The sequence below is a fragment of the Celeribacter baekdonensis genome (assembly GCF_900102315.1).
Taxonomy (GTDB): domain Bacteria; phylum Pseudomonadota; class Alphaproteobacteria; order Rhodobacterales; family Rhodobacteraceae; genus Celeribacter; species Celeribacter baekdonensis.
Genome location: NZ_FNBL01000004.1, coordinates 1 through 112,562, shown reverse-complemented (window position 1 = coordinate 112,562; position 112,562 = coordinate 1). Strand labels below are relative to the sequence as shown.

General features: G+C 56.7%; 116 protein-coding genes, 3 tRNA genes and 2 rRNA genes (1 of these 121 running past the window's edge). 67 read left to right on the top strand and 54 right to left on the bottom strand.

The window, feature by feature from the left end:
• From BLT54_RS09110 to BLT54_RS09095, 4 genes are all read left to right on the top strand, one after another.
• Positions 1-36 carry the final stretch of an MFS transporter gene (locus BLT54_RS09110; RefSeq protein WP_074643901.1) on the top strand. The gene continues 1,266 nt to the left of window position 1, outside the view, so the window shows 36 of its 1,302 coding nt (coding positions 1,267-1,302); its start codon lies off the left edge, out of view; the stop codon is at positions 34-36.
• The gene (locus BLT54_RS09105; protein ID WP_074643898.1) at positions 29-748 is read left to right on the top strand and encodes a DUF1499 domain-containing protein; all 720 of its coding nucleotides are present in this window, start codon (positions 29-31) and stop codon (positions 746-748) included. The genes BLT54_RS09110 and BLT54_RS09105 overlap by 8 nt, the downstream gene beginning before the upstream one ends.
• A 9-nt stretch (positions 749-757) precedes the next feature.
• Positions 758-952: a DsrE family protein gene (locus tag BLT54_RS09100; protein ID WP_074643894.1), complete on the top strand. Its 195-nt coding sequence runs from the start codon at positions 758-760 to the stop codon at positions 950-952.
• Between the two features lie 103 nt (positions 953-1,055).
• Complete coding sequence (locus tag BLT54_RS09095; RefSeq protein WP_074643890.1) at positions 1,056-1,481, top strand: rhodanese-like domain-containing protein; 426 nt, start codon at positions 1,056-1,058, stop codon at positions 1,479-1,481.
• A gap of 4 nt (positions 1,482-1,485) precedes the next feature.
• Here the strand turns inward: BLT54_RS09095 and BLT54_RS09090 are convergent, their stop codons facing one another.
• Positions 1,486-1,806 (bottom strand): YnfA family protein, encoded by a 321-nt coding sequence (locus BLT54_RS09090; RefSeq protein WP_074643886.1) that lies wholly within the window; start codon positions 1,804-1,806, stop codon positions 1,486-1,488.
• On the bottom strand, positions 1,803-2,339 hold the full coding sequence (locus tag BLT54_RS09085) for a Crp/Fnr family transcriptional regulator (RefSeq protein ID WP_176832857.1): 537 nt from the start codon (positions 2,337-2,339) through the stop codon (positions 1,803-1,805). The genes BLT54_RS09090 and BLT54_RS09085 overlap by 4 nt, the downstream gene beginning before the upstream one ends.
• A gap of 68 nt (positions 2,340-2,407) precedes the next feature.
• On the opposite strand from BLT54_RS09085, the gene BLT54_RS09080 reads away from it, so the two are divergent.
• Positions 2,408-2,962, top strand: a complete 555-nt coding sequence (locus BLT54_RS09080; protein ID WP_074643883.1) for a hypothetical protein — start codon at positions 2,408-2,410, stop codon at positions 2,960-2,962.
• A 57-nt stretch (positions 2,963-3,019) separates the two neighbouring features.
• On the opposite strand, the gene BLT54_RS09075 is transcribed toward BLT54_RS09080, so the two are convergent.
• From BLT54_RS09075 to fliF, 6 genes are all read right to left on the bottom strand, one after another.
• Complete coding sequence (locus tag BLT54_RS09075; RefSeq protein ID WP_074643879.1) at positions 3,020-4,339, bottom strand: MFS transporter; 1,320 nt, start codon at positions 4,337-4,339, stop codon at positions 3,020-3,022.
• Between the two features lie 8 nt (positions 4,340-4,347).
• Positions 4,348-4,605, bottom strand: coding sequence for a metal-sensing transcriptional repressor (locus BLT54_RS09070; RefSeq protein WP_074644445.1), 258 nt, complete (start codon positions 4,603-4,605; stop codon positions 4,348-4,350).
• Between the two features lie 382 nt (positions 4,606-4,987).
• The gene (fliP, locus tag BLT54_RS09065) at positions 4,988-5,722 is read right to left on the bottom strand and encodes a flagellar type III secretion system pore protein FliP (RefSeq protein ID WP_074643876.1); all 735 of its coding nucleotides are present in this window, start codon (positions 5,720-5,722) and stop codon (positions 4,988-4,990) included.
• A gap of 5 nt (positions 5,723-5,727) precedes the next feature.
• Positions 5,728-6,006, bottom strand: a complete 279-nt coding sequence (locus BLT54_RS09060) for a FliM/FliN family flagellar motor switch protein (RefSeq protein WP_074643872.1) — start codon at positions 6,004-6,006, stop codon at positions 5,728-5,730.
• Complete coding sequence (locus BLT54_RS09055; protein WP_074643869.1) at positions 5,999-6,634, bottom strand: FliH/SctL family protein; 636 nt, start codon at positions 6,632-6,634, stop codon at positions 5,999-6,001. Before BLT54_RS09055 ends, BLT54_RS09060 begins: the two co-directional genes overlap by 8 nt.
• Entirely contained in the window at positions 6,634-8,277 is a 1,644-nt protein-coding gene (fliF, locus tag BLT54_RS09050) for a flagellar basal-body MS-ring/collar protein FliF (protein WP_074643866.1), read from the bottom strand. Before fliF ends, BLT54_RS09055 begins: the two co-directional genes overlap by 1 nt.
• A gap of 127 nt (positions 8,278-8,404) precedes the next feature.
• Between fliF and BLT54_RS09045 the strand changes: the two genes are divergently transcribed.
• The 9 genes from BLT54_RS09045 to BLT54_RS09005 all read left to right on the top strand — a co-directional run bounded on the left by BLT54_RS09045 (position 8,405) and on the right by BLT54_RS09005 (position 17,879).
• Positions 8,405-8,905 carry a flagellar basal body-associated FliL family protein gene (locus BLT54_RS09045; protein ID WP_074643862.1) on the top strand — a complete coding sequence of 167 codons (501 nt, stop codon included), beginning with the start codon at positions 8,405-8,407 and terminating at the stop codon, positions 8,903-8,905.
• 10 nt (positions 8,906-8,915) lie between these two features.
• Positions 8,916-9,323: a hypothetical protein gene (locus BLT54_RS09040; protein WP_009570526.1), complete on the top strand. Its 408-nt coding sequence runs from the start codon at positions 8,916-8,918 to the stop codon at positions 9,321-9,323.
• An 80-nt stretch (positions 9,324-9,403) separates the two neighbouring features.
• Positions 9,404-9,949: a MotE family protein gene (locus BLT54_RS09035; protein ID WP_245707987.1), complete on the top strand. Its 546-nt coding sequence runs from the start codon at positions 9,404-9,406 to the stop codon at positions 9,947-9,949.
• A gap of 77 nt (positions 9,950-10,026) precedes the next feature.
• Positions 10,027-10,896, top strand: coding sequence for a flagellar motor stator protein MotA (motA, locus tag BLT54_RS09030; protein ID WP_074643855.1), 870 nt, complete (start codon positions 10,027-10,029; stop codon positions 10,894-10,896).
• Positions 10,893-13,316 (top strand): hypothetical protein, encoded by a 2,424-nt coding sequence (locus tag BLT54_RS09025; protein WP_074643852.1) that lies wholly within the window; start codon positions 10,893-10,895, stop codon positions 13,314-13,316. Before motA ends, BLT54_RS09025 begins: the two co-directional genes overlap by 4 nt.
• Before the next feature lie 237 nt (positions 13,317-13,553).
• Positions 13,554-15,644 (top strand): flagellar biosynthesis protein FlhA, encoded by a 2,091-nt coding sequence (gene flhA / locus BLT54_RS09020; protein WP_074643846.1) that lies wholly within the window; start codon positions 13,554-13,556, stop codon positions 15,642-15,644.
• Positions 15,641-16,417 carry a flagellar biosynthetic protein FliR gene (locus BLT54_RS09015; RefSeq protein ID WP_074643843.1) on the top strand — a complete coding sequence of 259 codons (777 nt, stop codon included), beginning with the start codon at positions 15,641-15,643 and terminating at the stop codon, positions 16,415-16,417. Before flhA ends, BLT54_RS09015 begins: the two co-directional genes overlap by 4 nt.
• Positions 16,417-17,511: an EscU/YscU/HrcU family type III secretion system export apparatus switch protein gene (locus BLT54_RS09010; protein ID WP_074643839.1), complete on the top strand. Its 1,095-nt coding sequence runs from the start codon at positions 16,417-16,419 to the stop codon at positions 17,509-17,511. The genes BLT54_RS09015 and BLT54_RS09010 overlap by 1 nt, the downstream gene beginning before the upstream one ends.
• Positions 17,511-17,879, top strand: a complete 369-nt coding sequence (locus tag BLT54_RS09005) for a hypothetical protein (protein WP_143026785.1) — start codon at positions 17,511-17,513, stop codon at positions 17,877-17,879. Before BLT54_RS09010 ends, BLT54_RS09005 begins: the two co-directional genes overlap by 1 nt.
• A 15-nt stretch (positions 17,880-17,894) precedes the next feature.
• Here the strand turns inward: BLT54_RS09005 and BLT54_RS09000 are convergent, their stop codons facing one another.
• Genes BLT54_RS09000 through BLT54_RS08960 form a run of 9 tightly spaced genes read right to left on the bottom strand, consistent with a single transcriptional unit; the run spans position 17,895 to position 22,498 of the window.
• Positions 17,895-18,404, bottom strand: a complete 510-nt coding sequence (locus BLT54_RS09000) for a flagellar basal body-associated FliL family protein (RefSeq protein ID WP_074643833.1) — start codon at positions 18,402-18,404, stop codon at positions 17,895-17,897.
• 11 nt (positions 18,405-18,415) lie between these two features.
• Positions 18,416-19,141 (bottom strand): flagellar basal body L-ring protein FlgH, encoded by a 726-nt coding sequence (flgH, locus tag BLT54_RS08995; protein WP_074643830.1) that lies wholly within the window; start codon positions 19,139-19,141, stop codon positions 18,416-18,418.
• A gap of 13 nt (positions 19,142-19,154) precedes the next feature.
• A complete protein-coding gene (flgA, locus tag BLT54_RS08990; protein ID WP_083351770.1) occupies positions 19,155-19,592 on the bottom strand; it encodes a flagellar basal body P-ring formation chaperone FlgA in 438 nt (145 codons plus the stop codon).
• Positions 19,589-20,374 (bottom strand): flagellar basal-body rod protein FlgG, encoded by a 786-nt coding sequence (flgG, locus tag BLT54_RS08985; protein ID WP_009570537.1) that lies wholly within the window; start codon positions 20,372-20,374, stop codon positions 19,589-19,591. The genes flgA and flgG overlap by 4 nt, the downstream gene beginning before the upstream one ends.
• A gap of 14 nt (positions 20,375-20,388) precedes the next feature.
• Positions 20,389-21,105: a flagellar hook-basal body complex protein gene (locus tag BLT54_RS08980; protein WP_074643827.1), complete on the bottom strand. Its 717-nt coding sequence runs from the start codon at positions 21,103-21,105 to the stop codon at positions 20,389-20,391.
• Positions 21,105-21,371 carry a flagellar biosynthetic protein FliQ gene (locus tag BLT54_RS08975; RefSeq protein ID WP_074643823.1) on the bottom strand — a complete coding sequence of 89 codons (267 nt, stop codon included), beginning with the start codon at positions 21,369-21,371 and terminating at the stop codon, positions 21,105-21,107. The genes BLT54_RS08980 and BLT54_RS08975 overlap by 1 nt, the downstream gene beginning before the upstream one ends.
• Before the next feature lie 3 nt (positions 21,372-21,374).
• Positions 21,375-21,671: a flagellar hook-basal body complex protein FliE gene (gene fliE / locus BLT54_RS08970; RefSeq protein ID WP_074643820.1), complete on the bottom strand. Its 297-nt coding sequence runs from the start codon at positions 21,669-21,671 to the stop codon at positions 21,375-21,377.
• A 29-nt stretch (positions 21,672-21,700) separates the two neighbouring features.
• The gene (gene flgC / locus BLT54_RS08965; RefSeq protein WP_074643817.1) at positions 21,701-22,093 is read right to left on the bottom strand and encodes a flagellar basal body rod protein FlgC; all 393 of its coding nucleotides are present in this window, start codon (positions 22,091-22,093) and stop codon (positions 21,701-21,703) included.
• A 12-nt stretch (positions 22,094-22,105) separates the two neighbouring features.
• Positions 22,106-22,498, bottom strand: coding sequence for a FlgB family protein (locus tag BLT54_RS08960; protein ID WP_074643814.1), 393 nt, complete (start codon positions 22,496-22,498; stop codon positions 22,106-22,108).
• Between the two features lie 80 nt (positions 22,499-22,578).
• Here BLT54_RS08960 and BLT54_RS08955 point away from each other — a divergent pair, with 80 nt between their 5' ends.
• Positions 22,579-23,907 carry a FliI/YscN family ATPase gene (locus BLT54_RS08955; protein ID WP_074643811.1) on the top strand — a complete coding sequence of 443 codons (1,329 nt, stop codon included), beginning with the start codon at positions 22,579-22,581 and terminating at the stop codon, positions 23,905-23,907.
• Here BLT54_RS08955 and BLT54_RS08950 read toward each other — a convergent pair.
• Positions 23,904-24,602 carry a winged helix-turn-helix domain-containing protein gene (locus tag BLT54_RS08950; RefSeq protein ID WP_074643807.1) on the bottom strand — a complete coding sequence of 233 codons (699 nt, stop codon included), beginning with the start codon at positions 24,600-24,602 and terminating at the stop codon, positions 23,904-23,906. The two genes, BLT54_RS08955 and BLT54_RS08950, sit on opposite strands and share 4 nt — an antisense overlap.
• Positions 24,574-24,864, bottom strand: a complete 291-nt coding sequence (locus BLT54_RS08945) for a hypothetical protein (RefSeq protein ID WP_074644439.1) — start codon at positions 24,862-24,864, stop codon at positions 24,574-24,576. The genes BLT54_RS08950 and BLT54_RS08945 overlap by 29 nt, the downstream gene beginning before the upstream one ends.
• 197 nt (positions 24,865-25,061) lie before the next feature.
• Between BLT54_RS08945 and BLT54_RS08940 the strand changes: the two genes are divergently transcribed.
• From BLT54_RS08940 to BLT54_RS08930, 3 genes are all read left to right on the top strand, one after another.
• Complete coding sequence (locus BLT54_RS08940; RefSeq protein WP_074643804.1) at positions 25,062-25,574, top strand: hypothetical protein; 513 nt, start codon at positions 25,062-25,064, stop codon at positions 25,572-25,574.
• Between the two features lie 120 nt (positions 25,575-25,694).
• The gene (locus BLT54_RS08935; protein WP_074643802.1) at positions 25,695-26,324 is read left to right on the top strand and encodes a ribonuclease HII; all 630 of its coding nucleotides are present in this window, start codon (positions 25,695-25,697) and stop codon (positions 26,322-26,324) included.
• A 119-nt stretch (positions 26,325-26,443) separates the two neighbouring features.
• A complete protein-coding gene (locus BLT54_RS08930; protein WP_074643799.1) occupies positions 26,444-27,544 on the top strand; it encodes a site-specific DNA-methyltransferase in 1,101 nt (366 codons plus the stop codon).
• Positions 27,545-27,644: 100 nt separating this feature from the next.
• On the opposite strand, the gene BLT54_RS08925 is transcribed toward BLT54_RS08930, so the two are convergent.
• Entirely contained in the window at positions 27,645-28,784 is a 1,140-nt protein-coding gene (locus BLT54_RS08925) for an alkane 1-monooxygenase (protein ID WP_074643795.1), read from the bottom strand.
• Between the two features lie 3 nt (positions 28,785-28,787).
• Positions 28,788-29,870 (bottom strand): A/G-specific adenine glycosylase, encoded by a 1,083-nt coding sequence (gene mutY / locus BLT54_RS08920; RefSeq protein ID WP_074643793.1) that lies wholly within the window; start codon positions 29,868-29,870, stop codon positions 28,788-28,790.
• Between the two features lie 102 nt (positions 29,871-29,972).
• On the opposite strand from mutY, the gene BLT54_RS08915 reads away from it, so the two are divergent.
• Both BLT54_RS08915 and BLT54_RS08910 read left to right on the top strand, forming a co-directional pair.
• A complete protein-coding gene (locus BLT54_RS08915) occupies positions 29,973-30,509 on the top strand; it encodes a DUF721 domain-containing protein (protein WP_074643790.1) in 537 nt (178 codons plus the stop codon).
• Positions 30,506-31,213 (top strand): DsbA family protein, encoded by a 708-nt coding sequence (locus BLT54_RS08910; protein WP_074643787.1) that lies wholly within the window; start codon positions 30,506-30,508, stop codon positions 31,211-31,213. The genes BLT54_RS08915 and BLT54_RS08910 overlap by 4 nt, the downstream gene beginning before the upstream one ends.
• A gap of 4 nt (positions 31,214-31,217) precedes the next feature.
• Here BLT54_RS08910 and lpxK read toward each other — a convergent pair whose 3' ends face one another.
• Genes lpxK through BLT54_RS08895 form a run of 3 tightly spaced genes read right to left on the bottom strand, consistent with a single transcriptional unit; the run spans position 31,218 to position 33,751 of the window.
• Positions 31,218-32,210 (bottom strand): tetraacyldisaccharide 4'-kinase, encoded by a 993-nt coding sequence (lpxK, locus tag BLT54_RS08905; RefSeq protein WP_074643784.1) that lies wholly within the window; start codon positions 32,208-32,210, stop codon positions 31,218-31,220.
• Positions 32,207-33,454 carry a 3-deoxy-D-manno-octulosonic acid transferase gene (locus BLT54_RS08900; RefSeq protein ID WP_074643781.1) on the bottom strand — a complete coding sequence of 416 codons (1,248 nt, stop codon included), beginning with the start codon at positions 33,452-33,454 and terminating at the stop codon, positions 32,207-32,209. Before BLT54_RS08900 ends, lpxK begins: the two co-directional genes overlap by 4 nt.
• Positions 33,455-33,505: 51 nt before the next feature.
• Positions 33,506-33,751, bottom strand: a complete 246-nt coding sequence (locus BLT54_RS08895) for a DUF4170 domain-containing protein (protein ID WP_009570555.1) — start codon at positions 33,749-33,751, stop codon at positions 33,506-33,508.
• A 158-nt stretch (positions 33,752-33,909) separates the two neighbouring features.
• Between BLT54_RS08895 and BLT54_RS08890 the strand changes: the two genes are divergently transcribed.
• Together BLT54_RS08890 and BLT54_RS08885 are read left to right on the top strand one after the other, a co-directional pair.
• Entirely contained in the window at positions 33,910-34,710 is an 801-nt protein-coding gene (locus BLT54_RS08890) for an HAD-IIB family hydrolase (RefSeq protein ID WP_074643777.1), read from the top strand.
• 3 nt (positions 34,711-34,713) lie between these two features.
• Positions 34,714-35,934: a glycosyltransferase family protein gene (locus tag BLT54_RS08885; RefSeq protein ID WP_074643775.1), complete on the top strand. Its 1,221-nt coding sequence runs from the start codon at positions 34,714-34,716 to the stop codon at positions 35,932-35,934.
• 62 nt (positions 35,935-35,996) lie between these two features.
• Here the strand turns inward: BLT54_RS08885 and BLT54_RS08880 are convergent, their stop codons facing one another.
• The 3 genes from BLT54_RS08880 to BLT54_RS08870 form a co-directional block, all read right to left on the bottom strand.
• Positions 35,997-36,776, bottom strand: coding sequence for a 3'(2'),5'-bisphosphate nucleotidase CysQ (locus tag BLT54_RS08880; protein WP_074643772.1), 780 nt, complete (start codon positions 36,774-36,776; stop codon positions 35,997-35,999).
• Entirely contained in the window at positions 36,763-38,109 is a 1,347-nt protein-coding gene (locus BLT54_RS08875; protein WP_074643770.1) for a TldD/PmbA family protein, read from the bottom strand. The genes BLT54_RS08880 and BLT54_RS08875 overlap by 14 nt, the downstream gene beginning before the upstream one ends.
• A gap of 119 nt (positions 38,110-38,228) precedes the next feature.
• The gene (locus BLT54_RS08870; RefSeq protein ID WP_074643767.1) at positions 38,229-39,761 is read right to left on the bottom strand and encodes a hypothetical protein; all 1,533 of its coding nucleotides are present in this window, start codon (positions 39,759-39,761) and stop codon (positions 38,229-38,231) included.
• Between the two features lie 112 nt (positions 39,762-39,873).
• Between BLT54_RS08870 and BLT54_RS08865 the strand changes: the two genes are divergently transcribed.
• From BLT54_RS08865 to BLT54_RS08855, 3 genes are read left to right on the top strand one after another with little or no spacing between them, the layout of a single operon-like run.
• Positions 39,874-40,629, top strand: a complete 756-nt coding sequence (locus BLT54_RS08865; RefSeq protein WP_176832856.1) for an SDR family oxidoreductase — start codon at positions 39,874-39,876, stop codon at positions 40,627-40,629.
• Entirely contained in the window at positions 40,626-41,240 is a 615-nt protein-coding gene (locus BLT54_RS08860) for an enoyl-CoA hydratase/isomerase family protein (RefSeq protein WP_074643765.1), read from the top strand. The genes BLT54_RS08865 and BLT54_RS08860 overlap by 4 nt, the downstream gene beginning before the upstream one ends.
• Complete coding sequence (locus BLT54_RS08855) at positions 41,237-42,412, top strand: TIGR03862 family flavoprotein (protein ID WP_074643762.1); 1,176 nt, start codon at positions 41,237-41,239, stop codon at positions 42,410-42,412. Before BLT54_RS08860 ends, BLT54_RS08855 begins: the two co-directional genes overlap by 4 nt.
• Here the strand turns inward: BLT54_RS08855 and BLT54_RS08850 are convergent.
• The 6 genes from BLT54_RS08850 to BLT54_RS08825 all read right to left on the bottom strand — a co-directional run bounded on the left by BLT54_RS08850 (position 42,396) and on the right by BLT54_RS08825 (position 49,459).
• Positions 42,396-43,394, bottom strand: a complete 999-nt coding sequence (locus tag BLT54_RS08850) for an LLM class flavin-dependent oxidoreductase (protein WP_176832855.1) — start codon at positions 43,392-43,394, stop codon at positions 42,396-42,398. The two genes, BLT54_RS08855 and BLT54_RS08850, sit on opposite strands and share 17 nt — an antisense overlap.
• Before the next feature lie 72 nt (positions 43,395-43,466).
• Entirely contained in the window at positions 43,467-44,492 is a 1,026-nt protein-coding gene (gene holA, locus BLT54_RS08845) for a DNA polymerase III subunit delta (protein ID WP_074643759.1), read from the bottom strand.
• Complete coding sequence (gene lptE / locus BLT54_RS08840; protein ID WP_074643757.1) at positions 44,489-44,986, bottom strand: LPS assembly lipoprotein LptE; 498 nt, start codon at positions 44,984-44,986, stop codon at positions 44,489-44,491. Before lptE ends, holA begins: the two co-directional genes overlap by 4 nt.
• Complete coding sequence (gene leuS / locus BLT54_RS08835) at positions 44,973-47,534, bottom strand: leucine--tRNA ligase (protein ID WP_074643755.1); 2,562 nt, start codon at positions 47,532-47,534, stop codon at positions 44,973-44,975. Before leuS ends, lptE begins: the two co-directional genes overlap by 14 nt.
• A gap of 134 nt (positions 47,535-47,668) precedes the next feature.
• Positions 47,669-48,238, bottom strand: coding sequence for a DUF3576 domain-containing protein (locus BLT54_RS08830; RefSeq protein WP_074643753.1), 570 nt, complete (start codon positions 48,236-48,238; stop codon positions 47,669-47,671).
• A gap of 144 nt (positions 48,239-48,382) precedes the next feature.
• On the bottom strand, positions 48,383-49,459 hold the full coding sequence (locus BLT54_RS08825) for a porin (protein ID WP_074643751.1): 1,077 nt from the start codon (positions 49,457-49,459) through the stop codon (positions 48,383-48,385).
• Positions 49,460-49,678: 219 nt separating this feature from the next.
• Here BLT54_RS08825 and BLT54_RS08820 point away from each other — a divergent pair, with 219 nt between their 5' ends.
• The gene (locus BLT54_RS08820) at positions 49,679-50,335 is read left to right on the top strand and encodes a YggS family pyridoxal phosphate-dependent enzyme (RefSeq protein WP_074643748.1); all 657 of its coding nucleotides are present in this window, start codon (positions 49,679-49,681) and stop codon (positions 50,333-50,335) included.
• Between the two features lie 33 nt (positions 50,336-50,368).
• Here the strand turns inward: BLT54_RS08820 and BLT54_RS08815 are convergent, their stop codons facing one another.
• Positions 50,369-50,863 carry a L,D-transpeptidase family protein gene (locus tag BLT54_RS08815; RefSeq protein WP_083351767.1) on the bottom strand — a complete coding sequence of 165 codons (495 nt, stop codon included), beginning with the start codon at positions 50,861-50,863 and terminating at the stop codon, positions 50,369-50,371.
• Entirely contained in the window at positions 50,860-51,948 is a 1,089-nt protein-coding gene (ribA, locus tag BLT54_RS08810) for a GTP cyclohydrolase II (protein ID WP_074644426.1), read from the bottom strand. The genes BLT54_RS08815 and ribA overlap by 4 nt, the downstream gene beginning before the upstream one ends.
• A 169-nt stretch (positions 51,949-52,117) precedes the next feature.
• Here ribA and BLT54_RS08805 point away from each other — a divergent pair, with 169 nt between their 5' ends.
• From BLT54_RS08805 to BLT54_RS08785, 5 genes are all read left to right on the top strand, one after another.
• Complete coding sequence (locus BLT54_RS08805) at positions 52,118-52,804, top strand: response regulator transcription factor (RefSeq protein WP_009570577.1); 687 nt, start codon at positions 52,118-52,120, stop codon at positions 52,802-52,804.
• A 178-nt stretch (positions 52,805-52,982) separates the two neighbouring features.
• The gene (locus BLT54_RS08800) at positions 52,983-53,771 is read left to right on the top strand and encodes an exodeoxyribonuclease III (protein ID WP_074643746.1); all 789 of its coding nucleotides are present in this window, start codon (positions 52,983-52,985) and stop codon (positions 53,769-53,771) included.
• Positions 53,772-53,823: 52 nt separating this feature from the next.
• Positions 53,824-54,741 carry a thioredoxin gene (gene trxA, locus BLT54_RS08795; RefSeq protein ID WP_074643745.1) on the top strand — a complete coding sequence of 306 codons (918 nt, stop codon included), beginning with the start codon at positions 53,824-53,826 and terminating at the stop codon, positions 54,739-54,741.
• Positions 54,742-54,767: 26 nt separating this feature from the next.
• Positions 54,768-55,403, top strand: coding sequence for an LON peptidase substrate-binding domain-containing protein (locus tag BLT54_RS08790; protein WP_074643742.1), 636 nt, complete (start codon positions 54,768-54,770; stop codon positions 55,401-55,403).
• Complete coding sequence (locus tag BLT54_RS08785) at positions 55,403-55,603, top strand: Trm112 family protein (protein WP_074643740.1); 201 nt, start codon at positions 55,403-55,405, stop codon at positions 55,601-55,603. The genes BLT54_RS08790 and BLT54_RS08785 overlap by 1 nt, the downstream gene beginning before the upstream one ends.
• A gap of 9 nt (positions 55,604-55,612) precedes the next feature.
• Here BLT54_RS08785 and BLT54_RS08780 read toward each other — a convergent pair whose 3' ends face one another.
• Positions 55,613-56,848, bottom strand: a complete 1,236-nt coding sequence (locus BLT54_RS08780) for an FAD-dependent monooxygenase (RefSeq protein WP_074643737.1) — start codon at positions 56,846-56,848, stop codon at positions 55,613-55,615.
• Positions 56,849-56,981: 133 nt separating this feature from the next.
• On the opposite strand from BLT54_RS08780, the gene BLT54_RS08775 reads away from it, so the two are divergent.
• From BLT54_RS08775 to BLT54_RS08760, 4 genes are all read left to right on the top strand, one after another.
• Positions 56,982-58,310 (top strand): amidase, encoded by a 1,329-nt coding sequence (locus BLT54_RS08775; RefSeq protein WP_074643735.1) that lies wholly within the window; start codon positions 56,982-56,984, stop codon positions 58,308-58,310.
• Between the two features lie 127 nt (positions 58,311-58,437).
• Positions 58,438-59,619, top strand: a complete 1,182-nt coding sequence (locus BLT54_RS08770) for an aminotransferase class I/II-fold pyridoxal phosphate-dependent enzyme (protein WP_074643732.1) — start codon at positions 58,438-58,440, stop codon at positions 59,617-59,619.
• A gap of 10 nt (positions 59,620-59,629) precedes the next feature.
• Positions 59,630-62,602: a DNA translocase FtsK gene (locus BLT54_RS08765; RefSeq protein ID WP_074643730.1), complete on the top strand. Its 2,973-nt coding sequence runs from the start codon at positions 59,630-59,632 to the stop codon at positions 62,600-62,602.
• 81 nt (positions 62,603-62,683) lie between these two features.
• Positions 62,684-63,298 carry a LolA family protein gene (locus tag BLT54_RS08760; protein WP_074643727.1) on the top strand — a complete coding sequence of 205 codons (615 nt, stop codon included), beginning with the start codon at positions 62,684-62,686 and terminating at the stop codon, positions 63,296-63,298.
• 4 nt (positions 63,299-63,302) lie between these two features.
• Here the strand turns inward: BLT54_RS08760 and BLT54_RS08755 are convergent, their stop codons facing one another.
• Positions 63,303-63,887, bottom strand: coding sequence for a transglycosylase SLT domain-containing protein (locus BLT54_RS08755; RefSeq protein WP_074643723.1), 585 nt, complete (start codon positions 63,885-63,887; stop codon positions 63,303-63,305).
• A gap of 106 nt (positions 63,888-63,993) precedes the next feature.
• Entirely contained in the window at positions 63,994-64,875 is an 882-nt protein-coding gene (locus BLT54_RS08750) for an AEC family transporter (RefSeq protein ID WP_009570588.1), read from the bottom strand.
• Positions 64,876-64,960: 85 nt separating this feature from the next.
• Here BLT54_RS08750 and hspQ point away from each other — a divergent pair, with 85 nt between their 5' ends.
• Positions 64,961-65,287, top strand: a complete 327-nt coding sequence (hspQ, locus tag BLT54_RS08745) for a heat shock protein HspQ (RefSeq protein ID WP_074643720.1) — start codon at positions 64,961-64,963, stop codon at positions 65,285-65,287.
• Positions 65,288-65,311: 24 nt separating this feature from the next.
• Here hspQ and BLT54_RS08740 read toward each other — a convergent pair whose 3' ends face one another.
• Complete coding sequence (locus tag BLT54_RS08740) at positions 65,312-65,734, bottom strand: ATP-binding protein (protein ID WP_245707986.1); 423 nt, start codon at positions 65,732-65,734, stop codon at positions 65,312-65,314.
• Positions 65,735-65,792: 58 nt separating this feature from the next.
• Positions 65,793-66,137, bottom strand: coding sequence for an STAS domain-containing protein (locus tag BLT54_RS08735; protein ID WP_009570591.1), 345 nt, complete (start codon positions 66,135-66,137; stop codon positions 65,793-65,795).
• Positions 66,138-66,227: 90 nt separating this feature from the next.
• Here BLT54_RS08735 and BLT54_RS08730 point away from each other — a divergent pair, with 90 nt between their 5' ends.
• From BLT54_RS08730 to BLT54_RS08715, 4 genes are all read left to right on the top strand, one after another.
• Positions 66,228-66,680, top strand: coding sequence for a GAF domain-containing protein (locus BLT54_RS08730; RefSeq protein WP_074643714.1), 453 nt, complete (start codon positions 66,228-66,230; stop codon positions 66,678-66,680).
• Between the two features lie 18 nt (positions 66,681-66,698).
• Complete coding sequence (locus tag BLT54_RS08725) at positions 66,699-67,346, top strand: RluA family pseudouridine synthase (protein WP_074643712.1); 648 nt, start codon at positions 66,699-66,701, stop codon at positions 67,344-67,346.
• Between the two features lie 105 nt (positions 67,347-67,451).
• Positions 67,452-68,105, top strand: coding sequence for a peroxiredoxin (locus tag BLT54_RS08720; RefSeq protein WP_074643709.1), 654 nt, complete (start codon positions 67,452-67,454; stop codon positions 68,103-68,105).
• Between the two features lie 78 nt (positions 68,106-68,183).
• On the top strand, positions 68,184-69,080 hold the full coding sequence (locus BLT54_RS08715; RefSeq protein WP_074643707.1) for a glycosyltransferase family 92 protein: 897 nt from the start codon (positions 68,184-68,186) through the stop codon (positions 69,078-69,080).
• A 77-nt stretch (positions 69,081-69,157) separates the two neighbouring features.
• Here the strand turns inward: BLT54_RS08715 and pnp are convergent, their stop codons facing one another.
• Positions 69,158-71,290 carry a polyribonucleotide nucleotidyltransferase gene (gene pnp, locus BLT54_RS08710; RefSeq protein ID WP_074643704.1) on the bottom strand — a complete coding sequence of 711 codons (2,133 nt, stop codon included), beginning with the start codon at positions 71,288-71,290 and terminating at the stop codon, positions 69,158-69,160.
• 241 nt (positions 71,291-71,531) lie between these two features.
• Here pnp and BLT54_RS08705 point away from each other — a divergent pair, with 241 nt between their 5' ends.
• Positions 71,532-72,269, top strand: a complete 738-nt coding sequence (locus BLT54_RS08705; RefSeq protein WP_074643702.1) for an SGNH/GDSL hydrolase family protein — start codon at positions 71,532-71,534, stop codon at positions 72,267-72,269.
• Between the two features lie 153 nt (positions 72,270-72,422).
• On the opposite strand, the gene rpsO is transcribed toward BLT54_RS08705, so the two are convergent.
• Both rpsO and BLT54_RS08695 read right to left on the bottom strand, forming a co-directional pair.
• Positions 72,423-72,692, bottom strand: a complete 270-nt coding sequence (gene rpsO, locus BLT54_RS08700; RefSeq protein ID WP_009570598.1) for a 30S ribosomal protein S15 — start codon at positions 72,690-72,692, stop codon at positions 72,423-72,425.
• Positions 72,693-72,853: 161 nt separating this feature from the next.
• Complete coding sequence (locus BLT54_RS08695; protein ID WP_074643699.1) at positions 72,854-73,150, bottom strand: DUF5665 domain-containing protein; 297 nt, start codon at positions 73,148-73,150, stop codon at positions 72,854-72,856.
• Between the two features lie 171 nt (positions 73,151-73,321).
• Between BLT54_RS08695 and BLT54_RS08690 the strand changes: the two genes are divergently transcribed.
• Positions 73,322-74,728: a calcium-binding protein gene (locus tag BLT54_RS08690; RefSeq protein WP_074643696.1), complete on the top strand. Its 1,407-nt coding sequence runs from the start codon at positions 73,322-73,324 to the stop codon at positions 74,726-74,728.
• Positions 74,729-74,740: 12 nt separating this feature from the next.
• On the opposite strand, the gene BLT54_RS08685 is transcribed toward BLT54_RS08690, so the two are convergent.
• From BLT54_RS08685 to rbfA, 3 genes are read right to left on the bottom strand one after another with little or no spacing between them, the layout of a single operon-like run.
• Entirely contained in the window at positions 74,741-75,253 is a 513-nt protein-coding gene (locus tag BLT54_RS08685) for a DUF1643 domain-containing protein (protein WP_074643694.1), read from the bottom strand.
• A gap of 39 nt (positions 75,254-75,292) precedes the next feature.
• Entirely contained in the window at positions 75,293-76,201 is a 909-nt protein-coding gene (gene truB / locus BLT54_RS08680; RefSeq protein WP_074643691.1) for a tRNA pseudouridine(55) synthase TruB, read from the bottom strand.
• Positions 76,201-76,638, bottom strand: coding sequence for a 30S ribosome-binding factor RbfA (gene rbfA / locus BLT54_RS08675; RefSeq protein ID WP_074643689.1), 438 nt, complete (start codon positions 76,636-76,638; stop codon positions 76,201-76,203). Before rbfA ends, truB begins: the two co-directional genes overlap by 1 nt.
• A 102-nt stretch (positions 76,639-76,740) precedes the next feature.
• Here rbfA and dapB point away from each other — a divergent pair, with 102 nt between their 5' ends.
• Positions 76,741-77,562: a 4-hydroxy-tetrahydrodipicolinate reductase gene (gene dapB, locus BLT54_RS08670; RefSeq protein ID WP_074643686.1), complete on the top strand. Its 822-nt coding sequence runs from the start codon at positions 76,741-76,743 to the stop codon at positions 77,560-77,562.
• Positions 77,563-77,638: 76 nt separating this feature from the next.
• On the opposite strand, the gene BLT54_RS08665 is transcribed toward dapB, so the two are convergent.
• Positions 77,639-77,845, bottom strand: a complete 207-nt coding sequence (locus BLT54_RS08665) for a DUF1674 domain-containing protein (protein ID WP_074643684.1) — start codon at positions 77,843-77,845, stop codon at positions 77,639-77,641.
• Positions 77,846-77,892: 47 nt separating this feature from the next.
• Between BLT54_RS08665 and BLT54_RS08660 the strand changes: the two genes are divergently transcribed.
• From BLT54_RS08660 to BLT54_RS08615, 10 genes are all read left to right on the top strand, one after another.
• On the top strand, positions 77,893-79,185 hold the full coding sequence (locus BLT54_RS08660; RefSeq protein WP_074643681.1) for an RsmB/NOP family class I SAM-dependent RNA methyltransferase: 1,293 nt from the start codon (positions 77,893-77,895) through the stop codon (positions 79,183-79,185).
• A 135-nt stretch (positions 79,186-79,320) separates the two neighbouring features.
• Entirely contained in the window at positions 79,321-81,024 is a 1,704-nt protein-coding gene (locus BLT54_RS08655) for a heparinase II/III family protein (RefSeq protein ID WP_245707985.1), read from the top strand.
• A gap of 48 nt (positions 81,025-81,072) precedes the next feature.
• Positions 81,073-82,662, top strand: coding sequence for a bifunctional phosphoribosylaminoimidazolecarboxamide formyltransferase/IMP cyclohydrolase (purH, locus tag BLT54_RS08650; protein ID WP_074643676.1), 1,590 nt, complete (start codon positions 81,073-81,075; stop codon positions 82,660-82,662).
• A 9-nt stretch (positions 82,663-82,671) separates the two neighbouring features.
• The gene (gene lspA, locus BLT54_RS08645; protein ID WP_074643672.1) at positions 82,672-83,145 is read left to right on the top strand and encodes a signal peptidase II; all 474 of its coding nucleotides are present in this window, start codon (positions 82,672-82,674) and stop codon (positions 83,143-83,145) included.
• Between the two features lie 58 nt (positions 83,146-83,203).
• On the top strand, positions 83,204-83,695 hold the full coding sequence (locus tag BLT54_RS08640; protein ID WP_074643668.1) for a DUF3035 domain-containing protein: 492 nt from the start codon (positions 83,204-83,206) through the stop codon (positions 83,693-83,695).
• A gap of 224 nt (positions 83,696-83,919) precedes the next feature.
• Entirely contained in the window at positions 83,920-85,266 is a 1,347-nt protein-coding gene (locus BLT54_RS08635; protein WP_074643665.1) for a M16 family metallopeptidase, read from the top strand.
• Positions 85,263-86,570 carry a M16 family metallopeptidase gene (locus tag BLT54_RS08630; RefSeq protein ID WP_074643661.1) on the top strand — a complete coding sequence of 436 codons (1,308 nt, stop codon included), beginning with the start codon at positions 85,263-85,265 and terminating at the stop codon, positions 86,568-86,570. Before BLT54_RS08635 ends, BLT54_RS08630 begins: the two co-directional genes overlap by 4 nt.
• 67 nt (positions 86,571-86,637) lie before the next feature.
• A complete protein-coding gene (mutL, locus tag BLT54_RS08625) occupies positions 86,638-88,542 on the top strand; it encodes a DNA mismatch repair endonuclease MutL (RefSeq protein ID WP_074643658.1) in 1,905 nt (634 codons plus the stop codon).
• On the top strand, positions 88,542-89,723 hold the full coding sequence (locus BLT54_RS08620; protein ID WP_009570614.1) for a DNA recombination protein RmuC: 1,182 nt from the start codon (positions 88,542-88,544) through the stop codon (positions 89,721-89,723). Before mutL ends, BLT54_RS08620 begins: the two co-directional genes overlap by 1 nt.
• A 113-nt stretch (positions 89,724-89,836) precedes the next feature.
• Complete coding sequence (locus BLT54_RS08615; protein ID WP_074643656.1) at positions 89,837-90,229, top strand: DUF3775 domain-containing protein; 393 nt, start codon at positions 89,837-89,839, stop codon at positions 90,227-90,229.
• Between the two features lie 52 nt (positions 90,230-90,281).
• Here the strand turns inward: BLT54_RS08615 and BLT54_RS08610 are convergent, their stop codons facing one another.
• A complete protein-coding gene (locus BLT54_RS08610) occupies positions 90,282-91,595 on the bottom strand; it encodes an alginate O-acetyltransferase AlgX-related protein (protein WP_074643653.1) in 1,314 nt (437 codons plus the stop codon).
• Between the two features lie 71 nt (positions 91,596-91,666).
• On the opposite strand from BLT54_RS08610, the gene BLT54_RS08605 reads away from it, so the two are divergent.
• Together BLT54_RS08605 and BLT54_RS08600 are read left to right on the top strand one after the other, a co-directional pair.
• A complete protein-coding gene (locus tag BLT54_RS08605) occupies positions 91,667-92,668 on the top strand; it encodes a hypothetical protein (protein WP_074643650.1) in 1,002 nt (333 codons plus the stop codon).
• A 33-nt stretch (positions 92,669-92,701) separates the two neighbouring features.
• Positions 92,702-93,700: a hypothetical protein gene (locus tag BLT54_RS08600; RefSeq protein WP_074643648.1), complete on the top strand. Its 999-nt coding sequence runs from the start codon at positions 92,702-92,704 to the stop codon at positions 93,698-93,700.
• Between the two features lie 41 nt (positions 93,701-93,741).
• Here the strand turns inward: BLT54_RS08600 and BLT54_RS08595 are convergent, their stop codons facing one another.
• The 3 genes from BLT54_RS08595 to BLT54_RS08585 form a co-directional block, all read right to left on the bottom strand.
• Positions 93,742-95,649: a rhamnosyltransferase WsaF family glycosyltransferase gene (locus tag BLT54_RS08595; RefSeq protein ID WP_074643646.1), complete on the bottom strand. Its 1,908-nt coding sequence runs from the start codon at positions 95,647-95,649 to the stop codon at positions 93,742-93,744.
• A 449-nt stretch (positions 95,650-96,098) separates the two neighbouring features.
• Entirely contained in the window at positions 96,099-96,224 is a 126-nt protein-coding gene (gene ykgO / locus BLT54_RS08590; protein WP_005850168.1) for a type B 50S ribosomal protein L36, read from the bottom strand.
• A gap of 61 nt (positions 96,225-96,285) precedes the next feature.
• Positions 96,286-96,360 (bottom strand) — tRNA-Val (locus BLT54_RS08585).
• A 283-nt stretch (positions 96,361-96,643) separates the two neighbouring features.
• Here BLT54_RS08585 and BLT54_RS08580 point away from each other — a divergent pair.
• Positions 96,644-97,504, top strand: a complete 861-nt coding sequence (locus tag BLT54_RS08580; RefSeq protein ID WP_074643644.1) for an N-formylglutamate amidohydrolase — start codon at positions 96,644-96,646, stop codon at positions 97,502-97,504.
• Positions 97,505-97,511: 7 nt separating this feature from the next.
• Here BLT54_RS08580 and BLT54_RS08575 read toward each other — a convergent pair whose 3' ends face one another.
• Complete coding sequence (locus BLT54_RS08575; protein WP_074643641.1) at positions 97,512-98,765, bottom strand: DNA polymerase IV; 1,254 nt, start codon at positions 98,763-98,765, stop codon at positions 97,512-97,514.
• A 93-nt stretch (positions 98,766-98,858) separates the two neighbouring features.
• Here BLT54_RS08575 and BLT54_RS08570 point away from each other — a divergent pair, with 93 nt between their 5' ends.
• Genes BLT54_RS08570 through BLT54_RS08560 form a run of 3 tightly spaced genes read left to right on the top strand, consistent with a single transcriptional unit; the run spans position 98,859 to position 100,466 of the window.
• Positions 98,859-99,752: an SPFH domain-containing protein gene (locus BLT54_RS08570; protein WP_074644423.1), complete on the top strand. Its 894-nt coding sequence runs from the start codon at positions 98,859-98,861 to the stop codon at positions 99,750-99,752.
• The gene (locus BLT54_RS08565) at positions 99,752-100,039 is read left to right on the top strand and encodes an NfeD family protein (RefSeq protein WP_074643639.1); all 288 of its coding nucleotides are present in this window, start codon (positions 99,752-99,754) and stop codon (positions 100,037-100,039) included. Before BLT54_RS08570 ends, BLT54_RS08565 begins: the two co-directional genes overlap by 1 nt.
• Positions 100,026-100,466: an NUDIX hydrolase gene (locus BLT54_RS08560; RefSeq protein WP_074643636.1), complete on the top strand. Its 441-nt coding sequence runs from the start codon at positions 100,026-100,028 to the stop codon at positions 100,464-100,466. Before BLT54_RS08565 ends, BLT54_RS08560 begins: the two co-directional genes overlap by 14 nt.
• A gap of 69 nt (positions 100,467-100,535) precedes the next feature.
• Here the strand turns inward: BLT54_RS08560 and pyrF are convergent, their stop codons facing one another.
• Entirely contained in the window at positions 100,536-101,258 is a 723-nt protein-coding gene (gene pyrF / locus BLT54_RS08555; RefSeq protein WP_074643632.1) for an orotidine-5'-phosphate decarboxylase, read from the bottom strand.
• Between the two features lie 238 nt (positions 101,259-101,496).
• On the opposite strand from pyrF, the gene clpB reads away from it, so the two are divergent.
• Positions 101,497-104,115: an ATP-dependent chaperone ClpB gene (gene clpB / locus BLT54_RS08550; RefSeq protein WP_074643629.1), complete on the top strand. Its 2,619-nt coding sequence runs from the start codon at positions 101,497-101,499 to the stop codon at positions 104,113-104,115.
• 62 nt (positions 104,116-104,177) lie between these two features.
• Here clpB and BLT54_RS08545 read toward each other — a convergent pair whose 3' ends face one another.
• A complete protein-coding gene (locus tag BLT54_RS08545; RefSeq protein WP_074643627.1) occupies positions 104,178-104,612 on the bottom strand; it encodes a DsrE family protein in 435 nt (144 codons plus the stop codon).
• Positions 104,613-104,799: 187 nt separating this feature from the next.
• Here BLT54_RS08545 and BLT54_RS08540 point away from each other — a divergent pair, with 187 nt between their 5' ends.
• The 7 genes from BLT54_RS08540 to BLT54_RS08510 all read left to right on the top strand — a co-directional run.
• Entirely contained in the window at positions 104,800-106,317 is a 1,518-nt protein-coding gene (locus tag BLT54_RS08540) for an FMN-binding glutamate synthase family protein (RefSeq protein ID WP_083351765.1), read from the top strand.
• A gap of 93 nt (positions 106,318-106,410) precedes the next feature.
• Entirely contained in the window at positions 106,411-107,337 is a 927-nt protein-coding gene (gene msrP, locus BLT54_RS08535) for a protein-methionine-sulfoxide reductase catalytic subunit MsrP (protein ID WP_074643624.1), read from the top strand.
• 2 nt (positions 107,338-107,339) lie between these two features.
• A complete protein-coding gene (gene msrQ / locus BLT54_RS08530) occupies positions 107,340-107,951 on the top strand; it encodes a protein-methionine-sulfoxide reductase heme-binding subunit MsrQ (protein ID WP_074643621.1) in 612 nt (203 codons plus the stop codon).
• A gap of 724 nt (positions 107,952-108,675) precedes the next feature.
• Positions 108,676-110,143 (top strand): 16S ribosomal RNA (locus BLT54_RS08525).
• Positions 110,144-110,339: 196 nt separating this feature from the next.
• A tRNA-Ile gene (locus BLT54_RS08520) sits at positions 110,340-110,416 on the top strand.
• 15 nt (positions 110,417-110,431) lie between these two features.
• Positions 110,432-110,507 (top strand) — tRNA-Ala (locus BLT54_RS08515).
• A 511-nt stretch (positions 110,508-111,018) separates the two neighbouring features.
• Positions 111,019-112,562, top strand: a 23S ribosomal RNA gene (locus BLT54_RS08510); the annotation flags it as partial.

Genomic DNA, 112,562 nt, shown 5'->3' with positions numbered 1-112,562 from the left:
AATCCCTCAACTGACCAGGAGCCAACGCGTGCCTGATACCCTGACCCGCCGTTTCGGCTTTATGTCTATCCTTCTGGGGGCCACGTCACTTGCGCTTCTGGCCGTCGCGGTCTGGGGGTTCCGTGCGGGCGGCTGGCCCTGGCCTCAAGCCTATGACCTTGCCGGTTGGGCCGTATGGGTGGCCATTGGCGGCGTCATTATTGCGCTGGCTGGGCTGGTGGTTCGGGGGTGCGGATGGCCCGGCGGCGGTGGGATCGTCTTGCTGGGGCTGATCCTGTCGTTGCCGGTCACGGGGCTTGGCACCGCGTTCGAGATCGCTGCGCGTATCACGCCGCCGATCAACGACATTTCAACCGACACCGAGGACCCGCCGGTCTTTTGGTTCACCGCCACGCCCAGCGACTACCCGGCGCAGAACGCCGGGCCGCAACGTGCCGCCTATCCCGATGTACGCCCGCTGGACCTGCCGTTCTCTTCTGACGATACCTTCGCCGCTGCACTTGCGCTGGTCCAGGCCCGTGGGTGGGAGGTGCTGTCTGACGATCCGTCCGAGGGCCAGATCGAGGCCATCGCGCGCAGCCGAATCTTTGGCTTCGAAGACGAGGTGGCGATCCGTGTCACCGAAACGGACAGCGGCGCCCGCATCGACATGCGCTCGCGTTCGCGCCTCGGCCAGATCGACCGCGGGGCCAACGCCCGGCGCATCGTAGCCTTCTTGTCAGATCTCGAAACGCGCATCCAAAACTGAGGACCGACCATGAAACACCTGATCTTGCTGAACGACCCGCCCTATGGCACCGAGCGCAGCTTCAACGGGCTGCGCATGGCTCACGCGTTGGCCAAGAACGACCCCGAGGCCGAGATCACCGTGTTCCTGATGGTCGGCGCGGTGCTTTGCGCCAAGGCGGGGCAGAAGACGCCGGACGGTCAGCGCAGGGCGCGGACATGCTGAACAAGCTGGGTCACCCGGACGCCTTCTGGCTCGAAGGCGGTACGAATGGCTGGCTTGCGAAAAACACCTGAACACCAAGAAACCGGAATGGAGGAGACCTCGGATGAAACTGAAACACCTACTCTTGGCGACGACCGTCGCATTTGGCCTTAACGCGGTGCCTGCCGTAGCACAGGATACGGCCATAGACGCCATGCAGGAATACTTGATGTTCTCGGATTACGAAGCCGGCATCATCCTGCCCCAGCAGCTCGATCAAACCGTCTTTGAGACCGCGCTTTTCGTTGACACCCGCGATGCGGGCCAGTTCGAGGAAGACACGATCCCCGGTGCCGTCAATATTGAGTGGCGAGAAGTGCTTGACCGGATTGAGGAAATCCCCGAGGACCGCATGACCATCCTCTTCTGCAATACCGGTAGCCTGTCGGCGCAGGCCGCCTTTGCGCTGCGGGTGGCGGGGCGGTCGAATGTTGTGGTGATGCAGACCGGCTTTACGGGCTGGCAGCAGGACGCGGCTTATAAACCATAACCGCTTATCCGCGGTGAGGCAGCAGGATCAGCGCGCTCCCGAGCAGACAGAATGCCAATCCGGTCAGATCCCAGCGGTCTGGCCGGTTTCCTTCTACCAGCCACATCCAGACCATAGACGCAGCGATATAGATTCCACCATAAGCCGCATAGGTGCGCCCAGCGATGTCACTCTCGGTGCGGGTCAGTGCCCAGGCAAAGAAAGCCAGGCTTGCGAGGCCTGGCATCAGCCAGAGCGCGGATTTGTCGAGTCGCACCCAGGCCCAGACAGCGAAACATCCCGCGATCTCAGCAATGGCTGCCGCAATGAACCAGACATAGGTCATTCTTTCGTCCCTTTCCGGCGTCGGGCCAGTTCCCGGTAGAGCGCTTCGCGGGTCACGCTCAATTCATGCGCGACATCCTGCCATCGACCTTTTTGGGGCAGAGGGTTTCCGGCCCCAAGCCAGGCGTCCAGCCGGTCGGCCACTTTCGGCAACGACCGGATTTCTGATCTGAACCGTGCAGCCTGAACCCCTCGGGCCAGCGTGGCGGCCCAGGTCGCGGCGAGGTCGGGGTCCGCTGCCAAAGCAGACAGAAAAACAGACTTGGGCAACGTCTGAACGATGCTGTCTGTCGCCGCAATCGCATCACAATGGTAGCTGTCTGAATAGGCCGATGCCTCAGCCAAGACCATTCCCGGCGTGGCTCTTTGCAGAACCATTTTCGTACCATGCACCGTATGACGGCACAGATGAATTTGCCCCGCATTCACCATAAACATCTCGGACACAGGTGCGGCGCTGCGAAATAGAACCTTTCCAGCGGCGAGATAAACGGATCGTGATCCGGCGAACAGGGTTTCCAAACTCATCAACATGATTATGATCATATGAAGGATGTGACAGGCCTGCAATAAAGGAGGCAACTGGAAAGGCGAGAACACCCATGAAACGGATTCCACTGACATTCATTGCTTTAACCTTGCCCTGCTTTGCCCTTGCGCAGGACGAAATGGACACCAACCATGCGCGCCATTTCATCCAACAGGACGCCCCACAGTTGAATGAAGGCGGACAATCCGCCTTTGCTGCTATTCAAGAAATCACGACCGCGCTGATGGCCAATCCAGCGACAGATTGGAGCACGGTGGATGTCGAGGCTCTGCGCCGTCACCTGATCGACATGGACAACGTCACGTTGCGTGCTGATGTTGCGACAGAAGAGATCGACGGTGGGGCGCGGTTTGTCGTGACCTCCACCGATTCGGCCACCGTGGCTTCGATCCGCGCGATGGTGCTCGCGCATGTGGCCACAATGAACGGTGTGGAAGGATGGGCCATGCAGGCGGAAGAGGTCGAAGGTGGAGCGGTCATGACCGTCACCGGATCGGACACAGCCCGCATTCGGGGCCTTGGCTTCATCGGATTGATGACCGTGGGTATGCACCATCAGGCCCATCACATGGCACTGGCATCGGGCCAAAACCCCCACGATCACTGAGATTTCCAAAAAAGGCATTGCCCATCTGGCCGGTGCGTTGCCCTGTCTCGTTCACTCTCAGAACTGTGACCCCCAACGCGGATGCGCATCGTCGATGACAAGCGGGTGGCTGTGATGCCGATGCCCCTGAAGATGCGGGTGATCGAGCGGCAGGTTGTCGTGGGTGTGTGCGATAATCTCCGGGTCCTCGACTTGCCAAAGTCGAAGCGCCGTCACAATTCCAACTGACGCCACCGCTGCCAAAACCACGAGTGCAGGCACTGTCCCGAAAGCCGTCATCAGCCAGCCGGACAGCGGGTAGGTTACTAACCAGCAGGCGTGTGACAGTGCGAATTGCGCGGCGAAGACTGCTGGACGGTCCTCGGCATGGGCCGAGCGGCGCAGTAATCGGCCCGAGGGCGTTTGGACGGTGGAATAGCCAAGGCCGATGACCAGCCAGATACCCAACAAAAGTGGCAAGCTAAGGCCAACTGACATGATCGCTAGTGCGAGGAAAACAAGCGCTCCGACCATGGCCCACGCTCCGGCAACCATCACGGGCCTGTCCGCAGTACGATCCAACACGCGCGGCAAAAGCAGCGCTGCGATCATGCTTCCCATGCCGAAGGCAAACATCGTCCAGGCCAGCGCGCTTTCACCTAACCCCAACTGCCCCCGTACAAGAACCACAGAGTTCACCAACACCATTGCCCCGGCACTGGACACCGCGAGATTCAACCCCAGAAGCCCACGCAGGCGCGGGGTGGCGAGGTAGATACGGATGCCGCGCGTGGTGCGGTCATAGATGCCGCGTGGCTCGGACGCTTTGGGACTGGGCAACAGGACCGAGACCACGAGCAGGGCAGAGGCCGTAAACCCGACCACGGTGCCAAAAAACAGGCTGTTGTAGCTCATCACCGCGAGCAGAAGCGCGGCGAGGGTCGGGCTGACGATGTTTTCGAGATCATAGGCCAGCCGCGACAGAGACAGCGCGCGGGTGTAGCGCGCGTCCTCGGGCAGAACATCGGGGATCGTGGCCTGAAACGTGGGCGTAAATGCCGCCGAGGCCGATTGGAGCAGGAAGATGAGGACATAGACCTGCCAAACCTCGGTCACGAACGGCAGGCAAAGCGCTGTCGCTCCACGCACCAGATCAAGCGCGACCAGCAGCGCACGACGGTTCACACGGTTCGCGAAGGCCCCGGCAATAGGCGCAATGCCGACATAGGCCACCATCTTGATGGTGAACACGGTGCCCAGCACCATCGCGGCTCCGTCGCCCGCCAGATCATAGGCCAAAAGCCCAAGCGCGACCGTGGCCAGTCCCGTACCCAAAAGGGCCACGACCTGTGCGAGGAACAAGTGACGATAGGTGCGGTCAGACAGGATATCGAACATTTGGACCCCTAAAGATAACGGGAAATGGCTTTGAGTTCAGTCCGGTCATGGCTGTCTTCAGCGTTGAGGCATTGATCCATGTGATCATGAATCAATGCCTGTTTGGCGTTTCGGATTGCGCTTTCCACGGCTTGCAACTGCTGCGCCACATCAAGACAAGACCGCCCGTCCTCGATCATGGAAATGACCGAGCGCAAATGCCCTTCGGCGCGCTTCAGTCGGGATACGACCTTGGGGTGGCTTGTATGGGTGTGAGATTGTGTCATATGCATTGGTATCCTCCCCGGGGGGATGGCGCAAGACGCCGAACACGCGGCATGAGCAGAAAGGGACAGGCAGACCCATGTGAACTGGCGAAGCGAGATCGCGTTTGATGCGCCGGGCTTGTTGCCCTGCCGATACCGTGGCCTATTGTTGGAAGGATTACCGTATCAAAACGGGCAATCGTCAAAAGGTCATGGGGCTGGCCGCGCCCAATTTCATCAAACGTATTGCATGGGTTTTGCCAATGCCAAGCACACTTACACCATTTACCAATGAAAGCGACTACTTTGAGAGCGCATGGCAAGTCGCGGATGACGGCAGGCATTTCCGAAACGGTGGTCGAGTTCCGCCTGAGCGCGCAATCGAGGTTTCGCATTCCATCTGCTAGAAATAGCTGCGCACCAATGCGCTTGAAATCAGGGCCCATCCGTCTGAGACCACGAAAAACGCCAGTTTGAAGGGCAAGGAGACGATTGCAGGCGGCACCATCATCATCCCCATCGACATCAGAATTGCCGAGACAACGAGGTCGATGATCAGGAAGGGCAGAAAGATCAAAAACCCGATCTGAAAGGCGCGTTCTATTTCTGACAAAAGGAAAGACGGGACCAAAAGCGACAAGGGCGCGTCGCGGGAGACGCCGTCGATTTCCCCCAAATCCACGCGCAATTCTTGAAGTTGCGAGAAGGTGCCAGGGTCAATCCGGTTTGACATGAAGCCGCGAAACGGATCGACGGAAAGGGCGAAAGCCTGTTCCAGTTCGATTTGGCCATTCACAAAAGGTTCGACCCCGTTGGCCCAGCTTTCCATGAACACCGGTTCCATCACGAAATAGGTCAAAAACATCGCGAGACTGACCATCAACATGTTTGGGGGCGACTGCTGTAGGCCGATCGCCTGACGCAGGATGGACAAAACGGTGACGATGAACGGGAAACAGGTCAACGTCACCGCAATGCCGGGCACAATGCTCAGCACTGTGACCAAGAGCATGATTTGGATGGACCGCGTGGCCAGGGACCCATCCTCGCCAAGGTTGAGGGTGATGTCCTGTGCAACCGCCATATCGGCGAAAAGCGCCAAGCCAAGAAGGAGCGCGGGCAGTAGCAAACGCCGCATGGGCCTTACAACCCGTTCTTGAGATCGGCCACTTCGGTCAGGCGGACCGCAAGTTGCCCGGCTTGATCGCCATCGAGTTCTTGCAACTCACCACGCGCGATCAATTTGTCACCGACATAAAGTTCGACGGGGTCGTCCACATTGCGGTCCAGTGCCAGAATGCTGTCACTTTGAAGTTTGAGCAAATCCTTCACCAAAGGGCGCGCCTTTCCGACGGAGATCATGATTTCAATCGGCACCTGTGAAAACGGGTGCGCATTGGTGTCGTCGCTGTCGTCAACCATGTTTCATGGCCTCCTCGTTCAATGCATAGACCGCGTTGATGGCTTGGCCGATCTTGTCGACCGCCGCATCCATATCGATCCTTTTTTCCAGCTCTCCCATGCGCAGATAGACCTGCCCGTCTGCGAGGCTGGGTTCCTCAATGATTTCCAATGGAATGGTTAACGACTCGTCAATGAGACGCTGAATTGCGGGACGTGAGGCCGGAGAGATCACAATTTGAATCGGCGCATCCGAGGCATCTTCGGCCATCGGCAAAAGATGTTCCAAAATTGTTTGCCCCAAAGTTTCCGCCACCAATTGCGGCAAAACCTTTGCAACCATTTCGGACAAAAGCGGTTCGAGCGCTTTCATGATGTGTGATCGCGCTTCGTGGAATGTGAAGCCTAAGTCTTGAAGATTACGGGCAAATTCCGCGCCGATGCGACTCTGATCCTCGGCTTCTGCCGTTGCGGCGTCATCCCACCCCGCCTTATAGCCTTGCTCGTAGGCCGCCATCCGGTTGGTTTCGATTTCCTCGGGAGTGGGTCCGACAGGAGGCGCCGCGGGTGCAGGCGTTTGCCCCGTGTGTCGCGTTGCGGCTTTTTTATGTGCTGCCCCAAAATCTTCCAGTGGGAAAAGAGATTTCATCAGGCGTTCTCCTCCGTGTCTTCCATCCAGCCACGCAGGATTTCAACCGTTTCGTCTTGGCGGTCTTCGATCAATCTTTTCAGGCGCTTCACCGGATCATTGGAGATGCCAAATTCTTCGTCGCCAAAGTCAAAATCCGAAACCACGCCAAGGGTTGGCAACTCAAAGCCGCCATCAATCTCTCCATTGAGGGCAGGCACATTGGAGCGCGGCATCTCCGGCATGGGAATTGTTGCCGGCATATTGTCCATTCCGCTCCGCTCAGCGGAGTCCGTTGGGGCAGGAAGGGCAGAAACAGTGGGTTTGGACAAGATCGGACGCAGTACAAACAGACCCAAAACCAGCGAAACAACCGCCAAAACGGCAAGTTGAATGATCGACATCAGATCAATGTTGATTCCGGAAATCAGTGAGCTTTGTGCTTCGGTGCCAGCCACAAGGAGGGGTTCGAACTCCATCGTTTTGATCGTGATCTGATCGCCACGAGTCTCATCCAATCCGATGGCGGAGGTCACAAGGGCGCTCAACGCGGCCAATTCCTCCTCGCTGCGCGGGGTCCATAGGGTTTCTTCGGTGTTTGGATCAAGTGTTCTTATTCCGTCGACCAGAACAGCAACCGTCAATCGTTTGATCGCACCGGGGCCACGTTGGACTTCGCGGCGGGTTTCGGAGACCTCATAGTTCACGCGCTCGCGTGTTTCGCTGTTGTTTGAACTCGAATCACCGCCTGCGGCACCGGCCCCATTGGGCAGGTTGGAGGCGACTGTTACAGATCCATCGCCGGAATCTTGCGAAGAATTTGAACGCTCTTCTGTTTCCGAACTGATCGCCACGCGCCCCTCCGGGTCGAAGCGATGTTCGAAAATGGATTCTTGATCGGTCACCGTTTCGAGAGACACTTCAACCACGGCTTTGCCCACGCCCACGCGCGCCTCAAGCAAGCGCTGAACGTTCTGGCGCAGTTCGTCGGCGCGATCGGTGCTTGATGATGCGCCTGCGGCGGTGTCATCGCCTGACATAACCACGCCAGAACGACCATCAATCACCGACACGTCCTCAGGCGCCAAGCCTGAGACCGCAGAGGCCACGAGATACCGAAACGCCTTGGCTTGGTCTGTCGAAAGCGCGCCGCTGGTGGTGATGACTGTGACCGATGCGGAGGCGGCGATTTGGCGTTTAAAAGGTTGCGAGGAAGGGTTTGCGATCAACACTCTAGCAGAGCGAATCTGCGGCGATGAGACAATTGTGCGCGCGATTTCGCCCTCTTTTGCACGCCAATACGCCGCGTCGAACATCTGTGACGTGGTGCCAAAGCCCGACAGGGAATCAAGCAACTCATACCCGCTGGTTGAATTTGCGGGCAGCCCTTCGGAGGCAAGCGTCATGCGCAATTCATCGCGGACATTCGTGGGCACAAAAATCGCACCTCCGCGAATCTCATAGACCACGCCTTGCGCCTCAAGCGATTGCACAACCTCGCCTGCCGCACTCGATTCGAGGCCGGAATACAAAAGCGCCATGGAGGGCTTGGTCGCCATCCGAGACAGCCCGAGAATCGCGGCGAACATCAGCGCAGTTGCGCCAATGACAATCAATCGGCGTTTCGGGTCGAGGTTGGACCAAACAGAGAGGATCTGTTGCAAGACGTCACTCCTTAGATGTGCGGGCTTCTGCCCCCGTCTGTTTTAAGGAATGTCTGATGAGCCTTAACAATCGGTTAGCTAACTTCAGGATAAAACGGATTCGAGAAAGAAATTTTTGGATGGACTCATGGCTGACGCTGAACAGCTCGACGAAGAACCGAAGAAAAAATCAAAACTCCCCCTGATCTTGGGGGTCGTCTTGATGCTGGTTTTGGGTGGCGGGGGATTTTTCGCCGTCTATTCAGGCATGTTGTTCGGCGCTGCAGGCGGGCATGAAGAGGAGCAATTGAGCGAATTGGAGGGGGAGCCGCTTGCGCTTTTGCCAAGCGTCGCCTTCGTGTCGGTTGAGCCTTTGATCGTCAATCTCATTGATACCTCCGGGCGTGGTCGCCACCTGCGCTTTCAGGCGCAATTGGAAGTGCCTTTGCAATACGAGCAAGAGGTGATCACCCTTCTCCCCCGCGTTGTCGATATTTTGAACGGCTATCTTCGTGCCGTTGAAGTGTCAGAACTTGAAAATCCCTCTGCCTTGGTGCGGCTGCGGTCACAGATTTTGCGGCGGTTGCAGATTGTTGCGGGTGAAGGGCGGATCAAGGACGTTCTCATCATGGAATTCGTGGTTAATTGAGGAGCCCGATATGGAACTGATTGCTGATATCTTGATGATCGCCGGGACCTTCGCCGTGGGTGTGTATTGCGCGGTTCTTGCCCGCCGGCTCAGTCGGTTTACAGATCTTGAAAAAGGTGTTGGTGGCGCGATTGCCGTTTTGTCCGCTCAGGTGGATGATATGACCAAGACATTGATTAAAGCGCAAAAAACAGCTGCGGGGTCTGCGGTGAAACTCGAAGACCTCACATCGCGCGCTGAGGATGTGTCGCGCCGTCTCGAATTATTGATTGCCTCCATGCACGATTTGCCCGAAGCCCCGAAAGCTGGCCCAACCGTGGTTTCGTCCGTTGCTCCGCGGCCAGGTTCGGCCGATGGCAATATTGAAGGCGAGACATTGTTTTTGAGTCAAAGAACACGCGTGGAGGCCGCAGAATGAAAGCGCCCAAAACAAAGGCAAAAAGCAAGACGCCCAAACGCAAAATTCGCTCAGGGCGGGGCGCTCTTTGGATCATCGCTTTGGTCTTTTTGACGTCCGCTGTGGTGCGTTTGGCGTCGGGCACGGGGGCTGCAATTGCACGGGAGGTTTCGGATCTTGCGCATGAGGTGGGAGCAGAATCGCAGGGGGTGGCTGATCCGGTTGCTTGTCAAACCGATGAGGAAACCCAGGCGCTGATTGGGGCACTTCTAAAGCGTGAAAAGAGTGTTGAGGAAAAAGAGCTGTTGGTCGCTCAAAAAATGAAAGAAATCGAAGTCGCGAAGGCGGAAGTTCTGGAGAGCATGGGCGTCTTGGAACAGGCGGAAGCGCGTCTTGAAGCGACCATGGTCCGATCACAATCTGCGGCTGAGGATGACTTGGCAAAGCTCACAACCGTCTACGAATCGATGAAACCCAAAGAAGCGGCAGCGTTGTTTGAAGCGATGTCCCCCGATTTTGCTGCGGGTTTCTTGGGGCGTATGCGTCCAGACGCGGCCGGTGCCGTGATGGCGGGACTTAAGCCGGAAACAGCCTACACAATATCTGTCATTTTGGCGGGCAGAAATGCCAACGCCCCGAGTGAATAAGATGCATTTGACAGACTTTTTTAAGAGGTTTGTGACAGGGTTATCTCACCCGGACTCTAGACTAAGGACATAAAAATATGATCGGTATTGTTGGAATTTTGCTGATCTTTATCATGGTGTTCGGGGGCTATATTGCCGCGGGCGGCAAGCTTGGGATTATTCTCAAGTCATTGCCCTTTGAGTTCATGATGATCGGTGGTGCCGCCGCGGGGGCTTTTGTGATTTCCAATGACATATCCGGCATCAAACATACGCTGAAGGATATGGGGAAAGTTTTCAAAGGTCCAAAGTGGAAGCATGAAGATTACAAAGACCTGCTTTGTCTCCTGTTCGAACTGATCCGGCTGGCAAGACAGAACCCGGTCGGGCTTGAGGAACATATCGAAGCGCCTGAAAACTCTTCGATATTTACGAAATACCCCAAAATTCTAAGCGACAAAGAAGCGGTCGCTCTGATTTGCGACACTTTACGCTCGGCCTCCATGAATTATGATGATCCGCATCAAGTTGAGGAGGTGCTTGAAAAGCGTCTTGAGGCGAATTTGCATCACGCCCTTCATTCATCCCACGCGATGGCAGCGATCGGTGACGGGCTTCCCGCGCTTGGGATCGTCGCCGCCGTGCTTGGCGTTATCAAAACGATGGCATCCATTGATCAGCCGCCAGAAATCTTGGGCAAAATGATTGGTGGCGCTCTTGTCGGGACATTCCTTGGTGTGTTCTTAGCCTACGGTCTGGTTGGTCCCTTTTCGGCAAAAATGAAGGATGTCATCGAGGAAGACGGACATTTTTATCAACTCATCAGAGAAGTGCTTGTTGCGAACCTTCACAACCATGCCACGAATATCTGTATCGAGGTTGGACGCCAAAATACACCTGGCCATTGCCGACCAAGTTTTTCCGAGTTGGAAGAAGCCCTAAAAGAGGTCAAATCGGACGCCGCATGATCCGCGTTTTTACCGTCATTCTTGCGATTTTCTTTTTCCCGCTGACATTGCGGGCGGAGTCGGTTGCTCTCCTGTCTGGAGAGCACGCCGACTTTTCGCGCATTGTTCTTCAGTTTCCGACTGTTGCGGATTGGGAATTTGGACGAAAGGGCGACGATTATGAGTTTCGCGTCTCTGAGCAAGGCATCGAATTCGATGCGAAAGCTGTTTTCGACAAGATACCCAGAACCAGAATAACAGCTATTTCAACTGAGCCATCCAGCTTTGTCATTCGGGTCTCTGGTGCTGTACATGCCGATGCTTTTGAACTTCGGGAGGGGCGTATTGTCATCGACATTAAAGATGGTGCGCCGAGTTCCGAGTCAAAATTTGAGCGACCTATTTCAGCCGTTGAGACAAATCAAGTCATAGAGAATGACAGTGATTTTCCTTCTCCACCTGGTGCCGAAACCAATGAAACATTGCAAACACTCATGCCCAGTTTGGCGGAGGTTAATGTCGCTGAGTCTTTGCTGATTTCTGGCGATGGCCGCGATGATCTCGGGGGTGTGCAAGAGGATGCGGTGGGTCAGGAAATTGGTCAAGACAGTTTGGAGTTCCCGATTGTGTTTGGCAACGATCAAGCCGGTGACAATCATTTTGAGCCGCCACCCTTGTCAACCATGGGAGCTTCCGAAAAGGACTCAGCGAAGCGCAATCAACGCGTTGACGAACTTCAGTTGCAGTTGCTTGAACAGGTCGGGCGGGCAGTGTCCCAAGGGTTGCTGGACGCGGATGTTACCCCGACCGAAACCATTGTCGAAGAGGTCCAATCTCATAGTTTGAATGAAGAAGAAAAGACTCAGAAAACGACCCCAGAGGTCGAAGTTGAGTTCCCTAAAGCGGATCGTAGCCACATTCGCATTCAGTCTTCAATTGATCGTGAGCAATTGCGGCTTGCCGAGTCTGAGCGTCGCGATGAACATGGCAACACCTGTCTTGAGAATACTCTGGTGGCCATTGAGGATTGGGGCGATCCATTGGATCAAGGGCTACAACTTCCAATATTTCGTGCGGGCGCGATCGGAGAATTCGACAATCCTGATCCCGAAGGGGTCAAACGTCTGGCGAGATATTATCTTTTCCTGACATTTGGTGTTGAGGCGAAGTCGGTTTTAACCAATTTTGGTGTGACGGTTGAAGGGCACGATGTGCTTTGGGCTATAGCTGACATTATGGATCATGGATACGCATCCAACGCAGGGCGTCTGGACCAACAATTTCGATGTGATGGGGAAGTAGCCTTTTGGGCTGTTATGTCCAAAGAGCACCTGAATGCTTGGGACGATTACAACAAAGACAGTATTTTGGCGACGTTTTCCGCCTTGCCACTGCATATTCGTCGCCACCTCGGGCCTGTTCTCTCAGAACGATTTCTTGAGATCAACGATGAGACGAGCGCGAAATACATTCAAAATGCGATTGCTCGCGCCGAAGGTGAACATGGCGATGCATTCGCCCTGCTCGATGCTGAATTACAACTCGCAAATGGCGGGACCGTACAGGCCATTTCATCATTTGAAGATATTGTCGGTCAAGACGGCCCCATGGCGGCCGAAGCTTTGGTGCGCTTGATTGAAACTAAGGCGATGTCTGGTGAAACCATTGACCGAAAGTTTGCGGAGAATGCCGAAGCCATGGCAGTGGAGTATCGTGGCAGCGCAGAGGGTCATGCACTCCAAAACGCGGCAATCCTGGCGCGAATTCACTCTGGTGACGCGGACATTGCGCTTCGGCGCGCCCTTGATAGAGAAAGGGAGACCGGCACTGACGAGGAGGCCATTGACAGCTTGATGTCGGCGGCTTTGGAGCAATTGACTTCAAGCAAAAATGATATGGTTTTTTCCAAAGTCGTGATCGGAAATCTCACCAAAATTTCCAGCGCGGCTCTCTCAGATTCGGCGCGCCTCAAAACAGCACAACGTCTCGTAGGTATGGGCTTTTTCGATTCTACTTTGGAGATGATGACTCTCTACTCGGGTGAGAGTGAAGACGAGGCAAAGTTGATTTTGGCAAAGGCTTTTTTGGGTGTTGGAGAGTTCGACGCGGCTCTTCGATATGCCACGCAACTCTCGGGGGAAGAGGCGCGGCATGTCGCGGCAAAGGCACATTTTTATATGAATGCGCCCGAAAAATCGATTCAAACACTTGAAGGATTTGGGGATAGTTCTGATAAAGACACATTTGCAATTGTGGCAGAAGACTGGAATAGCCTCGAAGGTTCTCAAAATCCGGATATGGCCCGGTTCGCGGAATCTGTGTTGGCAACGCCACAAATTTCTGAGAGCAACGCCGCAGGAGCGCCGAGCCTGTCGTCTGTCCAAGACATCCTCTCGTCCAGTCGCAACAAGCGCAGTGCTCTTGAGGCTGTTCTTGACTGAAAATATGAAACGTTTGGCTCGCGTACACTCTTTGTAAACCACGTTCACCATAGTCTCGTTGAAACAGTAGCAAGAATTGCAGCAGACAATGAGAATATGGTTTATTTCCAAAGTGTCTGATTTTCTTTCAGACCAGAGTGTTGCAGACAGCACTCAATCGCGATGCTTCAAACCACACCTCCCAAATCGTGTCACCCAATTCCCTCTATTGGATTTTTACTTTTTTGAGGTAGCGCGATGACCTTTAGCCTCAAAGAAATATTCAAACCCACAATCTTATTGGCGCTGGCACTCATGGTGGTCATTGTCATGATGGTCTTGCCAGTGCCGTCATGGATTCTCGACCTTGGCCTCGCCACAAGCTTCGCGCTTGCCATCCTTATTTTTACCGTCACGCTTTTTATTGAACGACCGCTGGATTTTTCGGCCTTTCCCACTGTTCTTTTGGCGAGTCTGATGTTGCGCTTGTCACTCAACGTGTCCTCTACAAAACTCATCATTGGCCAAGGGCATACCGGTACAAATGCTGCCGGAAATGTCATCGAAGGGTTTGCAAGCTTTGTGATGAGCGGCTCGGTCTTGCTTGGTCTGGTTGTCTTTACGGTCTTGTTGATTGTGAACTTCATGGTGATCACCAAAGGTGCTGGCCGGATGGCGGAGGTTGGCGCTCGGTTTGCATTGGACGGCATGCCCGGACGTCAACTTGCCATTGATGCCGACCTTTCCGCCGGCGCGATCACCCACGAACAAGCCAAACTCCGTCGCGAGCTGGAACTGGCAGAAACCACCTTCTTTGGTTCATTGGATGGGGCCTCGAAATTCGTGAAAGGTGATGCGGTTGCGGGCCTTTTGATCACCCTTATGAATATCATTATGGGATTGGTCATTGGCGTGGTCGTGCATGACATGCCAATTGGGAAAGCCTTTGAAACCTATGCGATTTTGACAATCGGAGATGGTTTGGTCAGTCAAATCCCTTCGGTTATCATTTCTATCGCCGCCGCGCTTCTTCTCGCAAAGGGAGGGACAAGCGGCGCTGCCGATCTTGCGCTCTTCCGCCAACTGGGTAGGTATCCGCCCGCGCTCTATACCGTTGCAGTGTTGATGACTCTCTTTGCTTTTGTCCCCGGCCTGCCTTTTGTCCCATTCATCGGCGGGGCTGCGATCTTGGGCGGAAGCGCTTATTATATGGCGCGCAAGAATGACGAAGAGGCAAAAGAGCAAACGAAACAAGAGGTCAAGGCAAGCGCAGAGGCAGAAAAACCAGAGTCCATGGGCGATATTCTGGATCTTGATGACATCCATGTTGAGTTTGCCCCAGATCTTGTCGCCATGGTTCTTGACCAACAGACAGGCCTTGATGCCCGTATCGTGAACATGCGCAATCACGTTGCCACCGTGTTTGGTCTCATTCTGCCTGAAATTCGTCTGACCGATGATCCGACCCTGCCAGCGGGCACATATGTTGTTCGAATCCAGGGGGTGGAACAGGCCCGTGACCGCTTGCGCAAAGATCAGGCTTTGGCCCTTGTCTACGGTGACGCACGTGGATTGCCTCTCGGTGAAGACGTGTCTGAGCCTGTATATGGTGCGCCTGCCCGTTGGATTGATCCGTCCAAAAAAGAAGACGCCGCATTGATGGGATGCACGGTTGTGAGTGCGACCGAAGTCTTGGCCACGCATCTCCTCGAAGTGATCAAGCGCAATTTCCCACGTCTCTTGACGATGAAATCTCTGCGCAGGTTGCTGGATGAAATGAGTAACCTGTCAGACACAAGGCGGGCTGAGGCCAACCAAAAGCTGCTCAATGACATGATCCCGGAGCGGGTCCCGATGGATTTGTTACTCTCCGTGCTTAGGCTGTTGCTTGAGGAACGGGTGTCCATTCGAAACATGGCGCTGATTCTCGAGTCGATTTCCGAGGCTCGCGGGGCCCATTCCACAGCGGAATCTATCTGTGAGCACGTTCGTCAACGCCTTGGATTCCAACTGATTTCTGAGATCAAGCGCGAAGATGGGACCCTGCCGCTTTTGCAGCTTGCGCCGGAATGGGAAGATCGGTTCACGACCTACCAAATCGAGGGAGAGCGCGGGAGTACCGATGTCGCATTGCCGCCCGCAGAGTTTAATAAACTTGCCAAAACCATGGCGGATAAAATCGCCAAAGCGGGTGAAACTGGGATTTATCCGGGTATCGTAACTTCGACGCGCCGTCGGCGGTTCCTGCGCACGGTTTTGTCCGCACAAGGCATCCACAACCCGGTTTATTCGTTTGAGGAAATCGGAACGGATGCCAAGCCCTCCCTCGTCGGATTGGTGCCCGCATGACGGTAGAGCTTGGCGATCTGATTGGATTGAGCCAGACAGGGTTCGCCATTGCATTTCTGGTGTTTCTACGCGTCGGTGCGGTCATGGCCGTTCTTCCCGCCTTTGGCGAACGGTCCATCCCGGAGCGCGTGCGATTGGTTCTGGCCATTTGTTTTACGGTGATCGTTTTCCCGGCCGTCGCGCCGCAACTTCAAACCTTGGCTTTGATGCCGTCGGGCCTGGCAAAAGGTGTCTTGACCGAAGTGATTTCCGGGCTCTTGCTCGGCTTGGCGCTCAGGATCTTCGTGATGGCGCTTCAGATCGCAGGAACGATGGTGGCACAATCCACATCCTTGTCGCAGATTTTCGGAGGCGGTTCCGTCGAGGCCCAGCCCGCCATCGGGCACCTTTTGTCCGTTTCCGGTCTGGCACTGGCGGTAATGCTTGGCCTGCATGTGCGCGTGGCCGAAGTGTTGATCCTGTCCTACGACTATTTCCCCCCCGGCCTCTTCGTCGCGCCTCGGGATGTAATGGTCTGGGGGGTGGGACATGTCTCGAAAGCCTTCTCGATCTCGTTCACTCTTGCCGCCCCGTTTGTCGTTGGATCGCTGATCTACAACGTAGCGCTGGGCGTGATTAACCGCGCGATGCCGCAATTGATGGTCGCCTTTGTCGGTGCGCCAGCGATCACACTTGGCGGTCTTTTGTTGCTGTTTGCCACGGCACCGATCCTGCTTGAAACGTGGCGCTCAGGCTTTGCGCAACTGCTCATTGATCCGTTCGGAGGGCCATGATGGCACAGGGCGATGATGACAGTGATAAGCAATATGAACCGTCGCAAAAGCGACTTGATGATGCGCGCAAAAAAGGTGAGGTTCCCCGCTCAAACGACCTGACCACAGCCGCAGCCTATTTCGGATTTATCATTGCCGCGATGGGGCTTGGCGCGACCAGCCTGCAAGGCATGGGCACCACGCTACAATCGCTTATGGCCAATGCCGATCTGAATGCGCAGGCGTGGTTTGACGGGTCGGGGCGCCCCTGGACGTTGGGCCTTATGACCTCCATCGGGGGAAACTTACTGCCATGGTTCGCCATTCCGGCGGTTTTGGCTCTGACGACTGTTTTTGCCACCCGGTCGATGATTTTTGCACCCAGCAAGCTTGAGCCGAAACTCTCAAAAATCTCACCCATTTCGAACGCCAAAAACAAATTTGGACGTTCTGGCCTGTTTGAATTCGCCAAAAGCTTTTTCAAATTGTTGATCTACTCGATCGTGCTTGGGTTTTATCTCTATTCAAAACTTCCAGAAATCTTGGCGACGGTGTCGCTCAGCCCCGGCATGGTGACGACGACATTGGTTAAGCTGGTGATTGGCTTCATGACGATTGTTTTGGTGATTTCTGCCCTGATCGGCGGTGTGGATTTTCTGTTTCAATACACCGAACATATTCGCAAACACCGTATGTCCCGCAAGGAAATGACGGATGAATCGAAGGATCAGGAGGGCGATCCGCATTTCAAACAAAAGCGGCGTCAAAAAGGCTATGACATCGTGATGAACCAAATGCTGGCGGATGTGCCCAAAGCGGATGTGATCGTTGTGAACCCAACTCATTATGCTGTGGCATTGAAATGGGACCGCATGGCAGGCGGTGCGCCTGTTTGCGTGGCCAAGGGCGTGGATGACATTGCTGCGCGCATTCGCGAAGTGGCCAACGAGAACGCGATCCCAATTCACAGCGATCCGCCAACGGCGCGCGCTTTGTATGCGACGGTGGAAATTGGCGACCAGATTCTGCCCGAACATTATCGCGCGGTTGCGGCCTCAATCCGCTTTGCCGAAGCCATGCGCAAAAAGATGAAAACCCAATTTGGCGGTAAATGATGTCCAAAGATCTCAAAAAACTCAGAAGCCTTAAGGAGATTGCGGAGCTGTCCTTGACTGCAGAGCTGGCCAAACTTGCCGCGATCAAGCGTGAAGAAGAGGGGCCAAAGGCGAGATTGCGAGAGATCGACGCGGCCCGTGCGCAACGTGTTCAACATGTTGGGGCGTCTGATGGGTTTGACATGGCGAGCCTGATGGGCGCGGATACCGCATGGCACAGATGGGTTGAAAAGGAAAAGCGCCAAGCTTTGAGGGACTTGGCGCAGATCGCTGAACGGCGTGAGACTCAGCTTGGGCAAACCCGGAAGGCTTTCGGTAAAAAGGATGCTTTGGACCGCCTCACCGAGCGCCACACCGGAAAGATGTGACGCCGGTCCGTGCGTTTAGCCAATGTCTTGGCGTACAATGTCGATTACCAAAACATCGTTGATCTGTGACCCAATGGTTTTTTGAGCCACCTCAACCAAGGCACGCCGCAGGGCGTTCATCGTGCTGCTGTCGGTAAACGCGCCTTTAAATCCACCCGTATTGGCATGATCAAACAGCACCTGAAGGAACGCATCGCGCAATTTTGGTTCGCGGGCATAGATCGCTTCGCGACTGCCCGTTGTGGCCTCAAGGCTCAGCGAGAGCACAACCATCGCAGTCACTCGCCCTCCGTCAAGATCGGGGATCACGAATTGGTTGTTCAGTTTCACATACTCAAATGCAGTGTTTTCAGGGGGCGCCTCTTCGTCACCACCATGCTCTGCGTCAGGGAGTGTGGCGGCCTCAGTGTCGCCACAAGGATCAATGGCAACAATTTCCGGGTCCGGGCGCAGCATCAGCCCGCCGCCAACACCCGCACCAAGCCCAACGAGAGCCAGCAGAATGGGGAGTAGTTTTTTGATCACGGGACTCTCCTTTAGAACGGCAAAACGATGTCCGCAATTTGTTGCCCATAGCGGGGTTGTTGCACCTGAGATATCTGACCCCGGCCGCCATAAGAAATGCGGGCAGAGGCGATTTTGTCATAGGTGATTTCGTTTTGGCGCGTGATGTCTTCGGGGCGCACATAGCCTTCGACCAAAAGCTCACGAATTTCAAAATTCACACGCACTTCTTGCGAACCTTTGATGTGCAAAACGCCATTGGGCAGCACATCGACAATCGTTGCCGCGACAAGAAGTTTGAGCTTTTCATTGCGCTTGACGCTGCCATTGCCCGAAGAGGCGGAGGTGGAATTGGTCGAGACGGCGGAGCCCATTGTCGCGCCATCGGGCAATTGCGAATTGATGCGTTCGGGGATGCCGAAAAGAGAAGGAACCCCCATGGATTCAGAGCCGGAGCGACCCCGATTGCTGGTGTTCGACATTTCGGCACTGTCGTCGATCTCGACCACCACGGTCATAATGTCGCCGCGTTCAATCGCGCGCCGATCCCCCAAAAGCGAGCCGCGGGAGGCATTCCAAAGCGATGCGGCATCCGACGGGCTTCGGATTTCGATTTTTTCCGGCAGGGGCGGATTGAGCATCGCAGATGTTTCGTCGGAGGTTTCAACGGGAGAAAATGAGGGAAGACGCCCGACCTCTTCGAGGCTGGTGCAGGCGGTGAGAGTCAAAACCGCGGGAAGGATAAGGGACATACGCATGGGAAAATCCTGACTATTGAGAGATGGAACCGCCGACGCGGACGGTGCCATCCGGCGCAACGACGCCTGAGACGGTGGTTTTGGAGGAAAGGTTCATGACGCGGAGCATGTCGCCGGGGCCAGCACGGCCCAGGGCGCGCGCATCCGCATAGATAGAGAGACCGCCACGGCTATAGACGAGCGAGACAATTTGATTGCGTTCGATGATGGCCGCAGGGCCGATGTCAGAGGCGGAAATCGGACGCCCAGTGTAAAGCATCACATGCGCTTCAAGACCCACGGCGTCTTCGATGGCGGTAATGGTGCCCGGAACATCACCTTCGATCACGGTCAGATCGTCGGGCAAAAGCAAAGTTTGTGCCCGGATGGTGCGTGCGGCGACCACTGTGTCGGCGACACCCGGCGTTGTCAAAATTGACAAGATGAGGGGTATGAGGAGGCGTTTGATCATCGGATTTGCGTCGTCGCAGAGAGCATTTGGTCGGCGGCGGTGATGACTTTGGCGTTCAATTCATAGCCGCGCTGGGCTTCGATCAGCTCGGTGACTTCGCGCACGGCATCGACGGAACTGTCCTCAAGATAACCTTGGCGCAAAGTGCCAAGCCCGTTCACGCCCGGCGATGCAACCAGTGCCGGACCCGATGCGGTTGTTTCGAGAAAGAGGTTGGAGCCGATCGCCTCAAGCCCTTTGGCATTGGTAAAGCCCGCAAGAGAGAATTGCCCCAGCAGTTGCGGATCAATCACGTCGTTGAAATAGGCGTAGACCTCGCCCTCGGCGTTGATCGAAATGGAACGCGCATCGTCGGGGATGGTGATGCCCGGCACCACCTCATAGCCGTCTGAGTTGACGATCAGCCCATCGGCGGAGCGTTTGAGCGCGCCGTCGCGGGTATAGGCGGATTGGCCAGAGGGCAGGGTGACTTCGATATAACCTTGCCCTTCGATGGCCAGATCAAGATCGCCGCCGGTTTGCGACAACGACCCTTGGGCCAATTGCACCGTGACCGAAGAGGGCCGCACACCAAGGCCAAGTTGAACCCCGGTGGGCAGGATCGTTCCGTCGGCGGAGTTGATTGTGCCGGGACGGGCCATTTGTTGATAATGCAGATCGGCGAATTCGGCGCGCCGGGCGTTGTAGCCCGTGGTGTTCATGTTCGCGAGGTTCTGCGAAATGGTTTCCACCCGCATCTGCTGGGCGCTCATCCCCGTGGCTGCAATTTTGAGAGCACGCATGTCTGGCTCCTTCCTTAACGACCGAGCGTCGAGATGACGGACTGGATCCGGTCATGCTCTTGCTCCATAAATTTCTGACCCATGGTGTAGGCGTGTTGGACCTCGATCATCCGGGCGACCTCTGTGATCGCATTGACGTTCGAATTCTCGACGTAACCCTGCAGAATGACGGCATTTTCTTGCGGAATAATCGCGCCGGTGGTCATGAACCGAACGCCGTTTGTGCGCGTCAGCGTGTTGGGATCTTCCGGCATGTAGAGGCCGATTTGCGACAGTGGCAGGCCATCGGCGGAGAGAGTGCCGTCTGAGGACACGGCAACTGTCTGGGCGTCCGGCGGAATGAAAATCGCCGCCCCGCCATTGTCGAGCAAGCGATAGCCATCATGGGTGGTTAATTCGCCCTGATCATTGGTGGTAAATGCCCCGGCCCGCGTGAGGGCCTGACCATCGGGGGTGTCGATCATGAAAAAACCGTCACCTTCGATGGCAAGATCATAGGCCCCACTTGTGGGCGTCAAAGGCCCCTGACTGTCATTGGTCAGGCGCACATTGCCCTCGGCCATCGACAGGCTGTCCTCGTTTCGCTCCAATGCCGAAATATGTTCCGAAAAGATAAGCCCCTCTTTGCGAAACCCGGTGGTGGACACGTTGGCGATGTTGTTCGCGATCGCCTGCATTTCGCGGTTCAAACCAACCATGCGGGTGAGGGATGTGTATCCTGCGCTGTCCATTATAGACCTCCGATCAAGGGAATGATGCGGTCGTGGAAAAAACTGGTGAGGGCTTCGGTCATGAAGCCCATCGACATCCAAAAGACGACGAGCATGGCGACCAATTTTGGCACAAAGGTGAGGGTCATTTCCTGAATGCTGGTCAAGGCCTGAAACAGACCAACGACCAGGCCCGCCACCAGGGCGACGACAAGAATTGGCGTTGAAATGATCACCGCAATCCAAAGCGCCTGTCGCAGCGTGTCATAAAAGACCATCTCATCCATGGCTTACACCGGCATCCGCAGGATTTCTTGATAGGCCTCAACGACCTTATCGCGCACGGTCACGGCGGCCTCGACCGCCAATTCCGTCTGGGCCAGCGCCTGAACCAAAGATTGACTGTCGGCCTTGCCAGACATCGCCGCCTGAGCCACCTCGTCGCCTTGGCGTAAGGTGTCGGCAAAACTGGCGGCGGCCTGACCAAAGGCGCTTTGGGTGGATTGCCCTTCGGCTCCCGGTTTTGGCGCGGTGGCTGGGCGCGTCGAGGCGTAGCCTTGGGCGGCAAATGCTGAGCGGATGTCCATTCTGGTCTCCTAAGGTTGTGCGCGGCGTTCTACCGGCGCAGCAGTTCAAGTAATGACGACGACATTTGTCGGGCCTGATCGAACATCTTGAGGTTCGCCTCATAGCTGCGTTGTGCCTCACGGGCGTCCGCAATTTCGATCATCAGCTCGACATTGGAGCCGTCATAAAATCCATCTTCACCGGCCATCGGATGTCCGGGGTCGTAGACGCGGGTCAGCTTGGTTTGATCCAACTGAACATCCCCCGTGTTCACCGCGCCGGTTTTTGCCCCCTGTTCCACAACCTCTTCGAAAGAAACGGTTTTTCTGTGGTATCCGGGGGTATCCGCGTTGGCGATGTTCTCTGACACATGGCGCAGGCGATTGGCCTGTGCCTTCATCCCGGAGGCGGAAAGACTAAGAATATTTTGAAGATCTGACATGTTCGGCCTCCTTTACCTGCGCCCGATCGAAGTGCGCAGAATGTTCATTGAGGTTTTGTAGACAGAGAGCGCGAGGTCATGTTCGTGCCGCACCTGAGAGGACTTCATCATTTCGGTTTCTAGCGAAACGGTGTTGCCATTGGGCGAACTGGGACCGGGCGTATCAAAAAGCCGAAACCCGTTCGTATTCTCGGACGCCGCAGATACCATATGGCCCTCACGCGTCGTGCGCATGGCGGTGTTTGCGGTGTTGCTCTCATAGGCCTCTTCAAAAGACGCAACATCTTGGGCGCGATAGCCGGGGGTATCGGCGTTCGCGATATTTTTCGCGACGGCTTCTTGACGTGTGACGGCGTGACGGGCCAGCCCGCTTGCCATTTTAAAAATATCCAAATTCTCGAACATCGGGGCTTCTCCTCCGAGTTATCTCAACCAAGGCTTAACCTTGATTCCTTTAGAAAGGGTTTCAGAACACGGAGGGCGCCATGAACAGTATTGGGTTTGAAATGCTTCTTTCGGAGATTGCATCGGTGAAACCGGTCCACTCGGTTGGTCGCGTCATCGAAGTGTCGCGCGGGGTTTTGACCGTTTCGGGACTGAGTGAGATCGCAGCGCTGGGCGATCTGGTCGAGATTGGACATGGGACACAGATTCGCCGCGGCGAAATTCTTCAACTCGACAAAACGAGCGTGACGGTCCTGCCGGATGGCGGACCGGATGGTTTGTCGATTGGTGATCCCGTCGCCCATATCGGTAAAAACCATATTTCCCCGGATGATATGTGGATTGGCCGGGTGATAGATCCCTTTGGGCAACCCCTTGATGGCAAACTTATTTTACAGGGCAACAAACCGCGCGCCCTGCGTGGGAAACCGATGAATCCAACGGAACGGCGGGCCTTGGGCAAACGTTTGGAAACGGGTTTGGCCGTGTTCAACACGCTCTTGCCGATTGTGCGTGGGCAACGCATCGGTCTTTTTGCCGGCTCGGGCGTGGGGAAGTCCACGCTTTTGGCAAAGCTCGCCACCGGACTTGAGGCCGATGTGGTCGTCATCGCCATGGTCGGGGAGCGCGGGCGCGAGGTGCGTGAATTTATTGACCGGGTTCTTGGCCCTGCTGGCATGAAACGTTCGGTGATTGTTGCCGCCACGTCGGATCAATCGCCGATGGTGCGGCGGCGCTGTGCCTGGACCGCCATGTCGGTGGCGGAACATTTTCGCGACAAAGGCAAACAGGTGCTGTTTCTGGCCGATTCTGTCACCCGATTTGCGGAATCTCATCGCGAAGTGGCGCTGGCCACGGGCGAATCCAGCTCGCTCAGGGGGTTCCCCCCTTCCACCTCACATCTGATCACCTCACTTTGTGAACGTGCCGGACCCGGAATCGGGGACGCGGGCGATATTACGGCGGTGTTTTCCGTGCTTGTGGCCGGATCTGATATGGAGGAGCCGATTGCGGATATTTTGCGCGGGGTTTTGGATGGTCACATTGTTTTGGATCGCCAGATTGCCGAACGCGGGCGATTCCCGGCGATTGATCTTTTGCGCTCCGTGTCGCGCGCGCTGCCTCATGCCGCTTCAGACAAGGAAAACGAGTTGATTTCGCGGGCGCGGCGTCTTTTGGGGGTGTTTGACCGATCTGAAATGATGATTCAGGCGGGGCTTTATACCACGGGCACCGATCCGATGATTGATGAAGCAATCGAGACCTGGCCACGTTTGGATCACTTTTTGGCGCAGTCGGAACCCAATGGCGTTCAGGCCAGTTTTGAACGTTTGGAGGCCTGTTTCACCCCGGTCAAAACCGCGCGCTAAACCATTTTGATCACATCGGGCGGACAGCTCAGCATGTAGCCCTTGCGCGCGATGTTTTTGACCAAAAGTTCACTGACCATTTGGTTGCCCAACGTGTCACGCAGCCGTTTGATCCGCGTTGCTCCCGCCGCTTCGTCGCAATCGACAGAGGGACGACCCGAAATCACGCCTTCGATTTCCGCCCCTGACATCACCTCATCATCAAGGCGCGCTTCGGCCAAGACCGACAAGGTTTCAATCGCCGCAGGCGTCAGTTTGAATTCCATATTGTTGAGGTAGACGGTGTGCTCGGCCCGCGAAATCATCAGAGACGACACTTCGATCCCGCGTTTTTCGATCTCTGACATGCGGCGGTTCAACGCGATGATCGTGACCAAAAACACCAAAGCCGCGATGAGCAAGGCCGTGGCAAAGATCAACAGCACAAAGATCACCATCCTGTAGGAGGTCAATGTGTCGGAGAAGGATGTGCCCGATTGGGCGAGAATTTCCAACAGTTTGATCTCGGCGGCTGAGGTCAGGTCGTTTTCAACGAAAATCTGTTCGACCCGCGCATTGAACGCATTGGCGTCCGGCAGGTTCAGGAACAAAAACACAGCGGCAATCAACAGGATGGCGACAATCGCCCCCATGCCAAAGATCACAACGCGTGAGACCTTGCGGCTGTCAGTATCGGAGGAAATAGTTGCCAGCACTGTCTTTCACCTCGCCAAGTTTATCCTCCGGGATCATCGCGACGATCGTCAGAAGAATCCAGCCGTCTTTTGCCAAACGGGGTTGGAGCGCCTTGGCGGCGGCGTCTTTGGAACATTGCGCATCGCTGAGTTCGGCCACGCCGAAATGCAGCTTAAGCGGATTGTCCTGTTTGGCCTTATAGCTGGCGTAACAGGCGGCCTGTGCCAGCCCCGGCAGAAGGGCAAGCGCGAGGACAAGGCAGGCAAGGAGATGTGTTTTCATGGCTGTCGGTTTCATGCCTGCGACCCTGCGTGAAAGGGCGATGTTATTCAATATCAAAGCCCGAAAGCGCCCGCGCTATCCAATGACATTTGACTGATATTGAGCGATGTTCGCCTTTCCCGGCATCTCTGTCCCATCACCTCTCCCGCCCCGGCCACTTGGGCCATGAACGGGCACAGGATTTGAAAGGACGACCGATGAAACTCACGAAATTCACTGCCGGGCTCTTGGCACTCTCAATCGGCACTGCCGGACTCGCCGCCGTTCCCGCACGCGCCTCTGATCAAGATGTAGCTATGGCTCTGGGGGGGCTTTTGACGTTGTTTGTGATCGGCAAAGCCATCGACAACAAAGGTGACAACAAAGTGGTCGTCGAAACCTCGCGCAATAAACCGGACATCTGGCGCGATGGAAATCGGGGCGATGCTTTTCTCATCCCAAACAAGTGTGTTCTCAGCGTTGCTTCCTCGCGTGAGGGTCATCAGTACAAATATGGTCGCGAAAACCGGACACGTCTTGTCGCCCTTGAGCGTTGCGTTGATCAAAACCGCAAGGCCCGCGCGCCGCTGCCGCGTGCCTGTGAAACGCGGGTTTCCACCAAACGCGGTCGGGTTGATGCCTATGATGTCGGGTGTCTGAGCAATTTTGGGTTCCGGGTGGCGAGTTCTCGCGGGGACCACGGCCATGGCAAAGGCAACGGCGACTGGTAAGTCGATCCATCAGAATACGCGGTTTTTCGTCCCGATGGGCCGCGTCACTTGGCGGGTGGTTCATGCGTTCCACCCGTCTTTTTACCTTGCGCGCCGGGCGGGCATCGGCTTCACAAGGGTATGGTAAAAACTGTTCCTGATTACACGTTTGAAGAGGCCGCCGGTTTGCGTGGATATATGCGCGTTGTCGGTGTGGATGAGGTGGGGCGTGGCCCTTTGGCCGGACCTGTTGTGGCCGCTGCGGTCTGGCTTGATCCCGCGCGCATTCCCACGGGTCTCAATGATTCCAAAGTCCTAAGCGCCAAACGCCGCGAGGCGCTTTATGACGAAATCCTCTCTGTGGCCGATGTGTCCATTGCCTCCTGTTCGGTGGAGGAGATTGACGAGATCAACATTCTCCAAGCCTCTTTGCGCGCGATGGAACGGGCTGTGGCTGGCCTTAAGATCCGTGCTGATTATGTGCTGGTCGATGGCAATAAAATTCCCGCGGCTTTCGGTCTTGATGCTGAGGCGATCATCAAAGGCGATGCGCGTTCGGTGTCGATTTCTGCGGCTTCAATTGTGGCGAAAACATGGCGTGACAAATTGATGGTGGATTTAGCGCAACAGCATCCCGGTTATGCATGGGAGAAAAACGCCGGATATGGCACCAAAGCGCATTTGGAGGGACTCCAAAATCTTGGTGTGACCCCTCACCATAGACGTTCGTTCAAACCCATACACAACATCTTGTATCAAGGAAAAACCTAAGTATCTGATTCGAAAAAGAAATTGACTGCGAATCAGCAATGACTCATCTTTGTCCTCATAAAACGACGCCAAAAATGGTGCGTAATTGACGTCCCTCAGGGGCGCATATGAGGCAGAAAATGAAAACCAAAACCCGCTCGAGTGCGGCATCGCTCCCGCTTAACCAAATTTTGGCTGGCGATAGTATTGATGTCATGAACAGCCTACCCGAAGGCTCCATCGATCTTATTTTTGCCGATCCGCCGTACAATCTACAGCTTCGCGGCGACCTGCACCGCCCGGACAATTCCAAAGTGGATGCGGTGGATGATGCCTGGGATCAATTCGACAGTTTCAAAGTCTATGATGATTTTACCCGCGAATGGCTCAAAGCCGCGCGTCGGTTGTTGAAACCGAACGGTGCGATCTGGGCGATTGGCTCGTATCACAATGTGTACCGTATGGGCGCTGAGTTGCAGAACCTTGGGTTTTGGATTCTCAACGATGTGGTGTGGCGCAAGTCGAACCCGATGCCGAATTTCCGTGGCAAACGCTTTACCAACGCCCATGAGACGCTGATCTGGGCGTCGAAAAATGAGGCCGCCAAATACACGTTCAATTATGAGGCGCTGAAATCCCTGAACGAGGGCATTCAGATGCGCTCCGATTGGGTGCTGCCGATTTGCAACGGGGGGGAGCGCTTGAAGAACGAGGATGGCGACAAAGCCCATCCGACGCAAAAACCCGAAAGCCTGTTGCATCGCATTTTGGTTGGCACGACCAATCCGGGCGATGTGGTGCTTGATCCTTTCTTTGGCACCGGGACGACCGGGGCCGTGGCGAAAATGCTGGGCCGTGAATTCATCGGCATTGAGCGCGAAGAAAAATACCGAGTTGTTGCCGAAAAACGCATCGCCGCCGTGCGCAAATTTGACAAAGACGCGCTGCATGTCTCCACCTCAAAACGTGCCGAGCCGCGCGTGCCGTTTGGCCAGTTGGTCGAACGCGGCATGTTGCGTCCGGGAGAGGAATTGTACTCCATGAACGGGCGCAAAAAGGCGAAAGTGCGCGCCGACGGCACCTTGGTGTCCAATGATGTCAAAGGCTCGATCCACCAAGTGGGGGCACATCTTGAAGGCGCGCCAAGCTGCAATGGTTGGACCTACTGGACCTTTAAGCGCGATGGCAAAAACGTTCCGATCGACGTTTTGCGCCAACAAATCCGCGCGGAGATGCAGTAAGCCTCTCATCCCAAAATTCAAAAGTTACCGCCTGGTGCCTGCGGCCTGACATCGCGGCACCACCTTGGCCCCGTCTGCGTGACGGGGCCCTTTTTATGTTTTAGAGACGCGGAAGCGGATTGGTGCCGTCTTTATAAGGTTCCCAATCCTCAAAGGTCGTAAGGTCGGGATAATAACGTTTGCGCCAGGCTTTGACCTTTGGATTCATCATGCGTCGCCACACGGGCGGGATCACGGCCGCAACCCCCATCAGCGTGTAGCCATAGGGCAATTGCGGCGCTTCATTCTCGTCGTAGTTTTGCAAAAGCGGAAATCGGCGATCCGGTTTGTAATGGTGATCCGAATGGCGTTGCAGATTGATCAGCAGCCAATTCGTCGCCATATGCGCGGCGTTCCAACTGTGGTGAGGCATGACATGTTCGTATTTGCCATCCCCAAGATGTCGACGGGTCAGCCCGTAATGTTCGACATAATTGGTCAATTCCAACTGCCAAATCGCCACAAGCGCCTGCCACATAAACAGGAAAAGCCCCGGCACGCCGCCAATTAAAACCGCGAGGATCAGCATGATGATCTGAAGCGTCCAATAGCGGAAATGCGGGTTGCGCGGATGCCATGGTGACAACCCTTTGCGCGCCAACAATGCCTTTTCCGCCGCCCATGCCGAGCGCGGGCATTCATGAATCACCCGTGCGAAATAGTGATGGAACCCCTCATTATAGAGTGCCGTGACCGCATCGCGGCGAGTGCCGACATGTTTGTGATGGACCAAAAGATGCTCAGTGCGAAAATGCGAATAGAGCACACTCGACAGTAGTAAATCTCCGAGCCAACGCTCCAGCGTGTTCCTTTGGTGAAACAACTCATGGGCATAGACGATGCCAATGGAGCCGGAAGAGACACCAAGGCCAAAGAACAATACGATGGTTTCAAAGGTTGAGAGGTGATCGGTGTGGGTGACAAACCAGATCAGGCCAAAGATGTTCGCGAACTGAATTGGAAACCAGATCATCGTGATCAACCGATACCAAAACAGCTCACTTTCGGCTGTGTTTGGGTCTGGATTGGCGGTGTTGAGCCCCAAAACCGCATCCAAAGCGCCGATCAAATACCATGCGCAAAGCGGTACCAAGATCAGGCTCCATCCGCCGACAAAAGCGCTCAGCCAAAGCAACGGCACAACCCCAAGCGAAAGCCAAAAGGGCAGGGCGTTGCGGGTGCTGATTTCACTCAAATTCATCTTTTAGGCTTCCTGATTTGCATCAGAGGCTACAGGGTCAGTGGTAAATGTAGAATGAGCGAGGTCAAATGCCTTTCGCATCACGGTCGGTAAATCCGAGGCGCGAAACGCGTTTTGACCTCTGAGCGCATAGGTCTCCAGCGCGCCGTCAACCTGATCCGCGCGATGGACGGTTAGAATCAGGTGGAAATGGGTGAACGTGTGACGCACCTCGCCGACTTCTGTCCAAGCGCCCTCAAACGGCGCGACCTTTGGATGCGCCTCTCGCCAATCTGTGCCCGGCCATCCCAACATTCCGCCCAACAAGCCTTTGTCAGGGCGTGTTTCCAAAACCCATTCCCCACGCGTCGTGCGCGCGACATAGGCATGTCCATGGCGCGTGGGTTTGGGCTTTTTGGGCGTTTTCTGCGGGAATCGAGCCTGATCTCCGACTTTGCACGCCGCACAAAACGCCATCCATGGGCAAATCCCGCAGGCCGGAGATTTCGGCGAACAGATCGTCGCGCCAAGGTCCATGATCGCCTGCGCGTAATCTCCCGGACGCTCTTTTGGTGTGAGCGTTTGTGCCAAGGCGGTCAGTTCCGGTTTTGCCGCAGGCAGGGGTGTTTCGAGGCGAAACAGCCGCGATGTGACCCGCTCCACATTGCCGTCCACCACCGTTTCCGGCAGATCAAAAGCGATCGACGCAATCGCCGCCGCCGTATAAGGCCCCACGCCGGGCAGCGACAAAAGGCCCTCTCGGGTTTTTGGGAACACCCCGCCATGCTCGTCGCGGATCACCCGCGCACATTTTAAAAGGTTGCGCGCACGGGCATAATACCCAAGCCCGGCCCATTCGCCCAAAACCCGTTCATCTTCGGCATTGGCAAGCGCTGTGACCGTCGGCCAAAGCGCAGTAAACCGTTCAAAATAGGATTTCACCGCCGCAACCGTCGTTTGTTGCAACATGATTTCTGACATCCAGATCCGGTAAGGATCGGGTCTGATGCCAGCCTTGCGATCCTGCGGCGAGACACGCCATGGCAAGTCGCGCGCATGGCGATCATACCAGTCCAAAAGCGTGTCGGTCATTTCCAGTTGTTTCATTGCGTCACGCAATCTTTAGCTCGTGTCATCGGGTTTGTTGTGGCGCGTTTCGCCAGTGGCTCTACAATAGGGCAGACAATCAGATAGACCAGTCGGGAAACCATGGCAGACGTTCAGACACGCGCAAAACGACGCAAACGGGGGTTCGAGAGAACCTCCGGTCTGTTGCAATCAAAGATTCGCGAGGCAACAGAAGCGCGTGGATTCTCTGAGACCCGGCTTTTGACCCATTGGGAAGACATCGTGGGGGCGCAAACCGCCGGGATGTCGCGCCCGATCAAGGTCTCTTACGCCAAAGGCGGATTTGGCGCGACGCTCACGCTTTTGACCACCGGGGCCTTTGCGCCGATGGTTCAGGCCGAAGTGCCGAAAATTCGCGAGCGGGTGAATGCGGTCTATGGCTACAACGCGATCAGCCGCATTCATGTGACGCAAACCGCGCCTACGGGATTTTCCGAAGGGCGTGTGGCCTTTTCGATGCCGAAACATGATCATCGACTGGTGATCACAGAGGATGCGGCTGAAGAGGCCAAATCCATGTCAGAAGGTGCGCAGGACGAAGGTCTGCGTCGCGCCTTGGAGAAATTCGCAGGCACATTCTTGAGCCGCCAAAGCACGCAAACGAAGGAAGACAAATGAACCGACGCATTTTTATGATCACGACCGCCATGGCGGCCCTTGGTGTTGGAGGGGCTTTCTTGTTGAAACCATCCTCTTCGGTGACGAATTTCGTTGTGACACCCGCCAATGCTCAGGACGTGGCAGAGGTCGATACGTCGGCCATCTCTGATCTGGTGATTGGCAGTGCTGATGCGCCGATTGAGATGATCGAATACGCGTCCTACACTTGCCCGCATTGCGCCAATTTTCATAAGTCCGTGTTCGAGCCTTTGAAAAAAGACTACATCGACACCGGCAAGGTGCGTTTCACCTACCGCGAAGTGTATTTCGACAAATTCGGCCTGTGGGCGTCCATGGTGGCGCGCTGTGGCGGAGAGATGCGGTATTTTGGTGTTCAGAAAATCCTCTACGATGAGCAAAAGGATTGGATTGCGGGCGGCAAAGACACGATGGAAATCGTTGAGAACCTGCGCAAGATCGGCAAGCGTGCGGGGCTGACCGACGAGGACCTTGATGCCTGTCTCAATGACGGCGAAATGGCCGAAAAGCTTTTTGCCAAATTCACCAAAGAAATGGCCGAATACGACATCGATTCCACGCCGAGCTTGGTGATCGACGGTGTGAAGCACAGCAACATGAGCTATGCCGATCTCAAGGAGATTCTGGACGCAAAGCTGTCCGAAGTCGGCGCACCTGCCGACGCCGAAAAACCAGAAGAATAATAGTCTAATCCAGCCCAAGACGGGTCAAATGCCCGTCAATCTCTGTCCAATCCGCAAGCTCCAAGCGCACGGGCAAAGTGACCACTTTTAAGCGAAAGGCGCGGGGCAAACGCACCGCGTCTTTTTCTGTGGTCACAAGTTGCGCATTCAAGGCCAGCGCCTCAACCTCAAGCCGTTTCATCAGTGCCAATGACAGCGGTTGATGGTCCTTCAGGGCCTCAGCCCGCAACAGATCCGCCCCCAACTCCCGCAGGGTTTGAAAGAACTTTTCGGGATGACCAATGCCCGCAAAGGCCAAGGCGCGAAGGCCCTGCCAATCCATCCCTGTCGGCAGTGGTGCGAGCCTCGCCACGGCGCGTGGAATCGACACCGATCCAGCCCAATCGCTCGAAAACCGGTCCTGCGCGCGGGTGTCGCCAATGGAAATCAATACATCTCCCCGCGCCATCCCGGCAGCAACGGGTTCTCGCAACGGACCACCTGGAATCACGCGACCATTGCCAAATCCGCGCCAGGCATCGACCACGATCAGGGTCATATCTTTCTGCACCGATGGGTTTTGCATCCCGTCATCCAAAATCACCACATCCGCCCCCGCAGCCTCGGCGGCTTTGACGCCTGCGGCGCGGTCTTTGGCGACCCAAGTCGGCGTGAAAGCGGCTATCAAAAGCGGCTCGTCACCTACATCATCGGCGCGGTGTGTGCGTTCGTCCACGCGCACCGGTCCCTGTAGTGTCCCGCCATATCCGCGCGACACCACATGGGGCGAATACCCGCGCCCGATCAGCCGTTGCACGAGGGCGATTGTGGTCGGGGTCTTGCCCGTCCCACCAGCATTGATATTGCCAACGCAGATCACAGGGATGCGCGCACGATAGCCCGATTGTGCCACCCGCCGCGCTGTTGCGCGCGCATAGAGTGCGGAGAGGGGGGCCAAAAGCAGCGCTGGCCATCCGGGTGCATTTTGCGGGTTGGACCAAAACAATGGCGGCTTCATGCGCTGATCCTTTCGCGCAGATCGAGAAAATCCTGAACCAAATCCGCCACGTGATCCGTAACTTCGGCGCCTGAAGAGGCCACATCCCATGCCGCTTGCGCCATCAATGCGGCTTGATCAGGCGACAAAAGCCGCTCGACCTCTTCACCCAGAGCGTAGCCGTCGCGAACTTTACGGGCGGCTTTGCCGGTAGATAGGGTGTCATAGGCAGCTTTGAAGTGACTTACATAGGGTCCATGGAGAATGGCAGATCCCATAGCGGCCGCGCCATAGGGGTCAATCCCGCCCAGTTGTGTGAGAGACTGTCCAAGAAAGCTGACCGGGGCGGTGCGATACCAAATTCCACCACTGGAGTGGGGCACGATGATGACTTGCGCGACTTCGGAGATCGCTTTCTCTGTCGTCAGGAGACAGACGGTGAGGCCCGCCTTTTCCAACTGCGCAATGACCTGTGTTTCGGTGGCGGAATCGGACAAAGACAGGATGAGTAAAAGCCTGTGCGCGCGTCGCAACGCCCGCTTGTGCGCCCGGATCACTTCGCCCATTTCTGCGGTGTCTACATGTGCGGCAAACCACACAGAGCGGGTGCCGATCTCGGCCACACGCCGGGTCAATTCAGCCTCATCATAAGAGGGTGCAATTCCGCCTTCTTCAAGCAGACCCAGCGCTTCGATTTGATCGGGGTCAACCCCGGCTCGCCGCCAAGCAAGCGTGGCCGCAGCGTTGGCTGTGATGACATGGTCAAAACAGAACAGTACAGCGCCGCGCAAACCGGGGATGTGTTGGTGAATTTCCAGAGTGGGTGTGCTTTTGACGGCGTCGATGGACAGGCACTCGACGCCTCTCTCTTGTGCCGCTTGGATCAAGGCGGGCCTGAATTTGCCCCCGATCCAAATCAGACAATCCGGGTCCCAATGGGTCATGAACCGGCGAATGATGCCCGCGCCTTCTTCGGGTGCCGCGGTGATCGTACACCCGTCCGGGAGCGGCCCGGTCGGCGGCGTCACGTCAGCGCCCAAGGTGATCAAGCTGGCGGTGTCCGGGCGGTCTTCGGCCAAGCGGGCATAGAGTTCCATGGCAGGACGCAGAGCCGCTTGGGTGCCTGCATGAAGCCAAACCAGTTCCCCCTTGGCGCGCGGCGGTAGCTTATGTGCAAGTCTTTGATCAAACTCAGTTTCTGACAGAACGTTTGTTGTTTGAAGTCGCGACAAACGTTCGGTGATCCGGCTTTCGGATCGCCCCATTAGGGTCCTGTAAAGGAGAAAGGAAAGGGCTTTGGCCATGCGGCCTGAACCTCACTCTCCGAGTTCTTCCGTGGCCGAAGCCACGACGTCTTCGTCACGCAGACGATGCAGATGGGCAATGAAATACCGCATATGTGCGTTGTCCACGGTGCGCTGTGCTTCGGATTTCCAGGCGTTATGCGCGGTTTCGTAATTTGGAAAAATTCCGACGATGTGAATATCATCGACATTGCGGAAGACCGTTTTGGACGGATCGACAAGCTCGCCGCCGAACACAAGATGAAGTCTTTGAACCATGGTCTCTCTCCGTTTTGCTTGGCCGCACCCTAGCCCAATGGCGGGGAGGGTCAAGCGGTGCAGAAGTATTGCCCAAATCTTAGGCGCGAGACTGCCAATTTGGGCATTGTGGCGGGGCTTCTGTTCCCCTTCTGTGGGCTGGGTGCCATGATGGGAGTATGTTGAAAGACCCCAAGATTGCCCCGCGTCTGATCGTGTTTTCCGATCTTGATGGCACTTTGCTGGATCATGAGAGCTATGCGTGGGACCCGGCCCGCCCCGCGTTGGATCGGATGCGCGCGCTGGGTATTCCGCTTGTTTTGGCCAGTTCCAAAACAGCCGCTGAAATAGCTGACTTGCGTTCTGATCTTGGGTTCGGGGACGCGCCAGCCATTGTCGAAAACGGCGCGGGCGTGTTGGAACCGGGCGGTGACGCGACAGTGGATCGAAGCGCGCATAGTGCGATTCGCGCGGCACTTTCCGATCTCGACCCCGATCTGCGTCGGTGTTTCACGGGCTTTTCTGACTGGACGATACACGAACTTGCACAGCAGACAGGCCTGCCTTTGGATCAGGCCAAATCCGCCGCGCGACGACAGTTTTCTGAACCGGGGCTCTGGCGGGGAACGCCGGAGCAGCGGGCCATATTCGAGACAAATCTGGCGCAAAAGGGCATTTTTGCCCGGCAAGGCGGGCGGTATCTCACCCTCTCCTTCGGTGCGACCAAAGCCGACCGCATGACCGAGATTGTGGCACGCTTCGATCCCAAACCTGTCACCATGGCGTTGGGGGATGCGCCCAATGACGTTGAAATGATCCGTGCCGCGGATCACGGCGTTGTCGTGATGAATTCACACGGGCCGGGTCTACCAGCGCTTGAGGTCGCGGGTCGGATCACGCGGACGGTAGAACCGGGTCCAAAAGGTTGGAACACTGCGGTGCTGGATCGCATCGCACAGCTCTACACAGAGAGAGGATGACAGATGGCTGATTTTCATCAGGGCGGGCGCGTTGCAACGCTTCACAATCTCCGGCTGAACACCGCAGAGGACCTCAACCGCGAACTCAACGCATTTGCCACCTCACGCAAGATCACCCTCATCCTGCCCTCGTTGTTTTCCGAACTCGAAGGCGACGCGCTTCCCAACATCATCGACGAGCTCAACAAGGTCGATTTCATCCACCGCATCGTGATCGGATTGGATCGCGCCACCGCAGAGCAGTACCGTTACGCTTGCCAATTCTTTTCCAAACTCAAAGCCGATCATGTGGTGCTATGGAATGACGGCCCGCGCCTGTCCACTGTCGATAAGCGGCTTCAGGCGCTCGATCTCTCTCCGTCCGAACCCGGTAAGGGGCGCAATGTGTGGTTTTGCCTTGGTTACACCATCGCGCGTGCCGACAGTGCCGTGATCGCGGTGCATGATTGCGATGTTGTGACCTACACGGCCGAAATGTTGGCGCGGCTGGTCTATCCGGTGGTCAACCCGACCTTCCCCTATCAAATGTCCAAAGGCTTTTATCCGCGAGTCGCCGACGGCAAACTCAATGGCCGCGTCACCCGCCTTTTGGTCACGCCGATGATCCATGCTTTGGCCAAGGTGCTCGGCCCCCGCGAGTATCTCGATTTCCTCGCCGATTTCCGCTACCCTTTGGCGGGCGAATTCGCCATGCGCACGTCTATTTTGCCGGATATGCGTATCCCGTCTGATTGGGGACTTGAGATTGGTCTGTTGTCCGAAGCTTGGCGCAATCTCAGCCCGCGCGCCGTCTGTCAGGTCGAAATCTCGGATCGCTATGATCACAAACATCAGGATCTGAGCGAAGAGGATGCGAATGCCGGCTTGTCGCGGATGTCTGTCGATATTTGCAAGGCGCTTTACCGCAAACTTGCCGCCGATGGCACGGTGTTCTCAGAGGAAATCTTTCGCTCGATCAAAGCCACCTATTATCGCGGCGCGCTTGATCTGATTGAGACCTATTTCAACGATGCGCGGATGAACGGGCTGCATGTGGATCGCCATATCGAAGAGAAGGCGGTCGAGCTTTTTGCCAATAACATCATTCATGCGGGCAATGTGTTCCTCGACAATCCGATGGAAACGCCGTTCATCCCGAATTGGTCGCGTGTGCATGCTGCCGATCCCGACATCATCGCGTCGATGACGCGGGCCGTGGCGGAAGATATGGAAGAGTATAAATAAAGCGTTTCGGGACAAACGCGTGAGTCACGTTTATCGCGAACCGCTTTAAGCCAAGTTTGGGTCTATTTCAGCCGGGAAAGAATGCCATTGGCCAAGGCCGGACAGCCCGCCACAATCCCATCGAGTTTCGGCGTAGACTGATTGAACAGGGGTGTTTTGCCGCGCTGGTCGGTGACCTGCCCACCAGCCTCGGACACGATCAAACTGCCCGCCGCCACGTCCCATTCCCATGTGCCTCTGAGCGAAAACATCGCATCATACCGACCCTGCGCCACCAAGGAGAGGCGATAGGCCAAGGAGGGCCGGAATTTGTGAACAAACTTCGGCGCGCCGCCGATCCAGTGTTCGTCGCTGAGGTGTTGCCCCGTGGCCAAAACCCGCGCGCCGTCCAGATCACAACGCTGGCCCGTGCGCAGCGGTTCGTCATTAAGCCAAGCGCCATCGCCTTTGATCGCGGTAAAAAGACGGTCGCGCAGCGGCAAATAGACCGCTGCGGCGATCACCTCTCCCTCTTCGGCAATCGCCAAAGAATGTGCCCAATTGTCGTCGCCATGGATGAAACTGCGGGTGCCATCAATCGGATCGACGATAAAGACGCGGGCCTTGCCAAGGCGCTCTGACGTGGTGTCCACCGTTTCCTCGGACAACCAGCCGTAGTCGGGGCGCTCAGACAAAAGATATTCGTGCAACATCCGGTCCACGGCCAAATCGGCCTCGGTCACCGGACCTTGCCCGTCGCCCTTGTCCCAAACCTCCGGGTTGGCTTTCCAATAGGGTCGGGCGATCTCTCCCGCATTGCGCGCCGCCTCGATCAAAAGTTCAAGGTCGTCAATCGCCAGCAAGTGTCATCCCTTCCACCAAAAGCGAGGGGACGACGCGGCTCAGATGCAGACGCGCGTCATTGGCCGGGATCAATGTGCCCAACATCTCGCGCAGGTTTCCGGCGATGGTGCATTCGTTGACCGGATAAGCGATCTCGCCATTCTCAACCCAAAACCCACTGGCCCCGCGCGAATAATCGCCTGTTGTGGGATTGATCGAGGAGCCGATCATATTGGTGACCAAAAGTCCGGTGCCCATGTCGCGGATCAGGTCTTCGCGGCTTTGGCTGCCTTGGGTCAGGGCGATGTTGGAGGGCGATGGTGACGGGACTGAGGACACGCCGCGTGCCGCGTTGCCGGTGCTCTCCAAGCCCAGTTTGCGTGCAGTCGCCAAGTCCAAAATCCAAGACGCCAAGCGTCCGTTTTCCACCAAGGCGCGCTTTTGTGTGGCCAAGCCTTCGGCATCAAACAGGCGCGAGGCCGAGGTGCGCGCCCGGTGTGGGTCTTCGATCACCGAGAGCGAGGGCGGCAAGACACATTCGCCCATTGCATCACGCAGCCAGCTTGAGCCACGCGCCACCGAGCTTCCATTGATTGCGGACAAAAGATGCCCGATCAGGGAGGCGGCAACGCGTTCGTCATAGAGTACGGGGTAGGCACCGGTTTTCGGTTTGCGTGGTCCCATCCGATCCAAAGTGCGCTCTGCCGCAATCCGCCCGATCTCTTCGGGGCTGGGCAGATCCGCGCCAAAAATCCGCCCCTCGCCGCAATAATCGCGCTCCATTCCTGTGCCTGTCCCGGCAATGGCGACACAGGAAATCATCCGATCCGTGCGGCTATATCCACCGCTAAACCCGTTCGTTGCGGCCATATGGATGCGTCGCTTGCCGTAGGCTGCGGCGGCTGCATCGACCTGTGAAATGCCTTTAACCGCCAGCGCTGCGGCTTCGGCGCGCAGGGCATCGTCTTTCAATTGTTCGGGGTTTGGCTCGTCAGACGGATCATAAAACTCCAATGCGGAGGCATCGGTAAGGTCGGTGATTTGCGACGGATCGGCCAGGCCTGCGGTGGGGTCTTCGGGGGCGAGGCGGGCCATTTTGACCGCCCGTTCTGCCATGGTCACAAGCGTCTCAGGGCGCGTATCAGAGGCCGACACACTGGCCTGACGCCGCCCGATCAACACCCTGAGGCCAATGTCCACACCCTCAGATCGTTCCGCATGTTCAAGTGCACCTTGCCGGACATTGATCGACACCGACGTGCCATCAATCGCCATCGCATCAGCGGCGTCTGCGCCCGCGGCTTTGGCCGCCTGTAAAAGCGCCTGCGTCAGATCGGAAAGGTCTTGGGCCATGGGAGTTCCTTTGCTGTCCCTGCGTTTGTTTTGGCGCGCGGGTCTGTCGTCTATGTCATGAGTTAGGCCGCCCGCACCCAAAGCGCAAGCGGCCCAAAGAATGCGTCGCCAAAGATAACTCAGAACGGCAAGGGTTGACCGTTGGCCAAGATCGCACCGTCTTCCGTCATCTCAAGATCAGAGACCAATTCACCCTCTTCGTCGCCCGGAAGGGTGAACATGCCAAGCATCATCTGCGCCATCGTGGATTCTTCTTGCGGCAAAATCCCCGAGGCTGTGAGCTTATTGATCAGGTCTGGCACCCCTTTGAGGTTCAGCGACATCGTACCTGCAAAAGGCGGCATGCCACCGGGCATGGCGGGTTCTTTATCCAGAAACTTTCCAGCCCCGGAGCCCGCAATCGTGGCCCCCGCGAGCGAGAGGAAAATCTCAGGGATTTCAACGGTGTTGACCGCCATACGCGGGGGGCTGTCTGGCCCTATGTTTTCGAGGGCCTTGAGGTCAAACAAATCCATTTTGTTGGTCAAAGTGCCCGCAAAATGCAGTTTCAGCGTCGCCGGATCATGCGGCAATTGGTTGGTCGGGTCCGCGATCATCCATGCAAGGTCCGGCAATGCCAGCTCCTCAAGCCCAATTTCAAGCTCATAGGGCTGCGGCGCATCTGCGGCTTTGAACGGAAATAAAACCCCGGCTGTCATGGACGCAAGGCCAAATTGAACCTGCTGACCGGGGATTTGTGCGCCGGCAACGGACACCAACATGTCTTTTGCATTGATCTTATAGCCAGCCGCACCGCCTACTAAAGTAAAGTTCAATGTGGTCGGCCCACTGGTCGATGTCAGCTCCATGTCACCACCCGCCTCATCGCCGGACACCCGCATCAATGCCGTGCTCGCGCCGGAGGACAGATCAATGTCCATGGACGATCCGCCGATCAAAGTTGCAAACGCATCCGCACCTTTTTCACCGGACAAGGACATCGTGCCAGAACCGCGCAAATCGGTTGCGCTGGTGGCCATTTCGACTGTCGTGCCATCGGTTTCGAACGGCTCAAACCCATAGGTCATCCGGGTCGCGGTAAAGTCCATATCCGAAGACAAAGCATCGCCATCGCGCAGTACGGTGTAGCTGCCAACGATCCCTTCGATCGACATGTCAACGCCGGGTTGGATGGTAACGCCTTCTACAATCGAAGGCGCGCCTTTCATCGTCATGGAGCCGCCGTCCATCGTATAGCGCATGTCGTCTTTCACGCCCGACACCTCGGTGACGCCGCCTAAGGTCGTGTCGACGCGGGTCTCATAGCCGGGCGTGTCCAACACCGGGTTGGCGGGGACACGGCTGATCGAGGTGATCGGCGCAGCGTATTCGATGCCAACCTTGCCGCCCGACAGGGCCTCAAAGCGAATTTCAGGAACGGTTGAGGTCGATGTTATGGGGCCTGCCGGGTTGGGGATGTCCATGCCATACACCATGTTGCGCACAACCAAAGTGTCGCCCTCGCGGCTTTCTTCGGCGGTGATGTCCATGCCCATTGCGGCCATCATGGATTGATAATTCTCCCACACCTCTTCGGGTGTGACATCGGCAAATGCTGGGACCCCAATCAAACAGGTCGAGCTGAGAAAAGTTGCAAAAAGTGTGAAACGCATCAGAAGACTCCTAACAGATGCGCGCACAGTTTCGTGATTTGTCGGCTGGGTCAAGACTGGAACCTTGCGCATCAGCCCCCTAAAGTCACCCGCGAACATAGGAGAGCAGGTCATGTTGGATTTAACCGGAAAAATCGCGCTTGTGACAGGCGCCAGCCGTGGCATCGGCGAAGCCACCGCGCGGCTTTTTGCCGATGCAGGCGCGAAAGTTGCCCTGCTCGCACGCTCAGAGACCGACATTTGTCGCATCGCGGATGAGATCGGAGAGGCGGCTCTCGCCGTGCCTTGCGATGTCGCGTCCTATGAGGATGTTGATGCTGCGTTGAGCAAGGTCGGAACCACTCTCGGTCCCGTCGATATTCTGATCAACAACGCGGGTGTGATTGACCCGATCTCGCATCTGAGTGAGGCCGATCCGATTGCCTGGGGACAGGTGATCGACATCAATGTCAAAGGCGTGTTTCACATGATGCGCCGTGTTGTCCCGTTGATGGTGGAGCGTGGTGGCGGGACGGTTCTGACCATCTCGTCGGGGGCGGCCCATAATCCGGTCGAGGCCTGGAGCGCGTATTGCACCTCCAAAGCCGGGGCGGCCATGCTCACATCCATGCTCGATCACGAAGAACGCGGCCATGGTATTCGCGCCATGGGTCTGTCGCCCGGCACCGTTGCAACCCAAATGCAGCGGGACATTAAAGCCTCTGGTGTAAACCCGGTCAGCCAACTTGACTGGTCGGTCCATATCCCCGCTGATTGGCCTGCGCGTGCTCTGCTTTGGATGTGCGGACCAGAGGCGGATCTTCATTTGGGACAGGAACTGAGCCTGCGCGATGACGCGTTTCGCCGCATATTGGGATTGATCACATGATAGACCTGAAACAAGATGGCGCGTTTTGGGTTGTGACCCTAAACCGGCCTGAAAAGGCCAATTCCCTCACTTCTGAGATGTTGTCACGTCTGATTGACATTGCCGATGAGGCTGAGGGGGGCGCCAAGGTTTTGGTCCTCACCGGCGCGGGCAAAGTGTTTTCTGCCGGGGCCGATTTGGACGAGGCGCGTGCGGGTCTCGCCACCTCGCCGTTGTGGGAAGAGCTGTCTGGCCGCATCGCCGCGCTGCCCTGTCTCACCATTGCCGCGTTGAACGGTACGCTGGCGGGCGGGGCTTTTGGGATGGCTTTGGCCTGTGACATGCGGATTGCGGACCCGGCGGCGAAATTCTTTTACCCGGTGATGAAGCTGGGCTTTTTGCCGCAACCGTCCGATCCAAAACGGTTGGCCAATTTGATTGGTCCTGCACGGGCCAAAATGATCCTGATGGCCGGGCAAAAAATCACCTCTGAGGAGGCGCTGTCTTGGGGGCTTGTGGATCGTTTGATCCCCGCCGCCGATCAAGTGGAGGCCATCGTCGCCCTTTCTGAGGCGGCGCTGGCCGCCAGTTCTGATCATATCGCAGGTATCAAAGGTTTGATCCCCGCGTGACGGCGCACACCCAAATCGACGCGCTGATTGTGGGCGCTGGCCCGGCGGGGCTGATGGCCGCAGAGGTGATCTCTGCGGCGGGTTTTTCCGTGATCGTGGCGGAGGCCAAACCGTCTCCGGCGCGTAAATTTCTCATGGCGGGGAAATCGGGTCTGAACCTGACCAAAAACGAACCACGCGCGCCGTTCCTCGCCGCCTATGATCCCATCCCCGACACGCTGCGCGAGGCGTTGATGGAGTTCGGCCCCAAGCAAGTGATCACATGGGCCGAGGGGCTTGGCCAAGAGATGTTCACCGGCTCCTCGGGTCGGGTGTTCCCGAAGGTGATGAAGGCTTCGCCTCTGTTGCGTGCATGGCTGTCGCGGCTGGACGCGCAGGGCGTTGATCTGCGTCGAAACTGGCGTATGACCGCCCTCGGCGATGCGGTGTGCTTTGACACCCCGGAAGGCCCGGTACAGGTCAATGCGAAAACCGTCGTTTTGGCGCTTGGTGGGGCGAGTTGGGCCAGATTAGGGTCGAATGGGGCGTGGCTGGACCTTGTGTCTCCCTATGTCGCACTGGCGCCTTTCATGGCTTCCAATGTCGGGATATTGCGCGATTGGAGCCCGCATATGACCCGCCATTTTGGCGCACCACTCAAAGGCGTGTGCCTGACCTCGGGGGCGTATTCGACGCGCGGTGAATGTGTGATTTCGGCGCGTGGGATTGAGGGTGGCGGTGTTTATGCGGTCACGCGCGGATTGCGCGCGGGCGCGCCTTTGCGGATTGATCTCTTACCGGACTGGTCGGAAGAGCGGGTAAAACAGACCCTGATCCAGCGTAAATCAAAAGAAACCCTCACCACATTCCTCAAACGCGCCTTCCGTCTCCCGCCGGAAAAGATCGCTTTGATGCTGGAATGCGCCGGGCCAAAACCCACCGATCTTTATGCGGCTCTCAAACATCTTGAGATCACGGATATTCGTCTTCGCCCGATGGACGAGGCGATTTCCACTGCAGGCGGCGTGTGCTTTGACAGTCTTTCCGATGACCTCGCCGCCAAGCCCCGCCCGGACTTGTTTTTCGCGGGCGAGATGTTGGATTGGGATGCGCCGACGGGCGGCTATCTTTTGACTGCGTGTCTTGCCACCGGACGACTGGCCGGACAGGGCGCGATCAAAGCTCTTTCATAACCTCGGCGGCGATCTCAAAGGATTTGAGTCGTGCCGAGTGATCGTGAATATTGCCCGCGATGATGATTTCATCTGGCTCGTATCGCGCGATCATCGCGGCCAATTGATCCCGCACCATCGGTTTCGTTCCGGTGGCGGAAACGGCAAAAATTGCCTCAAGCTGTGGCAAAAACTGACGCGGCACGACGCTTGCCACGTCTTTGACCGGGCGGGGCAATTTGCCCGGTTTGCCCATGCGCAGATTGGCGAAAGTCTGCATCATCGACGAGCGGATAAACAGCGCGTCCTCTGCCGTGTCAGCGGCAAACACATTGGTTGCCAACATGAAATGCGGTTTTTCGAGATGCTCGGAGGGTTGAAACATCCCGCGATAAATCTCAATCGCCTGTTCCAGCGCCGCCGGGGCAAAATGCGAAGCAAAGGCATAGGGCAGGCCCAAAATGGCGGCCAATTCGGCGCCATAGGTCGACGAGCCCAGCATCCAAACTGGCACATGGGTGCCCGTGCCCGGAAAGGCGCGCACCGCCGCGGTCTCCGGCATATCTCCGAGATAGGCGATCACCTCCTGAACATCCTGCGGGAAGGTTTCGCCATTGGCATGTCCGGGCGTCAGGTTGCGCCGTAGCGCCCGTGCCGTTGGCATATCCGTGCCCGGCGCGCGCCCAAGGCCCAGATCAATCCGATCGCCATAAAGTGCCTGTAACGTGCCAAAGGCCTCCGCCACCTGCAAGGGCGCGTGGTTCGGCAACATGATCCCACCAGAGCCGATTCGCATGGTTTTGGTGGCGTTGGCGATATGGCCAATCACCACTGCCGTCGCCGCAGAGGCGATCCCCGGCATGTTGTGGTGTTCGGCCAACCAATAGCGATTGTAGCCCCAGCCTTCGGCATGTTGTGCCAGATCGACACTGTTTTTCAACGCATCAGAGGTGGGTGTGCCATCGGGCACGGGGGCGAGGTCGAGAAGGGAATAGGGGATCATGTGCGGCTCCTTTCCTCAGCATGTGGGGCATGTCAGAGCTGGTTCCAAGCGCCGCAGCCTGACCGATTTCGCTCACCGCCGTTGCGCCAGCATGGCAAGACGGATCAAGGCCCGCTCCATCACCGCCATGGTCGGTGCGCGCGAAGACGAGCGCAGGGTCAGATCGGTATCGGTCAAAATACCCAAGGCGGTCTCAAGTTTATAGACACCCCAGCCCTGTGCCTGCCGGGTCATACGGTCGCGACGTGGGCCAAAAATCGGCGGACGGGCGCGGGCAATGCCGGAGGCCGCACCGCCGGGGTCAGACGCCGCCGCATGAAGCGCGCGAAAATGGCGCATGGTGAAAATGGACAGCGCGACCGGGTCAATGCCCTGCCCCTCGATCTTGATCATCAACGGGCCAAGCTCGGCAGTACGCCCTTCGGCGACGATATTCAAAACATCATCCACCTCCGCCTCGGAGGTTGCGGGGGCGCAATTTTGCACATCTTCGCTGGACACGGGCGAGGGGTCACTAAGTTTATAAAGCGACAGTTTCTCAAGCGTTTGACGGAAATCTCCGGGGTCGATGCTACGCGACAAGGCCTCGATGTCCACCATCGCCTCGCGGGAAATGTCTTGCACGCCTGCCTTTTTCAACGTCGCTTCGATCTCTGCGCGCGACGGAGGGTCGGCGTAAATTGCGACGCAATAGGCGCTTGGATGGCTTTCAAACAATTTGCGCAGTTTCGAGGTCGCTTTCAGGCTCCCGGCGGTGACAATCACCTGCGCATCGCCTTCGCGCCAATCAAACAGCGCCTCTTTCATCGCATCGGCCACTTGGTCGGTTGCGTCCTCGACAAAGGCGACACGGGGACCGGGGAAAAACCCCTGTGCCTTCATTGCGTCCATGAGCATGGCTTTGTCTTTGCGCATCTCCGCCCCGGACATCCGGGTCAGGCGCATTTCCTCTTCGCCTTGTGGGCCAATCAGCGCTTCAATCACCTCTTGTCGACGCAGCGCGATCCGCATCGCGTCCGGTCCATAGAGCAAAAGCCCGGCCTTTTTCGGGTCGGGCTTGGCAAAATATCCAATCGCATCGCGGGGCGAGAGTTTCATTTTTGCATCTCAACGGTGGTGATGAGTTTGCTGACCATTTGATCCGCCAAGATCACCATCAACCGCTCATAAGCATCGCGGGGGGCGGTGATCGCATCAACGGTCGAGCCGGTAGCGGAATAGGCGGTGAAGCTGGAAACGTCGCTTTTGGTCAAGATGCGCTCGGTTTGGATCTCGGTCAGAGTGAAGCTGACTTTGCCTTCAATGTGATAGCGGGTGATTTCCTGATCGCGGGTCAGGCCAATGGCATGTTCGGTGGTCGAGATGTCATAGCTCAACCGATAAAGCGGCGTGGTTGTCGGGCCAAATACGGTGCTGAGCCGATTGGCCAGAGCATAGCTTTCGCGATCCGATGGGGCGTCCACATCGACATGACCGCGCAGCGCAGCCGCGGTCCCGCCCGGCGCATAGGCGGGGGTAAACCCACATCCGGCCACCGCCCCCAAAGAGGCGATGGCAAAGATCAGGAAAGTGCGGCGATCAAACAACGACATTGACGATGCGGCCCGGAACAACGATGAGTTTCTTCGGCGACCCACCATTGAGCGCCTTTTTCACAGCATCGTTTTCCAAGACCAGCTTTTCAACCTCTTCTTTCGGCATCTCCTTCGGAACGGTGATTTCGTCACGCCGTTTGCCGTTGATCTGGATCGGAAGGGTCACGTTGTCCTCGACCAACATCGCCTCATCGGGGATCGGCCAAGGGGCCTTGGTCACCAAGCCATCGCCACCCAAAAGCGCCCACATTTCCTCGGACACATGCGGTGTCATGGGAGACATGAGTTGGGCCAGGGTTTTCAGCGCAAAGCGTTTCGCCTCACGTCCGGCTTTGGATTTGGCGATGGTGTTGGTGAAACCATAGAGTTTGGCGATCGAGGCGTTAAAGCCAAAGGACTCGATGCCTTGGGTGACCTCCAACATGGCCTTATGCGCGCTCCGGATCAGGTCCTCGTCGTCTTGGCCCTGTTCCGGGGTTTCACCCAATTCCGCCACCAAACGATAGACCCGTGCGAGGTGTTTGGACGACGCTTCCGCCCCTGATGCGGTCCATTCGACATCGCGTTCGGGAGGTGAATCGGACAACACAAACCAACGCGCCGTGTCGGCCCCGTATTGTTTGATGATCTCAACCGGATCGACCACGTTGTTTTTCGATTTTGACATTTTGGCGGAAGGGATCACGTTGACCCGCTCGCCTGTCTCTTTGACAAACACGCCGCCGTCGCGCTCTTCGACCTCTTCGGGGTAGTGATAGATCGTACGATCATGCGCGCCTTTGCGTTCGGCATTCTCGTAGATCGCGTGGGTCACCATACCTTGGGTGAACAGCGCGTTGAACGGTTCGCGGGACTTGTCCGGCAAATGTCCGGTTTCGTTCATCGCGCGGGCGAAAAAGCGCGAATAGAGCAGGTGCAAAATCGCATGTTCAATGCCGCCGATATATTGATCGACATTCATCCAATACTCCGCATCCTCGGTCACGGTTGGCGTGGTGGCGCGCGGCGCGGTGAAGCGGGCGTAATACCAAGAACTGTCGACAAACGTGTCCATCGTGTCGGTTTCGCGCAACGCATCGGCACCGCATTTCGGACAGGCACAGTTGCGCCATGTCGGATGACGATCCAGCGGATTGCCCGGTTTGTCAAAGGTGACATCGTCGGGCAGCTCAATCGGCAGGTTCTCTTTTTTCTCCGGCACAACGCCGCAGGTTTCGCAATGCACCACAGGGATCGGACAGCCCCAATAGCGCTGTCGCGACAGGCCCCAATCACGCAGGCGATATTTGGTGACGCCGTGGCCCACGCCATTGGATTCACAAAACGCGATGGCCGAGTTCACGCCCTCGTCGCCGGTTTGAACCTCATCACCCGCAAAGCCGCGCGTGTAGCGCACGGTGTCGGTTTTCAGCGGCGTGTAGGCCTCTGAGGTGTTCAACGCGCCTTTGATCGGTTCAAACACATAATGGATCGGCAGGTTGTATTTGGTGGCGAATTCAAAGTCGCGCTGGTCATGCGCCGGACAGCCAAAAATCGCGCCCGTACCGTAATCCATCAAGATGAAGTTGGCGATATAGACCGGCAATTCCACCGAGGTATCAAAGGGATGGCGCACAGTGAGGCCGGTGTTAAAACCAAGCTTCTCAGCCGTTTCAATCGCCTCTTCGGTGGTGCCGCCTTTGCGGCATTCTTCGCAAAACGCGGCGATCTCTGGATTGCTGTCGGAGAGATGTTTCGCCAGCGGATGATCGGCGGAGATGCCCACGAAGGACGCGCCCAGCAACGTGTCGGGGCGAGTGGTGTAAACCTCGATCCGGTCATGATTGTCCGGGCCATCCACCAAGGAAAAGGCAAATTGCAGCCCGCGCGATTTGCCGATCCAGTTTTTCTGCATGGTTTTGACCTTGTCCGGCCACTGATCCAGATGATCAATCGCCTGCAACAGGTCTTCGGAATAATCGGAGATTTTAAAGAACCATTGGGTCAATTCGCGCCGCTCGACCAGCGCACCAGACCGCCAACCGCGCCCGTCTTCGACCTGCTCGTTCGCCAAAACCGTCATATCCACCGGGTCCCAATTGACCACGGCGTTCTTGCGATAGACCAAGCCTTTGGCCAGCATGTCGATGAACATCGCCTGTTGTTGGCCGTAATATTCCGGGTCACAGGTGGCAAACATCCGGGTCCAGTCGATTGAGAGGCCCAGCGGCTTCATCTGATCGACCATCGTGTCGATATTGGCGTAGGTCCATGTTTTCGGATGCCCGCCTGACGCCATCGCGGCGTTTTCCGCCGGCATCCCAAAAGCGTCAAACCCCATCGGGTGCAACACATTGTGCCCGGTCGAGGATTTGTAACGCGCCACAACATCGCCCATCGTGTAATTGCGCACATGACCGATGTGAATGCGCCCCGATGGGTAGGGGAACATCTCAAGCACATAGTATTTCGGCCGGGTCTCATCGCGCGTGGCGAGAAACACCTCGGCCTCATCCCAGGCCTGTTGCCATTTCGGTTCGATCTCACTTGGCGCGTAGCGGCTCATGCGGGTGTCCTTTGGATGGTCAGTCAAACGCCGAGCCATTCAGAGGCCCGGCGTGGTCGCAAACGTCATAAAACGTTGGTGGCTTGGGGTCCAGAGGCGATCAAATCACATGGACCTGCAACATGGATTGTCTGTCATTTGCCAGAGCGCAACTGACGCGCGCGGGTCAGAATGGCGTCTTCGACGGCGTGAATGGTTTCTTGGCTAACCGCGCCGCCTTTGGTGTAAAGCGAAATGTTTAGCGTGCGCGCGTCAAGCGCCGGGTCGGTGACATGGATCACCGCACGGTAAGCGCGTCCGCCACCCGGAGGGGTGCCATAGCCGGTGATGATCACGCCGGTGAACGGATCGGCCTCTTGCACGGGCAAAAAGGACAAGACGTCCAAAGCGGCGTTCCAGATGTATTTGTTGACCTGAACTTTGTCTTCAACCGACCCGCGCCCGCCGCCAAAGATGGTGCGGCGTTTGGATTGTTCGATGACAATGGTCTCACCGTTGGGAATCTCGACAGCCTGACCTGTGGATTTGGTGTCGATGACGTCGCCCTCATCCGTGGTGGTCACTTTCGGCCCGCCCGAAAAGGGACCGGACCCGATGGAGCCCGCGCTGCCACCCAGAGAGCCAAAGCTGTCAAACCCGCCACAGCCCGCAAGCGTCAGAGTTGCGGCACAGGCGGTGATCAAAACAAAGGTACGGCGAAACATCAAAGGCTCCCTCTTAGGTATCGCGGCAACCGTATCGCTCGCCGGGAAAAGGAACAAGGGCTTCAATGTGTAAAAGCGATGAGACAAAAGGAAAGGGCCGCCCCGAAGGGCGGCCCTCAATTGATCTTCTAAACTTCTAAGAAATTAGAAGGAGAAGGACAGAGCCAAGGTGGCGCCGGATTTCAGCTCGTAGCCGCCGAGACCGGTGTCGATGTCGTCAGTGGTAACTGCAGCAGCGTTGTTTGCGTCAGCATAAGAAGCGAGGAAGGATGCGCCGCCACCGAGGTCGTATTCTGCAACAACGTAAGATGCATAGTCGTTGTCGGACACGGAGTCACCGTCGATGTAACCAGCAGTCACAACCAGACCAGAACCGAAGTCATATGCGCCTTCGAGAGCGTATTCAGCTTCGCCGAGGAACTCTTCGTTGTAGTATGCAGCAACGGTGATCGGGCCGTCGGAGTATTCAGCGGACACGCCGTATGCTTCTTCAGAGTCAACGGAAGCGAAGTATGCACCGAGGGTCACCGGACCAACCGGGTAGGAAACGTCAATGCCGTAGCCGGTTTCGTTAAAGTAATCCATGACGGAGAAGTTGAATTCTGCGCCAGCCAAGGTGGTGCCGAGGTTCACAACGGTCATTTCCAGAACGTCGTCGTAGAACAGGCCAGCGTCAACCATGCCGAATTCTGCGCCGAGGTAGAGTTGTGCGCCATCCAGATCACCGTCGTTGGTGCCTTCGCCTGCGCCATCGTCAACGACGACATAGGACAGAGCGCCGGAAACCATGCCGAAGGAACCTGTGACAAGGATACCAGCGGTGGTGCCTGCGTAGTCAGCAGCTTCGTCGAACGGTGCGAAGAAGTCGTTGTCGTACAGAGCGGACACGCCGGAGAAGGACGCGTATGCGGTGTCAACGTCGCCGAAGGACAGGGCGAACATGTCGTTGGACAAGGTCAAAACCCAATCAGAGGAGTCGACAGTGCCCATGGAGTAGGTGGTGTCGGTGTCGCTCTCAAGGTCGATGTCGAGCGAAGCAGAAGCGGTCCAGCCGTTGTTCAGCTCTTGGGAGAGGTTCACAGTGAGACCAGCGTCGTAGTATGCGCCGTCGTTCCAGTCATCGTTGTAGCCGAGTTCTGCGTCGCCAGACCAGGTGACTTCAGCGGAAGCGGCGCCTGCGAGCAGAGCGATCGCTGCGGAGGAGAGAAGAATCTTTTTCATTTTTTGCCCTCGTGGAATTTTTGAGTATCAGGCATGCCGGCTAACCCGACACATGGGCATTGAAATGCGCCGAGATGGGTTTTGGGTCAAGCAAACGCGCTCTTGGTTGGTAAGCTCTCCCAAAAATGATGCAACTTCGCCACACACCTGTTGCATGGGGGGTGAAACCCGCCTTATGAAATCCAATGAGAGTGGTTGGTTATGCCGAAGGGGACAGATATGGGATTGGCCGAAATCAAACAGCGGATCGTCGACGAAGCCACGCGCTGTGGCCGCAATCCGCAGGATGTGTGTCTGATTGCTGTGTCGAAAGTCCAGCCGGATGATCGAGTCGTCGCGGTGTTGGAACAGGGGCATCGGGTTTTTGGTGAAAACAAGGTGCAGGAGGCGGCGGGCAAATGGCCCGGCTTTAAAGAACGTTTTGCCGGTGTGGAATTGCATCTGATCGGTCCGTTGCAAACCAACAAGGCGCGGCAAGCGATGGAGCTGTTTGATGTGATCCACACATTGGATCGCCCGAAATTGGCCAAAACCATTGCGCGGTTGGCGGATGAGACCGGCGCTTGTCCGCGCCTTTATATACAGGTCAACACAGGGGCCGAGCCGCAAAAGGCCGGTGTGTTGCCCGAAGAGGCCGATGCGTTTATCAAAGACTGTCGCGATCTGGGGCTGTCGATCGAGGGTCTGATGTGCATTCCACCCGCCGATGAGGAGCCGTCTTTGAACTTTGCTCTGCTGGCCAAAATCGCCAAGCGCAATGGGATCAAAGGTCTGTCCATGGGCATGTCCAATGATTTCGAAACCGCGATTGCCCAAGGGGCGACGCATGTGCGGGTTGGCTCTGCGATCTTTGGCGAGCGGGCGTATGAGGTCTGACTATTGAGTATTTAGGCTGCAATGAAGGCAGGCTTAGCGGACAATCAACCGGGTTGCGGGGCTGATCCGCTCTGCGATCCATCTGAGGTGATCGGCGCGAAAGGCGACGCAGCCCTCGGTTGGATGGCGCGGTTTGCGCCAGCGATGGATGAAAATCGCCGAACCTTTGCCGGGGGTTGCCTCTGGCCAATTCCAATTGGTGGTGAGAACCACATCATATAAACGATCGCCCCGACGCATTTTTTCGTGGCTGGCTTTGAACGGTGCGCGCACCAAATGATTGTAGCGGGGGTGATCCGAGGCGTCGCACCACAGGTCGCCGATGCGGATTTTGGTGCCTCGCAGCGCAGGTCCGCGGTCCGCTCTATAATAGAGTTCCGCGATCTCATGGGGGCCAATCGGTGTGCCGCCATCGCCTTCGTGCTTGTCCGTAACGATGCCGCCCTTGCCGATGGAGCAGGGAAACCGCCGCCCCATGAAGCGCGCGCCCCAACGGGTGACGACAAGATCATGCGGTGTGATCGTCATAGCAAATGCCCGGATTTTTTTGCCTTGGTGGCCAGATAGGCGGTGTTGAACCGGTTTTTGCCCACCATAAGCGGTACGCGTTCGGAGACTGTGATCCCCTGTTCTTCCATGCGCGCGACCTTGGCAGGGTTGTTGGTCAAAAGGCGAACGGTGGAAAATCCCATCTCTTTGAGGATCGCGGCACCAATGCGGAAGTCGCGTTCATCATCCTCGAAACCAAGCCGGTGGTTGGCCTGTACCGTGTCAAACCCCTGATCCTGCAACGAATAGGCACGCATTTTGTTGGCGTGGCCAATGCCGCGGCCCTCTTGGTTGAGATAAAGCAACACGCCCGCGCCGACCTCGCCCATTTGCGCCAAGGCCGTGTTCAACTGAGGTCCGCAATCGCATTTGAGCGATCCAAACAGATCGCCGGTGAAACAGGCCGAGTGCAGCCGCGCCAACACGGGTTGGTCGCGATCCGGGCGGCCAATCTCGACGGCAAAATGTTCCTCGCCGCCATCATCGGGGCGAAACACATGCACACGACCGGCCTCTGAGGCGACCAGTGGCACGCGGGCATGAACCACGTCATGCAAAGGCGCGAGGTCGGCCATGAACGGCATGGCTTGGTCCACCGGGATCACCGTCAGGCCATTTTGTGCTGCGAGGTCCAAGGCGTTTTCGACCTCGACCAGGATCGCGGCGGGCAAGAGGCGCGCCGATTTGGCCAAAGCAATCGCGGCCCGCGCCGCCGTTGCATCACCGCCGCGCGCCGATTGAAAGGGACCTTTCATCGGATGGGTGAGGTCATCGGCGGGGTCTGCGACCGCCTCGATCCAAGTCACATCCACGTCTTTTGGCAGGATCAGCCGCGCCAGATCACCATCATAAGCGCGCGCATTTAATGTTTCGGCCCGCCGTGCGGTGATCGCCAAATGCGCCGTGCCCAGCGAGGCGAGATCCGCAAGCCGCGCAACCGAGACCCCTTCGGCGGCCACGGCAAGCGCGGCACCAGTGGCGGTTTGCAAGACCACAGGCACGCCCATCCGCAAATCCGCGCGGGCGCGGGCGACACGTTCGGCAAGGGAGGGCGCTAGGCTCATTGGGGCAATCCGGAGTGATTTCAGACCCTTCATGTAGCGATCTTTGACATAAAGTGAAACATTTCAGGTGAATTTGACACGCTTGCGTGAGCACAGTGTTGCAAATCTTGTCGAAGCGGACCGGCGAGCGCACATCACAATCAAGACACAAACAAAGGAGGTCACTGTGATGGCCACTCTCAAGAAGATTCTGCTTGTTGACGATGATGACGATCTGCGCGAAGCGCTGAGTGAACAGCTTGTCATGACTGAAGATTTCGATGTGTTCGAAGCCGACAGTGGCGCCTCCGCCATGGAGCGCGCCAAGGAGGGGCATTATGACCTTATCATGTTGGATGTTGGACTGCCGGACACGGATGGGCGCGAGCTGTGCAAACGCCTGCGCAAATCCGGGGTGAAAGCGCCGATCCTGATGCTCACCGGTCATGACACCGATGCCGACACCATTCTGGGTCTTGATTCCGGGGCCAATGATTATGTGACCAAGCCGTTCAAATTCCCGGTGCTTTTGGCCCGCATCCGCGCCCAATTGCGCACCCATGAACAATCGGAGGCGGCTGTGTTCCAGCTTGGGCCATATACGTTCAAACCGGCACAAAAGATGCTTGTTACCGAAGATGACAAGAAAATTCGCCTGACGGAAAAAGAGACCAATATTCTCAAATTCCTCTATCGGGCTACCGAAGGTGTCGTTGCCCGCGATGTGCTGTTGCATGAGGTTTGGGGTTATAACGCCGGGGTGACCACGCATACGTTGGAAACCCATATTTACCGGCTGCGTCAGAAAATCGAACCCGATCCTTCCAATGCGCGGCTGTTGGTGACCGAATCCGGTGGCTATCGCTTGGCGTCCTGACCCGGCGGAGCAAAAGCCCCACCTTAAGCCCCTGCGCATCGGGGATCGGATGCGCGTTCCCTCTCCCTCGTTTCCTCAGGCCCGGCTGATCTCAGTCGGGCCTCTTTTTGCACGTCTTTCGGGTGGCGCCCGGCGGTTCTGCGCTTTAGCTTTGGGCAAACCTAACGAGGACCCCGATATGCCCTTTACCCTTGCCACTTGGAACATCAACTCCGTCCGCCTGCGCGAAGCCATCGTTTGTAAGCTTCTCGAAGAGGAAGCGCCCGATGTGCTTTGCCTTCAAGAATGCAAATCTCCGGTCGATAAAATCCCGATGGATCAGTTCCGCGCCCTTGGCTACACCCACATGGTCGCGCGTGGACAAAAAGGCTATAACGGTGTTGCGATCCTCTCAAAGCTGCCGCTGGTGGATGCGGGGGGCGAAGATTATGCCAGCTTGGGTCACGCTCGTCATGTTGCCGCCAGGTTGGAAACCGGTGTGACGATCCACAATTTCTATGTGCCTGCCGGGGGCGATGTGCCGGACCGTGAGATCAACGAAAAATTTGGGCAAAAGCTCGATTACCTGACCGAGATGCGCGATGCGTTTCACGCCAGTCGCCCGGAAAAATCCATTCTCGTTGGCGATTTGAACATCGCGCCGCGTGAGGATGATGTGTGGAACCACAAGAACCTGTTGAAAATCGTGTCGCACACGCCGATCGAGGTCGAACATTTGGCCGAAACGCAGGAGTCTGGTAATTGGGTCGACGTCACTCGCCAAGATATTCCCGAGGGCCTTTTGTATAGCTGGTGGTCCTATCGCGCCAAAGATTGGGACGAGGCCGACAAGGGACGTCGTTTGGATCACGTCTGGGCCACGTCGGATATTTCCAACGCCGGGCATGGGTCGCGTGTGCTGCGCGCCGCGCGGGGATGGGACAAACCATCGGATCATGCGCCCGTATTCGCCACCTTCGACCTTTAATTTTCAGCACACAAAGCGCATATAGGGCCAAGCAAGCAGATAAGGGAGACCACTGATGGACCTGGGTCTAACAAACACCACCGCGACCGCCCCGGATGCGGGCACCTATGTCAAAGACGTCACAGAGGCCGATTTCATGGCCGAGGTGATCGACGCCTCGCAAGAGGTTCCTGTGATTGTGGATTTTTGGGCGCCTTGGTGCGGTCCGTGCAAAACGCTTGGTCCGGCTTTGGAAGCGGCTGTGAATGCCGCCGGGGGCAAGGTCAAAATGGCCAAAGTCAACGTCGATGAAAACCAAATGATCGCGGGTCAGATGCGCGTGCAATCCATTCCCACCGTCTATGCCTTTTTCAAAGGTCAGCCGGTTGATGGCTTTCAAGGCGCGCTGCCTCCGTCGCAAGTTGCTGAGTTTGTAAAGAAAACCGCCGATCTTGCGGGAGATGGCGGGCTGGCCGATGCCGTGGCTGCCGCTGACGAGATGTTTGATCTCGGTGAGATCGACGATGCGGCGCAAACCTACGCGGCCATCCTTGAAGAAGATCCAAACCTCGCCGCCGCCTTCGCCGGTCTCGCCAAATGCCATGTCGCCAAAGGCGAGATTGATGAGGCCGAGGCGGTGCTTAACGGGATGCCCGCAGAGCTTGCCCACACCGCCGTGATTGAGGGTGTCCATGCTCAAATCGCACTGGCGCGTGAGGCCGAAAATGCCGGACCTGTCGCCGAATTGACCGCAAAAGTCGAAGCCGATCCCACGGATATGCAGGCGCGTTTGGACCTTGCTGTTGCTTTGCACGCCAATGGCCAAATTGAAGAATCTGTCGATACGTTGTTGGCCGCGTTCAAATTGGATCGTGACTGGAATGAGGGCGCGATCAAGGAACAATTGTTCAAGGTTTTCGACAGCCTCAAACCAAACGATCCCATCGTTTTGGCTGGGCGTCGTAAATTGTCCTCGATCATATTTGCCTGATCGGTTTGGTGCTCTAAGTTAGAGCCATGATAACAGCCGCCGATCTTCCCAAAACCATTGCGATTTTCCCGCTGACCGGGGCGCTTTTGCTGCCCCGGTCTCGGTTGCCGCTGCATATCTTTGAGCCGCGGTATTTGCAGATGATCGAAGATTGCATGAAAACCCCGACCCGGTTGATCGGCATGATCCAGCCGCGCAGCGGGGCAGGGGAGGGCAAACTCAATTCCATCGGTTGCGCTGGCCGCCTCACCGGGTTTTCCGAAACCGAAGATGGTCGCTACATGATCACCCTGTCCGGCATCTCGCGCTTTCGTTTGGGACAGGAGAGCACCGGGTTTTCGCCCTACCGCAAATTCGATGTCCATTGGACGGATTTTGCCGCCGATCTTGGACCTGCCGAACATGACCCTTGTCTGGATCGTCGGCATTTTATTTCCCTGCTGCGCCGGTATTTTGACGAAGAGGATTTGCGCACCGATTGGGAAAATCTGGGGCGCGCTGAAGATGAGCTATTGATCAATTCCCTGTCCATGCTGTGCCCCTTTGGCTGTGAGGACAAACAGGCGCTTTTGGAAGCGCCGTCTCTTTCCACCCGACGCGAAACTCTGATAACATTGATCGAATTCGCTCTCAGAGGCGGCAACAACGAGGATATGATGTAATGGGTGCCCCATCCGAACCGCAAACGCCGCTGTTTGACCGCCGCATGTTGGAGGCGCTTGTCTGTCCACAGACCCATGCGACGCTGATCTATGATGCCGAAGCGCAGGAATTGATTTCCAAAACTGCAGGCCTCGCCTATCCGATCCGCAACGGCATCCCGATCATGTTGGTCTCAGAGGCGCGTAAAATCGACAGCTGACGGGGCGGTTTAAAGCGCACGCCCCTGCAACAATTTCGGCAAATCGCCATTCACCCCGGCCGCCTCTCGGATCGCGGCGCGGCGCAGGCCGGTGATCGAATTGACCATACCCATCCCCATGTCGCGCGCGATGCGCAGGATTGGATTGTCGTTTGAGAACAGCTTGTTAAAGCTGTCTGTCATCAAAGCCATGGTGGCAATATCAAACCGCCGCCATTGACTGTAGCGGGCCAAAACATCTTCGCGGCCAATGTCTTCGCCACGCCGATGCGCGTCCACAATCACTTCGGTCAATGCACCAACGTCTTTGAGACCCGCGTTCAAACCCTGGCCTGAAATCGGGTGCATCCCATGCGCCGCATCGCCGACCAAGGCCACGCGCGGGGCGTAAAATTTGTTCGCCAAGGTGATGTTGAGCGGATAGGCGAACCGATGACCAACCAAAGAAATCTCGCCGAGGAAATCGCCAAACCGCGGTCGCAAAACAGCCATGTAATCGGCATCAGACAGGGCCTGAATATCCCCGGCCATCTTGTCCTTTTCGGTCCAGACAATCGAACTTTGATGGCCCGGCAAGGGCAGGATCGCCAAAGGCCCGGATGGCAAGAAAAACTGATGCGCACAGCCGTGATGCGGCAATTCATGGGCGATCGCACAGACCAGCGCCGTTTGGCCATAGCCCCATCCGGTGCGGCCAATCCCGGCGCGCTCGGCCGTGCCGGATTTTCGCCCGTCACAGCCAACAATCAGCCGCCCGGACAGCACGGTCCCATCGCTCAGCGTCACCTTTGCCCCATGGGCATCAATCTCCTGCGCGGTGACCGTGCCTTCGATCTGGGTGATCTTGGCCTGGCTATTCAAAGCGGTCAAAAACGCCTGCCGGAGATAGCGGTCCTCGACCATGTAGCCCATCGGGCTTTCGTCAATTTCGCCGTCGCGAAATTCCAACATAAACGGCGCGGGGCCTTCGCCCGGTTTGCCGTCCGTGACCTTCACGTCCAAAATCTCTTGCGCATGAGCGGCCACTTTGGGCCAAATCCCGATGGCCTTCAAAAGCCTTTGAGAGGACAAGGACAGAGCATAGCCGCGGCCATCAAAGGCATCACTGGCGCGTGCCGCTTGCGGCAAAGAGTCAATCAAACTCACGCGCAACCCAGCATTCGCACAGGCCAGCGCCAAGGCCGGGCCATTGAGACCGCCGCCGATGATGATCACATCGCTTGAAGGGGTAGAATTCTGGGTCATGACGATCTCCCGAGGGTCTATGCGGACTGGGCTAAATATGATGCACAAGACCGGATTGTCCATGCGTTCATCCGTCGCTAGGTTGGCCCAAGGCACGATCCGGGACGTGCCTTGGGCACGAAAGGAAAACCAAATGGCCGATTTCAAAGACATGAGCATGTGCGATTTGGGGCGCGGCATTGGCGCGGGCGACATTGATCCGCGTGATCTGGCCGCCGATTTTCTGGATCGTGCGGCCTCTCACCCTCTCAGCCCCCGTATCTATGCCCGCATGATGGCGGATCGTGCTTTGGCCGAGGCTGAGGCCGCCGCCATGCGTGCTCAAAACGGCGTGCGGCGTGGTCTTTTGGACGGTGTGCCCGTGTCATGGAAGGATCTTTTTGACACCGCTGGCGTGGCGACCGAAGCCGGCACCGCGCTGTTGAAAGACCGCATTCCCAGCCGTGACGCCGAAATGGTCCGCCGGGGCGCGCTGGCCGGGCTGGTGGCCTTGGGCAAAACCCACATGTCGGAACTCGCCTTTTCCGGCCTTGGCCTCAATCCGATCACCGCCACCCCGCCCTGTATCAACGATATGGAGGCGGTTTCGGGCGGGTCGTCCTCTGGCGCTGCGACCTCCGTCGCCTTTGGTCTCGCCCCCGGTGCGATTGGGTCGGATACCGGGGGCTCGGTGCGTATTCCCTCTGCGTGGAACGATCTTGTGGGTCTGAAAACCACCGCCGGACGGCTGTCTTTGCAGGGTGTCGTGCCCCTTGCCGCCACGTTTGACACAGTCGGCCCGCTGGTCAAAACCGTCGAAGATGCCGCCGCGCTGTTCGCCATTCTGGACGGCACATCCGCCCCCGATCTCAAAGGCGCAACGCTCAAAGGCAAACGGCTCTTGATCCTCGACTCCGTGGTGTTTGACGACATCCGTGACGCGCCCCTTGCCGGGTTTGATGCCGCTGTGACCAAATTCAAAGATGCCGGTGCCGAGATTCACCGCGCCCGCGTGCCCGCCGTGGAGGCGGCCATGGACCTGTCTGGCATCCTTTTCACCGTCGAAGCCTATGCCGAATGGCGTGATGATATCGAGACCAATCCCGACGTGATGTTCTCGCGTATCTTGGAGCGGTTCCGGGCGGGCCAGACCTTTAGTGGCGCGGATTTCGTGGCCGGTTGGAAAAAGCTTGCCCATCTGCGTGCGGAGTACCTTAAGGCCACGGCGGGATATGATGCTGTCATCCTACCCACCGCGCCGATCTTGCCGCCCAATGCGGAGCGGTTGATGACGGACTCCAACTACTATGTGACTGAAAACCTTTTGGCTTTGCGCAACACACGGGTGGGCAATTTGATGGGACTGGCGGCGCTGACCCTGCCCACGGGCGTGCCGTCTTGTGGGGTCATCCTGCAAACGCCGCCCAATACCGAAGCGCAGCTGTTGCGGCTTGGGGCAGCGGCGGAGACGGCACTGGCCTAAAAGCCACAACTGCGACACGGCCCCCCCGATGTGCGGCGTCTTTTGCTGGACCCGGAGGCCCACGCCCGCTATCCTGATCGCAATTACCCGGGCAAAAGATCCGGAAACACGAGGCAGTAGCAGTTCCATGACGTTTCCTGAGCGGTTTTCAAACCTGCCAGACTATGCGTTTCCGCGTTTGCGGAACCTTCTCGACGCTCATGCGCCGGGCGGTGAGGTGATGCATATGACCATTGGCGAACCGCGTCATGCCATGCCCGATTTTATTGGCGAGGTTTTGGCCGAAAATATCGCGGGTTTTGCCAAATACCCCAACAACAACGGCTCTGACGCGTTGTTGAGCGCGATCTCAAACTGGATTGCGCGCCGCTTTGGCGTGACGGTTGATCCCGAGGCCGAACTCATGGCGCTGAACGGGACCCGCGAAGGCCTGATGAATGCCTGTCTTGCGCTCTGCCCGGAGAAAAAGCATGGCAAACAGCCGGTCGTTTTGATCCCGAACCCGTTTTACCAAGTTTACGCCGTCGCCGCCGTGACCATTGGCGCCGAACCCGTGTTTGTGCCCGCCACTCGGGACACCGGGTTCTTGCCCGATTACGCCAGCTTGCCCGCCGAGGTGCTTGAGCGCACCGCCATCGCGTATATCTGTAGCCCGTCCAACCCGCAGGGGGCCGTGGCCTCGCGCGACTATCTGCGCGCCTTGATCGCTTTGGCGGAAAAGCACGATTTCAAAGTGTTTGCCGACGAGTGTTATTCCGAGATTTACCGGGACGCGCCGCCCACAGGTGCGCTTGATGTGGCCCGTGAACTGGGGGCCGATCCCGAACGCGTGGTGATTTTCCATTCCCTGTCCAAACGTTCCAACCTTCCGGGGCTGCGTTCGGGGTTTGTTGCCTCAGGGGCGCAAAACATCCACCATATCCGCCGTTTGCGCGCCTACTCTGGCGCGCCGCTCCCCGATCCGATCCAGGCGGTGTCCGCGCGGGTTTGGGCCGACGAGGATCATGTCATCGCCTCGCGTGCGCTCTATGCCGAGAAATTCGACATGGCCGATGAGGTGTTCGCCGGCATTGATGGTGCCGCCGCCCCCGAGGCCGGATTTTTCCTCTGGCTGCCCGTCAAGGATGGCGAAGAAGCGGCGATGAAGCTTTGGACACAGACCGGCGTTCGGGTTTTGCCCGGCGCATATCTTTCGAGGGACGTGGATGGGGAAAACCCCGGCGCGTCATATATCAGGGTCGCCCTTGTGGCCCCAATCAACGAGACACGGCGCGGGCTCATCAAGCTCCGCGACTGTTTGTACACATAAAGAGGCAGGCATGGCATCCTATCAGGCACGTGGTCGCGATCCGCTTTTCGACAGAAACACCCAAGCCGTTTTGGAGCGGCGGGGGAAGGAACTTATTGGGCTTGGCCTGATCGTAGCGGGGGTTTTATTTGCCCTGATGCTCGGCTCCTATGTGCCCGAAGATCCAAGTTGGCTGTCCGCCACCGATGCGCCTGTGCGCAATGTTTTGGGTCGGTTCGGCGCCTCGATTGCCTCGCCATTGATGATCATCGTGGGTGCCGCTTCCTGGGGATTCCCTCTGGCGTTTCTGGCGTGGGGGCTGCGGTTTGTCCTGCATCGTGGGGCCGAACGTGCGCTGACGCGGGCCGTGTTTGTGCCCATCGCCATTGCCGTGGCGGCGGTCTATGCCTCGACCCATGCCTCCACCGCGCCACAAAGTTTTGGCGGCCTGTTCGGGGATACGGTTTTGGCCGCATTGATCCAAATTCTGCCCTTAGGACAGGGGTTTAGCCTTAAGGCCCTCTCTGTCCTGTCGTTTTTTGGCACCCTTGCCCTGATGCTTTTTGCCTTTGGCTTTGTTGTCCGCGAATTGCTTGCGGGTGGGCGTTTTTTGCTGATCGGTGTTGTGTCGCTCTATGCGCTGGTGTTGCACCTTTTGGGTCGCAGTGCACGCGGGTCGATGACGGTCGGGCAACGTTTGGCCCAAAATGCCGCGCAACGTCGCGATGAGCGCCGCCAAGCTGCCGCCGAACTTGCCGAATTTGAAGCGGCTCAGACCGCACAAGCTCAGCCGCGTCCGGGCCGCGTGTTGCGTGCGCCGATGCCGGAAACTGCGCCACAGGCCGCGACTTACCCTGTGGAATACGACCCCAAACCCTCGCTTTTCGCCAAGATGCCGGGGCTGTTGAAACGCACCGCACCTGACGATTTGGAACCGGAATTGATTGAACGCGACGAGGCCCCGGATGTTTATGTTGCGCCGGGTCAGGACGATCGCATTCGCTCCAAAATCGCCAATGTGATCAGTGCCCGGTCGCGCGTTGGGTCGCGCGAGGCTCCGGCGGTTACGGAGCGGGTTGAACCGCCGCTCACCGCCGCACAAAAGGCCGCTGCGAAATACAAAAAGGGTCCGAAGCCGATGATCTTGGCGCAGGCCGAGCGGCCGCAGCCGGTGGTTGCCCCCTATGTGGAAACCTATGCTGAGGGCAGTTTGGAGGATGACGCTTATGCTGATCCCTTTGCTGCCGATGAGTATAACGATGAGTATAGCTATGAGGCCGTCGACAGCTTTGCTGAGGAGGTCTATCCAGAGGCGGATGAGGTCGAAACTCCGGACTATCTGAGCGCGCAGCCGCAGCGGTATGAACCGCCAAAACCCGCGGCCCCCGAGGCCAAGCGCGTGGTGCAACATCCGGTACGCAAACCTGTTGCCCAGTCGAAACAGGCGCAAGCCGAGGCGCAGCCTGCGTTGAAATTCGACCCGAAAGAGGCCCAATACGAGGTGCCGCCGCTGTCCTTGTTGGACAACCCGGTCAATATCGTGCGCCACACGCTCTCGGATGAAGCCTTGGAAGAAAACGCGCGGATGTTGGAAAGCGTGTTGGATGATTACGGCGTTAAGGGTGAGATCGTTTCGGTCCGCCCCGGCCCGGTTGTCACCATGTATGAACTTGAGCCCGCGCCGGGCCTCAAAGCCTCGCGGGTGATCGGCCTCTCGGACGATATTGCGCGGTCGATGTCGGCGCTCTCCGCGCGTGTGTCCACGGTGCCGGGGCGGTCGGTGATCGGGATCGAATTGCCCAATGATCACCGCGAAATGGTCAGCTTCCGCGAAATCCTGTCGACCCGCGATTATGGCGATGGCAAATTGTCCCTGCCTCTGGCGTTGGGCAAAGACATCGGCGGTGATCCGGTTGTCACCAACCTCGCCAAAATGCCTCACCTTTTGATCGCTGGGACCACCGGCTCCGGGAAATCCGTGGCGATCAACACGATGATCCTTTCATTGCTCTATCGGCTGACGCCGGAGGAATGCCGCTTGATCATGATCGACCCGAAGATGTTGGAACTTTCCGTTTACGACGGCATTCCACACCTTTTGTCGCCGGTTGTGACCGATCCGAAAAAGGCCGTGGTCGCGCTCAAATGGGCCGTGGCGGAGATGGAAGATCGCTACCGCAAAATGTCCAAAATGGGCGTGCGCAACATCGACGGCTACAATGGTCGTGTTAAAGAAGCGCTGGCCAAAGGCGAGCTGTTTTCGCGCACCGTTCAAACCGGGTTTGACGACGAAACCGGTGATCCGATCTTTGAAACCGACGAGTTTCAGCCCGAAACCTTGCCCTATATCGTCGTCATTGTGGACGAGATGGCCGACCTGATGATGGTCGCGGGCAAAGAGATCGAAGCCTGTATTCAACGCCTTGCGCAGATGGCGCGGGCCTCTGGTATTCACTTGATCATGGCAACGCAACGCCCGTCAGTCGACGTCATCACGGGTACGATCAAGGCCAACTTCCCGACCCGGATTTCGTTCCAGGTGACATCGAAAATCGACAGCCGCACCATTTTGGGTGAACAGGGTGCCGAGCAACTCCTTGGCATGGGCGACATGTTGTACATGGCGGGGGGCGGTAAAATCCAACGCTGCCACGCGCCGTTTGTCTCCGACGAAGAGGTCGAAAAAATCGTTTCCTATCTCAAAGCCTACGGTCCGCCTGATTATGTCGGTGGCGTGGTTGAGGGGCCGGATGCGGATAAGGAAAGCGACATTGACGCGGTGCTGGGCCTGTCCGGCGGCAACACCGACTCGGAAGATGCGCTATATGATACGGCCGTGGCCATCGTGATCAAGGACCGCAAATGTTCGACCTCCTATATCCAGCGCAAACTGGCCATTGGCTATAACAAAGCGGCGCGTTTGGTGGAGCAAATGGAGGACGAGGGTGTCGTTTCCTCGGCCAACCATGTTGGAAAACGCGAAATTCTTGTTCCTGAACAATGACATATCACATCACGCCAAAATCCGCGTGATGTGATCTAAAGAGAGGTGAAAGGGCGTGCGCAAAGGCGTATATGTGAGGGCATGAAACGCTTTATCACCGCTCTTGCGCCCGCCGCCCTGATTGCTTTTTCCGTTGCTGCCCCGGCAATGGCGGAGAAGCTGTCGCTTGGAACCCTGTCGAATTACCTCAATGGCCTGTCCACGGTTCAGGCGGATTTTACCCAGACCAACGATGACGGATCACGGTCTTCAGGGACGTTGACGCTCAAACGTCCGGGTCGGATGCGCCTGTCCTATGGCGGGGAAAATGATCCGCTTGTTTTGGGGGCGGGCGGCCAGGTTGCCATTTTTGATCCGGGTTCAAACGAGCCGCCACAGCGCTTTCCCATGGCGCAGACGCCGCTGTCGTTGATCCTGGCGCGCAATGTTGACCTGTCAAAGGCGCGCATGGTGGTATCGCACACCGAGGTCAATGGTGACACGGTGGTGCGCGCCCAGGACCCGGATCACCCGGAATATGGCTCGATTGATTTGATTTTCAGTGCCACGCCCATCCTGAAAGCCTGGGTCATTCATGATCAGAACGGTGGTGATACAACCGTCCAGCTCACCAAGATGACGCTTGGAGGGTCCGTCTCTGACAGTCTGTTCAACATCCGGTCCGAAGCCAAACGGCGCGGTACGCCGATCGACTAAAAGTTTAGAGCTTACGACAGGACATCAACTGTTGGCGATAGGTGGTGGATCGTGCGCCGACTTCGGTGGACACACGCATCAACCATGATTTCGCGCGGTAACTGCCACGGGCATAGCCCGTTCGGCCCTCGTGATACGCGAGGTATTGCGATGTGGCATCCTGCTTTGAAATGCCCAAAACCGACGTGGATTTATCCATGTACCAGCCCATGAAATCGGTCGCGTCCTGGATGCGATCCCGTTTGGCACCCCAACGGTTTTGTTCGCGGCGGTACTCATCCCAAGTGGCATCCAGCGCCTGCGCATATCCGTAGGCCGAACTTTGACGCCCCATCGGGATCACGCCAAGCACGAAACGATACGGGGTGCGGGCGTTGCCGATAAATTTGCTTTCTTGGTAGAACGTCGCCATTTGCACGTTCACCGGAATGCCCCATTTGCGTTCGGTGGCTTTCATCGCCCGAAGATAGGTGGGGCGTTGGGATACGATGGCGCAGGCGTTTTCGAGTTCCCGGGGGGCGGAGAAATTGCCGCTGCCGCAAGCCGAGACCAATAAAAGTAATGCCACTGCGCGAAGACGTCTGCTCATGTCTGCCTCTCGCTTTTTTGTTTTGTGAGACAATAGCGGATTTGGGCGTGGTGTGAAATGTCTTTCCCGTGATCTTTGCGTCGAACGGCGGGCATGGTGTCGCGAGTTAAATGACGATGGCCAACAGAATGGGCAAATACAGGACCGAGAGAAGCGTTGAGGCGACAACAAGCGCGGCCACCGCGTCAGAATCGGCACCGTATTTTTCCGCCAACATATAGGAGGTCACTGCGACGGGCGTGGCGATTTGGACCACGAGCACGGCAAATGCAATGGGGTCGAGGTGGAAATAGCGACCCGCCAGCGCCGCGATTCCGGCGCAGAGGATGACCTTGGCCACGGCGATGATGCCCGCTCGACCAAGCCCGTGTGGGTGCAACCGCGCCACGGCGACCCCAAGCGTGATCAACATGATCGGAATGGCAACTTGGCCCAAGAGTTCGAGCGTGTTCATCGCGAATTTGGGCAGGGTCCAGCCTTGCCACAAAAACAGAGCGCCAAGGGCGGTGGCCCAGACCAAAGGTTCCTTGAACGCCTTCGCAGGGGAGCCGCCGCCCGCCGTCACATAGACGCCAAAGGTAAAGGACCACAACGCCATCACAGCGAACACCACCACAGCATAGCTCAACCCCGTCTCACCAAAGGCGAAGAGGGCAAGCGGCAGGCCAAGGTTGCCGGTGTTGCCGAAAATCAGTGGGGCCAAGAATGTACGACTGTCGAGTTTGAACAGTTTTACCGCCAGATAGGCGGCCAACGTTACCCCCGCATAAGCGGCGACCGCAGCGAAAGACAGAGCGGTCAAAGCGGCGGGTTCAATGTCGGCTTTGACCAAAGCGGTAAAGATCAGCGCCGGGACCGAGAGTGTCATTGTCAGCTTGGTCACGAATTCCAAACGGTATTCATGACCGGTCTTCACCCAGGTGAACCCAACCAGTGCCAAAAGGAAAACCGGCGACACGATTTCAAGCACTGTTAAAACGAGGTTCACAGACTGTTTCCTATTTCTTTGCCTGCCCCCCGTGGACAGTCGCCATTTTTACGGTCTACTAACCGTTTATAGGGGTTGCAACGTCATGATGACATCACGAGCCAAATATCATCTTGGGCAAGTTGTCTGCCACAAGCAACGTCGCTTTCGGGGGGTGATCTTTGACGTGGATGCGATGTTTTCAAACACCCAAGAATGGTATGATGCCATTCCCGAAGACAGCAGGCCCCATAAAGACCAACCTTTTTATCATCTGCTCGCTGAAAATGATCAAAGCTATTATGTCGCTTATGTCTCTGAGCAAAACCTCGTTGCAGATTATTCCGGTGTTCCGGTCGAGCATCCCGATCTGTCAGATCTGTTTGGTCCGTTTGAGGACGGGTCCTACCCGCTGCATTTTCAACTGAACTGAAGCATGCAGGCCAGGTGACAAGGATTAGTTGAGACGACCGATGGACATGCGAAAAGAGAGGCGATTTTGGCCCTCTTCATGTGTGTATTCCAAATCATGCGCCAATTCCCGGATCAGAAACCAACCAAACCCACCCTCAGGAAGATCGGCAACGTCGCAATTGAGATCGCATTGCATCCCCAGTGGCGGTTCGCCATTTGGCATCATCGCCCCGGTGTCGATGATGGTACACCATAGCCCGTCAGTGGTTTGCGACATTTGAATTTCAATGATGCCCGCCTCATTGTCACGATAGGCGTGTTCGACGATATTATTGAGGATTTCTGCCAAAACGAGTTCAAGACTGGCAAGTTCGTCGTAGGAAAATCCAATTGGCCCAAGGCCATTTTTGATGCTTTTCAATCCGCGCCGAACTGCGTTTTCTCGTGCGGGAAGAATGATCCTCAACTCATTTTCTTTCGATTGCGGGGCGATACGCCGGGCCACTTTACTTTGTAGATTGCCCTCAGGACGCATTCGCCACGCCCTCCACCGCCGTGGAGACGCTGTCGTGAATGGTGAATACGGTGTCCATGCGGGTCAGGTGGAACACCCGTTGCACGGTTGGATGAAGAGCCGCGAGTTCCAGACGTTGTCCGTGGCGCACGGCCTTCAACGCAGCAACCACAGCACCAAGACCGGAACTGTCGAGGAATTCGACATTGCCGAGGTCCAAAATGATGCGAGAGGGACCAGCCTCACTCAATCCACGCATCTCATCCTTAAACTGGATTGCGCAGGCGGCATCAATCCGGTTTTCGTCAACGCACACGACACGCACATCCTCAAAATCCTGATGGTTCAGTTTCATCCGCGATACCTTTGCTCTTCCGATGAGATGAAACTACGATCCAAATGTTACCAATGGGTTTGCACAGACGCGAAAAATGGAGAAAATCACATGGATTATGCCGCTTTGTCGGATCGGATCAAAAGCCTCTGCGAAGGTGAGAAGGATGTGGTCGCTTTGATGGCAACGTTTGCGTGCGAGGTGCATCTGTCTGATGATCGATTCGATTGGACTGGATTTTACCGCGTTGTTTCCAAAGACCTTTTAAAGATCGGGCCTTATCAAGGCGGACATGGATGCCTTGTGATTCCCTTTTCTCGTGGCGTTTGTGGGGCCTGTGCGCGCACTGGCGAGGCTCAATTGGTTGAGGATGTCGAGGCTTTTGAGGGTCATATCGCCTGTTCGTCCACAACGCGTTCTGAAATTGTCCTGCCTGTGCGAAATGCAAAAGGCACGCTCCTTGGTGTCTTCGATATCGACAGCAATCTGCCTGCTGCGTTCACGCAAGAGGATGTGATGGCGCTCGGTGAAATCCTCGATGACACCTTTGCCTCTTGCGCATAGCCATGCTATCGCCGCGCCATGGATACCATCTACGCCCCGCCGCAAGACCCGCTTAAAATCATCCACATGGATCATGAAATCCTTGTGGTCGATAAGCCTGCGGGGCTCTTGTCGGTGCCGGGCAAGGGCGAGCATCTTGCCGATTGTCTGATCGCGCGGATCAAGGCGGTGTTCCCGGAGGTTTTGCTGATCCATCGTTTGGACCGCGACACCTCTGGCGTGATGATCTTTGCGCTCACACCCCATGCGCAACGTCACATTGGTTTGCAATTTGAGAAACGTCAGACCAAAAAGACCTATGTCGCCTGGGTTCATGGCCATATTGCGGAGAAAACCGGCACTGTTGATTTGCCGCTGATCGTCGATTGGCCCAATCGGCCGCGCCAGATGGTGGATCATGAGACCGGCAAACAGGCCATCACCGATTGGCGTGTGGTCCGCTATACTGAGGATCAAACCCGCGTCCGCCTTATGCCCAAAACCGGGCGCTCGCATCAATTGCGTGTGCATATGTTGGCGCTGGGGCATCCGATCATGGGCGATCCGTTTTACGCCACCGGAGCCGCACGCGAGGCCCCGCGTTTGATGCTTCACGCTGAACAATTGCGCCTGCGCCATCCGGACGGTGGGGCGGGGCTGTCCTTTAGCGCCAAATGCCCGTTCTGACAAAGCCCGAGTAATTTTGTCGCGGGGTGGATCAGAAGGGTGTAAAACCCATTTTTAGAACCTATCTAAAATGACGAACCACGTATTCACTCAAAGGAGAAAACCATGGGCCTTCGCATCAATGACATCGTTCCCAATCTGACCGTGACCACCGATCAAGGTGAGATCACACTGCACGACTGGATCGGCGACAGTTGGGCGGTGATTTTCTCCCACCCGAAAGATTTTACACCCGTGTGCACCACCGAATTTGGCGCTGTGGCACAGCTTGCCGATGAATGGTCAGCGCGTAACACCAAGGTGCTTGGCGTGTCTGTGGATGGTGTCGAAGAGCACAAGGGTTGGAAAACCGACATCGAATCCTTTGCTGGCGCCAAAGCGGGTTTCCCGATCGTGGCGGACACAGACCTGGCCCTGTCCAAAGCCTTCGACATGCTCCCGGCTGAGGCCTATCTGCCGGATGGGCGCACGCCCGCTGACACGGCCACCGTGCGTTCCGTCTTTATCATTTCGCCGGACAAAAAAGTTCAGTTGATGATGACCTATCCGATGTCCGTGGGCCGGAACTTTGCCGAAATCCTGCGCGCTTTGGACGGTCTCCAAAAGACCTTTGGCGTGCCTTTGGCGACACCTGCGAACTGGGTCATCGGACAGGACGTGATTGTCGCGACCTCTTTGGATGATGCGTCTGCGGCCGAAAAATACGGCACGCTCGACAAAAAGCTGCCCTACTTGCGGTTTGCCAAAGACCCGAAATAAGACGTTATCCGCGTCCTGAATTCGCCCCTGTTCGTCTGTGCCAATCTTTCTTATGGTGCTCGCGAATAGGGGTTTTTTATGCTTTCGTTTCTCAGACGCACCAAATCCATCTCCCGCATCGCGCTTGATCCGCCAATGCCTTTGCCGGATCGCTCAGGTCTCGCCCTTGTCGCGATCGTCAAAAACGAAGCGGCCCATATCGGCGAATGGGCGCGGTTTCATCTGCGCGCCGGAATCTCGCATGTCTACGTCTATGACAATGGCTCAAGCGACACGACACTGGTCGAACTCGTCGCTGCCATCGGGGTACAGCATGTCACCGTGATCCCATGGGACCAAAAGCTGCGTGATGGTGGGACAGGTGCGGAAATCCACAACCAAGTGTTGGCTTATGCCCATGCCGTGCGCAATTTTGGTGGCGGCTATCGTTGGATGACGTTCATCGACGTGGATGAATTTTTGGTGCCTAAATCCGCCGATACGCTACCCGACTGCCTTGCGCATTTGAGTGATGAAACCAACATCTCGCTGCCATGGCATATGTTCGGGCGCAACGGCTTTGAGGACGCGCCCGAGGGCGGCATCATCGCCAATTATATCCGCCGTCACCCGGACCCGATGAGCCCCTTGAAAGGCATGTGCAATTTCAAAATGATCGTCGATCCGTGCCATGTCACCGCGATCAAGGTGCATTCGATCGAGACAGACGGATCAACCGCAAGTGTCAACGACAAAGGCACGCGTGCCGCGGCTGGGGATCGTAAAAAACCGGGATTTTATTCCGCTGATCACATCCAACTGAACCACTATTACACCCGCTCCAACAGCGAACTTCAGGCCAAAATCAACCGCGGCTCCAACATGACCCAAGACACCTCCGATCACCTCCGCCGCGTGATGCGCAAGGTCGATCAAATCGAAGCGGAGAGTGTCGAGGATTTGGCGGCGAAGCGGTGGTTTGGCGCGCGCCCCTAACTTCATTGCAGTCCAAATACTCAAACAAAAAGCCCCGCCAAAAGCGGGGCTTCTCTTATGTCTAACCAAAGAGCTGATTACTCAGCGACTTCCTCGGTCACGCCTTCTTCGCCAGTCGTTTGATCGACCATTTTCATGCCGAGGCGCACTTTGCCGCGGTCATCAAAGCCCAGAAGTTTCACGTAAACGTCCTGACCTTCTTTGAGAACGTCGGACGGGTGATTCAGACGGCGGTTTTCGATCTGGGAGACGTGCACAAGGCCGTCACGCTTGCCAAAGAAGTTCACGAACGCGCCGAAATCGACGAGTTTCACGACCTTGCCTTTGTAGACCTTGCCTTCTTCCGGCTCTGCGACGATCGAATAGATCATGTCGTAGGCTTTCTGGATGGCTTCGCCGTTGGCGGAGGCGATTTTGATGATGCCGTCATCGTTGATGTCGACTTTTGCGCCGGACATTTCAACGATTTCGCGGATCACTTTACCGCCGGAGCCGATCACTTCACGGATTTTATCAACCGGGATCTGCATGGTTTCGATGCGCGGAGCGTGGGCGGAGAATGCGCCAGCGCCGGACAGCGATTTGTTCATCTCGCCGAGGATATGCAAACGACCCGCTTTCGCCTGAGCAAGAGCTTGTTTCATGATCTCAGGCGTGATGCCCGCGACCTTGATGTCCATTTGCAAGGAGGTGATGCCCGCTTCGGTGCCTGCGACTTTAAAGTCCATGTCACCCAAGTGATCTTCGTCACCCAAGATGTCGGTCAGGATGGCGAATTCGCCATCGTCTTCCAACACAAGACCCATGGCCACACCGGCAACAGCGGCTTTGAGCGGCACACCGGCGTCCATCATCGACAAGGAACCACCACAGACGGACGCCATGGAGGACGAGCCGTTGGATTCGGTGATCTCAGACACGATGCGGATCGTATAGGGGAAATCGGTGGCAGCGGGCAGAACGGCCTGAAGGGCGCGCCACGCGAGTTTGCCGTGGCCGATTTCGCGGCGACCCGGAGAGCCAACACGACCCACTTCACCCACGGAGTAGGGGGGGAAGTTGTAGTGCAGCAGGAAGTTGGATTTGAAGTTGCCATGCAGTGCGTCGATGAACTGTTCGTCATCGCCGGTGCCCAGCGTGGTCACAACCAGACCCTGCGTTTCACCACGGGTGAACAAGGCAGAGCCGTGGGTGCGCGGCAAAAGGCCGGTTTCGCAGACGATCGGGCGGACCTGATCCAAAGCACGACCATCAATCCGCTTGCCCTCTTTCACCACAGTGCCACGAAGCACGGAGGATTCGAGTTTCTTGAGGGCGGAGCCGAGGTTTTCGTCGGCAAGCTGGTCCTCAGTGAGGGTGGCTTTGATCTCGTCCTTGGCGGCAGAGACGGCAGCAACGCGTTCTTGCTTGTCGGTGATCGCATAGGCGGCGCGCATTTTGTCTTCGCCTGCCGCTTTCACCGTGTTGAACAGCTCTGAGTAATCCGGCACAGCGAATTCAAACGGCTCTTTCGCGCAATCTTCGGCCAGATCAATGATCAGGTCGATGACCGGCTGGATTTGCTCATGGGCAAAGGTCACAGCGCCGAGCATTTCATCCTCGGACAGCTCATACGCTTCCGATTCCACCATCATCACGGCATCTTTGGTGCCCGCAACAACAAGGTCCAAACGCTGCTCAGGGTTCGAGCGCAGGTTCTGCATGTCGTCGACTTCGGGGTTGAGGATGTATTCACCATCGACAAAACCAACGCGGCACCCGGCAATCGGGCCACGGAACGGCGCGCCGGAAATGGTCAGAGCGGCGGAGGCGGCAATCATCGCAACAACGTCCGGGTCATTGACCAGATCGTGCGACAGAACCGTACACATCACCAAAACTTCGTTTTTGAAGCCCGGCACAAACAGCGGGCGGATCGGGCGGTCGATCAGACGCGCCGTCAGCGTCTCTTTTTCCGTCGGACGTGCTTCGCGTTTGAAAAAGCCACCCGGAACTTTACCGGCGGCATAGTATTTCTCTTGGTAGTGAACCGTCAGCGGAAAGAAATCCTGCCCCGGTTTTTGTGCCTTTGCAAAGGTCACGTTGGCCATGACCGAGGTTTCGCCAAGGGTGGCGATCACGGTGCCATCGGCCTGACGGGCAATCTTGCCCGTTTCCAGTGTCAGCGTCTCTTCGCCCCACTGGATCGATTTTTTCACTTCGTTGAACATCAAGTGTATCCTACTTGGGAGCTCTCCCGCCCCTGCGGGTCTCCCGATTGATTGGCGGCCCCATTGCCGCCGACCCCCTCTATCCTAATCTCACAACGCTGGGGTCACTGCGTCACGTCTCAGATGAATCCGCCCATACAGCAATTCCTTGGTTTTGTAAAAGACTTCGTTCTGGCTGCCTCATCCCAAAATTGACATAAACACGTGCAAAATGAATGCAGAATCCCCCGTGAGGTCTTAAGTGCAATTGAAATCCGGTTTTTATGGCCTGCTGGCCGTCCTTCTGTGTGCGCTATCCTTGATCGGCGCGCCTCGCGATGCGTGGGCCCAAACCACGCAAGAGACCGCGGCAGAGGGTGACGCCGCACGCATCCTCGCCATTGGCGATTCCATGATGGCATGGCACATGATCACCGGCAATTCGATCGCGGATGCGCTGTCTGATGCACTCAATGAGCCCGTGGTCAACCGCTCTGTCGCGGGCGCGCGGATCCTCTATGGGCTGCCCATCACTGGTGCGCTTGGGCTTAAAATCGCCAAACAATACCATGGCAAACCGTGGGATTGGGTGGTGATCAACGGTGGTGGCAATGATCTTTGGCTGGGCTGTGGCTGTGGCAAATGTGAGCGTAAGATCAACCGTATGGTGACGATAAGCGGCACCAGTGGCGACATCCCGCAGTTGATCTCCCGCATCCGCAAAACCGGCGCGCGTGTGGTCTTTGTCGGCTATCTGCGCAGTCCCGGTGTTGATTCCGTCATCGACGCTTGCCGTCCAGCCGGAGATGCGCTTGAGGCGCGCCTGATACAGATGGCGGAGCAGATGGATGGGGTTTATTTTCTCTCTATCGCCGATCTCGTCCCCGAGGGCGACCGTTCCTATCACGGCGCGGATATGATCCACCCGTCGAAAAAGGGTTCGCAAGCCATCGGGCGTCTGGTGGCCGATCTCATTCGTAAGGTCGATGAAAACCGTTAGATGAAAACCGTTAAGGGTCGTTTCGTGCGCCCTTAATTCCATAAAAAAATCCCCCGATTGCTCGGAGGATTTTGAAATCAAAAGCGTGACCGCCCACACAACACTTGAAACGATACCCCTTTTGAGGGAGGCGTGAGGCGGTCTGATTTTAGCTTAACGACGCAGGCCCAGACGTTCGATGAGGGACTGGTAACGGGACTCGTCTTTGCCTTTGACGTAGTCGAGCAGCTTGCGGCGCTGTGCGACCATCATCAAAAGACCACGACGGCCGTGGTTGTCTTTTTTGTGAATTTTGAAGTGCTCGGTGAGCGTGGCAATGCGCGAGGACAGAATGGCAACCTGAACTTCAGGCGAACCGGTGTCGCCCTCTTTGGTTGCGAATTCTTTCATCAGCCGTGCTTTTTCTTCAGCAGTGATCGACATCGGGGTCTCCTTTTAGATCAAAGGGTTATGGCGCAGGCCGGGATGTCGTCCAGCAAGGCCCTTGGAGAATCTTCTCAATCCGATCGACTGAGAATAGGCGCACTTAGTCGGATTCTGTCAAAAAGGAAAGGGGTTTGTGAGACAGTTCTGCTGTTGGCCTGTTATTGGCCTGCTCCAACCTTTGCTGTTTCGTTCATGATCTCTGTTGCCATTTGCTTGGCCCATTCCCCGACAATCGGCACGACTTCCATTTGATTGAGAACATATCCCACAATCGACACAAGAATGGTTGCCCCTGCCACTGAGCCAAAGCCAAAGGCCAAGCCGCGCAGGAGTTGAAACCACATCAATTTCCAATAAGAATCATGAATACGTACAAATTTATGCCGGTTGAATCGCGCCACCTCTTCGCGCAGCCCCTTGATATTGCTTGATAAGGTTTCGGTGTCGTCCGTCATGCTCTCCGCCTCACTTAGGGTATATTCGCGCGCCCTTATTAGCGCCTTTTTTGCAAAATGAAAATTAACCTGCATTAACAAACATTTAGATTAACTTGTTCGGAGTTTCCCTCTTTTATTTTAAGGCGAATGGCGTAAGTTGGAACAGGGTGAATATGTGGGGATAGGTGCATGCTTTGGGCATTGGCGTTAATAGGATTGCTTCCTGCGGCATTTGCGGTCAGCGACATGGCGATGGGGTCTGATGAGGCTGATCCATCAGACGATGCCACTGACGAGACCGTCGAAGATAGCACAGAGACCACCACGGACACGGTTGATCTTGTCGATCCTGTGGATGAGGCCGATCTTTCGGAAGGGGTTGATCCAGCGTCCGTGGACACCACCGCCGATGATCCCGGCGAAGATTACTCCGTGTCTCTTGGTTCGGGCGAAACCCAATTTGAAAATTTCACCAGTGGCGAAGACCAAGTGACCCTTGATCTCACCGATGGTGGAACGGGTGAATTTGTCATTGAACCAATGCTTGATGAAAATGGTGCCGAAATTGGCACAAGCCTGTCCTATCTGGAGGGCGACGACGAAACCACTTTGTCCTTCCTTGGTCTCGAGGAACTGCCGGTCGATGATATTTCCGTGCTGATCACCGACCCGGACACTTTGGACGCACACCTCTTTTCGCTCAGCGAGCTTGGTGACTTTGGGGCGATTGATCCAAATGATCCCGATGCCCCTGATGTGGCTGGCCCGTCGGGGAGCGCCGAGGACGACGTGCTGACAACCAATGATCCCGATGCGCCCGATGTCGCAGGGCCTGTGGGAACCGCCGAGGATGACGTGCTCAGCCCGAACGTGGATGACACCCCCAGCGGTGGTGCGCCAACGGGCTCACTGACTGGCGAGACGGTCGAGTATACCTTGGGCGATGATGGCGAAACTTTCATTCTGGCTGATGATGCGATGCAGGGTGGCACGGATGCCACGCTCGCGTTGGATGACAATGACATGCCGACCATCGACACCGAGGGAACGCTCAACATCGTCACGGGTGGGGCGGGTGATGACACGATCGCAGCGGGCGATGATGCGGCCATCATTGATGGCGGCGCGGGCAATGACACGATCTATGGCGGGGATGGCACGGCCATCCTGTCGGGTGGCGCGGGCGATGACACGATCTATGCGGGCAATGACACGGGCTCCGCTTATGTGCTGTCCGGGGATGACGGCGCTGACCATCTCTATGGCGGCGATGGTGGCGATACGATTTTGATGGATGCCAATGATGTGGCTGAGGGGGGTGCGGGGGCAGATAGTTTTTGGCTCTACTATGACGCCAGCGCCGGCGTCGGCCATGCAGAAATCACCGATTTTGATCAGGGTGAGGACATGCTGCGCGTGACCCTCAACCCCGATGACACCTATTCCGGCACGCTCGATGTCGAGATCAGTCAGACCGAAGACGGCCTGTCGAGCCAAGTGATTGTGAATGGCGATGTGGTCGCGGTGCTGTACGGCTCCCCCAATGTCACGGCGGCTGATGTCGTGGTCGAACTCAGCCCTTCGGCCCTGTCCTAAACGCGCCTTGCCTTATGTCTGCGGCCAAAGCTCCGGCTTCTGGGTGTAGGCAATATAGAGCGGGTGTTTGGGATGCCCGGCCTTTGACAGGCCAAGGTGAAACAAATCCCGCCCCGTATGGCGCAAAAGCCGCTCCATATTGGCCCCGCGATTCAAATGCGCGCCATGGGTGCCCCACGCACAGACAATCTGATCGGCCCAGAGCGCAAATTCCGCAATCGTCGCGTCATTTTCCGGGCCAACCGGGTCCGCCGCTTGGCGCATTTTTTTCGGGTCCGTGTCGCGCCAGGCAAAAATATTGGTGACGCAAAACGACCCAAACCCCAAAGTCCGTGCCCGCCGTTCACAGCGTTCCACTGTCGGATCGTTTTGAACCTCTGTGGCTGTCGATGGGTTGAGCATCACAAAAAGTGCTTTGCGCCCCTCTGGCTCCCATGTGCGGACCAACGAGTAACGATAGCGTTCGCAATCGGAATAGACGGCGGTCGAGGGCGCGTCGCCTTTGATATGGGTACGGGTGATCATCGGCGTTGAATGGCGTGTTCTATGGATCAGATCAAGCCTTCAGAGGTTGAAAACCCGCGAGGGGTGCAATTCACCGCCCATATATCGCCCAACGGCCAAGGGTTTGCCCTCAAAAGACGCCCAAACCTCGTCGCCATATTCCACCCCATCTGCGGGATAGACCATGCCGGGATTGCCGTTCTTAAGTCGCGCCGCGCCCTCGGGCGTGCAACGCACCTCTTCGAGATCAGACAGCCCCTCTTCAACGGGCCGGACATAGGCGTCGAGCTCTTCGGTTTTGGCCAGTTTATCAATGGTCTCCACGGTGATGCCGTCGTCTGCATCCCATGGCCCGGACCAGTTCCGGCGCAGCCATTGGACATGACCGAAACAGCCCAAAACCTCACCCAAATCGCGCGCAATGGCGCGGACATAGCCGCCCTTGCCGCAGACCATCTCAAGAATCACATGATCCGCGTCCGGTCGTTCGATCAGGGTCAATTCATCGACATACAAAGGCCGGGCGGCGATTTCAAAATCTTCATCGGCGCGGGCCAATTTATAGGCGCGCTCGCCGTCAATTTTCACCGCCGAAAACTTTGGCGGCACCTGCATGATGTCACCCACGAACTGCGGCAAGGCGGCTTCGATTTCTGCGTCTGTTGGGCGGGCATCGCTCTCGGAGATCACTTCGCCTTCGGCGTCATCGGTGTTGGTTGATTGGCCCAAGCGCACGGAAAAACGGTATGATTTCAACGCATCTGTGATGTAGGGCACGGTTTTTGTCGCCTCACCCAGCGCCACGGCCAAAACGCCGGTGGCCTCTGGATCAAGGGTGCCTGCGTGTCCGGCCTTTTGCGCATTCAACGCCCAACGCACCTTGTTGACAACCGAGGTCGAGGTCATGCCGGCTGGCTTGTCCACGACCAGCCAGCCGTGAACCTCGCGGCCCTTTTTACGACGCGCCATTACTCTTCTTCATCCCCATCGGGGGTGTCATCAGGCGTATCTTGTTTTTGAATATCGCGCTGAACCCGTTCGTCGGAAAAAATCCGGCGGGTCTCGTCCATCCGGTCAAACGTATCGTCCAGGGCAAACCGCATTTCAGGCGTGTGTTTGATGCCCAAAGCCTTGCCAACCTGGTGGCGAATTTCGCCCTTGTTGCGGCGCAGCGCCTCAAGCGCAGCCTCGGCATCTTTGCCCCCAAGCGGCAAGATATAGGCGGTTGCGACCCGAAGGTCTGAGCCCACACGCACCTCGCCCACCGTGATCGACATCATGGTGAGATCGGGGTCGTGAATTTCACCGCGCGCAAGCATCTCTGACAGACGACGCCGAATGGCCTCGCCGATGCGCAGGGTACGATGCGAACCGCTGGGTCCGCCGGAATGAGAACGTTTTGCCATGGCCGCGAGATAATCCCGATTGACCTTTCATGCAAGCGGGCTTTGCCAAACTCTTCGCCGCACGCTAAACCACGCCAACACATTCGTCAGGAGACCAAAGACATGAGTGACATCCCCGGCACCCTCCCCGGTATCGTGATCACCGGCGCGTCCGGCCGTATGGGCCAGATGTTGATCAAGACCATTGTGGCCTCTGATAAATGCAAACTTGTGGGTGCGATTGAGCGCACGGGGCATGATTGGGTCGGGCGCGATGTCGGCGAGGCCATGGGGGGCAGCGCACTGGGCGTTGCGGTCACTGATGATGCGTTGGAGGCATTTTCTCAGGCGCAAGCGGTGATTGATTTCACCGCCCCCGCCGCCACGGTCGAATTTGCAGCCCTTGCCGCGCAGGCGCGGTGCGTCCTTGTGATCGGCACCACAGGGCTGAGTGAGGATGACTTGAACAAGCTGTCGCTTGCGGCGCATCACGCTACGATCATTCGGGCGGGCAACATGTCTCTTGGGGTCAACCTTTTGACAAAACTCACAAAAATGGTCTCTGCCGCCTTGGATGCCGATTACGACATCGAAATCATCGAGGCCCATCACAACAAAAAAGTCGATGCCCCCTCTGGCACGGCTTTGATGCTGGGCGAGGCCGCCGCCGAAGGGCGTGGGGTGTCGCTGAACGATGTGCGCGAGTCTGGACGGGACGGCATTACGGGGGCGCGTAAACGCGGCGACATCGGGTTTTCGGCCATTCGTGGCGGCGACATTATCGGCGAACATGACGTGATGTTCGCGGGTGAGGGCGAGCGGATCATCCTGCGCCATGTGGCCTCGGATCGGTCGCTTTTTGCCAAAGGTGCGCTCAAGGCCGCGATCTGGGGGCAGGGGCAAAAGCCGGGCGAATATGACATGCTCGACGTGCTTGGGCTTTGATCCCGTCTTTATCGTGATCTCAATACTCAAAAGAAAGCCCGCAGAAATCTGCGGGCTTTTATTTTAAAACTCAGCATTAAAAATCAATCGCGAGGCCCTTTTTTTCCCAATCGCCATAGCGCACGGGTTCTGGGCCCTCACGGCCACCCAACTCAATCGGCATCTGCGCCAAAGCGGCTTCGCGGGCTTTGCGACGCTCTTCGGCTTCGGCCAAAGCGCGCGCGGCTGCGGCGGGCAAATCCGTCTTTGACTCTAAGGCGGGCTTTTGTGTGTCGTCGCTCATCGAGAAATCCTTGTCCGGCTTGCCCTTCTGATATACTCGCCAATGCCATGAAAACAAGATCAACCAACACACCATCCCCTGTTGCGGGGCTTGAGGCCCGTCGCGCCGCTTTGGCCCTGCTTGACGCCATTTTGGTGGAAAAGCGGCTTTTGTCCGAAGTGCTCATGCTGCGCACCAAAGACCTGTCGCCCGAAGACCGCGCCCGCGCGCAGCGGTTGGTCAGCGAATGTTTGCGGGTGATGGACCGTTGTGACCGGATGCTTGGCCCGCATTTGACCAAACGCCCCGCGCCGCATGTGATGAATGCGCTGCGCCTTGGGGTGTATGAGATCTGCGCCGTGAATGAGGCCGCGCATGGTGTGGTGAACGCCTATGTCGCTTTGATGCAAGAGCGCGCCAAAGCCAGCCATTTCAAAGGGCTGGTGAACGCGGTTTTGCGCAAAATTGATGGCAGCAAAGACAAATGGGATGCGTTGCCCGCGCCGATGATGCCGAAATGGCTGCGCAAACCGTTGATCGCGGATTTCGGCAAAGAGACGGTGGCTTTGATGGAAGTGGCCCATGCCAAGGGCGCGCCGCTGGATTTGAGCGTCAAAGATGAGGTGGCCGGATGGGCCGAGACGCTGGGCGGCACGGTGCTGCCCACGGGATCACTGCGCCTCGATCCGTCGGTTCAGGTCACGAAACTTGAAGGATTCGCCGAAGGCGCGTGGTGGGTGCAAGACGCCGCCGCCGCGCTGCCCGCGCGCATCCTTGCTCCGCAGTCTGGTGAGCATGTCTTGGATATGTGCGCTGCGCCGGGTGGCAAAACCATGCAGCTTTCTGCGGCTGGGGCCATTGTGACGGCGCTCGATATTTCCGACTCCCGGATGAAGCGCGTGCAAGAAAACCTGACGCGTTGTCGCCTGAGTGCCGAGATCGTGGTCAGTGATGCGTTGGAATATGAGGGTGGGCCGTTTGATGCGATCCTGCTCGACGCGCCCTGTACCGCGACGGGCACGATCCGGCGACACCCGGACCTGCCGCAGGTCAAAGATGGCTCCGATTTCCCCGGCCTGTTCGAGTTGCAAGAGCACCTGATTGACCGCGCTTTGGCCCTGCTGAAACCCGGCGGACGACTGATCTATTGCACCTGTAGCTTGCTCATTGATGAGGGCGAAGAGCAGGTGCGCGATGCGAAATTGCGCCACCCTGATTTGGTCGTTGATCTCGATGCGCTCAAGATTGAGGGCGTTGATCCCGACTGGATCGGCGAAGAAGGGCTACGAACACGGCCTGACTATTGGGCGGATTTTGGCGGATTGGACGGATTCTTTATCACGGTTCTGCGCCGGGGCTAAAATCGCGGCCATTTCCCAATGACATCCCGGCCCCCGCCCGCTATCTTTGTAGCTAAACGAAAATGACCCGAAAACAGGGTGAGGCAGGCCCGAATGTCAGACAGCGAGGATTGGCGCGCAAAGACCGTTCGCCGCATGAACCAGTTTCATGCGTGGCGTGCCGCGCGTTCAAAGCCCGCGACCGGATTTGTTTCACAGCCGGAACCCAAATCCATCGGCTCTTTTGCGCGTGGACGGCAATTGATCGCCGGGAATTTCCTGTTTGCGGGGTTTCTGGTCGAGGCGCCGAACACGTTGATCTGGGATTTGGACACGCCGAGTTCGGCGTTTGTCGAGGAGTTGCATGGCTTTGCCTGGATGGACGATCTGGCCGCTGTCGGTGACATCAATGCGCGCATGCGGGTTCAGGACTGGATCGAGGTCTGGATGGACCGATATGCGCGCGGAACGGGGCCGGGGTGGACGCCGGATCTGACCGGACGTCGCCTGATCCGTTGGATCAATCACGCGCTGTTTTTTCTGTCGGGTCGGGAGGCGGAGGTCTCCAACGCCTTTTATCAAACCCTTGCACAACAAACGATTTTTCTGTCGCGCCGCTGGCAAACGGCCAGTCCGGGCCTGCCGCGGTTTGAGGCCCTGACCGGGTTGATTTACGCGGGGCTTTCGCTTGAGGGGATGGAGGAACATGTGTCCCCCGCCGTCACTGCGCTGGCGCATGAATGCGAGACCCAGATTGATGCAGAAGGCGGTCTGCCGACCCGCAACCCCGAAGAGTTGTTGGAAGTGTTTACGCTTTTGACCTGGGCCGCCAGCGCTTTGTCCGAGGCCGGGAAAATCGCCGAAGAGGCGCATTTGGCCGCGATTGAACGCATTGCCCCGACCCTACGCGCGCTGCGCCATTCCGACGGCGGATTGGCGCGGTTTCATGGTGGCGGGCGGGGCACAGAGGGCCGATTGGATCACGCACTGGCCTCGTCGGGCAATAAGGTCGCGCCGGGCGAAGAGTTGCATATGGGCTATCTCAGGCTCTCGGCGGGGCGCACCTCGATCATCGTTGATGTGGCCTCACCGCCAGCACTTGAAAGCTCGTTCAATGCCCATGCCTCGACCCTTGCGTTTGAGCTGACATCCGGGCGGCGGCCGTTGATTGTCAATTGCGGGGCAGGGGCCAGTTTCGGCCCGGATTGGCGGCGCGCCGGGCGGGCGACGCCGTCGCATTCGACGCTTGGCATCGAAGGGTTTTCCTCCTCTCGTCTTGGACCGAAAAAGATTATCGGCGGGCATTTGCGCGAATATCTGGTCGATGTGCCAACCGATGTGCGCCTTGAACGCCGGGTCTCCGAGGATGGTGGCGGGTTTGTCGCCGGGCACAATGGCTATATGCGCACCCATGGATTGACCCATATCCGTCAGATCGAATTGTCGCGCGATGGCCGCGGCATTGCGGGCGAAGACACGCTGGCCACAATCACAGCCACGGATGAGGCGCAGTTTGATCGGATGATGGATCGGTTGAAGCTTCAGGGTATCCCGTTTCAGGTTCGCTTTCATCTGCATCCCGATGTGGATGCGGAGTTGGATATGGGCGGTTCGGCCGTGTCGATGGCGCTCAAATCCGGCGAAGTTTGGGTGTTTCGCCACGATGGGCGGGCGAAATTAAGCCTGGAACGGTCGGTTTATCTCGAAAAAACGCGATTAAAGCCGCGTGCGGCGAAACAAGTGGTTCTATCTGCGAGCGCAATGGATTATGCGACGCGCGTCCGTTGGACTCTCGCGAAAGCGCAGGAAACGCCCACGACGCTCCGCGATCTTGAGATGGACGACGAGACTTTGAGTTGATCAGCGACCTGATCTGACCTGCATTCGAGCTACCTTGGGGACTGCCACATGACCGACCTTTACCCTGTGCGTCGCGCACTTCTTTCCGTTTCTGATAAAACCGGCCTTATTGAGCTGGGCCGCGCCTTGGCCGGGAAGGGGGTTGAGCTTTTGTCCACGGGCGGCTCCGCCAAAACGCTGCGCGATGCGGGTTTGGACGTGAAAGACGTCTCCGAAGTGACGGGATTCCCGGAAATGATGGACGGTCGGGTCAAAACGCTGCACCCGAAAGTGCATGGTGGTCTTTTGGCGCTGCGCGACAATGCCGAGCATGTCAAAGCGATGGACGAGCACGGGATTGGCGGCATCGACCTTTTGGTGGTGAATCTCTACCCGTTTGAGGCCGCTTTGGCGCGCGGTGCCGACTATGACGAGATGATCGAGAACATCGACATTGGCGGGCCTGCGATGATCCGCGCCTCGGCGAAAAACCACGGTTTTGTCGCCACTGTGGTGGATGTCGAAGATTACGATGCGTTGATTGCGGAGCTTGAGGCCAATGACGGCCAGACCACCTATGCGTTCCGTCAAAAACTGGCGCAAATCGCCTATGCCCGTACCGGCGCCTATGATGCCGCCGTGTCCAATTGGATGGCCGATGCGATTGGCGAGACCGCGCCGCGTCGCCGTGTGGTCGCAGGTCAGATCAAACAAACCCTGCGCTATGGCGAAAACCCACACCAATCTGCAGCGTTTTACACCGATGGCTCGGATCGTCCCGGTGTTGCGACCTTTACTCAGCATCAGGGCAAAGAATTGTCCTACAACAACATCAACGACACCGATGCGGCGTTTGAATTGGTGGCCGAATTTGACCCGGCGGAAAGCCCCGCCGTGGCGGTGATCAAACACGCCAACCCATGCGGCGTGGCCAAGGGGGCGACGCTTTTGCAAGCCTATCAGAACGCCTTTGATTGCGACCGCACGTCGGCGTTTGGCGGCATTGTGGCGCTGAACCAAGCCTTGGACGCGGAGACCGCCAAAGCCATCACCGAGATTTTCACCGAGGTGGTGATTGCCCCCGGCGCGTCCGATGAGGCGAAAGCGATTTTTGCCACCAAAAAGAACCTGCGCCTGTTGACTACCGAAGGCCTGCCGCAGGTGTTGGCCAAGCTCAACACCATCCGTCAGGTCGCGGGCGGTTACCTGTTCCAAGACAAGGATGCGGGTTTTATCGGCATGGATGATTTGAAAGTCGTCACCGAGAAAGCGCCGACACCGGAGCAGATGAAAGACCTGTTGTTCGCGTGGAAAGTTGCCAAACACGTCAAATCCAACGCCATCGTTTACGTCAAAAACCAAGCCACCGTGGGCGTCGGTGCGGGGCAAATGTCGCGTCTCGACTCTGCGCTGATCGCGGCGAAAAAGGCCGAACGCATGGCAGAGGCCATGGGCCTGCCGCAGCCGTTGACCATTGGCTCCGCCGTGGCCTCTGATGCGTTCTTCCCCTTCCCTGACGGGTTGTTGGAAGCGGCGGCAGCGGGCGCGACCTGTGTCATCCAACCGGGTGGCTCGATGCGTGACAACGAAGTGATTGATGCCGCAAACGAGGCCGGGCTTGCCATGGTCTTTACCGGCATGCGTCACTTCCGCCACTGAGGATACAGAATGCGGATCACGACTTATGCAGCGTTGATGACCTTTGTGATCGACCAACTCAGCAAATGGGTCGTGGTTCATGCGCTTAATCTGAGATCGGTGGGGGAGATCGAGGTCTTCCCCCCCTATATTGTGTTTCGGATGGCATGGAATCGCGGGGCGAATTTTGGGCTTTTCGCGGAACATGGCGCTTTTTTGCGCTGGGGTTGGGTGATCCTGGCGGTGGTGATTTCGGCTTGGGTTCTGAGCTGGGTCAAACGCGAAAACTTCACGCGCCTTGGTCAAGTCAGTGCTGGCCTTTTGATTGGCGGGGCGCTTGGCAATGCGTTGGACCGTGTGCTTTACGGTGCCGTGGCTGATTTTTTGAACACCTCCTGCTGTGGCTTTAGAAATCCCTATGCGTTCAATGTCGCCGATATTGCCATTTTCGCCGGGGCCTTTGGTCTCATCCTTTTCACCGGCGAGCGCAAAAACCGCGCGTGACCTTGGCCGCGCCTTGGTCTAAACATGGCTCTGACGCGATGGTGCGGAGGAAAGTCTTATGGTTTCGAAAACGGTTCGTATGGGCATGTGCCTTTTGGCTTTGACGGTGCTTGTGGCCTGTGGTCAGAGCCGTGAATTGACCCCGAATGCGGTCAAAACCGGACCGGATGAGTTTGGCCTTGTCCCCAACAAACCGCTTCAGCAACCCGCAAGTTTTTCCTCTCTGCCCGCGCCAACGCCGGGAGGGGCCAATCTGACGGATGCAACGCCGAAAGCCGATGCGATTCTGGCGCTTGGGGGGCGTGTGCCGCCCGCAACCGGAGTTGATGGCGGCATTGTCAGCTATGCCTCGCGCTACGGGGTGGACCCTTTGATTCGCGCGGATTTGGCGAAATCGGACGCCCGCCGCAGCAAAGCCCGTTCGGGCTTCCTTGGGCTTGGTGGTAAATCCTATGAACGGGCCTACCGCGGTCTTGCTCTGGATGCTTTTGCCGAATGGGAACGCTTGCGCGCCCTGGGCATCGTGGTGCCCTCCGCGCCACAGGACTAAAGCGTTCCGCCATAAACCTGACTCACGGGTTTAGGGCGTCACGCCCACACCATTGAAATGTCTGGTGGCGTCACCCCTTTCCCCTGTCTCAGGTTTAGGGCGTGACGCTTTAAGTCCCCCTCCGGGCTGATCAAATCCCCGTCACCCTCTCTTGCCCTTCACGCGCGTTGCGCGCAACTATAGGCCAGTCGTCCGCTAACGGACCCGACAAAGAAGGTGACCGGATGAAACATGGCCTGATCGCAGCCTTGATTGCGTTTTCTACCCCCGCTTTTGCCGCTGATGTCAGCACATATGCGCTCGACAATGGTATGCAGGTTGTGGTGCTCGAAGATCACCGAGCCCCCGTTGTGGCCCACACCGTGTGGTACAAAGTGGGAGCCGCAGATGAACCCATGGGCAAAAGCGGTATCGCGCATTTTCTTGAGCATTTGATGTTCAAAGGCACCGACAAAATGGCCGCAGGCGAGTTGTCTGAGACGGTGACGCGCAATGGCGGATCGGACAATGCCTTCACCTCTTGGGATTATACCGCCTATTATCAACGTATTGCCGCCGATCGGCTGGGCCTGATGATGGACATGGAAGCGGATCGGATGCGTCATCTTCAGATGACCGAAGAGGATGTCGCGACCGAACGTCAGGTGGTTTTGGAAGAGCGCAACCAGCGCACAGACAATGATCCCGGTGCCTTGTTTCGCGAACAAACCCGCGCCGCTCAATATATGAACCATCCATATGGCGTCCCGGTGATCGGCTGGCGGCATGAGATGGAACAGCTCAATCGTGAGGACGCCTTTGCGTTTTATCATCGCTATTATGCCCCCAATAATGCAATTTTGGTTGTGGCCGGGGATGTTGATCCCGATGCGGTCTATGAGCTGGCCAAAACCTATTACGGCCCGATTGAACCGACGCCGAATCTGGGCCCACGTGTGCGCCCCTCTGAGCCGCCGCAATTGGCCGAACGACGTTTGACCATGTCGGACCCTCGCGTGGCCCAGCCTTCGGTGTCGCGGACATATCTGGCCCCGGAGCGCAATCCGGGAGATCAAAAAACAGCCGCCGCCCTGAGCATTTTGGCCGAACTTCTGGGCGGCAATTCAACGACCTCTTTTCTGGCGCGTACGCTCACATTTGAAAATCCCAAGGCAATCTATGCCGGGGCTTATTACGATGGCTCTTCCATTGATGAGGGTACTTTCAGTCTTGTGATGGTGCCAAAGCCGGGGGTGTCTCTGCAAGAAGGTGAGGAGGCGTTGGACGCCGCCCTTGCCAAATTCATGGCGGAGGGGATCGACTTGGACGAATTGGCGCGGCTCAAAACCCAACTGCGCGCCGGACGTATTTATGCCGAAGACAATATCGAAGGGCTCGCGCGTCAATATGGCGAAGAACTGGCGATTGGCCTGTCGATTGAGGACATTGAGGCCTGGCCGGATAGTCTTCAGGCGGTGACGCCAGAGGATGTGATGGCCGCCGCCGCAGAGGTGTTTGACCGCCGTCATGCGGTGACAGGGTGGTTGATGCCGGAGCAACAGCCTGAGACACAACAAGGGGCAAACGGATGAAACGTTTCGCAGTCGCGCTGATGGCGCTCGTTTGGTTCGCACTCCCGGTGCAGGCCGCAGTTGAGATTCAAGACATCACCACGCCGGGCGGCATCAAGGCCTGGTTGGTCGAAGAGCATTCCATCCCCTTCACCGCCCTTGAAATCAGCTTTCGCGGCGGCACGGTGTTGGATCGTCCCGGCAAACGCGGGGAGGTCAATTTGATGATGGCGACCTTGGAAGAGGGCGCGGGCGAGATGGATGCGCAGGGTTTTGCCAAAGCCCGCGACGCCTTGGCCGCGAGTTTTGATTTCGGCGCTTATAGCGATTCGGTCACCATTTCTGCCCGCTTCTTGACGGAGAACCGCGACGACGCGATGCAGCTTTTGCGTCAGGTCGTGATGGAGCCACGCTTTGACCAAGATGCGGTAGATCGGGTGCGCGGGCAGGTGATGTCGATTCTGCGAAATGCTGAAACCGATCCCGGCGACATTGCCTCCAAAGCGTTTAATGCGATGGGTTTTGGCGCTCACCCCTATGGCAGCGACGACAATGGCACGTTTGACAGCGTCGCAGGCCTGACCCGCGACGACATGTTTGCCGCCAAGTCCCGGGTGATGACCCGCGATCGGATTTATGTCGGTGCCGTGGGGGATATTTCGGCGCAGGAGCTGTCCACGCTTTTGGATGGTCTGCTTGGCGATCTTCCCGCAACTGGGCCGGAGTTGCCAAAGCACATCGATCCCGCTCTGACCGGCGGCGTCACGGTTGTGCCGTTTGAAACGCCGCAATCCGTTGTGATCTTTGGTCAAAAGGGCCTTTCGCGCGATGATCCCGATTTCATCCCGGCCTATATCGCCAATGAAATCTTGGGCGGCGGGGCCGATTCCCGGCTGATGCGTGAGGTGCGTGAAAAACGCGGGCTGACCTATGGGATTGGGGCTTATCTTGTCGCTTTTGATCATTCAGAGCTGATCATGGGCCAGTTTTCATCGGGCAATGGCTCGGTCTCCGAGGCGGTGGATGTGGTCAAACAGGAATGGGCCAAAATTGCCGCTGACGGCATCACCGAGGACGAACTCGACATCGCCAAAACCTATCTGACCGGCGCTTATGCGCTGCGGTTTGATGGCAACGGGCCGATCGCGCGCATTCTTGTGGGCATGCAAATGGATGGGCTTTCCAAGGACTACATCGCCACGCGCAATGACATGGTGAATGCCGTCACACTTGCCGAGATCAACCGGGTGATCAAACGGATTTATAACCCTGAGACGCTGACATTTGTCGTTGTCGGTCAGCCTGAAGGACTTCAGACCAACTGAGGTGTGCAGCGATGGAGGCGTAAAATGCCATGGTCGAATCGGAGAGGATTATGCTACCTCTAGTGGCATGAATTTACCTCACCGCAACATAAGCCAAGATGAGCCGCGCTCCCAGTCGCGTCCTGTGATCCGTCAACTCGACGAGGGCGCGATCAACCGCATTGCGGCGGGCGAGGTGGTCGAACGGCCTGCCTCCGCTGTCAAAGAGCTGGTGGAAAACGCCATTGATGCGGGCGCACGTCGGGTTGAGGTCGACTATGCCGATGGCGGCAAAACCCTCATTCGGGTGAGCGATGACGGCTGTGGTATGACCGGCGATGACCTGCCCTTGGCCCTGTCGCGCCATGCCACGTCAAAAATCGACGGCTCGGATCTTTTGGACATCCACACCTTTGGCTTTCGCGGTGAGGCTTTGCCCTCTTTGGGTGCGGTGGGGCGGTTGAAAATCACCTCTCGGGTGGAGGGCGGCGAGGGCGTCACCCTGTCCGTCTCTGGCGGGCATATGGACCCGGTGAAACCCGCGGCTTTGACGCGCGGCACCGTGGTTGAGCTGAGTGATTTGTTTTACGCCACGCCGGCGCGGTTGAAATTCCTGCGCACGGACCGGGCTGAGGCACAGGCGATTGCGGATGTGATCAAACGTCTGGCGATGGCCGAACCCTATGTGGGTTTTACGCTGCGCGATGTGTCGGGTGGCGGCGAAGGTCGGGTGGTGTTCCGGGTCGATCCCGAAAACGGCGATATGTTCGATGCGCTGCACGGGCGTCTGGCCAAGGTTTTGGGCAAGGAGTTTGCCGAAAATGCTTTGGCGATTGATGCCGAGCGCGAGGGTTTGACGCTGACCGGCTATGCTGCGCTGCCGACCTATTCACGCGGCTCTGCGGTGTCGCAGTTTCTCTTCGTCAATGGCCGCCCGGTGCGCGACAAACTTTTGGTCGGGGCGCTGCGCGGGGCCTATTTTGATTTTCTCTCGCGCGATCGCCATCCGGCGGCTTGTTTGTTCCTCGAATGCGATCCGCATTTGGTCGATGTGAACGTGCATCCGGCGAAATCCGAGGTGCGGTTTCGCGATCCGGGGATTGCGCGCGGCTTGATCGTTTCCGCCCTGCGCCATGCTTTGGCTGGGGCGGGACACCGGGCATCAACCACGGTGGCGCATGCCACATTGGGGGCGATGCGGCCGGAGGTGACCGAACCGCGGGTCTATCAAATGGATCGGCCTTCGATGGGTGGATACGCTGCGCCCTATCGCCCGTCATCCGAGGCGACGGCGCAAAGCTATGCCTGGCAAGCGCCCGAGCACCCGGTGCGCAATGAGACGCCGGGGTTTGCCGAAATGTCTGTGCCGTCTGCGCGGATGGAACGGGTTGCGCAACAGCCCGAAACCGAGGCTCTGCCCTTGGGGGCGGCGCGCGCGCAGGTGCATGAAAACTACATCATCGCTCAGACCGAACGCGGCATCGTGATTGTCGATCAACATGCGGCGCATGAGCGGCTGGTCTATGAGAAACTGAAACACCAGATGGCGGAACATGGCGTCAGATCACAGGCGCTTTTGATCCCCGAAGTGGTGGATCTTTCTGCCAATGATGCGCAAATGCTTTTGGATCTGGCCGAGGATCTGGCCCGGCTTGGGCTGGTGATCGAACCCTTTGGCGGTGGCGCGATTGCCGTGCGTGAAACGCCTGCGGTGCTGGGCCGCGTTGATGCCAAGGCGATGATCAACGACATTTTGGATGAATTGGCGGATCTGGGCGATAGCCACACCGTTCAGGCACGGATCGAGGCGGTGTTGTCGCGCGTGGCGTGCCATGGGTCGATCCGCTCTGGTCGTCGGATGCATGCCGAGGAAATGAACGCCTTGCTGCGCGAGATGGAGGCCACGCCGCATTCTGGTCAGTGCAACCATGGCCGACCAACCTATGTCGAACTGAAGCTGTCCGACATTGAACGCCTGTTTGGACGGACCTGATGGATAAGATAACGGAGGCCGGGTTGGCGTTGGATCAGATGATGATCTTGATTTTTGGCGGCATTGCGGCGCTGGTTTTGATCATGGTGATTTTGCTGTTTGTATCGGTGCGCCGCTCCGGCGCTGCGATGCGGATGAGCGGACCGATGATGCATCAAATGGGACAATTGGGCCAAACGGTGCAACACCTCTCCGATGGCCAACACCAACTCGCCGGTGGGCTTCAACACGTCTCTGAGGCGCAAGCTGCCGCGCAAAGCCATATGATCCAGATGATGGAAAAACGGTTGTCGGATGTGTCTTTGGCGATGTCCGAGAACCTTCAGGGGTCGGCCCGGCGCACGGCGCATTCCTTGGGCGAGCTTCAGCAACGGCTGGAGACGATTGATAAGGCGCAGGCGAATATCGAAAAGCTGTCGGGCAATGTCTTGTCGCTGCAAGACATCTTGTCGAACAAGCAAACCCGCGGTGCCTTTGGGGAAATTCAGCTCAATGACATCGTCAGCAAGGCATTGCCGAAAGACAGTTATACGTTGCAGGCGACCCTTTCAAACGGGCGGCGCGCCGATTGTTTGATCCACCTGCCAAATCCGCCGGGACCGATTGTGGTCGATAGCAAATTTCCGCTTGAGGCCTATGAGGCGCTGCGGCGCGCGGACACGCAATGGGAACTGAACGAGGCCGCGAAAATGATGCGGACCTCGGTGAAAAAGCACATCTCGGACATTTCTGACAAATACATCCTTGAGGGAGAAACCGCCGATGGCGCGTTGATGTTTTTGCCCTCTGAGGCGGTCTATGCCGAGCTTCACGCGAATTTCCCGGAGCTTGTACGTGAAGGGTTTGATAAAAAGGTCTGGATCGTGTCGCCCACCACCTGCATGGCGACGCTTCACACGATGCGGGCGATTCTCAAAGACGCCCGGATGCGCGAACAGGCGGGGGCCATTCGCAAGGAATTGTCGCTTTTGTCTGGGGATGTGGAGCGGTTGGGGCAGCGGGTTGGCAATCTGGATCGGCATTTTGGCCAGGCCTCGAAAGACCTTGAAGAGATCAAAATCTCAGCGGAAAAAGCCGGAAAGCGGGCCAATCGGCTTGATAATTTCGACTTTGAGGAGCTTGCACCCGATGCCGAAGTGGTACGTGTGCCGAGCGTCGGAGCGATTGCGCCAAAGCTCTGAGCAGGGTAGGCTTTCCATGTGTTGACCTGTGTCATGTCAGCGTGACGCCGGATGCTGCACAGTGATTTACCACAGACAACCAGACATTTACGCACAGTTGGAGGACGCGAAAGATGGATATCAGCCCAAACAAAGTTGCCTTTGTGATCGTCCGCGCCCGCGAACTTGGCGCGAAGGTGGGGCGCTGGGATACACCGTCCGATGATGCCGATGCGGATACGATCCTTGAATCCCGGTCCTCTGATGGCACAGAGCGCGAATTGGCCAGCTTTATCCGTGGCCTGAACGATGACGAGAAAGCCGCCTTGGTGGCGATCATGTGGATCGGGCGCGAGACCTTTGATGATTATGACGAGGCGTTTGAAACCGCGAAGACGGAGGCCTCGGCCCCGACGGATCGCTACCTTTTGGGCATCCCGCTTTTGTCGGATTACCTTGAAAGCGGGCTTGAAACGCTTGGGATCGACCCTTCTGAGTTTGAGGATGAAATTTATCGCAAGATGTGAGCGTGCCACGTCGATGGTCCTTTGGGACGTATGAACGCCTTACACATCCGGGTTAGGCTAAGCGCCGTAAGAGCGTGGCGTAATAGTCGGCTTCGACGCCCGTGCCGAATTGCGCAAACAGATGTTCAAGACGTTCCGCTGCACGGATGTTGAGTCCGGCACGGATCAAAATGCGGATTTGGGTCAAGAGCCCCGCCTCGCTGTTGGGAACAAGGGCAAGTTTCCCAATATCCAAGAGCCCGTCATCGACAAATTTTGACACTTGGGCCACAAGACCCCGGTTGTAAAACTGTCCCGAAAGCAGGAGCCGCAGGGCAGTCTTTTGCATTGGCTCGCCAAGGAAGGGCGCAAGAAGCGCCACGCGTTCGGCAAGATCGGGCAGCTCTTGTTCAAGCTGGCGCATGAATTGAAGGGCAGGGTGACCCATCGCGCGGGCATTCACACCGGCAAAAAACGCACCAAGCTCAGCCACATGATTGGGCACCGAGGTTTGTGCCTTAATTTGGGCGGTGGATTTGTCTTTATGATCATGCAGACCCAAAAGCAGGTTAATCAATGTGCCGCCTTCGACGGCATAGCTGGGGAAATGTAAAAACCGTTCGGGCAGTTCACTGATCACGCAATCGGGTTTGACCAGCCGCACCATCGCCGGATCGACAGTGGTGCCATAGCAAAACACCACTTCTTCGAAATCGGAGGCATAGGCCGGAACTAGGCGCGCCGAAAACGAGGTGCCAAAGGCTAGACAGCGCCCCTTTCCTTTGGGATTATAAAGTACCAAAACGTTACCGTGGTTCAAAATCAGGCTGGCAAACACGTTGAAATACGAGGTTTCCTGTCCAAACATGCGCTGCCGTTCGGCGTTGACCACATCGTGGTATGAGCCAATCGACAGATCGCCGGTTTCACTGTCGAGCGACGGTTGATAGGCCAGCTCCAAGTCGCGAGTGCGGCCGATCCGACCACGCAGCGTTTTGTAACATTCAAGCGCAGCGGGTTGGGTCCAATGTGAATCGCGCCCCGTGTAAACCGTGCCCCCCTGTGCCTTATAAGCGAGCAATTCCTCAAGCGGGTAGTGATAGCCGGGGGCCATTTGGTCCAACACCTCGCGCACGGGGCGGGCTGCGCTGATCTCAATGCCGTCGGGTAGATTTTCAGGATAAACACAATGCGCTTCGGGGACAATGATGCCGAGGAACGGCACGTTCAAACGCTCAATCACCGTACGATTGTGACGGTGGACTGAGAGGGCTGAGGTGAGCAAAGGGACTTCGCCCGCCAAATGGCCGAGCAAGTTGTTTGAGTCTTTGCCGTTCAAAAAAAGAAAGCCATTGCGACCCATCATAGCTTTTTCGGAAATCGTCATATTGTCGTCCTGTGCGAATTAATGCCATTGTCGCCAGAGACCCTTGGCGCCTATCGTTGACGGGTTTGATAATGGAGAAAGAGTTGATCCGCACCAAGAAACTAATCCTGCATATCGGCTCGTGGAAGACTGGCACGACATCCATTCAAAGCTATCTCAGCGGCAAATATCAGCAGTTGAAAGCGGATAAAGTTCTCTACCCGATGACCAGTCGGCGGCGCGCAGATGGCGGTGTCGATACGGCGCATCACCGGCTTCGCATGCTGTTGGATGGCGCAGATGGGGCGATGACGCTACAGATGGCGGGGGTGTTGGAACGTATGGCTGTGGAACTGAAGCAAGCCCAATGCGAGACGCTGTTGTTGTCGTCCGAAACCTTTATGGATTTTCGTCGTCCCGAAACACTGCGTCGCTACATTGAGGCCGATGAGGTTCAGATTGTGGCCGTGTTTCGAAATCAGGCCGAGTTCATCTCTTCCATGTATTATACAGAGGTGTGCCATCGGAAGGTGATCGACCTGCCAATGGACTATCTGGATGGGTTTAACGGCAATCTTCTGGATTATGCGAGCTGTCTGGTGCCTTGGCGCAGGGCTTGGCCAGAGGCACAGTTCTCTGTGTCCTTGTTTGAGCGCGGGACGCCCGCCCGCGATTTTCCTGCGGCTCATATGATGGCGCAGATCGGGTTGAACTGGCCTGTCGATGCCGAAGACAACCATGTCGAACATAAGTCTTTGCCCGCGCAGGCCACGCTGTTTTTGCGGCAACTGGCGGCGTCGGGATGGGATGACATGTCGTTTTTCGATGTTTTCAAGATGTGCCATCGCAACGCAGACTGGTTCGCCCCAGTGAAAGAGCATTATGCGCCCGATGTCTTGCAGCAAATCTTTGCTGATTATGCCCCGCAAAATAAGGCTTTGGCAGAGGTGTTCGTCTCCAACGGTCCGCGCGAATTTGCACCACTGGTATTGACAGATCGCGACATATGGGAGCGCGCAATGGGCGATACGTCCGCCGTCTTTCCCACTGTTTTAAAACGGATTTCACGCAGCGCCGCGAATGCTTGCACATGATTATTTCGATTGCCCAAAAGAAACGAGACGCGCATGACACCGATCCAGTTTGACCGCCTGATCCTGCATCCGGGATCGCCCAAAACTGGCACTTCTGGCCTGCAGAACTTTCTGTTTCGCAAGCGAGATGCGTTGCGGGACTTGGGGTATCTTTACCCGATGAGTGGGATAGATGTGGAGAGTGGCACGGCAAAGGGGCATCATGCCATCGCCCTTGCGATTGATCCCAACGCAAGTGAGCCGTCTGAGCATTTGCGTGCCATGCTTGAGGCGCTGCGCGCCGAAATAGCGGCGGCCCCCGACAAGACCGTCATCCTGTCGTCAGAAGAGTTTTTTCATGCCCAGCGCATGGAGGTGTTCAAACATTATCTTCAACCAGCCTCCTGTCAGATTTACGTCAGTTTGCGCCCGCAATATGAGGTGATGAACGCCAATTATTATACGCAGGTCACCCATAATCGCATCAAAAACCCGCCTGAGGCTTATTTCAATTCAATGAAGCTGGGGCTTAAATTCCCAGAGATTATGACTGTTTTTGCGCAGTTCACCCACAACACGGACGTCAAATTGCGGGTGTTTGAGCGCGGGTCTCCCGTGCGCAAAAGTCCGATCGAGGATTTTCTGACGGTGATGGGGATTGATCTAAGCTATGATCCCGAGGACAATATCGTTGAGCATCCAACCTTGCCTGCGGTTGCGACGCTGTTTTTGCGCTGGCTGAATGATGTGGGGGTGTCGCAGACCGATTTCTTTGAGGTGTTTCAAGACCTGCACAAGATGCGCCCGAGTTTATCGAAACAGACCTATACCATGTCGCCCGACTATATGCGCACGGTGGTCGAGCGGTTTGAACGCGACAATATCTGGTTGCGACAGAATTTTGGTGACGGCGCATCTGAGCCGCTGTTTCAAACACCTGAGTATCCCGATGCAGAGCTTTGGGAGCAGGAGGTGGGTCGCGATCTTGCTGCTGTGCAACACAAGTTTCTAAAGCAGCTTTGCACCATGGCCGAAAGCGGCAAAAGCCGCTGAACCGACGGGATCGGACCGGGCTTGCCCGGCCCGACACCTGATCATTTCGTCACAATGGCTGCCAGATCAGCCAAAGCGTCGCGCAGACAGCTTTCCTCATCCATGACGGGCGAGGCGACGGCATTGTCATACCGGGTGTTGAGATCTTTCGCGCGTTCCACTGCAACGCGGAACCCCTCGACAAGCGTTTCGGGCGACATTTCAACGGGGATGAGGTTGCGGTTTTGTTTGGCCAGCCAAGCGTCATCGCGCAGATCGGTTTTATTGGTCACGGTCGGCAGGCCATAGGCTGCCATCTGGAAATGCACGATCCCTGGGTGTGGGGTGGTAATCACCGACAGGCCGATGTCGCCGGTCAGCAAAAACTCCTCGTAGTCCTCTTTCGGCATTTTCGGCACCATCCGTAGCTTTTCAGAGCCGCCCAGATCAATGTCGTCGATTTTACCCAAGGTGCCGAGGGCATAAAATTCCCAATCCTCCCCGGCAAAAACGCCCTGTCTGATCGCCTCGCGCAGCGCATAGACCAACATGCCGAAATGGTTGCGCGCAGCATGGCCTTCGGGGCGGCCATACATGATGAAACGGCGCGTTTCGCGACCGCTGTTCATTTCCAAAAAGCGATCCTTGCCGACATTCAGCCGGACAAGCTGATTTTCGATAGCGGTATACCGATAGTCTTTTCCGGCGCGCTCAAACACCGGGGTCTTTTTCTGAAAGAACTCGATCAGTTTGTGTGAATTATAGACTGCGTCATGCGGTAGGAAAAATGCGGATTCATTGAAACTGCGCATGTCGGTATTGGCGTGAAAGTCTGGTTCGTATTCCTGAATGAAAAAGATCGGTTTTTGGTTGGCCGATGTCGCGATCTTTTGGGCAATCCGGTGTAATTCCGCGCAGTAGGAAATGACATGATAATTGGCCGGAATGTCGACAGCGCGGGTCTGGGCGTCGAACTTTTGAAACCCATGAAACATATTATAGATTTTGGGCATCTTGATGCGCATACGCAAAAGATTGCCTTCGTGCTTTTCCATGCTGGAGTGGTTGATGACCATCAGGCGCAGGCCAATCCCGGTCTGTTCGGACAGTTTACGCAGGAAGCCATAAAACGCCAAATAGCCGCCAAACAAGATTTCGGGCAGGAAATCGGGCACCAGCACCAAAAGCCCTCCTGGCCCCTGCGCCTCAGTGCGGCGCACCTTTACTTTCCCACCATAAAATTCCATGGCATTGAGCATGTCGAGTGCTGCGAGGGCGGTCACGCCGGGCAGGTTATCTTCCAACGCCAAACGGGTTTCGGCCTCTTGTTGGGCACTCTTTTTCTCTGCCAATGACTTTAGATATTGGTCATGCGAGACGACATGTCGAACCTCTTTGGTCCGAACCAACAAGAAATGTTGAAAGCCTGAGGCGATCAGGTTTTCCTTGATGGCTATTGCGACATCCTCATATAGATCGCGGTATCCCGACTCTGAAAACTCTGCGGATGGGGAAAGCTCTTCTTGTGTGACCTGGCTGAAATAGTAATCAACCACGGTCGGGTAGCCAGCCATTCGCGCGCCGTAGGTTTTTTCGAGAAAGCGGCGATCCAGGGCGAGATAGGTCTGACGGGCCAGGTCGATCTGGGACTTGGTAAAGGGGTGCCGGCCGGTTTCGTTCACTCCAAATTCGAGCCAGTGACGAAAGCCCGTTGCGCCGGAGGCCTGTGTCACGTTCTTACGGACATCCGTGTTTTTCTTACGATAGAGAATTTCGGAGAACCCATCATGGGGATCATGGCCCAGAAACCCACCGAGACGCCGATAAAAGTCGAGAGGGCTTTCGCCTTCCAGGCTATGTTGCGCAATTTCGTCACGATAGGTTGTCTCATACCAAGCAGCGTCAAATCCCTCTGCCACGAGAAGGTCAATGACATTTGGGGTGTCTGCGATGGTATCTTGAGCGTTCATGGACCGATCTCACTTTTCTTTAAAACGAATGCCTCTGGTTCCCCCAGATGCGTTTTGGTTGTGTTTGGCGAAAGTCTTGCCAATTTGAAATGCAACAATGGTTGGCTTTTGGCAGGGCTGCGATTTAAATCATCATGTGCTGAGGACAACGAGACCCGTGTTGTATCCCCTTTTCGGCATCCCTGCGCGGGCGAATTTTCTTAAGAAAATACATACTTGAAATCTTCACCCCTAAAATCCTACCCGCGCTTTGTCCCTGCGCAGCGCGTCTTTTTTACGCATGTTCCGTGTGGATACCACGCCGCGACAGATGGGCGCAAGAATGCCGTATCCTTCGCCTGAGCGTCTGAAAAGGCGCGTAGATGTGATGCGTTTTGGGGGATGGTTCAGAGAGAACACAAAAAAACCGCCCGTGAAACACGAGCGGCTTTTTTTGATCGCTGCTGATCTCAGCCCTGGCGGGCTTTGAAACGGCGCTGCGTCTTGTTGATCACGTACACGCGGCCTTTACGGCGCACGACGCGGCAGTCGCGGTGCCGGTTTTTCAGCGAGCGGAGCGAGTTACGAACTTTCATAGTCTTTCTCCTTTTCGCGGCGCCTGCGTGCGCCTGTTAAAACCAATATGACGGCGGAGGATGGTGGGCGTAACAAGGTTCGAACTTGTGACCCCTTCGATGTCAACGAAGTGCTCTACCACTGAGCTATACACCCATTCCTCCATGGGAAACTCGCGTCTTGATCTCGTTTCGCCTCGCAGCGCAAAGAACAAGACGCGGGGCATTCCCGCGTCAGTGCGGGTGCGTATAAAAGGAGTCGAATGATTGTTCAAGGCCTTTTGGCATTGAATTTCAATGTCCAAAGTCTTTTGTAATTTATCCGGGTTACGGATTGGATGCAAAACACCCACAGGAGTGACCCGGCGGACGCCTTTTTCACTTTCGTGATTCAGAAAAAACACAAAAGCCTTTATAGTTTGCGGTGAAAGGGAGTGTCGATGAGCAAAGTGCCATATGTGTTGCAAAGGCCAGAGAACAGGACCTCTTGCGTGATCTTTGCTTCGCCGCACAGTGGGCGCGATTATCCCGCAGAAATGGTGCAACAGTCGGTTCTAAGCCCTCTTCAGCTCCGCTCTTCTGAAGATGCGCATGTAGATCGGCTTTACGCCGATGTGCCACGATTCGGTGCCGTGATGGTCGCGGCCACCTATCCGCGCGCTTGGGTGGATCTCAACCGACGTGCTGATGAAATGGACCCGGCCTTGGTCGCGGGGGCGTCTTGCGTAGGGTTAAACCCGCGCATCGCTTCCGGGCTTGGGGTGATTCCGCGTGTGGTGGCCGGTGGCCGGTCGATTTATCGCGGGAAAATAAGCCGAGAAGAGGCGCAAGAGCGGATCAGGACCGTGTGGCAACCATATCATCGCTTGCTTCAGGCGGTGATCGACGAATCTTTGGCCTTATTTGGCCAATCCATTTTGATTGATTGCCATTCGATGCCGCGTGAGGCTCTGTCCGCAGTGCGCAGTGGCAAAGGGCGGCGGCCCGAAGTGGTGATTGGTGATCGCTACGGTGCCTCCGCCAATCCGAGCATTGTGATCGAGGTGGAGCGCGCGTTTCGGCAGCAGGGGTTTGAAGTGGCGCGCAATGTGCCCTTTGCGGGGGCCTTTGTGACACAGCATTACGGCCATCCGGCGCGGCGCTGTCATGCGATTCAAATCGAGATTGATCGCTCTGTTTATATGAATGAACTGACGCTAGTGCCGCATTCCGATTTCAACGAGATTCGTGCGCGTATTGGGGCTGCGGCGAAAGTGATTGCCGAGATCGGGGCGGAGCGGGTGCCTCTGGCGGCAGAATAATCTCCGGCTACCGAAGCGCACGGCCTTTGCGGATCGCATCTTTGCCAAACTTGCGGCGAATCTCATCGCTGGCGCGTTCGGCACGGGCACGTTTGATCGCATCGGGGTCCAGTAAATCCGCCGACACATCGGCCTGCTCGGCGGGCACCAAATCCGACAGGCCAACACCGATCAACCGAAACGGGCCTTTGTCGATCGCCCCATCCAAAAGCCCGCGCGCGGTGCGATACATTTTATCGGCCATATTGCTGGGTTCATGCAACGTCACACGTCGCGTCAGAGAGCTGTGATTGGCGCGTTTGAGTTTGAGCGTCACCACCCGTCCGGCAATGTCTTTGGCCTTGGCGCGGTCAGAGACCTGTTCGGCCAGTCGCCAAATATGCCCGTCTAAAATGTCGAGCGAGGCGGTGTCTTCGGAGAAGGTGGTTTCTTTGGAGATGGATTTGACCGGGCGTTTGGCGGAAATGCTGCGGCTGTCTTGGCCGCGCGCCAGATGCCAAAGCCGGTCACCCATGGAGCCAAACCGCTGGTGCAAATCGTCTTTCTCCCAGCGTCTGAGATCGGAGAACGTCCGTATCCCAGCCTTTTCCAAAGAGGTGCGGGTGGCTTGGCCGACGCCCCAAATCAAGCTCACGGGTTTTGGCGCGAGAAACGCCATCGTCTCCGCCGCGCCAATCACCGAAAACCCGCGCGGCTTGTCCAGATCGGAGGCGACTTTGGCGAGGAATTTATTGTGGCTGAGACCAATAGATCCGGTCAGCCCCAATTCCGTATGCATCCGTTTGACCAACCGCGCCAACATTGCCGCAGGCGGGCGACCATGTAACCGCGCTGTCCCGCGCAGGTCCATGAAGGCCTCATCAAGCGAGAGCGGTTCCACATCGGGGGTGAGTTCGTTCATCATATCGCGGATGGCGCGCGACGCCTCGGCGTAGGCGGCCATGCGGGGTTTGACCACCACCGCTTCGGGGCAAAGAGCGAGGGCTTTGAACATCGGCATGGCCGAGCGCACACCTTTGATTCGGGCAATGTAACAGGCGGTGGACACAACGCCGCGGGTTCCGCCGCCAATGATCACCGGTTTGTCGCGCAGATCGGGATTGTCGCGCTTTTCAACAGAGGCATAAAACGCATCGCAATCCATATGCGCGATGGCCAGATCATACAGCTCAGGATGCGCAATCACCCTCGGCCGTCCACAGGAGGGGCAGCGGGTACCAGTTTCAAACATTGTAAGGCAATCACGGCAAAGCGCGGGCATATGGGTGTTCCTTGACCTCCTGTCAGTCTATACCCAATGACAGTGAGGGGCTATGCTTGGCCTCGTATATCCGTGTTCATCGGGGGAATTTTCATGAACCAGTTCGATCCTTACCAGTTTCTCACCGGCGGCAATATTGTCACCTTGGCCTTGGCGTTTTTCATTGTTTTGCTTGTTCTCAAAGGCGTGCGGATTGTCCCGCAGTCTGAGAAGTTTGTGGTCGAACGGTTCGGTCGTTTGCGCACTGTGCTTGGCCCGGGGATCAACTTTGTCATCCCGTTGATTGACATTGTGGCCCATAAAATTTCCATTCTTGAACGCCAACTTCCCAATGCGATGCAGGATGCGATCACCTCGGACAACGTGTTGGTCAAGGTCGAAACCTCGGTGTTTTACCGCATTACCGAACCTGAGCGGACCGTGTACCGGATTCGCGATGTGGATGCGGCGATCGCCACCACTGTGGCCGGGATCGTGCGCTCCGAGATCGGGAAAATGGAATTGGACGAGGTTCAATCGAACCGATCCTCATTGATTGCCACGATCAAAGCTTCGGTAGAAGAGGCGGTGAACGACTGGGGCATCGAGGTGACGCGGGCCGAAATTCTTGACGTGAACTTGGATGAGGCCACCCGCGCCGCGATGATGCAACAGCTCAACGCCGAGCGCGCCCGTCGTGCGACGGTGATGGAAGCCGAAGGTCAAAAACGCTCTGTCGAACTGGCCGCCGATGCGGCGCTCTATTCAGCCGAGCAAACCGCCAAAGCCCGCCGGGTTCAGGCCGATGCCGAAGCCTATGCCACGGGTGTTGTTGCCGAGGCGATTGCCAAAAACGGTCTGGAGGCCGCGCAATATCAGGTGGCTTTGAAACAGGTCGAAGCGCTGGTTTCCTTGGGCGAAGGCTCGGGCAAACAAACCATCGTGGTTCCGGCGGCGGCTTTGGAAGCCTTTGGCGACGCGTTCAAACTGTTCAAAGGCAAAGCGTGATGGACCAAGTCATCCTGTTTTTGGAATGGTGGGTCTGGGGCCTTGCGGCGATCATTCTCTTTGCGCTTGAGGTCATGGTCGCAGGCTTTGTGTTTTTGGGCTTTGCCGTGGGCGCGGCGATTGTTGCGCTCTTGCTGTTTCTGGGCTGGTTCGGGTCGAATCTTGCCGTTTTGGTCCTGATCTTTGCGGTGGTGTCGCTAATGGCTTGGTTTGCCATGCGCCAAATATTTGGCATTCGCAAAGGTCAGGTCAAAGTCTGGGACAAAGACATCAATGACGAGGTCTAAATCGGGTCTTGGCGCGGCATTTGTGGGGGCGAAACTCACGGTGCTGTCGCGGGGCCATGTTTTGACCTTATTGCGCGACGACACGCCCGCGATTTCCTATCCCAACATGTGGGATTTGCCGGGCGGTGGGCGCGAAGGCGCCGAGACGCCGCTGGACTGTGTGTTGCGCGAGACCCGCGAAGAATTTGGCCTTGTGGTTCCGCCCGCGCTTTTGACCTATCGGCGCTATTATCCCTATCCGGGGGGCACCGGAGGATGGCATTTCGGTGCGGTTTGGGACGATCTCACCGCAGATATGATCCGCTTTGGCGAGGAGGGGCAGGGGTGGCAATTTATGCCCGCCGCTCAGTTTGTGACCCATGAAAATGCCGTGCCCTTCCTTCAGGAGCGGACACGGCTGTTTTTGGATGTCTTGGCAACAGGTTAAAGCCTTTTGCATTTTTCCTGACTCAGGACATTTGGCAAAGGCCCGCGCGCCGTCGATGGTGCGGGCGTGTTACGAGAAGCTCTTGTTGGCTTTCCATGCGTCTTTGATTTCCGCCTGAATGCGCAGCGCGGCGTCGCGCGGATCGGGGTGTTGCCAGACCGGACGCCCAACGACGATGTGATCCGCCCCGTCCTTGATTGCGACCGCAGGCGTTGCCACCCGTTTTTGATCGCCAAGTTCGGCTCCCATCGGGCGCACGCCTGGGGTGACAATCAGTTTGCCACGGGCTTCGGGCAGGGCGCGGATCATTGCGGCCTCTTGCGGTGAGGCAATCACGCCATCGGCCCCGGCAAGAAAGGCGTTGCCCGCGCGCTCTTGGACAAGATCGCGAATGTCACCGGCTTTGATCAACGCACCGTCCAAATCCGCCCGATCCAAAGAGGTCAGCACCGTCACGGCAAGGATTTTCATGTCGGACCCAGACGCGCCCTCTTTGGCGGCTTTGACCACATAGGGATCGCCATGGACGGTGAGAAAATCCATGTCATGCTGCGCCACGCCGCGCACCGCGTTTTCCACAGTGGCACTGATGTCGAAGAATTTCATGTCCAAAAAGATGCGTTTGCCATGCTCTTGTTTGAGCTCATTGGCCAAGGCAAAGCCGCCACTCGTCAGCATGCCAAGACCGATTTTATAAAACGATACGGCATCCCCGATCTTGTCTGCCAAGGCGAGGCCTTGCACGACATTGGGGACATCAAGGGCAACGATCAGGCGGTCATCAGCGGTCATGGGAACATCCTCTTTCACAGGTTGCCCCTTCCTGCGCAGAACGCCCGCGTGGGTCAAGAGGCGGATGTGTGAAATGCGGTTTCGGGCGGGCGGAGTGCGGCGCAAAAATGTTTCAATTTGGCAACAGTCCCTCTTGCGGAGCCTGTGCGCGGACCCCATCTAAAGGTCAAGGTCCCACCCCAAGATGTGCCGTATTCGGGCATCGCGATTGAGGGGCGCTTACTGAAGGAGAGACAGTATGAATATGGAGAAATTCACCGAACGTGCCCGCGGGTTTATCCAAGCGGCACAGACCATTGCGATGCGCGAAAACCACCAACGTTTGGTGCCGGAGCATCTTTTGAAAGCCCTTATGGATGACGAAGAGGGCTTTGCGACCAATCTTATTTCAAACGCCGGCGGTGACCCGAAACTGGTCCTGTCTGCTGTCGACGCAGCCGTGGCCAAAAACGCCAAGGTCACCGGCGACGCGGGTCAGATTTATTTGGACCGCAGCATCGCCGAAGTCCTTGATGAGGCCGAGAAACTTGCCAAAAAGGCAGGCGACAGCTTTGTGCCCGTCGAGCGGCTTTTGACCGCGCTCACAATTGTGAAATCCAAGGCCAAGGATGCTTTGGAAGCGGGCGGTGTCGACGCCAAGAAACTGAACGCTGCGATCAATGACATCCGCAAAGGCCGCACGGCTGACAGTGCCTCGGCCGAAGAGGGCTATGACGCCCTGAACAAATATGCGCGCGATCTGACCGAAGCGGCGCGCGAAGGCAAGATTGACCCCATCATTGGCCGCGACGAAGAAATTCGCCGCTCGATGCAGGTGTTGTCACGCCGGACCAAAAACAACCCGGTTTTGATCGGGGAGCCGGGCGTGGGTAAAACCGCGATTGCCGAAGGGCTTGCGCTGCGCATCGTCAATGGCGATGTGCCGGAGAGTTTGAAAAACAAACGGCTTTTGGCGCTCGATATGGGGTCGCTCATTGCCGGTGCGAAATATCGCGGTGAATTTGAGGAGCGGTTGAAATCCATCCTCAAAGAGATTGAGGCCGCTGCGGGCGAAGTCATCCTCTTTATTGACGAGATGCACACGCTTGTGGGCGCGGGCAAATCGGACGGGGCGATGGATGCCGCGAACCTGATCAAACCGGCGCTGGCGCGGGGTGAGTTGCATTGTATCGGTGCGACGACCTTGGACGAGTACCGTAAATATGTGGAAAAAGACGCGGCCTTGGCGCGGCGGTTCCAACCCGTTGTGGTTGAAGAACCGACAGTCGAGGACACGATCTCCATCCTGCGTGGGATCAAAGAGAAATACGAACTTCACCATGGGGTGCGGATTTCAGATTCGGCCCTTGTTGCGGCGGCGACGCTCAGCCACCGTTATATCACGGATCGGTTTTTGCCGGACAAAGCCATCGACTTGGTCGATGAGGCCGCGTCGCGTCTGCGGATGGAAGTGGACAGCAAACCCGAAGAATTGGATGCGCTGGACCGCTCTATCCTTCAGCTTCAGATCGAAGCCGAGGCTTTGAAGAAAGAAGAGGATGCGGCCTCCAAGCGTCGGCTTGAGAAGCTCGAAGAAGAGCTGTCGGACCTGTTGGAGAAATCCGACTCGATGACGGCGAAATGGGAAGCCGAGCGGCAGAAATTGGAAGGCGCACGCGATCTGAAAGAGAAACTCGACCGGGCGCGAGCCGATTTGGAAATCGCCAAACGCGAGGGCAATCTGGCCAAGGCCGGTGAGCTGTCCTACGGCGTAATCCCGCAGCTTGAGAAAAAGCTGGTGGAGGCCGAAGCCGCAGAAGATCAGGATCTCATGGTCGAAGAGGCTGTGGGCCCAGAACAGATCGCCGGTGTGGTCGAACGCTGGACCGGGATCCCGACCTCCAAGATGTTGGAAGGCGAGCGCGATAAGCTGTTGCGGATGGAAGATGGCCTGCACAAACGGGTCATCGGTCAGGAAACCGCCGTTCATGCCGTTGCCAATGCGGTGCGGCGCGCACGGGCGGGTCTGAATGACGAAAACCGTCCGTTGGGATCGTTCCTCTTCCTCGGGCCAACGGGGGTCGGGAAAACCGAACTGACGAAAGCGGTGGCTGAGTTCCTGTTTGACGATGACAATGCGATGGTGCGTATCGACATGTCGGAGTTCATGGAGAAACACAGCGTCTCTCGCCTGATCGGTGCGCCTCCGGGCTATGTCGGTTACGACGAGGGCGGTGTTTTGACCGAGGCCGTGCGGCGCAGACCCTATCAGGTTGTGTTGTTCGATGAGGTCGAAAAGGCCCACCCGGATGTGTTCAACGTGCTGTTGCAGGTCTTGGACGATGGTATTCTGACCGATGGTCAGGGCCGGACCGTGGATTTCAAACAGACGCTGATCATCCTGACCTCGAACCTTGGGGCGCAGGCGCTGAGCCAATTGCCGGATGGGGCGGACAATGCGCAGGCCAAGCGCGATGTGATGGACGCGGTGCGGGCGCATTTCCGGCCAGAGTTCCTCAACCGTCTGGATGAGACGATCATCTTTGATCGTCTGGGACGCGAGGACATGGGTGGGATCGTTGAGATCCAGCTTGCATTGCTCGAAAAGCGTCTGGCGAAACGCAACATTGGTCTGGCGGTGGATGCTGGGGCGAAAGCTTGGTTGGCCAACGAAGGCTATGATCCGGTGTTTGGTGCGCGGCCTTTGAAACGGGTGATCCAACGCACGTTGCAGGACCCGCTGGCGGAACTGTTGCTGTCGGGCGATGTCGTGGATGGTGATACGCTTCCGGTCTCTGCCGGCTCTGGTGGGCTTTTGATCGGGGAAAAAACCGGGGCATCCCATCAGCCCAAACCGGATGATGCCGTGATTCACTGATCCGGCGCTTCATTGAAATCAAGAAAGGCGGCCTGTGCGGGCCGCCTTTTTCATGTCGTCTGTTATGGCTTGATGTAGCTGTAGCCCGCTTCTTGCAATTCGACCAAACGCGCGACGCCGGAGGGCACGACGACCGCCTCCTCTAGCACCTCAAGCGGCTTGTCCATTTTCTGGCTCATCGCGCGCAGGGTGTTTTCGCAGGCCGAAAATTGCACGTCGTTAAACTCAAGCGCCATGGTTTCGATCCGGTCCGCCACCGGGCTTTGATCCTTGAGAAACATCTGTAACCCCGGACCATAGGCGACGATTTCAAGAGTGACCGTGTCGCCGATGGAGTTGAAATAGGCGCGGGCGTTGCTGGCGTTGTTCAGCGCCATGTTCATCACGCGCATATCACTGTCGTCAACATGGATTGCGATTTTATGGGTGATCCCTTCGGCCATGGCGCCCCCTGCGCAAAACGTGATGGTCAGACAGGTGATGAGTGCTTTCCACATATAGGCCTCCCTTTTCTTTGTCGATCCTAGTCACATCCGTTGCCTCCTGTCACGCTGCAGTGCAGGATGTTTGGTCTGTGTGCTGACGCGGGAAAGTTTACGCTAACATGCGCTGAAAGGCGGTTGCGTTTCCGCGCCACTGTGGCAGGGTCCGGCCAACGCACAGCATCAGCTTACGAGGTTTTCTATGACGGTTTGGCATTGGACAATGGGGGCGCTTCAGGTGCTCGCGCTTATCTTTGTTCTGGCAATTGGGTTTATGGCGCTGGCGGCGCTGGCGCTTTATATCCTCGACAAGCGCCAGACACGGGACGCGATCCTGCGCAACTATCCGGTCATCGGCCACTTCCGGCATTTGTTTTCCTCTTTGGGCGAGTTCTTTCGGCAATATTTCTTTGCCATGGACCGTGAAGAGATGCCGTTCAACCGCGCCCAGCGGGATTGGATTTACCGCGCCTCCGATGGCAAGGGCAACACCGTGGCCTTTGGCTCAACGCGCAGCCTGTCGATCCCGGGCACACCGATTTTCATGAACGCGCCGTTTCCGCCGCTTGATGATCAATTCACCTCCACCGACCCGATGGTGATCGGCCCGCATTGCCGCGTGCCTTACACTGCCAAATCTATCTTTAACATTTCCGGCATGTCCTATGGCGCGATTTCCAAACCGGCTGTCCTGGCTCTTTCAAAAGGCGCAAAGGAAGCGGGCATTTGGTTGAACACCGGTGAGGGCGGCTTGTCGCCGTTTCACCTCGAAGGCGGGGCGGATCTTGTCTATCAAATCGGTACGGCGAAATACGGCATCCGTGATGATGCGGGCAATCTGGATGATGACAAGCTGCGCGCGATGGCGGCGCATGAAACCGTGCGGATGTTTGAGATCAAGCTGTCGCAGGGGGCAAAGCCGGGCAAGGGCGGAATTTTGCCCGCCGCCAAGATCACGCCCGAGATTGCGCAAATCCGTGGGTTGAAACCGGGCGAAGACGGCATTTCCCCGAACCGCCACCGTGAAGTGGATGATTTTGGCGATTTGCTTGATTTCATCGACCACATCCGTGAGGTCACCGGCAAGCCGGTTGGGTTTAAATTCGTCGTCGGCTCCTCGCGGCCTTGGGCGGAGTTCTTTGAGATGATCGTCGAGCGCGGGCCAGAGAGCGCGCCGGATTTCATCACCATTGACGGTGGCGAAGGCGGCACAGGCGCGGCGCCGATGCCGCTGATCGACCTTGTGGGGATGCCAATTAAAGAAGCGCTGATCCGCATTGTCGATCTGCGCGACAAATACGGGCTGCATGATCGCATTCGGATTGTGGCGGCGGGCAAGCTTGTGAATCCGGCGGATATTGCATGGGCGATTTGTGCGGGCGCGGATTTTGTCGCCTCGGCGCGCGGCTTTATGTTCTCGCTGGGCTGCATTCAGGCGCTCAAATGTAACAAGAACACCTGTCCCACCGGGATCACCACCCATGATCCGCATCTTCAGGGCGGGCTTGTGGTCAACGACAAATATAAGAAGGTCGCAGCCTACGCAAAGGCCTCGACCTATGAGCTTGAGATGATCGCCCATTCGGTCGGGGTGTTGGAGCCACGTCAAATGCGGCGGCGTCATGTGCGGATTGTTCAGGCCGATGGGACGTCCATTCCGCTGGACCGTATCGTGCCAAGTTTTGATGCCGAACGTTACAATACCCCAACGCAGTTGTGACATGAGTTTGTTTGGCGGTTGATGCGGGCCGGGCTACTCTTTCCTTAAGCCTATGGGAGAGACACATGTTCCTTAAGCCTATGGGAGAGACACATGTCCAAGACGCACAGCCTGCCTTATTCAACTGTTACACCGGAACAGACCTACCTCAACCGTCGCGCCCTTTTGGGCGGGATCACCGGGGCGGGGCTGTTGGCCGCCACGGGCGTGCGTGCGCAGGAGGTGCCGGAGTTTCAGATCAAAGGGTTCGACACCACAGAGACGCCGAACAGCTTTAAAGAGATCACCACCTACAACAACTTCTATGAGTTCGGCACGGGCAAGGAAGACCCTGCGCGCTATGCGGGTGCGCTGACCACCGATCCCTGGTCTGTCGAGATCGACGGGCTGGTGTCGCGTCCGGGCTCTTATGGGCTTGGTGACATTATGGCAAAGATGGACATCGACGAACGGGTCTATCGGTTCCGCTGTGTCGAGGCCTGGTCGATGGTGATCCCGTGGAACGGGTTTGAGCTGCGGCAGCTTCTCGAACTCGCGGGTGTCGAGCCCTCCGCCAAATATGTCCGCTTTGAAACGCTCTATCGCCCGGAAGAAATGCCGGGGCAAAAACGCGCCATTTTGGATTGGCCTTATGTCGAGGGTCTGCGCCTTGATGAGGCGATGCACCCTCTGACCATTATGGCCACCGGGCTATATGGTAAAACCCTTCCCAATCAAAATGGCGCACCGCTGCGTTTGGTGGTGCCATGGAAATACGGGTTCAAGTCGATCAAGTCCGTGGTGAAGATCACCTTGATGGAGACCCAGCCGGTCAACACATGGAAAGCGATCAATCATCGTGAGTACGGGTTCTTTTCCAACGTGAATCCTGAGGTGGATCACCCGCGCTGGTCCCAAGCCAGCGAACGCCGCATCGGTGGCGGTGTGTTTGCCCCGCGCATCGCGACAGTCAAGTTCAACGGTTACGAAGATCAGGTCGCCAGCCTCTATAAGGGCATGAACCTGAACAAAGAGTATTAAGCGTGAGAGACCAGATCAATCGACTTGCCCGCAAGATCCCGACCTGGCCTCTTTATATAGGGTCACTGATCCCACCTGCATGGTATTTCTATGCCGGGGTCACGGGTCGGATGGGCGTTGAACCGATCAAAGCGATGGAACATGCGATTGGCATTTTGGGCCTTCAGGTTCTGATCGCCTCTCTTTGTGTGACGCCCCTGCGCACATATGCGCGCATCAACCTGTTCAAATTCCGCCGCGCGCTCGGCCTGATCGCCTTCTTTTATATCGTACTGCATCTCTTGGTGTGGCTGCTTTTGGATGTGCGCATCCCGAGCCAGATCATCGCTGACCTCTATAAGCGCCCCTATATCACCATCGGCATGGCCGGTTTGCTGTTGCTGATCCCGCTGGCGATCACGTCCAACCGCTATTCCATCCGCAAGCTCGGCGCGAACTGGCGACGGCTGCATTGGCTGGTCTATCCGGCGGTGGCTTTGGGGGGCATCCATTTTGTCATTCTGCGCAAGGGATGGCAGCTTGAGCCGCTGCTGTATTTGACCGTGATCGGAGTTTTGCTTTTGATCCGGGTTCCGATAGCGCGGGTGATCCCATCGCGCGCGCGATCCACCTGATTCTAGGATTTGAGGGGGCGAGTCGTCAGACTCGTCCTTTTCTGGTGTGATTCACCTCCGATTCCAGAGGTGATTTGTGATGATTTGCGCCTCGAATACCAAATGTTGCGCGCGGCTCTGTGGATAACCCTATTCTGTTACGTCAGCGCCGGATGCGAACCGCCTCCAATGCCGGCTTAAATGAGTAACGACAAGAAATATGATGAAAAAATATGTTTATTAACAATGATTTATAACGTTTATTGGGAAATCTGTCATAAAACTGAAAAAAGGGGTTGCGGGTGTCGGGTAGTAACACTAAAACCCACTTCACCGGCAGCGACGCAGTCACTGACGGGGCGCTGGACGGGGCGGACGGAACGGGGTCGTGAGAGTGACTTAGGGAAGTTTGTTTTGGAAGGTTGACGATAACATTGAGGTTTGATCTGGGCGGGCGCGCTGAAGAGGTTTGGCGCACTGGTCTGGTTTTTGTCTCTGGCTCTTTGAAAATTTGGTTGAACGAAGAGATATGTGGGCGGTTTGGTCTTATCGACTGACGAAGCTCAGCATATCGCGCTCTTAGGGAATGGGTTTTACTCGCTACCGATTATAGAGTGTCAGCTTCACTGTTTGTCGGCTTTTTGTTAACTTTGTTAACTGAAGCACACAAACAGAAGTCCCTACTTTGCAAAAGGTAGGGCGATGTGCAGAGGTTCGAACGTCAAGGTTATGCAGTAATGCATTTCAACTTGAGAGTTTGATCCTGGCTCAGAACGAACGCTGGCGGCACGCCTAACACATGCAAGTCGAGCGGGATCTTCGGATCTAGCGGCGGACGGGTTAGTAACGCGTGGGAACGTACCCAGATCTACGGAATAGCCTCGGGAAACTGAGAGTAATACCGTATACGCCCTTCGGGGGAAAGATTTATCGGATTTGGATCGGCCCGCGTAAGATTAGATAGTTGGTGGGGTAATGGCCTACCAAGTCTACGATCTTTAGCTGGTTTGAGAGGATGATCAGCAACACTGGGACTGAGACACGGCCCAGACTCCTACGGGAGGCAGCAGTGGGGAATCTTAGACAATGGGCGCAAGCCTGATCTAGCGATGCCGCGTGAGTGATGAAGGCCTTAGGGTCGTAAAGCTCTTTCGCCTGTGAAGATAATGACGGTAGCAGGTAAAGAAACCCCGGCTAACTCCGTGCCAGCAGCCGCGGTAATACGGAGGGGGTTAGCGTTGTTCGGAATTACTGGGCGTAAAGCGCACGTAGGCGGACTAGTCAGTCAGAGGTGAAATCCCAGGGCTCAACCCTGGAACTGCCTTTGATACTGCTAGTCTTGAGTTCGAGAGAGGTAAGTGGAATTCCGAGTGTAGAGGTGAAATTCGTAGATATTCGGAGGAACACCAGTGGCGAAGGCGGCTTACTGGCTCGATACTGACGCTGAGGTGCGAAAGTGTGGGGAGCAAACAGGATTAGATACCCTGGTAGTCCACACCGTAAACGATGAATGCCAGACGTCGGGTAGCATGCTATTCGGTGTCACACCTAACGGATTAAGCATTCCGCCTGGGGAGTACGGTCGCAAGATTAAAACTCAAAGGAATTGACGGGGGCCCGCACAAGCGGTGGAGCATGTGGTTTAATTCGAAGCAACGCGCAGAACCTTACCAACCCTTGACATCCTGATCGCGGATCGTAGAGATACTTTCCTTCAGTTCGGCTGGATCAGTGACAGGTGCTGCATGGCTGTCGTCAGCTCGTGTCGTGAGATGTTCGGTTAAGTCCGGCAACGAGCGCAACCCACATCCTTAGTTACCAGCGGTTTGGCCGGGGACTCTAGGGAAACTGCCCGTGATAAGCGGGAGGAAGGTGTGGATGACGTCAAGTCCTCATGGCCCTTACGGGTTGGGCTACACACGTGCTACAATGGCAGTGACAATGGGTTAATCCCAAAAAGCTGTCTCAGTTCGGATTGGGGTCTGCAACTCGGCCCCATGAAGTCGGAATCGCTAGTAATCGCGTAACAGCATGACGCGGTGAATACGTTCCCGGGCCTTGTACACACCGCCCGTCACACCATGGGAGTTGGGTCTACCCGACGGCCGTGCGCCAACCTTTCGAGGAGGCAGCGGACCACGGTAGGCTCAGCGACTGGGGTGAAGTCGTAACAAGGTAGCCGTAGGGGAACCTGCGGCTGGATCACCTCCTTTCTAAGGATGTATCTAGTTAGAAGAACTTGTTCTTCTCGTGATACACTTAGCAGCTACATGTCCTTACTTAGCCGAATAGGCGGTGGGACAGTAAAATGTAGCATAAGATCAACGTAATAGTTGATCAAACTCGGACCAGGCCGTCCTCATATCTCTTCGTAACACTAGAATTTACAGGCCACTACCGGTCTGTCTTGGGTCGGTAGCTCAGGTGGTTAGAGCGCACGCCTGATAAGCGTGAGGTCGGAGGTTCAAGTCCTCCTCGACCCACCATCACTTTGTGATAACGGGGCCTTAGCTCAGCTGGGAGAGCATCTGCTTTGCAAGCAGAGGGTCATCGGTTCGATCCCGATAGGCTCCACCATCACTCTGCACTTTCTGAAAGAAAGTGTCAGTCACGAGAATGGCCATAGTTCGACCTTAGCAGTCTGAATGTATCAGCAAGCACTTTTAGAGTGTTTGCTCGTCCATTTGGACAGCGGTGACTTCGCAAGAAGTTGCCAATTGACATCGTATAGAGAGATTAAAATGCAACACTGTTGATCACCACGCGTAAGTGGATGATCTCAGATGGACTTGCACCTTCGGGTGCAAGAGGCGTTTTAAAGATTGTTTCCTCGATCTTTAATGACGTATCCCTTCTGAAATCGCAGTGTTGTCCAAGTCAAAATACACTAACCGGTTCAAGATCGCACGGTCTTGAACCAAGACGCATCCGCTTCATACGGTGGATGTGATCTATGTCAGACCTCAGAGGTCTGGCGGGAAAATGTATGCTTTTGGTTTGGAAAGCGCGCCGTCACATCTTACCAGCTTGTGTCGGCCTGCAAGATGGCGTGATCCTTCGGGATCACAGTTTTGCTCTTTCTGGATCAAATCAAGCGCGAAAAGGGCGTTTGGTGAATGCCTAGGCAGTAAGAGGCGATGAAGGACGTGATACTCTGCGATAAGTCATGGGGAGCTGAGAATAGGCTTTGATCCATGAATTTCCGAATGGGGGAACCCACCTGACAGTTTGATATAATTGCCTGACCACTTTCGAGTGAGACGGCAGCTTATATCCGGCTGAACCAGGTACTTATAGACTGAATACATAGGTTTATAAGAGCAAACCCGGGGAACTGAAACATCTAAGTACCCGGAGGAAAGGACATCAATAGAGACTTCCCTAGTAGCGGCGAGCGAACGGGAACCAGCCGAGCCTGATAAGTGACTAGAACATGTTGGAAACCATGGCCATAGCGGGTGACAGCCCCGTATAGGAAGCTTTGAGGGACGTATTAAGTAGGGCGGAACACGTGAAATTCTGTCTGAAGATCGGGGGACCACCCCCGAAGGCTAAGTACTCCTTACTGACCGATAGTGAACCAGTACCGTGAGGGAAAGGTGAAAAGCACCCCGACGAGGGGAGTGAAACAGTTTCTGAAACCGGACGCCTACAAGCAGTCGGAGGGGCCTTGAGCCCTGACGGCGTACCTTTTGTATAATGGGTCATCGACTTGGTCTCACGAGCAAGCTTAAGCCGTTAGGTGTAGGCGCAGCGAAAGCGAGTCTTAATAGGGCGCATGAGTTCGTGGGATCAGACCCGAAACCGAGTGATCTAGGCATGACCAGGATGAAGGTAAGGTAACACTTACTGGAGGTCCGAACCCACACCTGTTGAAAAAGGTCGGGATGAGTTGTGCCTAGGGGTGAAAGGCCAATCAAACTCGGAGATAGCTGGTTCTCTGCGAAATCTATTTAGGTAGAGCGTCATCCGAATACCCCGGGGGGTAGAGCACTGGATGGGTAATGGGGCCCCACAGGCTTACTGATCCTAACCAAACTCCGAATACCCGGGAGTACTAGATGGCAGACACACAGCGGATGCTAACGTCCGTTGTGAAGAGGGAAACAACCCTGACCTCCAGCTAAGGCCCCTAATTCATGGCTAAGTGGGAAAGCAGGTGGGACGACCAAAACAACCAGGAGGTTGGCTTAGAAGCAGCCATCCTTTAAAGATAGCGTAACAGCTCACTGGTCTAGATAAGTTGTCCTGCGGCGAAGATGTAACGGGGCTCAAGCCATGAGCCGAAGCTGAGGATGCCGTAAGGCATGGTAGCAGAGCGTAGTGTGACATAGTCTCATGTGTCTTTCGATCCTTCGGGATCATTGGACACAAGAGGCTTTCTGTGAAGCGGGCGCGTGAGCGATCCCGTGGAGAGATCACTAGTGAGAATGATGACATGAGTAGCGACAAACAGGGTGAGAGACCCTGTCGCCGAAAGTCCAAGGGTTCCTGCTTAAAGCTAATCTGAGCAGGGTGAGCCGACCCCTAAGGCGAGGCCGAAAGGCGTAGTCGATGGGAACCAGGTTAATATTCCTGGGCCAGTAAGAAGTGACGGATCTCGAGGGTAGTTCATCCTTATCGGATTGAATG

Coding starts and splice junctions, on each gene's coding strand:
- BLT54_RS09100 (WP_074643894.1), top strand. CDS start 758: ATGAAACACCTGATCTTGCTGAACGACCCGCCCTATGGCACCGAGCGC.
- BLT54_RS09095 (WP_074643890.1), top strand. CDS start 1,056: ATGAAACTGAAACACCTACTCTTGGCGACGACCGTCGCATTTGGCCTT.
- BLT54_RS09090 (WP_074643886.1), bottom strand. CDS start 1,806: ATGACCTATGTCTGGTTCATTGCGGCAGCCATTGCTGAGATCGCGGGA.
- BLT54_RS09085 (WP_176832857.1), bottom strand. CDS start 2,339: ATGTTGATGAGTTTGGAAACCCTGTTCGCCGGATCACGATCCGTTTAT.
- BLT54_RS09080 (WP_074643883.1), top strand. CDS start 2,408: ATGAAACGGATTCCACTGACATTCATTGCTTTAACCTTGCCCTGCTTT.
- BLT54_RS09075 (WP_074643879.1), bottom strand. CDS start 4,339: ATGTTCGATATCCTGTCTGACCGCACCTATCGTCACTTGTTCCTCGCA.
- BLT54_RS09070 (WP_074644445.1), bottom strand. CDS start 4,605: ATGACACAATCTCACACCCATACAAGCCACCCCAAGGTCGTATCCCGA.
- fliP (WP_074643876.1), bottom strand. CDS start 5,722: ATGCGGCGTTTGCTACTGCCCGCGCTCCTTCTTGGCTTGGCGCTTTTC.
- BLT54_RS09060 (WP_074643872.1), bottom strand. CDS start 6,006: ATGGTTGACGACAGCGACGACACCAATGCGCACCCGTTTTCACAGGTG.
- BLT54_RS09055 (WP_074643869.1), bottom strand. CDS start 6,634: ATGAAATCTCTTTTCCCACTGGAAGATTTTGGGGCAGCACATAAAAAA.
- BLT54_RS09045 (WP_074643862.1), top strand. CDS start 8,405: ATGGCTGACGCTGAACAGCTCGACGAAGAACCGAAGAAAAAATCAAAA.
- BLT54_RS09040 (WP_009570526.1), top strand. CDS start 8,916: ATGGAACTGATTGCTGATATCTTGATGATCGCCGGGACCTTCGCCGTG.
- motA (WP_074643855.1), top strand. CDS start 10,027: ATGATCGGTATTGTTGGAATTTTGCTGATCTTTATCATGGTGTTCGGG.
- BLT54_RS09025 (WP_074643852.1), top strand. CDS start 10,893: ATGATCCGCGTTTTTACCGTCATTCTTGCGATTTTCTTTTTCCCGCTG.
- flhA (WP_074643846.1), top strand. CDS start 13,554: ATGACCTTTAGCCTCAAAGAAATATTCAAACCCACAATCTTATTGGCG.
- BLT54_RS09015 (WP_074643843.1), top strand. CDS start 15,641: ATGACGGTAGAGCTTGGCGATCTGATTGGATTGAGCCAGACAGGGTTC.
- BLT54_RS09010 (WP_074643839.1), top strand. CDS start 16,417: ATGGCACAGGGCGATGATGACAGTGATAAGCAATATGAACCGTCGCAA.
- BLT54_RS09005 (WP_143026785.1), top strand. CDS start 17,511: ATGTCCAAAGATCTCAAAAAACTCAGAAGCCTTAAGGAGATTGCGGAG.
- flgH (WP_074643830.1), bottom strand. CDS start 19,141: ATGCGTATGTCCCTTATCCTTCCCGCGGTTTTGACTCTCACCGCCTGC.
- flgA (WP_083351770.1), bottom strand. CDS start 19,592: ATGATCAAACGCCTCCTCATACCCCTCATCTTGTCAATTTTGACAACG.
- flgG (WP_009570537.1), bottom strand. CDS start 20,374: ATGCGTGCTCTCAAAATTGCAGCCACGGGGATGAGCGCCCAGCAGATG.
- BLT54_RS08980 (WP_074643827.1), bottom strand. CDS start 21,105: ATGGACAGCGCAGGATACACATCCCTCACCCGCATGGTTGGTTTGAAC.
- BLT54_RS08975 (WP_074643823.1), bottom strand. CDS start 21,371: ATGGATGAGATGGTCTTTTATGACACGCTGCGACAGGCGCTTTGGATT.
- fliE (WP_074643820.1), bottom strand. CDS start 21,671: ATGGACATCCGCTCAGCATTTGCCGCCCAAGGCTACGCCTCGACGCGC.
- flgC (WP_074643817.1), bottom strand. CDS start 22,093: ATGTCAGATCTTCAAAATATTCTTAGTCTTTCCGCCTCCGGGATGAAG.
- BLT54_RS08960 (WP_074643814.1), bottom strand. CDS start 22,498: ATGTTCGAGAATTTGGATATTTTTAAAATGGCAAGCGGGCTGGCCCGT.
- BLT54_RS08955 (WP_074643811.1), top strand. CDS start 22,579: ATGAACAGTATTGGGTTTGAAATGCTTCTTTCGGAGATTGCATCGGTG.
- BLT54_RS08945 (WP_074644439.1), bottom strand. CDS start 24,864: ATGAAAACACATCTCCTTGCCTGCCTTGTCCTCGCGCTTGCCCTTCTG.
- BLT54_RS08940 (WP_074643804.1), top strand. CDS start 25,062: ATGAAACTCACGAAATTCACTGCCGGGCTCTTGGCACTCTCAATCGGC.
- BLT54_RS08935 (WP_074643802.1), top strand. CDS start 25,695: ATGGTAAAAACTGTTCCTGATTACACGTTTGAAGAGGCCGCCGGTTTG.
- BLT54_RS08930 (WP_074643799.1), top strand. CDS start 26,444: ATGAAAACCAAAACCCGCTCGAGTGCGGCATCGCTCCCGCTTAACCAA.
- BLT54_RS08925 (WP_074643795.1), bottom strand. CDS start 28,784: ATGAATTTGAGTGAAATCAGCACCCGCAACGCCCTGCCCTTTTGGCTT.
- mutY (WP_074643793.1), bottom strand. CDS start 29,870: ATGAAACAACTGGAAATGACCGACACGCTTTTGGACTGGTATGATCGC.
- BLT54_RS08915 (WP_074643790.1), top strand. CDS start 29,973: ATGGCAGACGTTCAGACACGCGCAAAACGACGCAAACGGGGGTTCGAG.
- BLT54_RS08910 (WP_074643787.1), top strand. CDS start 30,506: ATGAACCGACGCATTTTTATGATCACGACCGCCATGGCGGCCCTTGGT.
- lpxK (WP_074643784.1), bottom strand. CDS start 32,210: ATGAAGCCGCCATTGTTTTGGTCCAACCCGCAAAATGCACCCGGATGG.
- BLT54_RS08900 (WP_074643781.1), bottom strand. CDS start 33,454: ATGGGGCGATCCGAAAGCCGGATCACCGAACGTTTGTCGCGACTTCAA.
- BLT54_RS08895 (WP_009570555.1), bottom strand. CDS start 33,751: ATGGTTCAAAGACTTCATCTTGTGTTCGGCGGCGAGCTTGTCGATCCG.
- BLT54_RS08890 (WP_074643777.1), top strand. CDS start 33,910: ATGTTGAAAGACCCCAAGATTGCCCCGCGTCTGATCGTGTTTTCCGAT.
- BLT54_RS08885 (WP_074643775.1), top strand. CDS start 34,714: ATGGCTGATTTTCATCAGGGCGGGCGCGTTGCAACGCTTCACAATCTC.
- BLT54_RS08875 (WP_074643770.1), bottom strand. CDS start 38,109: ATGGCCCAAGACCTTTCCGATCTGACGCAGGCGCTTTTACAGGCGGCC.
- BLT54_RS08870 (WP_074643767.1), bottom strand. CDS start 39,761: ATGCGTTTCACACTTTTTGCAACTTTTCTCAGCTCGACCTGTTTGATT.
- BLT54_RS08865 (WP_176832856.1), top strand. CDS start 39,874: ATGTTGGATTTAACCGGAAAAATCGCGCTTGTGACAGGCGCCAGCCGT.
- BLT54_RS08860 (WP_074643765.1), top strand. CDS start 40,626: ATGATAGACCTGAAACAAGATGGCGCGTTTTGGGTTGTGACCCTAAAC.
- BLT54_RS08850 (WP_176832855.1), bottom strand. CDS start 43,394: ATGATCCCCTATTCCCTTCTCGACCTCGCCCCCGTGCCCGATGGCACA.
- holA (WP_074643759.1), bottom strand. CDS start 44,492: ATGAAACTCTCGCCCCGCGATGCGATTGGATATTTTGCCAAGCCCGAC.
- lptE (WP_074643757.1), bottom strand. CDS start 44,986: ATGTCGTTGTTTGATCGCCGCACTTTCCTGATCTTTGCCATCGCCTCT.
- leuS (WP_074643755.1), bottom strand. CDS start 47,534: ATGAGCCGCTACGCGCCAAGTGAGATCGAACCGAAATGGCAACAGGCC.
- BLT54_RS08830 (WP_074643753.1), bottom strand. CDS start 48,238: ATGTTTCGCCGTACCTTTGTTTTGATCACCGCCTGTGCCGCAACTCTG.
- BLT54_RS08825 (WP_074643751.1), bottom strand. CDS start 49,459: ATGAAAAAGATTCTTCTCTCCTCCGCAGCGATCGCTCTGCTCGCAGGC.
- BLT54_RS08820 (WP_074643748.1), top strand. CDS start 49,679: ATGGGATTGGCCGAAATCAAACAGCGGATCGTCGACGAAGCCACGCGC.
- BLT54_RS08815 (WP_083351767.1), bottom strand. CDS start 50,863: ATGACGATCACACCGCATGATCTTGTCGTCACCCGTTGGGGCGCGCGC.
- ribA (WP_074644426.1), bottom strand. CDS start 51,948: ATGAGCCTAGCGCCCTCCCTTGCCGAACGTGTCGCCCGCGCCCGCGCG.
- BLT54_RS08805 (WP_009570577.1), top strand. CDS start 52,118: ATGGCCACTCTCAAGAAGATTCTGCTTGTTGACGATGATGACGATCTG.
- BLT54_RS08800 (WP_074643746.1), top strand. CDS start 52,983: ATGCCCTTTACCCTTGCCACTTGGAACATCAACTCCGTCCGCCTGCGC.
- BLT54_RS08790 (WP_074643742.1), top strand. CDS start 54,768: ATGATAACAGCCGCCGATCTTCCCAAAACCATTGCGATTTTCCCGCTG.
- BLT54_RS08785 (WP_074643740.1), top strand. CDS start 55,403: ATGGGTGCCCCATCCGAACCGCAAACGCCGCTGTTTGACCGCCGCATG.
- BLT54_RS08780 (WP_074643737.1), bottom strand. CDS start 56,848: ATGACCCAGAATTCTACCCCTTCAAGCGATGTGATCATCATCGGCGGC.
- BLT54_RS08775 (WP_074643735.1), top strand. CDS start 56,982: ATGGCCGATTTCAAAGACATGAGCATGTGCGATTTGGGGCGCGGCATT.
- BLT54_RS08770 (WP_074643732.1), top strand. CDS start 58,438: ATGACGTTTCCTGAGCGGTTTTCAAACCTGCCAGACTATGCGTTTCCG.
- BLT54_RS08765 (WP_074643730.1), top strand. CDS start 59,630: ATGGCATCCTATCAGGCACGTGGTCGCGATCCGCTTTTCGACAGAAAC.
- BLT54_RS08760 (WP_074643727.1), top strand. CDS start 62,684: ATGAAACGCTTTATCACCGCTCTTGCGCCCGCCGCCCTGATTGCTTTT.
- BLT54_RS08755 (WP_074643723.1), bottom strand. CDS start 63,887: ATGAGCAGACGTCTTCGCGCAGTGGCATTACTTTTATTGGTCTCGGCT.
- hspQ (WP_074643720.1), top strand. CDS start 64,961: ATGATGACATCACGAGCCAAATATCATCTTGGGCAAGTTGTCTGCCAC.
- BLT54_RS08735 (WP_009570591.1), bottom strand. CDS start 66,137: ATGAAACTGAACCATCAGGATTTTGAGGATGTGCGTGTCGTGTGCGTT.
- BLT54_RS08730 (WP_074643714.1), top strand. CDS start 66,228: ATGGATTATGCCGCTTTGTCGGATCGGATCAAAAGCCTCTGCGAAGGT.
- BLT54_RS08725 (WP_074643712.1), top strand. CDS start 66,699: ATGGATACCATCTACGCCCCGCCGCAAGACCCGCTTAAAATCATCCAC.
- BLT54_RS08720 (WP_074643709.1), top strand. CDS start 67,452: ATGGGCCTTCGCATCAATGACATCGTTCCCAATCTGACCGTGACCACC.
- BLT54_RS08715 (WP_074643707.1), top strand. CDS start 68,184: ATGCTTTCGTTTCTCAGACGCACCAAATCCATCTCCCGCATCGCGCTT.
- pnp (WP_074643704.1), bottom strand. CDS start 71,290: ATGTTCAACGAAGTGAAAAAATCGATCCAGTGGGGCGAAGAGACGCTG.
- rpsO (WP_009570598.1), bottom strand. CDS start 72,692: ATGTCGATCACTGCTGAAGAAAAAGCACGGCTGATGAAAGAATTCGCA.
- BLT54_RS08695 (WP_074643699.1), bottom strand. CDS start 73,150: ATGACGGACGACACCGAAACCTTATCAAGCAATATCAAGGGGCTGCGC.
- BLT54_RS08690 (WP_074643696.1), top strand. CDS start 73,322: ATGCTTTGGGCATTGGCGTTAATAGGATTGCTTCCTGCGGCATTTGCG.
- BLT54_RS08685 (WP_074643694.1), bottom strand. CDS start 75,253: ATGATCACCCGTACCCATATCAAAGGCGACGCGCCCTCGACCGCCGTC.
- truB (WP_074643691.1), bottom strand. CDS start 76,201: ATGGCGCGTCGTAAAAAGGGCCGCGAGGTTCACGGCTGGCTGGTCGTG.
- rbfA (WP_074643689.1), bottom strand. CDS start 76,638: ATGGCAAAACGTTCTCATTCCGGCGGACCCAGCGGTTCGCATCGTACC.
- dapB (WP_074643686.1), top strand. CDS start 76,741: ATGAGTGACATCCCCGGCACCCTCCCCGGTATCGTGATCACCGGCGCG.
- BLT54_RS08665 (WP_074643684.1), bottom strand. CDS start 77,845: ATGAGCGACGACACACAAAAGCCCGCCTTAGAGTCAAAGACGGATTTG.
- BLT54_RS08660 (WP_074643681.1), top strand. CDS start 77,893: ATGAAAACAAGATCAACCAACACACCATCCCCTGTTGCGGGGCTTGAG.
- BLT54_RS08655 (WP_245707985.1), top strand. CDS start 79,321: ATGAACCAGTTTCATGCGTGGCGTGCCGCGCGTTCAAAGCCCGCGACC.
- purH (WP_074643676.1), top strand. CDS start 81,073: ATGACCGACCTTTACCCTGTGCGTCGCGCACTTCTTTCCGTTTCTGAT.
- lspA (WP_074643672.1), top strand. CDS start 82,672: ATGCGGATCACGACTTATGCAGCGTTGATGACCTTTGTGATCGACCAA.
- BLT54_RS08640 (WP_074643668.1), top strand. CDS start 83,204: ATGGTTTCGAAAACGGTTCGTATGGGCATGTGCCTTTTGGCTTTGACG.
- BLT54_RS08635 (WP_074643665.1), top strand. CDS start 83,920: ATGAAACATGGCCTGATCGCAGCCTTGATTGCGTTTTCTACCCCCGCT.
- BLT54_RS08630 (WP_074643661.1), top strand. CDS start 85,263: ATGAAACGTTTCGCAGTCGCGCTGATGGCGCTCGTTTGGTTCGCACTC.
- mutL (WP_074643658.1), top strand. CDS start 86,638: ATGAATTTACCTCACCGCAACATAAGCCAAGATGAGCCGCGCTCCCAG.
- BLT54_RS08620 (WP_009570614.1), top strand. CDS start 88,542: ATGGATAAGATAACGGAGGCCGGGTTGGCGTTGGATCAGATGATGATC.
- BLT54_RS08615 (WP_074643656.1), top strand. CDS start 89,837: ATGGATATCAGCCCAAACAAAGTTGCCTTTGTGATCGTCCGCGCCCGC.
- BLT54_RS08610 (WP_074643653.1), bottom strand. CDS start 91,595: ATGACGATTTCCGAAAAAGCTATGATGGGTCGCAATGGCTTTCTTTTT.
- BLT54_RS08605 (WP_074643650.1), top strand. CDS start 91,667: ATGGAGAAAGAGTTGATCCGCACCAAGAAACTAATCCTGCATATCGGC.
- BLT54_RS08600 (WP_074643648.1), top strand. CDS start 92,702: ATGACACCGATCCAGTTTGACCGCCTGATCCTGCATCCGGGATCGCCC.
- BLT54_RS08595 (WP_074643646.1), bottom strand. CDS start 95,649: ATGAACGCTCAAGATACCATCGCAGACACCCCAAATGTCATTGACCTT.
- ykgO (WP_005850168.1), bottom strand. CDS start 96,224: ATGAAAGTTCGTAACTCGCTCCGCTCGCTGAAAAACCGGCACCGCGAC.
- BLT54_RS08580 (WP_074643644.1), top strand. CDS start 96,644: ATGAGCAAAGTGCCATATGTGTTGCAAAGGCCAGAGAACAGGACCTCT.
- BLT54_RS08575 (WP_074643641.1), bottom strand. CDS start 98,765: ATGCCCGCGCTTTGCCGTGATTGCCTTACAATGTTTGAAACTGGTACC.
- BLT54_RS08570 (WP_074644423.1), top strand. CDS start 98,859: ATGAACCAGTTCGATCCTTACCAGTTTCTCACCGGCGGCAATATTGTC.
- BLT54_RS08565 (WP_074643639.1), top strand. CDS start 99,752: ATGGACCAAGTCATCCTGTTTTTGGAATGGTGGGTCTGGGGCCTTGCG.
- BLT54_RS08560 (WP_074643636.1), top strand. CDS start 100,026: ATGACGAGGTCTAAATCGGGTCTTGGCGCGGCATTTGTGGGGGCGAAA.
- pyrF (WP_074643632.1), bottom strand. CDS start 101,258: ATGACCGCTGATGACCGCCTGATCGTTGCCCTTGATGTCCCCAATGTC.
- clpB (WP_074643629.1), top strand. CDS start 101,497: ATGAATATGGAGAAATTCACCGAACGTGCCCGCGGGTTTATCCAAGCG.
- BLT54_RS08545 (WP_074643627.1), bottom strand. CDS start 104,612: ATGTGGAAAGCACTCATCACCTGTCTGACCATCACGTTTTGCGCAGGG.
- BLT54_RS08540 (WP_083351765.1), top strand. CDS start 104,800: ATGACGGTTTGGCATTGGACAATGGGGGCGCTTCAGGTGCTCGCGCTT.
- msrP (WP_074643624.1), top strand. CDS start 106,411: ATGTCCAAGACGCACAGCCTGCCTTATTCAACTGTTACACCGGAACAG.